The sequence below is a fragment of the Legionella cherrii genome (assembly GCF_900635815.1).
Lineage (GTDB): Bacteria > Pseudomonadota > Gammaproteobacteria > Legionellales > Legionellaceae > Legionella > Legionella cherrii.
Window position 1 is genome coordinate 230,687 of record NZ_LR134173.1, and the last position, 111,814, is coordinate 342,500.

Sequence of the window (111,814 nt, forward strand, 5' to 3'; positions counted from 1 at the left end):
AAAATTTTCATCATGCCAATTTCGCCTGATTACGCCTGATTAAGAACAAACCGAAGGCAACTACGATAAGATGTACCCACCATAAACCGATCCATTGAGGTGTTTTTCCAGAAACCATTGCATCACGGGCAATAAATAACAAATTAGCATATAAAATATAAATGATGATTGCGGGGAATAATTTAGCATATTTCCCTGAGCGTGGATTAATACGACTCAAAGGAACAGCGATTAAAGTCAAAGTAAATACCATAATGGGCACAGACAAACGCCATTGCAACTCTGCTGCCTTAGCAGGATCTTCATTGTTGAAAGGGAGTAAACTGGCCGTACTCATTGTGCGTAGATCTTGCGATATATTGACAACAGGATGTGGCAACCGGGCTTTATACTGTCCAAATTCTGCGACTTGATAATCGGCCTGCCCTGGAATTCCTTGATATTCTTTGCCTTTTTGCAGAATGATATAGTCCTCTCCTGTTTTTGCATCAGTTTCTGCAAAAGCTTGATCCGCCCATAGGATATCCCAACGAATTTGATCATTGACCGAACTACGTTTTGCCAAAAATACTTGTTCCGCTTTGGTATGATCCCGACTCATCGATTGAACATAAAACACTTCTTGACCTTCATTAATCGCATGAAAACGTCCAGGCATAATCGTTTGTACCAAAGTTTTTATCCCTGTAGTTCGCAACAACTTCGCTCGTTCAATATAAATTAAAGGACTTCCCCAAATCATAATCACAGCCACAATAATCGCTACGACAGTCGCCATAATAAAACTGTGTTTTAATAACTGATTTGGCCCATAACCACAGGCACGCAATACGGTCATCTCACTCTCAGCATACAAACGACCATATGCGAGCAACATGGCAATATAAAAACCTAATGGAACCAATAGACTCAATAAAGTGGGTAGTTCCAGCATCATTAACTTCATAATAATGACACCAGGGATATTACCGGAGGCTGCGCGATTGAGGTATTGAATAAGTTGGTTACTCAGAAAAATTAATACGAGTATGGAGGTGAGCGCAATTAAAGTGAGAAACACTTCTTTGGCTAAATAACGAAAAATAATCACCCAATGCCCCTATTTTAATAACCTTTTCTAATTTTTTTCTAACCTTAAAGCATTGTATCCTCTTGCAGGAAACTAAAAAAGTCTTTTCTAACCGTACCTTGGAACAATAGTTTCTTGAGTTTAGTTAATTGTAATTGAATCAATTGATTAATAAATTTATATAAAGATACTTTGTTAACCACAATATCCATTGACTTATAAATCGATAATTGAGTCAAAAGTACAGAAAATGGATTTAAATAATGTTTCGAAAGAGGGGCACGTGAAGCCCCGTCTACAGCATTGAATTGGGATGAAATAAAGAGTTCAAATATAAAAAAAGCAGTCCAAGCTTAATTGCTTCAACTGCTTTAAAATAAGATGTTTAATTAATGTTTTACTTCTGTAGCTTTTTTAGCTTCTTGGACGAAACCTAACATTGCTTTTTCAAGGATTTGAAACGATTTTTGCATGTAATCCAAAGCCTTTTTTCCATTTTCAACAGCTAGATTAACTTGCTTTTCTAATAACTCTTCAGGCTTTTTAATATTAGAAAGTTCTTCAGGCTTCAGATAATTCAAACTTTGCAGCGTTTTCACGTTCAATTCAGCCATTGCTTGAAAAGGTTCTTGAATTTTTTTAGCCGCTTCGGTCCATCTTTCAAAATTTTGTTGACTCATGATATTCTCCACTATGTTGCATTGCACAATTTAATATTAGTCTATTCATGACTCATTTGTCAATGAGTTAAGTAAATATTTTTTTGCAATGCACCATAAAAAATCAACAACTATTGAAGTCCTTTATCTTCACGCCAGTACTGACATTTTAACTTTTAAATATACTCTGCCATTGTTGCATCATCTGTTGCATTTGTTGATTCCAGTTTTCAGTTGCCTGAAGATAAGGATTATTTTGCAATGGTTTTTCCATAACTTGGAACATTTGCTCCATCATTTGTTTTAAAGAAGCATGCATCGGATGATTTGCCAAAGCAATGATCTGCCGCAAAATATCGGAAGATAAAAATTGAGTTGAACCAGCTTCCATCTCCACAATAATTTGCAACAAGATCGAGTTCGTTAAATCGTTACCAGTTAGCGAATCCTCTACTTTAAATTGCATACCCTCTACAACATAACGCTGTAAGTCTTCAAGGGTTATATATTGACTTGTCTCCGTATCATACAGTCGACGGTTTTTGTATTTTTTTATTAATCGAGTCATAGTTTTCTCTTGATTTTAGGTGCTATTCCATTAAGAGGAAATATCACTTCTCCCCGTGGGGAGAAGGAGCCCGCCAGGGCGGATGAGGGTATTCATTGTGGCTAATAATCCCTCACCAATACCCTCTCCCATATGTAGGAGATGGGATTTTTATAAAGTAAATAAAAGGGTTTTAATACATATGAAGGCCGCCATTGACGCTGAGATTAGCACCTGTAATATATCGACTCTTCTCGCTAATTAAAAACTCTACCGCCCAGGCAATTTCTTGTGTTTGCGCCAAACGCTTTGCAGGAATTTGAGCAATAATCGCATCCAGAATATCGGGTCTTATGCCTTTCATTAAGCGAGTATCCACATACCCAGGTGATAGACTATTGACGGTGATGTTCTTACTCATTAATTCCTGAGCCAAACTTTTAGTAAAACCGTAGACACCCGCTTTTGATGCAGCATAATTTGCTTGCGAAAATTGTCCTTTTTGGGCATTCACTGAAGAAACATTTACAATTCGTCCTGATTCGTGTTCTTTCATGTTTTCAACAACATGACGAGTTACATTAAACATACCATCAAGATTTACCGTCAATACTTCATCCCATTGCTTCTTAGTCATTTTTGTAAATACAGCATCGCGAGTGATACCCGCGTTATTAATTAACACATCAATATTACCAAACTGCTCAATAATGGAAGAAATAACCTCCCCGCATTGATCATAATCGGTTACATCCATATGACGGAAATGAATATTTTTATATCCTTCATCCATCAGCTCTTTTTGCCATGCTTTGCCCTCTTCTTCTGTAATTAAATCAAGAGCAAAAACATGTTTGTAAGATGAATTCAATTCTTTCGCAATTGCTGTGCCTATATCTCCAGTACCACCAGTAATCAAAACGATATTATTATGTTGCATGAGATTCTCTATAAGTTAGGAGTTTGAGAATAAAACAACTACAATGCCCCAGATTTTTAACAGCAAACCCTGGTGCGCATTTACATATATTGCCCACCATTCACATCCAAGTTCGCGCCAGTAATAAATCCACTGTCTGGAGATGCTAAAAAAGCAACTGCATCAGCAACTTCTTTTGAATGACCTAAACGACCAACAGGAATACTTGAAATAATAGACTTTAATACCTCTTCTTTTAAAGAAGCAAGCATGGGTGTTTCTATATAGCCAGGAGAAACCGTATTCACGGTTATGCCTTTATTTGCTACTTCTAATGCCAAGCTTTTGCTAAAACCATACAAAGCAGACTTGGTAGAAGCGTAGTTACATTGCCCGAATTGGCCTTTTCGGCCATTAATTGAAGAAATACTGATGATGCGGCCATAACCTTTCTCGATCATTACGGGAATTACATTGCGGGTCATATTAAATACGCTAGTCAAATTCGCATCGATCACATTTTGCCATTGTTCTGGAGTCATTTTTCGTAAACTACAATCCTGAGTGATGCCCGCATTGTTAACCAGGACATCAACACGACCATAACGCTCCATGATTAAAGACATTATTTTTTCACAATCTGCAAATTGCGCGATATCCCCATACACGATATCAATATCATAGCCTAGCTTTTTTTGCTCTGCTTGCCATTGCTTCGCTTCTTCATGGTTTCCATGCTTGAAATAACACGCGACTACTTGAAAATCGGCAGCTAAACGTTGACAAATGGTTGTGCCGATACCACCAGTTCCACCAGTAACTATTGCTACACCTTTCATCATAACCAACTCCCTGTTATTGCGATATTAAAATACTACTATAGAAAATCGAGACTAAAAGTCAAATATCCTCTTCACTGCCATTAAGCTTCATGCCTATGTAAAATGGTCATTCCCGCCTAGGGGAGGGCTCATCTCTATCAGCAAAGCCAATTCAGGGATGAGACTTCCGTCTATACGGGAATGACCATATTCCTTAACCTAATGCAGCCCCCTCAACTCCTTTCCATGAGATGAGCCGTTGCGCGAATTCAAAAATGATAAAAGGATTACCTATATACCGGCACATATCCTTTGAGCTGTTGCGCAAATTGTCTCAATACATCAAGGCCTGATTCTTCTGCTTGTCTACACCATTGTTGCAATGCTTCGATTAACTCTTTTTGCGTGGATGCAGTTTTTAACCAAATATTTTGAAGTGACTGTTTGTAGGCGTAAACTACACGTAATTGTTCACGGGCTTCAAGCAAATTCGATAAACGCATTTTAGCTTTTGAGTTCAACAGACGATTTTCCCGACGCAATAAACTTCCAGCGCGCGCAAAAAGTTTTTTGCCTTCTTTACTCTCAATGCTGCTGTTTTTTTCTTGCTTGAGTATAGGTCGAATCACACTTTTATAATAATTAGACATCACCTGAAAGCGATTTCCAATCACTGCTTTTACGGTGTCTATATCGACCTGCAGCTTGCCCTCGTCCATAGCCAATTTAGGTGGTAACTTTTTCACTTTGGCAAGACCTAAAAAGGACAAGATACGGATATACATCCAACCTATATCAAACTCCCACCATTTAATAGAAAACTTTGCTGAAGAAGCAAACGTATGATGATTGTTATGCAACTCTTCGCCGCCTATCCAAAAACCCCAAGGGAAAATATTTCTTGCAGCATCCGGGCATTCAAAATTTCTATACCCCCAATGATGGCCGATCCCGTTAATTACTCCAGCAGCATGAAATGGTATCCACATCATTTGAATGGCCCAAATGGTAATTCCAGGGACACCAAACAAAAATAAATCAATAAGCAACATGAGTAAAATTCCCTTGGCAGAATGAGGGGAATAAACTTTTCGCTCAAGCCAGTCTGTAGGAGTACCATGAGAGTATTTGGCAATCATTTCTTTATCTTTACGAGCTGTTTTGTAGAGTTCAGCTCCTTCCCAAAATACTTTTTTAATGCCAAAAACTACCGGGCTGTGAGGATCACCCTCAACATCTGATGATGCATGATGTTTACGATGTATAGCAACCCAATCTGCCGTAACCATTCCCGTAGTTAACCACAACCAAAAACGAAAAAAATGACTGATAATAGGGTGCAGTGTCAGCGCGCGGTGGGTTTGATTTCGATGAAGATATATTGTTACCGCCGCGATAGTAATTTGCGTGAAAATCAACGTCGCAATCACATATCCCCAAAAAGACAGGTTTAAATAACCAAAAACCATAATAGCTCCACTTCAAATGCAAAAATGCAAATTAAGAAAAAACTCATCCTTTAGTTGGGTACCTCTTGTAAGAATTCCCGAAAATCCTTATCTTATTAATAAGGATACCACAATTTTACTCTTTACGTTGCAACATTTCATTATGTAGCCGATAATTAATAGTGAATAAACTATGGAATCAAGCAATGAACGATAAATTCCCTCTGGGAAAAATCTTTGAAAATTTGGTGCCTTTTATTATAGCAGGTTGTGCTATCGCCCTATTTTTTGGTTTGTTATTTATGTTCTCCTACGTTTTAGTTTGGGGAATCATTATAGGGGCTATCCTATGGATTGTTGCCACTATTAAACAATACCTGTTCCCAAGCAGCTCGACTAAAAAAGAAGTGATTAAAAAAAATGAGGGCCGCATCATTGAGCATGACGATAAAAAATAATGCCTGAATTACCTGAGGTTGAAACGACTAAAGAAGGAATTAAACCCCATCTCGAAGGTCAGACAATTCAAGGGGTTATAGTTCGTAATCCCAAGCTGCGAATCCCTGTGCCTGATAATTTGGCTTCCTGTTGTGCTGGTAAAAAAATAATCGCCGTTACCCGCAGAGCGAAGTATATTCTACTGCAGCTCTCAACAGGACATCTTTTAATTCATCTCGGCATGTCGGGGCATTTACGCATTGTATCGGCTCAGAGTAAACCCGACAAACACGATCACATTATGTTGATGCTAAACAACGGCCTGGTATTACGGTTTTGTGATCCCAGACGTTTTGGTTTATTTCTTTATATTCAGGAAAACCCATACCAACATCAATTGCTTGCCCATTTAGGCCCGGAACCTCTTTTGGACGAATTTAATGGTCTTTATTTATTTCAAAGAGCCAAAAATAAAAATAAACCCATCAAATCATTGATTATGGATAATGACATTGTGGTAGGAGTTGGAAATATTTATGCATCAGAAAGTCTATTTTTAGCGAATATACATCCTAATACTCCCGCAAAAATGCTTTCTGAAGAACTGTGTGACAGACTCACTACACAGATTAAAGAAGTGCTGAAACAAGCCATCATCTCGGGGGGGACAACCTTGCGCGATTTTTATGCTTTTGATGGCAAACCCGGTTATTTCAGTATATCGCTCAAAGTATATGGCCGAAAAGATCAACCTTGTTTGCGCTGCAACCACCCTATTGAATCGCTGATAATTGCCGGACGTAATTCCTTTTTCTGCCCTGCATGCCAAAATTAATTTTTTAATGCTCGAATGTGAGCATGCAATAAAATGATCTCCAATGTTTTTGATATTCATGGCGTCTTTCCAGATGACTCCGTGTTGAGGAGGAATGGAAGATTTAGTCCCAGTGAGTTCGTCACCTGGGGCAGGAAGTATATTTTTTTGCTCAATAGGCTAAACTTTCTATATTGAATCAACATTTCTAAGTTGAATGAGACTCTTTAAAAACTATCTGGGCATTCGTATGAACTTGCGCTATATTACCGCTACTTTACTTAACTCTAACACTAATGAAAATCAATCAATTACGAACCGCATTGGTTCTTTGTAATATAATGTTTTATACAGCAGTAACCAGTACGCGCTGTATTTTTAAATATTTTTTTAGCACCATAAATCGAAAATGGACAGATAAAGCGATCCATCATTGGGTTGATCAATTGCTCAATGCAGTACAAGTAGAATATAAAGTAATCAATCCTTTTAATGTCCAGCCACAAGAAGGAAGGGCTACAATTCTGATGTGCAATCATTCAAGTGCCTACGATATTCCACTTGCATTCAAGGCCTTTCCAAATCACTCCATTCGCATGCTCTCTAAAAAAGAACTCGCAAAAGTTCCCCTAATGGGTAAAGCAATGGTAGCTGCAGAATTTCCTTTTATAGATAGGAAAAATAAATATCAAGCCATTAAAGACTTGGCCTATGCACAACAGCTGATGGAGAGTGGAATCATTATGTGGATTGCCCCTGAAGGAACTCGCTCCAAAGATGGGAAAACTTGGGTCGTTTAAAAAAGGGGGCTTTATCACTGCAATTCAATCCAAAGCAACGATTATTCCTATAGGAATACGTGGTGCCAATAATATTTTACCCGCACGGACCTTTAATTTTCATCTGAAGCAAAAAGCAGAAATACATATAGGCAAACCAATCGATGCCTCACAATTCACTATTGAAAATAAAGAACAATTGATTCAACACACTTATTCAGTAATCAAAGAACTGGTCGGAGAAAATCAGTCTCAATAATAGTGTCGTAGCCACAAGTAAAAAATCTAGAGAAAAAGCCAAATTTGAGTGCCAAATAGGGCTTTTTCGGTTAGAACCTTGCTCCATGCCCATATCCGCTTGGAGCGTTCACTATAGATGCAGCTAATCCAATAGCTCTCGGATCTGATGCCGCAGTAAGGATATTCGTTTGCTTATCCCAGGTAATCGCTTGCATATCACCATAGTATCGTTCTAAGGGCATTAGATGATACCCCATGGCTTTTAATGCTTCTTGAATCGCAGGCGGAAAAGTATCCGGTTCAAACTGCAGCACATCAGGTAAATACTGATGATGAAAGCGCATCGCTGAAACCATACTGATTGCACCGTACGCATCGTGGAATACTAATGATGCAATCAAAACCATAGTAGGAATACGACTGCCTCCCGGAGTCCCTAAAATGGCAACACGTTGTGGTAATTCAAGAAAGGTAGGTGTCATGCTGGATAATGGTCTTTTGCCGGGAGCGATAGCATTTTTATCGCCGCCAACAATACCAAAAACATTTTCCTCGCCAACTTTAGTAGAAAAATCATCCATTTCATCGTTTAGCAAAACACCGGTACCATCGGCTACAACACTGGAGCCAAAAATATAATTTATGGACATTGTTGCAGAAACCCGATTACCCTCCGCATCAATAATAGAGATATGCGAAGTATTCGTAGTCTTTGGTTGCATTGCTGACTGTTTTTTAACCTGTCCCTGTAAAACGGCACTAGGAAGTGTTTTATGTGGTGGGATTAAGGTACTTAACTTTTTCCCATTCTCTGCAGAAATTAAATTCTCAATGGGAATAGTCACAAAATCAGGATCGCCCAAAAACTGCTCGCGCTGCCAATAGGCCAAACGCATAGACTCTACCAAGTGATGTATCCATTGAATTTTTGAGAATGAAGACAAGGAATAGTGAGACAATATATTCAGCATAGTCAATAACGCAACGCCTCCTGCTGAAGGTGGAGGTGCGGTTATAATTAACATGTTATGATAGGCACCAATTAATGGTTCTCTCACTTTGATTTTATATTTCGCTAAATCCTCAAGGGTCCAAATTCCTCCCGCAGCGTTAACCCCCTTAACCAAACGTTCTGCAACTGCTCCAGTATAAAAGCCGCCTTCGCCCTTCTCGGCGATTAACTTTAGGGTGTTTGCCAAATCCGTTTGAATTAATCGCTCCCCAATGCGATAAGGACGTCCATTGTTCAAGAAGATTTTCGCTGTAGAAGGATATTTCTTGATTTGCTCCAGCCGGTCTTCGTTTTTCAAGAATGAGCTTAATTGCTTATCAACCTCAAAGCCCTCTTCTGCTAATTTTATTGCAGGAGCAAGCGATTGTGCTAAAGGTAATCGTCCATAATTCTTGGCAATGTAGGCCAATGCTGCTGGCTCACCAGGAATTGCTGCAGCTAGGCCTCCATTTAAGGATAGTCCGGGTATCACCTGCCCATCAGCCCCTAAATACATGTCTGCTTTTGCGGCTTGAGGTGCTACCTCTCGTCCATCAATAAAGATGTTTTTATGCTGATTTTCTTGATGCAGTAACCAAAATCCTCCTCCACCCAGTCCTGAATGGTATGGTTCAACAACAGCTAATGCTGCAGTTACAGCAATTGCTGCATCAAAGGCATTTCCACCATTCGCTAAAATTTCGAGTCCGGCATTAGTTGCTAATGGATTTGCACTGGCCACTGCATAACCAGGAGCTAGGGTTTTATTTTGCTGGGCAAGCGCATTAGTAGGAAAATATAGAAAATTGATGCTACTCGTAATCAGGAAAAAGCCATTAAATAGTCTTCTAAGTCCCATGTTCATGTTGCCTCTTTTGGAGTTCTCTGACGACACAAGAGGGAACGAACTGAGAAATATCTCCTTTCAGAAGCGCAATTTCACGCACCAGAGTAGAAGAAATATACATAAAATTTTCTGAGGGGGTTAAAAAAATTGTTTCTATTTGTTTGGATAATTTTCGATTCATTCCGGCCAGTTGAAATTCATATTCAAAATCAGACACTGCGCGCAAACCGCGTAAAACAACTCCTGCATTCTGCTCTAATGCAAAATCAATTAACAGGTTATCAAATCCCAGTACACGTACTCCAGGCAAATGGGCAATTGCCTCTTCAACAAGTTTAATACGTGTCTCTAGTGGCAAAAACGGACGTTTCGCTTTATTGCTCGCTACGGCAACAATAATTTCAGGAAAAATCGTAGCGGCACGACTAATAATATCAACATGTCCATTCGTAACGGGATCAAAAGTTCCAGGATAAATTGCTTTTAATTTCATAATGATTAAGACTAATTGCATATGCGAACAGTCTAGCGTATTGTTAATTGAAAAACTACATAAAAGGACTTGAGGTGACCAATGAATAATATAAAACGATTAATAATAATGATAACCCCCTTTTTGTTAACCGCCTGCGCTCCTCCGCGACCTGCAGCAGAATTACCCGAAAATAAAGTCATGCCTGTAGAACAACGTAAAGCAAAAACAGAGACGGTTTCCTCATGGGAACTTCGCGGGGCCATGGCAGCAAAAAATAAAAACAAAGGATGGTCAGCTGCCATGAATTGGAGACAGGAAGGACCTAATGCTTATCAAATCCGGCTTATGGGCCCATTAGGAAGTGGAACAGTCCTTATTGATAAAAAAGGCAATACCATTACCTACCAAGATGGACCCAAAAAGATCAGCTCACATAATGCGGACGAATTATTAGTAGAGCAAACAGGAATTCGTCTTCCGGTGAACAACCTTTATTATTGGGTGAGAGGACTCCCTGCTCCAGGGCCTGTTCAAGCTGAACACCGAGATAAGTACAATCACCTGGTTGCAATGAAACAAAATGGTTATACCATTAATTTCACCAAATATACTTCCGTTAAAGGTATTGATCTGCCAAGTATGATTCGTCTTGAAGGCAATGGAGTTATGGTTAAAGTAGTGATTCAAAACTGGACTATTTAAATCCTAGTCAGAATTGGTTAAAAGCAAGATTTAGAAGATCACTTTATCTGAATCTTGCTTTTAAATTATTAGTTTTTTATTGCATATGATATTCTTGTTCCAATGTCAACTCCTGCTTCCATTTAAAAATATAAAAAATTATTGCTTTCAAAGTTGACATGTTTCCAAAAGCACTGCAAAATACGCAGCACATTTGCAGGGATGAACGCAATTTTATAATGGATGATTGTAAGAATCTGCAAATTTAGGGGTGTCGCCAAGCGGTAAGGCACAGGGTTTTGATCCCTGCATACCTAGGTTCGAATCCTAGCACCCCTGCCACATTCTTGTTGATTCAAGTAAACAGACAGCAGAAGATAACCTGGAAGGATGCGTTCTAGTAATGCTCAAATAATAATAATATCTTTTTGGCTGTCTTCTGCTATGTGTTTAAGTTAAATGATTAAACCTAAATCTAAAGGCTTTTTACACATGTCCACAATGATGATTTTTGCCGGAAATGCAAATCCGGAATTAGCTCAACAAATCTCTTCTCATCTGCAAATACCTATTGGCCAGGCTACTGTTGGTACTTTTAGCGATGGGGAAACCATGATTGAAATTCTTGAAAATGTTCGTGGTAGGGACGTTTTTATAATTCAATCAACTTGCGCACCTGCTAGTAATAACCTCATGGAACTTTTGACTATGGCTGATGCGCTACGAAGATCTTCTGCTGCTCGTATCACCGCTGTAGTTCCTTATTTTGGTTATGCACGCCAGGATCGACGAGTACGCTCCGCACGTGTGCCTATTACAGCAAAAGTCGTTGCGGATATGATGGCTTCCGTAGGCATTTGTCGTGTTCTTACAGTAGACCTTCATGCAGACCAGATTCAAGGCTTTTTCTATATGCCTGTAGATAACGTTTATGCAACTCCGATACTTCTCGAAGACATAAAAAAACAGAATCTAAAAAGCATTATGGTCGTTTCCCCCGATGTGGGAGGTGTTGTTAGAGCTCGAGCAGTAGCGAAGCGTCTTGACCATGCTGAGTTGTGTATTATAGACAAACGTCGCAGTGGCCCTAATAAATCTGAAGTAATGCATATTATTGGTGAGCCAAAGAATAAAGACTGCATTATTGTCGATGATATTGTTGATACTGCAGGAACTCTCTGCTCTGCTTCCCATGAGCTAAAGAAAAATGGCGCTCATAGCGTTAGAGCCTATATAACACACCCCGTTTTATCTGGCCCTGCAATCAATAATATTAAAAATTCAGGACTCGATGAAATTGTAGTGACCGATACTATTCCCTTATCAGATGAAGCTCGGAAATGTGAAAAAATTCGCGTTGTCAGTTTATCGGACATGCTCGCCCAGGCGATAAAAAGGGTGAATATTGAAGAATCTGTAAGCTCAATGTTTGCTGAGTAACTGTACCCTAATTACTTGCTACACGCTCTGCAAATTGTAGGCTGGGCCTTGACCAACAAAAAGCTCCATAATGCATTGATGTTGGACCAAGGCTTAACCTACATCTATTTGTTTCCCCTGTCCACTTAGCGCTTTAATTTTTTCTTTGCCGGAATGTGGTGAAATGTCTGCAGATTGAACGCAGGGATTTTTGACCTATACTGCATTAGCATACTTCATCAATTTACATTAAAAAAAAAGGAGCTCGCTCGCTCCTCTTCTTTAATTCAATTTTCCGTTAGTCTCGAGTACCAACATATTTATCATCGAAATATCGACGCAATTTAGTTCTCAAAGTACCACGGCTAATCCCCAGCATAATTGCTGCACGTGACTGATTGTACTTGCAATGTTCCATCACTGCGCGAAACAAAGGTGTTTCGATCTCTTCAAGTACAAATTGGTATAAGTCAACAGGATCAGTTCCCTTAAGCTCGGAAAAATATTTTTGCACTGAAAGAGTTACGCTTTCGGCCAGAGAAGCGGTGTTATCCACTACTTCGTTACTGATTGTTGTCATTATTATTAGCTCCTCCTTTTAAAAACAGTATATTACCGAAACAAGCCCATTGAGACAAGGGCAGAACAGAAAAAACTGCATTAAAAATCAATATATAATGTTCATTCACAGCGCAAGGAGTTCTTATAAGGAGTGAGTTGTTTTTTACGCACTCCTCCTTACAAAATTTCTCCAATTACATCTTAAAATTTCATCATTGAAGGGTCATATGGTTTGCCATTAATTGTAAATTTACCCTGGTCCAAACTGGCTTCAATCACAAAATCAGTTCCTTGAACTGTAATTAAGCCACTTTGCTGCAGTGCATTTATTTGTTTGTTGGTTTGCATTTCAGCTAATTGCTCAACTGTTGGGGCGGTCTGATTTGTTTGAGCGGTAGTTTGGTTCGCTTGCAATTGTTGTGTTAAGGTTTGTTGCAATTCAGGTTTTTTGGCGATTTGTTGAATCACTGATTGCTTCATAATCTCTTTTACAGCTTCTGCAGGAACTTGTAATTTTGCTTTACCCTGTATTTTTTGCATCATTTCAAATGGGTTAGCATTTTCACCCTTAGGCAAAGTAACAAAAAGATTTCCTTCAATCTGTCCCTGGGGAATCTTTAGGCTCAGTTTAGAGATTTCAAATTCCGCACCCTTATTAAATAATTTGGGTAGTTCAGGAAGCAAGGCAAGCATTGCTTGTTGGCGTTGCATGTCATTACCGTTTTGCATCGCCGTTGTTTGCTGATTAATTTTAGCCAACACATCCGCATCAAGATTTCTTAAAGCAACTTCCAAATCTCCTGGACCATAATTTTGACCATTTGCTAATAGAGATTTTAGAGTCACATTAAAATTAGTATTAAAAAGATGTTGCTCGATATCACTGTCTGACTTAATTACCAGATCGACAATCTCAAACATTTTTTGATCTTTGACTAAGACAACAAAAGACGGCAGCATGAAGTTTGCATCCCCAAGATACAATCCGGCGGGTGTCTCATGCAAATCATAATCGCTCGATACTTTACTTAAAGTAATTTTGGTATCATCTTTGGTAGCATTTAAGCCATCCAATTTGATTTTCCCTTCAACCTTTCCCATCCCAGAAGACATGGTGGTACTTGAGTTCATCCCCAACCATTCAAAGTTACCAGTACCATCTTTGGCAATTAATTTAAAGTTAGGCACTTTGAAATCGACGGTGCTTTCATTTAAGTAGTTCACGAAAATACTTAAATCCAACTGTGGCTTAACGGAGTCTTTAGAGAATTGGGCATCAAATTGCTCATTATATTGCGATGGAAACGGGAAAACTGTCTCAGCATAGCCCAACCCAAAGCGCAAACGCTTATTTGCAAAAATAACTGGACCATGATGGATTGTTAGTGGCATCTCTGAATTAAAATCTTGGGCAGGAAGAGTTTGAGGTTGTCCATTTGCATCTTTAACAACGCGTTCTGGAATATGCAAGCGCCATTTGATTTTGGCTTCAGAACTAAATAATCCTTTATGGTATTGCTCAATTTCAGCATATAAGCCATTTGATTGGTCAATTACTTCTACATTCTTTCTGATTGTTTTTTCAGTAAGAACACCCATGCCATAATATCCGCCTAGAATTAGAACGGCCAGGATAATTACTAATCCTGTAAATTTTTTCATTCTGTTCTCCATGTTATTAATTCGCAAGTAGCAAAACTGCAGCTCAAAGTATAACAGCAAATAACATCGGAGTGCGATAAGCTTATAAAAAAACAGCAATAACTATTTTTTATGTCAATTGATATTTTTTTCAAATTTGCTTGATGAACACGACTTGAGGTCATCCCGGCGTGTAACGCCGGATGACAAAGTAATTAATAATATTCGGGTGGAAAATAATCCCTAAAAAAGCCCTATGGGTTTAGGCGTGATTTTTAGGCTTACAATACGTTTCCTTAACTGTAAAAGCTAATATGAGAGCGATAATGGAACAAAGAGGAAGTATCCTTAAGCCCGCTTGGAAATCAGAGAGTAATAAAGTTTCAACATTATAAGCACGAGCACCTGAAACCATATCGACCAAGCGTCCAACCAAAGGCTGCAATAGAGCACCTACAAAGATTGATATCATATTGGTAAATGCAATAGAAGTTCCGACCACATTTCTGTCATGTATCTCAGTTGAGACCGCATAGGCTATGGCAACACCAGTATTTGTTACTCCGAAAAAGAAGAAGAGTAGATATGCTGATGTTTGGCTTAGCACAGGACTAAATACATAGAGAGAGGTAAGTATAACGCCAAAAACTGCAGAGAGTATCATTAAAGGCTTACGACGCCCCATTTTATCTGAAAGCCAACCGGATAAAGGACCGCTAATACCCCAACCAATAAAAATTAATCCTGTAGCAAATGCAGCTGCATGAGCTCCAAGTCCCCTACCAAATTGTAAGTATGCAGGGCCAATTGCCTCACCAATCACTGCGGTTGGGCCAAATAAAAATCCAGCATATAATGCATTGAGCCATGTTTGTCTGCACGATAATACAATTTTTAAGCTCTGGAGAATGCTGAGCTGATTTACAGAGTGGACTTCACTACGATGCTCGCCAGGTTTATCTTGTACAAATTGATACAATAACGCGGCAAGTGCGATAAATAGAAAAGCAATAATCAACATACTGTGGCGCCAACCCACATTAGTCACTAAAAATGAAACAGGCGCTTCACCAGCAGCAGCCCCTAGCATTCCTAATGCTTGGGTTAAACCGGCTAATAAACCCAACATGGTAGGTGGAAACCAGGATGTAGCTAATCTTAATGAGCAAATAAAAGCAAATGCCGCACTGAAACCTATGAGCATTCTACCTATTGAGGCCATGAACAACCCATCTGCAAGACCAAAAACACAACATCCGAACGCGGTAACTAATGACATTACTGTAAGTAGCCAACGGATACTTAATCGGTCTACCGTAAGGCCTACAGGAATTTGCATTAAAATATAAGGGACATAGAATGAGGCGGTTATTATGCCAAAGCCTGCTTCATTAATCCCAAAATCCATTTGCAAGTATCGATGCATTACGCCGGGTGCAACACGAGCCATATAATCAGAAAAATAGAACGCAGCAGCCAACCCCCATACTAACCAAGCAAATCCTAAATATTTTTTTTGGTTATAAATTTCTACTCTAGACTCATGTATTTTGTTCATAAACTCTCTACACTAATAAAAATCCTAATTAGTTTTGTTCGATTGAAAAGGTACAACTGGTAGACTCATCAAAAAACAAACCTCCAGGATAGAGTTTGTTAACATTCCATTTACATTCCGAGTTTACTAGTACATCTTTAACGGTATGAAATAGAATCAAACCCTAATATACTTATCCAAAAAATGAGCAATAATTCTGCAAAACAAAACCTACATTATACTTGTGTTGTCATTTATTTCAACACATAGTTTGATTTCATTTTCATAGGTATAGAAAATGGTTATAATTTACTAACATAACGTCCATTGTTGTAAATAAATATCACAATCTGATCTACATATTACTAAGGCTTAAAATGAATGCTCTTAATCATGCAATAAAAGAGGCGCTTAATGCAGCTGGAAATAACAAAGAAGCGAATAAAGCCTATCTTGAGTTTATTAAAGCGAATTTTATTATACCCATTGAAAAAAATTCCGACGACAATCAACCTAAGGTATTGTTTTTACAAGAACAAGAACATGTTTTTCTTCCCGTGTTTTCTGAAATGAGCTATCTTGATGCATGGGCTGTAGATATCGCTACCGACATAAAACTTCTTAAATTATCTGGTGTCGATTTACTTAAAGGACTTGGTGAGAATGTAACCGTATGCCTTAATATCGGTAGCGATATATACAAAGAATTCAACCCATCGGAAACAGCACGAATGCGCTCCATGGTATTAAAATTTTTCAAGGATTGAGATAGATACCCAAGAAACTGGCTAAGACCTCACAATGTTTCTTGGGTATACCTCTCCCTCACAGGGAGAAGGTACTCATGAGGGTTAAGCAGCATAATCCGACATTGATGAAGCTAAATCTTCTATCAAACTTCACTAGAGGGCAAACTCTATGCTACCAATTCAAATAATTGATATCCAACTATAGCTGAAGCAGCTATGGCACCACTAATTTCAATAACTAGAGATAAAAAGCTGTGCTTATGACCATACTCTTGATCGTTTGCAGCTCCTTCCTCGCATGTAGACAGTTCTTCATTGTCGGTCTTATTTAATTCAAATAAAGGTTCTTCACCCTCAATTGCATCCCACCAACCTTCCAACCAATGCTCTGCCTGTTGAGTACCCTTACGGAAAGGATTATCCTCTTCAGTCATATCGGCAAGTGCACATTCGTAACCAAATGCATAACTGTCTTCATAAGTTGGATGTTCGATGTTAAAACGTAATTTAATATGTGGTAGTAAGGCTGTTATGTCGTTCATGATTATACCCTCTATTTATACAGTACATGAATTTTTAATACTGTTAATAATTTCTACATTTAAGTTAATTTTACGACTTTATGTTAACGCTTATTTACCAAATAAAAACATTTACTAATTCTTGACAAATTTTTTTTAACTCAGAAAAAATAACGTTGAGATCAATTTTGTTGTTATTTCTAAATATTTATATTGCAATTACTATGCCAATCTTTTTTTTGTCTCTTTAAAAAACACAAAAAATAGAGTAAGAACAGAAAGAGGGAAAAAATATATATTTGTGGCAGAACTTAACTTTTTGCCGGCAAATTTTGCCGCCAGTACCGTTTCTACTTCATTTAAGCAAGGAGCATTCAAAGTGTATTAAAGCGGCATAAAGCACTGAGCGAGGAGGTTAATTCAGCTTTTTTAGCTTCTGTGATGCTTTTTGTTCTGTTATCTAGGTTATGGCTAAGGAGCTAACCGATGATGCTTCCATTGTCCATCATGTTGATAATAATGAATTCGATCATGTAAGCGATTATCTCGTCCTTGCCAAAACTCGATTTCATCAGGAATAACCATATAACCACCCCAGTAGTTAGGACGTAATACCGGTTCTTGTCCATGCTTTTGTATTAAATCATTCAGGGCTTTCTCCAACGACTCTCTTCCCGCAACCTCATGGCTTTGGGGAGAAACAATCGCACTGAATTGGCTTTTAATAGGTCTTGAGGAAAAATAAAGATCAGACTGCTCCTCATCAACTTGCTTGATTTGACCACGTATCCGTACTTGCCTTGCCATTTGTGGCCAATAAAAATTAAGCGCCACATGAGGGTTATTTTGAATTTGTTTTGATTTTGTACTTTGATAGTTGGTATAAAAAACAAACTTCCCCTCATCAACACCCTTTAACAAAACAACTCGGGAGTCAGGGTAACCTCGATTATCTACCGTAGAAAGAACCATAGCGGTCGGATCGTTTTTTTCATTTTTTAAAACGTCTTCAAACCAGAGCTTAAATTGGACAAGCGGATCATCTGGAAGTGATTCCTCACTTAAATTGAGATCCCCATACTCACGTCGTATATCCGCAATGCTTCGAAAATTTGTCATGAAATACCATTAAAAAATTGGGTATCAGTGAACCCCAGTTATAGAGAACGATTCGATATTCCTCAGTTTTGGCTCTACCCGCGACCATTAGTATGATTAGGCTTTTAACCTTTGTCATCTCCGCAAAAGCGGAAATCCATTCTCAGAGCAGCTCACTCCCTTATTTAGAAATAGATTCCCGCCTGAGCGGGAATGACAAAATTCTTAACTTAATGGCTGTAGGCTTTGTCTTAACTCAAGCTATAGCCTGAATTGACTACCAACCAGTTACTTCGGCAATTGCATCGCCTAAATCCGCTGGTGAACGTACTGTTTTTACACCGGCTGCTTCTAATGCTTTAAACTTTTCAGCTGCTGTTCCTTTACCACCAGAGATAATTGCACCAGCATGCCCCATACGCTTGCCAGCGGGCGCGGTAACCCCTGCTATATAGGAAACGACTGGCTTACTTACATGTGATTTAATGTATTCAGCAGCCTCTTCTTCCGCAGAGCCTCCAATTTCACCGACCATGATAATGGCTTGTGTTTGAGAGTCTTGCTCAAACAAAGCTAATGCATCAATAAAACTGGTTCCAGGAATTGGATCACCACCAATACCAATACAGGTACTTTGCCCAAATCCTTTATCGGTGGTTTGTTTTACTGCTTCATAGGTTAGTGTACCAGAGCGTGAGACGATACCTACTTTACCAGGCAAATGAATTGAACCAGGCATAATCCCGATTTTGCATTCGCCTGGAGTGATAATTCCAGGGCAGTTTGGTCCAATTAAACGGGCTTGGGTATTATTTTCTAAATAGACTTTTACTTGCAACATGTCTAATACAGGAACACCCTCTGTGATACAAACAATTAATTGAATTCCTGCGTCTGCTGCTTCCAAAATAGAATCTTTGCAAAATGGCGCTGGAACGTATATTACACTGGCTTCCGCTTTAGTTTCTTCAACGGCTTCACGCATCGTATTAAATACCGGTAAGCCCAGATGCTTCTGCCCACCTTTTCCTGGTGTCACGCCACCAACCATACGTGTGCCATAAGCAATCGCTTGTTCTGAATGATAAGTTCCTTGTTTTCCAGTAAAACCCTGACACAGTACTTTAGTATGTTTATTTACCAATACACTCATTGTTAACCTCGAATTTTAGTAATTAACCTAAAAACCGCAGTTGAATTATTGAGAGGAGTAGACTCAACTGCAGTTTTTAGGATTAGGCAACAGCTGCCACAATCTTCTTCGCAGCATCAGTTAAACTGGTTGCAGCAATCACATTCAAATCACTTTTATTTAAAATATCAGCACCAAGTTGCGCATTATTACCTTCAAGTCGTACCACTACAGGAATTTTCACATCGACTTCTTTCACTGCAGCAAGAATGCCATCGGCAATGAGGTCACAACGAACGATACCACCAAAAATATTGACTAAAATACCTTTGACTTTTTCATCTGAGACAATAATTTTCAATGCTTCACTAACTCGTTCCTTGGTAGCGCCACCACCTACATCTAGGAAGTTGGCTGGTTCCCCGCCATGAAGTTTAATCACGTCCATAGTCGCCATTGCTAAACCCGCACCATTGACCATACAACCAATAGTTCCATCTAAAGGAATATAATTTAATTCCCAGTCACTCGCACGATTTTCTCGTTCATCTTCTTGAGTTGTGTCACGCATGCTTTTTAACTTAGGTTGACGATATAATGCGTTACCATCAATATTAATTTTTCCATCCAAACAAATTAATTGACCCTGCTTGGTTACAACTAAAGGATTGATTTCTAATAAGCTCAAATCACAATCAACAAACATTTTACCCAAGCCCATCATCAGATGAGTAAATTGCTTTATTTGCTCATCCTGTAGCCCCAGTTTAAAACCCACGTCACGACATTGGAAGGGCATGACCCCAACTAACGGGTCTACAATAACCTTGAAAATTTTCTCAGGGGTCTCTTCAGCCACCTTTTCTATTTCAACACCGCCTTCAGTGGAAGCCATGAACACCACACGACGAGTAGCGCGATCCACAACAGCACCAAGATACAGCTCTCTGCCAATGTCACACGTTTCTTCAATTAGAACAGTATTAACGGGTTGACCATGAGCATCTGTTTGGTAGGTCACTAAACGAGTACCTAGTAATGCTTTCACCGCTGTAGCTAATTCGTCTTTGTTGGAGACTAATTTCACGCCACCTGCTTTTCCTCTACCACCAGCATGAACTTGCGCCTTAACCACCCAACGGTCAGTAGATAACTGTGACGCGACTTGCATTGCATCTTCAACACTATAAGCTACCTCACCCTTGGGCACGGGAAGGTCGTAGTGAGCAAATAATTGTTTAGCCTGGTATTCATGTAAATTCATTGCCATTACCTTTCTAAAAAAAGCGAAATTCGTCAACCCACATCAGTATCAATTGAAGCCTTCACTCAGAATACATTGATGTGTGATTGCGTATTTCGCTGTTACATTTCATTAAACATTAAGTAAAAGACGAGCAGGATCTTCTAATAACTCTTTAACGCTCACCAAAAACTGTACAGAATCTTTACCATCAATCAATCGATGGTCATAAGACAACGCCACATACATCATCGGACGAATCACAATTTGTCCTTTTTCCACTACAGGTCTATCTTCAATTTTATGCATTCCCAAAATTCCTGTTTGGGGTGGATTAATAATTGGAGTAGCCAATAAAGAACCGAATACCCCACCATTAGTAATGGTAAAGGTACCTCCTTGCATATCTTCCATGGCTAATTTGCCTTGTCTGGCTTTTGTTGCTGCATCATTAATAGCCAATTCTATTTCAGCCATGCTCATTTGATCTGCATCTCGGATCACAGGGACGACTAATCCTCGCTCCGTTGATACCGCAATACCAATATCATAAAAACCATGATAGACCACATCCTGACCGTCAATGGAAGCATTTACTGCAGGGAAGCGTTTTAATGACTCAACGACCGCTTTAGTAAAAAACGACATAAATCCAAGTTTAACACCATGTTTTTTCTCAAAACTGTCTTTATACTGAGCGCGCATGTCCATCACAGCTTTTAGATTGACTTCATTAAAGGTTGTCAACATTGCTGCATTATGCTGTGCTTCTAATAGACGCTCAGCAATTTTAGCTCTTAAACGCGTCATGGGTACTCGGCGCTCTTCGCGTAACCCCATAGGTGCTTTATGTTGTTGCTCTTTGGGAGCAGCTTCTGCGGATTTCGATGTTTTCTCTCGAGTAGATTCGATATAAGCCAGAACATCTTCTTTGGTAATACGACCGTCTTTACCACTACCTTGGATTTGCCCTGATTGCAGATCATGTTCTGCCATCATTCGTCGTACTACAGGACTGGTTGACTTATCTTCCTTCGCACTTACCTTATCACTTTCTGACTCGTCCCGTCCCTTCGCAGTTGCCGTTTTCGTTTCTTCTTTAGCTTCAGAGCCAGAACCTTCTTTTATTTTTGCCAATAATTGACCAGAATTTACGGTGTCTCCCTCTTGAAACATTATTTCAGCCAGTATTCCATCAGCTGGGGCTGGAACTTCTAATACAACTTTATCTGTTTCTAGATCCAGTAAATTTTCATCACGGGTAACTTTATCACCTACTTTTTTATGCCATGCAGCCACAGTTGCATCAGCAACTGATTCCGGCAAAACAGGTACTTTGACTTCAATAGACATGGTTATACCTTCTTATTTTATTAAATTCGTTAACACTCTGTAGTCTGAGGTAAAAACAACTGTTTATCTCAGACTACGATAACTCAAATTCAGCCCAATAAAGCTTGCTCAACTAAAGCTTGTTGCTGCTGTGCATGCAACGCGGGACTTCCTACAGCAGGTGCAGCAGCAAACTCTCTTCCGGCATAGTGCAAGGTTTGTTCAGGAAGCAAACAATCTATTATGTTATGCTGAGAAGAGAACCATACTCCCTGATTTTGTGGTTCTTCCTGACACCAAATCACTTTCTTGGCCTGAGGATATTTATTGAGCTCAGTCGAAAGTGCCTTTTTAGGAAACGGATATAATTGTTCGATTCGCACGATAGCAACGTGATTTAATTCTTTATCACGACGCATTTGCAGTAAATCATAATAAACCTTTCCACAGCACAGCACTACCTTGGTCACTTTTTTTGCATCCAGTGCATCAATTTCCGGAATAATCGTATGGAACTTACCGTTAAATAAGTCTTCTAAAGGAGAGACTGCTAGTTTATGACGCAACAGGCTCTTGGGAGTCATTACAATTAATGGTTTTCTGAAATTACGAATAACTTGCCGTCTTAATAAATGGAAAATTTGGGCTGGTGTAGTTGGCGTACACACTTGTATATTATGCTGGGCACAAAGCTGCATGTATCGCTCCAGGCGTGCAGATGAATGCTCAGGACCTTGTCCTTCATATCCATGGGGTAATAACATCACCAGACCACATAAACGCCCCCATTTTTGTTCACCAGAACTAATGAACTGATCGATAACAACTTGTGCGCCGTTGGCAAAATCACCAAATTGAGCTTCCCAAAGCACTAAGAAATTCGGAGCAGAAGCTGAAAAACCATATTCAAAAGCTAACACTGCTTCTTCTGAGAGTACTGAATCGATTACAGAAAAAGGTCGATTGAGTTCATTGGTTATTTTCTCCAAAGGAACAAACGTCTCGCCTGTCTCTACATCATGTAATACCGCATGGCGATGAGCAAAAGTTCCTCTTCCAGAGTCTTGGCCCGACAAACGCACACCATAACCTTCTTGAACTAGGCTGGCATAGGCCATAATTTCAGCATAACCCCAATTCATCGGTAATTCACCGGCGGTCATTTTATCACGCTCATTTAACAAGCGCTGTACTACCGGGTGTAATGAAAATCCCTCAGGCAGTTCATTTAATTGTTTCGCTAATTTATTTAAGTTCTCTTTAGAGATGGTGGTATCTACTTTATCTGTCCATTTTGCATTCATATAAGGAGTCCAATCCACCGCATATTTCCCCTCATAATCCCCATGAACTAAATCCACCACTGCCTTACCTTGATCCAAAGAGTCGCGATAAGCATCGACTAGTTTTTCAGATTCTTTGCTGGTAAGTATTCCCTCTTGAATGAGTTGTTCGGCATAAATTTCGCGTAATGGACGCATGGATTTAATTTTTCGATACATGGACGGTTGAGTTACTGCTGGCTCATCTGCCTCGTTATGACCATGACGACGATAACAAACCAGATCAACAACCACATCTCGTTTAAATTTCATTCTGAAATCAAACGCTAATTTAGTTGCAAATACCACTGCTTCAGGATCATCACCGTTCACGTGTATAACAGGTGCCTGCACCATTTTCGCAACATCGGTACAATATAAAGTAGAACGTGCATCCAAAGGATTGCTGGTAGTAAAGCCTATTTGGTTGTTGATCACGATGTGCACTGTACCCCCAGTACAATAACCACGCGCTTGAGAGAAATTAAACGTTTCCATCACAACGCCTTGGCCAGCGAATGCAGCATCTCCATGAATAACCACAGGGACAACCTTTTCCTTTTTAACTAAATCATTGCGTCGGCCTAAACGAGAACGTACTGACCCTTCTACTACGGGGCCAATAATTTCTAAGTGCGACGGATTGAAGGCCAAAGCCAAATGAACCACGGAACCTGAACCTGTTTTTATATCTGAAGAAAACCCTAAATGATATTTCACATCACCAGTGCGTTCATATTTGATTTTTCCTTCAAATTCTTGAAAAAGCTGGTTCGGTTCTTTACCTAACACATTAACCAGGACATTCAAACGGCCACGATGAGCCATACCGATGACCACTTCCTTAACATCATCCCTTCCAGAGCACTCAATGAGTTCTTTCATCATAGGAATTAAAGAATCGCCCCCTTCAAGAGAGAATCGTTTTTGTCCCACATAGCGTGTACCTAAATAACGCTCTAAACCGTCTGCAGCAATTAAGTCTTTTAAAATTTGTCGTTTTTTTGTTGCATCCAGTTTCAAACGGCCACGCACAGACTCCATTCGCTCTTGGATCCATTCAACTTCTTCGGTATTAGAAATGTGCATGTACTCAATACCAATACTGCCGCAATATGTTTCCCGCAGTGCGTGGTATATTTCATCCAGAGTCATTTCCGGGCCATTAAATGTAGTACCTGCGAAAAATTTACGGCTTCGATCGACATCCGATAAATGGTGATAATCCAATTCCAATGCGGGCACTGGAGTGCGCTCGGTCATTTCTAGAGGATCAAGTTTGGCCGCATGATGTCCTAATGCGCGGTATGAGTTAATTAAATCTGCAATTCGAAATTGTTGGCTATCTGAAGATTGGATTACCGGTATTGCTTTTTTATCTGCGTTCTGCAAAAAATAATCGCGTATCTCTCTGTGGGAACGTTCCTTTTCAGCACCATTAACCTTGGGTAAAGCACTAAACACTGCTCGCCAATCGGATGAAACCGAACTAGGATCAGCAAGATAATCTTCATATAGGCTATCAACATATGCCATACTTCCGCCAGATAAATAGGAGGAAGCCCATTCTTTTTGCAGATCGGAACTGCTCATTTTCTTTTTCTCCAAAGGGGTATTAATCACTACCACTATTAAATTGGTAAGTACTCAGCCCCTATCAGGGAACGACCGTATTCGGCACATGGTGCAAGACAATTCTGCTAATCCATGCGCATACTGATTATGCTGCGCTTATCAGAAAAATTTTCTCACAACCTGCGCTCAAATCCAACCGTTCGAATACACCTTAACATAGGGGACCTGAGCCCTCACTTAAATTGGCTATTCCACTCATCCCCGTGGATAAAACAGCTATCCCCGCAAGAGCGGGGATCCATCCTTATTCTGGTTTCGAGATCATTTCAGGATAATTCTCATTTTAGAGAATTAAATGTTCCTATTTTTTTAATGACTTCTACCAAGTACCATCAGTAATAACAAAGTACCGTTAGGTTTCTTTTGTCAGCATTTGCTGGCGAATCTCAGCAATTGCTTTCATCGGATTGAGACCTTTCGGGCAGACACTGGTACAATTCATGACGCTTCGGCAACGGAACACACTAAATGGATCTTGTAATTTATCCAAACGATGCGCCGTTGCGGTATCACGACTGTCTGCTAAAAATCGTCTTGCCTGTAATAATCCAGCAGGTCCTACATATTTTTCTGGATTCCACCAATATGAAGGACATGAACTGGTACAACACGCACATAAAATACACTCATATAATCCATCAAGCTGTGCACGTTCTTCTGGAGATTGTAAGCGCTCACGAGCTGGTGCAACTCCATCATTTTGTAAATAGGGTTCGATGCGCTCATATTGTTGATAAAACTGGGACATATCAACAGCCAAATCACGGATTACTGGAAATCCAGGCAAGGGCCGAATAACAATTTTGTCGGTTTTCAACTGAGACACGTGGGTAATGCACGCCAAGGCATTTGTTCCATTAATATTCATGCCATCTGAACCGCATACTCCCTCACGACATGAGCGTCTGTAGGTTAGAGAAGGATCCTGCTCTGCTTTTAAACGCTCAAGTAAGGTGAGCAGCATAGGATCACTTTTAACCGGGATCTCCAGCTCATAATCTTTCATATAAGGCTTAGCATCCACCTCAGGATTATAGCGATATATTGATAGGGTCAATTTTTTACTATCTGCCATAGAATCTATCCTCTTTAGTAAACGCGTTCTTTCGGCGCAAAAGGCTCGACATGCTTAGGTGATGCATTAACTGGACGAAAATCAATTTTCTCACCTTCCTCAAAATAGAGCGTATGTTTAATCCAGTTCTCATCATCACGTTTTGGGTAATCCTCACGGCTATGAGCCCCACGACTTTCAGTGCGAACAATTGCAGACTGCGCTGTTGCGTATGCAGTTGCCATTAAATTATCCAACTCTAATGCACTGACTCGTTCCGTATTAAATATCTTGCTTTTATCTTCTAATTTGGCATGGGCCAATCGCTCACGTAAAGCTTGTAACCGTTTTAAGCCAGAGGCCATAACTTCACCGGTGCGGAATACACCAAAGTCTTCTTGCATTACACGTTGCATTTCATCATGAATCACAGCTGGGCTTTCGCCTTCTGTTGAATCATTCCAACGATTATAGCGTTGTAACGATGGAGCAAGATCATCGTCACTAATATAAGTCAATTCAGGCAATTGATTTGCGAGCCATAACTCTTCAACATGCAATCCTGCTGCCCGACCAAAAACAACTAAGTCCAGTAAGGAATTACCACCTAAACGGTTTGCACCATGTACCGAAACACAAGCACATTCTCCCACCGCATATAATCCATCAACGACATGCTCCACTCCATTCGTTTTAGTAAGGACTTGACCATACATATTCGTTGGTATTCCGCCCATACTGTAGTGGCATGTAGGAACAACTGGGATCGGCTCAACGATTGGGTCAACTCCAGCAAATTTCATCGATAATTCACGAATTCCTGGTAAACGCGACTTAATAAGATCGGCCCCCAGATGATCCAATTTTAATTTAACGTGATCAACCCCTTTGGGATCAAAACCTTTACCTGCACGTATTTCGAGAGCCATAGAACGGGCAACAACATCGCGAGAAGCAAGATCCTTAACCCGAGGTGCATAACGTTCCATAAAACGTTCACCGTCTTTATTAATTAAATAACCACCCTCACCACGACAGCCTTCAGTCACTAAAACACCAGCGCCAGCGATACCGGTAGGATGAAATTGCCACATTTCCATATCTTGCAAAGGAATACCGGCTCTGAGGGCCATACCAAAACCATCCCCAGTATTAATAAAAGCATTGGTTGTGGATTGATAAATACGGCCTGCGCCCCCGGTTGCTAAAATACATACCCGGGATTGGAAAAATACTACTTCCCCTGTCTCAATACACATTGCCGTTACGCCAGATATGTGACCATGAGCATCTTTCACGAGATCAAGAGCATACCATTCACTAAATACATGTGTTTTGGCTTTTAAATTTTGTTGATACAGGGTATGAAGTAAAGCGTGTCCTGTTCTATCTGCTGCAGCACAAGTGCGGGCAGCTTGTTCGCCACCAAAATTTTTTGATTGGCCACCAAATTGGCGTTGATAGATTCTCCCATTATCCATACGAGAAAAAGGCAAACCCATATGTTCGAGTTCATATACAGCTTCTGGGCCTGTTTTACAGAGGTACTCAATCGAATCCTGGTCGCCAATATAATCAGCACCCTTCACTGTATCGTACATATGCCAACGCCAATCATCCTCATGAGCGTTTCCTAAGGCACAAGTAATCCCGCCTTGGGCTGATACCGTATGTGAACGGGTTGGAAATACTTTCGATAAGAGAGCAACTTTTAAACCAGAATTTGCCATCTGCAGCGCAGCCCGCATTCCAGCTCCGCCTGCGCCAATAATTACTGCATCAAATGTGTTACGTGCAATTGCCATGCTACCGCCCCCAAAGGATCATTAAGCCCCAAGTAAATTGACTCAGGAGCCATAAAACGACTAACATTTGTACTGATAAACGCAGAGCAGTACACTTCATATAATCGGTAGTTACTGTCCAAATACCTATCCATGCATGCAATGAAAGAGCAAACAATGCAATAAGTGACGCGATCCGAACTAAAGTATTAGAAAAAAGAGCATGCCATTGTGCAAAACCTAGTTCAGGATGCAATAACAAAAATCCAATAATAAAGAAAGAATAAACAGCAAAATAAACCGCGGTAACTCGTTGAATCAACCAATCCTTTAGCCCATTACCTGTTAAGCTGGTGACATTATTTACCATATCCAGATTCCTAGAAAAATTGACAAAATAATGGCAAGAATAATGACTAAAACAGCGGAACGCCGACCAGCATTAAGATGCTCACCAAACCCCATATCCATCAAAAGATGTCTAATCCCTGCAAGTACGTGATAAATCATTGCCGCACCAAATGCCCACAGGATCATTTTATAAGCAGGATGAGACAACAAACTTTTCACTTGTGTAAAGGCTTCTTCAGATTGCATTGATTGGCCAAAAATATAAAGCATTATGGGTAACAGTAAAAATAAAACTACCCCTGAAATCCTATGTAAAATGGACGCTATTGCCATAGGGGGATAATTTAAACTACCCAAATCCAGATTAACGGGTCTTTTTTTGTTCACTGTGAGTTTCTTCCTTAATTAGAAAAGTTAATTAAATAAAGCACAAATGCGAAGTATAGCACTCTGTTGTTATCGCGCAAGATTAAGTCGATATGGATTCTAATCAAAATGTAACTTGTCTATCTCTAATCCAAATAAATTTGTCGGTTATCTCTATTCTTCAAGGGCTCTTTTTACTTGATAAGATCTTAAAATTAAAGATAAAAAATATTTCATAGGTTACAATTTTATCAATTTGTTATTTTATTGGTATAATTAATATACATTTACTGTATTAGGCATCAATTATGGCTATCTCTAACGATCCAAATGAACGGTTGACTTATTGTGTCTCTAAAGGTCTTGTTAAAACCGTAAAATCTCTTATTAATGATATAAATCAAATTCAGAAAATTCAACCAAAAACTATTGATATGGCAATAGAAAGTGCCTTAATGACAGCAACCTCCAAGGAAGCAGAGCCAGGCGAGCGAATTAATAAGCAATGGGAAATTATCACGCTATTATGCAATATACCCAAAGGGCTACCGCAACCTAATGCAAAACTTGTTAAAAAAGCATTGGCGGAACATGAAAAGTATTATCAACATTTATGCGATACCGAATTTACGAAATTGATCAAGGAAAAAAGGGAACAAATGAAGAAAGAGGATTGGGATTCAGTTTTTGATTATCTTGAAAGCGATAGGGTAAAAAAACCATCTCAGATTGCAATAAGTTTTACATTAAGAGTCGCGGCATATCATAATGATTGGCCAGTGTTCATGAAACTATTAAATCATCATGAGCCTGATTGGAAAATGGCAGGGAACCTGCTCTTTTCAGCGGTACAAGTAGGGCAATATGATGCAGTGAAACAGCTGTGCAATTTGTCTCAAGAAAATATGCCTAATACGAGTAACATTAAAAGAGCAATGAAAGAAGCAAAACGTACAGGACATCATGAAATTGCCAGTTATCTGGCTTGTGAGCTCATCCATCAAAATAATTTGGAAAAAGATCCTTTAGCACTAACCCAAGCCATACTTCAGGATTATGTTGATCATTCGTTTATAGGAAGCAGTTTATTTAATTCGCAATTGAAAGGGGTGAAAAATATCCTTACGCATGTAAAACGCATAACAGCTCAAGAACATGATGAAAATGCAAGAACCAACGCTGTACTTGATGTTGTTCAGTCGTTACAACACGTTTTAGGTGATAATAAAGAATTGATGGGTCGTGTTGATTTCATCAAAGCACACCGCGGTAAAATCGAAGAAGCTCCTTCACTAAAAGTCGAACTGTGATTTTCTTAGTTTGATTGGGAACAGAAAGCCCCCTTTGAATGGAGGGCTTTTTTTATTTAGGCCGTACCGTAGATGTTCTAGGCTGCTTATAGGTATCACGAGGGGCCTCAAGTGGATATCCGTATTTATCCGCATTTTGTTTGACAATTTGTAAATAACGCTCACCCCATTCACCTGGATCAAAGTTAGTTACTACCACGTTATAGGGTAAATTAATAATTGATTCAAAGGCTTTTCTTTGGGGAAGCAAATGTCCGCCAAAAGAAACTTGCACTTCTGTTTCTTTATCAATACCTTCATCTTTGAGACGCTCAACCAATATATAGATCATTTTTTCTATAGTCATATAGAGCTTATACATTGACATTCCGACAGAAAACATTTCTTCACTTTTGGAAGTGGACAATTTTGATCCCTCATCAAGAATAGAATACACAAATTCATACTCATGTGTTCCTGCAATTATTTCTGGTTTGATCATTACAGGAGGAGAAATAGGCTCTATAGTTGGAGACACAATATAAAGTTCAAAATCAGCCCAACGCCACCAGATTTGATAGACCCTCTCCACTAAGGTTATAGGATCATTTAAATCTTCTTCCATTTGCAGCTTACGCAAGTCGAGACTGTTCTCGTTATCAATATTATCCAAATCTTCAAGATACTCTGGGTTTTCGTCAGTAGTAGGGAAACCTGGTTCATCAGCCATTTGCATACCACATATAAATCAAGCTTATATGGTTATATTAGCCCAAATTTTATGAATGAGCACGAAAGTTAAATCTGCTGAAGTAAAAAACCTGTAAAAAAATGTAACCTGCATGAGGAGATACATCATCCCAAGTGCAACCAGGGATGACGGGCCAAGTGGATAGAATAGTAAACAGAGCCTAAATATATTGATAATATTCAGGTGCATTAGAATGACATTTAAAGCATGTACTTTGGCAATTTGCTTTTTCCTGGCATTTACGTATTACTCCCTTGCCAATCCATAAATCCAGCATAGGCTGTAATGCTTGAAGATCCAAACGAAACTCTCGAGTCAATTGCTGGGTACTCACTACACCTTGACGACAAATGTAATCACGTATTTGCAACAGCATTATTCCTCCGCATATTTCGTTTGGTGTATTGGCGTAACCCGATAACAACCACTAAAACCAATAAGAACACGATGATCTCGACAACACTTTGTTCAGAACGCTGTATCCACTGCGCAGATTGATAAAATAAAACTGCGGCGGCATAGGCAATCACAAAAGACCAAACCACAGAAATCCACATATATTTTCGATTTGCTTCTTGGCGAATTACCGCCATTGTCGATACACAAGGGATATAAAGAAGTACAAACAATAGATAGGCATAGGCGCCTATTTTTCCATCAAAACGTTGCGCCATAATTCCATATACCGACTGAGAGACGGGATTATCCGCTGCACTAGCCAATATAGGATTCGTCAAAGCAGAACCGAGTTGAGCTAAATTCTGAGGAACAGACCACAAAGCGGCTTTGATGCCTGCCCAGAAATCAAAATGTGCGGCGGCAAGTTCACCTACATGACCTACCTGGGCATAAAGTGAATTGAGCGTACCAACCACTACTTCTTTAGCTAACATACCCGTTAACAATCCCACCGTTGCCGGCCAATTGTCCTGATGTATTCCCATAGGTGCAAATAGAGGCGTAATCCACTGCCCCATTAAAGAAAGCAATGATTGAGTACTGGCCTCGCCTGAGTTAATTCCACCGCCCAAAGTAATGGCGTTTAAACCACCTAAAATAACACAAATAGGTACGATTAATTTCCCCGCCCGCACTACAAAAAAAACGTAATCGCATAAAGGTTTCTTTAAATAATCGCTTGAGAGCAGGTTTATGATAAGCAGGCAACTCCAAAATTAAGGGGGAAGCATGTCCTTTTAAAGTGGATTTGCGCAAGATGAACCCGGTTAATACCGCCATCAAAATCCCTACAAGATATAAAGAAAACACGACATTTTGGCCACCCGAGGGGAAAAACGCAGCGACAAATACTGCATAAATCGCCAAACGCGCACTGCATGACATAAAAGGACTCATCATCACGGTGAGCAAACGATCACGTTCTGAATCCAGCGTTCGCGCTGCCATAATCGCGGGAACGTTGCAACCAAAACCCACGATCATCGGCACAAAAGATTTTCCGGGTAAACCCATCATCCGCATTGCTTTATCGACAACGAAAGCTGCTCTGGCCATATATCCTGAGGTCTCTAATAGGGATAAAAAGAAGAACATCGCCGCAATCACAGGGATAAACGTTAAGGTGGTATTAATGCCTTTACCAACTCCGTTGGCCAATAAAGCAATCAACCAATTAGGGGCATGAACCTGGTGTAATAACCAGGCAGTACCTTGCACAAATATCGTATCCGTACTGATATCAAAAAAATCCTGAAACGCACCACCTACATTAATCGCAAATAAAAACATCAAATACATCATGGCAAAAAATATAGGGAGGGCAAAAAAACGATGCAACATAATCTTATCAAGCTTAGCAGTAAAATCCTCACTGGCATCACTTCGCTTTTTCTGCACAGCGCTCACCATTGCATGTATTTTCTGATATCGAGCATCCGCTAATAAGATATCAAGACTGGGCTCTGCTTCGTTGAGTAAAGGCAAATCTTTGGGAAGCTTTTTATCGAATAACAACTCATCTCCCTCTGCAAGCCTACGCGCATAATAATAAGCAAGAGATTGGCTATACCCCTCATGAACCAAAGTGTTTTCCAGAGTTGTCAATGTTTGTTGTAGCGCTTGGGGTATAGGCAGTATCCAAGGGATTTGCTTTTTAGGCACGTGAGTTAGTGCCTGCATTAACTGTGGGATCCCAACCTTTTTATGTGCTTGAATGGGAATAACAGGACAACCTAATTGTTGAGACAAGGCATTAATATCTATGGAGATGCCGCGTTGCTGAGCAATATCCATCATATTCAGCGCGAGCACTACGGGTTTGCCTAATTCCAAAATTTGAGTAGTCAGATATAAATGCCGCTCCAAATGACAGGCATCAATCACATTGATAATACAATCAGTCTCCATCGTGACCACAGAGTGGGCAGCGATGTGTTCATCTTGGCTAACGCCATCTGCATTCGCCACTAGAGAATAAACCCCCGGCAAATCCGTTACTTCAATGCGTTGTTGACCTACGAAGAACTCCCCAGTTTTCTTTTCAACCGTAACACCAGGCCAATTTCCTATTCGCTGATTGTCACCAGTTAATGCGTTAAATAAGGTGGTCTTACCACAATTAGGATTACCTACTAATAACACATGAGTCATATACGCTCCAAAATCAATTGACTCGCTTCGTCCTTACGCAAAGTTAAGGCAGTTCCTCTGACTTCAATTTGGATAGGGCATCCTAAAGGAGCAATTCGGACCACCAAAAGCTCTGTGCCGCAGGTCACGCCCAAAGACAATAGTCTACGTCTATATTGCATCTCAGTTGTACCAAAACTGGTTAATCGTACTTTATCACCGGGTACTAATTCTGTAATTTTTATCATGTCCTAACAGCAAAATAGTGAAATAATTTTAATCTTAGCATAAATGAAATCGAGAATCATTCTCAATTAAGAAAAAAATTATACATTAATTCAATTTTGAATCAACTTATAACCTTGGCAAAATGAAGCAGAATACGGGAATTTTGCCCCCTCTACCGAACCCCCTATCAAGAATTACCAGCAATCAACTCTTTAAGTTTTCTTTTGGGATGACGTGCTAAATAATCCACCGATTGCATTTCCAGCAAACGGCTTAATGTGCGCTTGAAGGTTTCTTTCATTTCACCTTCAACATACAACTCTTCAACGGCCACTTCCGCGGAAATAATAATATTAATTCCACGGTCATACATCACATCAATAAAGTGAATAAACATAATTGCTTGTAACGTATGATTTACGGTTAATGAAGGAATGTTACTTAAAAAAATGGTGTCGAATTTATCTGCAAGCTCCAAGTAGTCCAATTGGCTACGAGGCAAATTACACAGGACATCAAAAGAAAACCAAATCGACTGTTCGGCAATTTTAAGGTAGGGAATTTCACGATTTTGGATTGTAATAAAACCATTTTCCTTAAATTCTTTTGTTAACATCGTGAATTGCTTCTCCATAGTCAAAGCCGTTTGCTCATTCAATGGAAATAAATAAGCATCGAGTAAAGGAGCTCGCCCGACGCGATAATCTCTTTGTTCATTTAAATGCAATACCTCGCAATGCTCTTTAATTGCTGTAATGGCAGGTAAAAATCGTTTCCGATGAACCCCGTTTCGATATAACTCATCCGGAGGGATGTTCGAAGAAATCACTAAAATAACCCCATTAGCAATTAACGCTTGTAATAATTCCGCTAAAATCATGGCATAAGCAACGTCATGAACCATAAATTCATCAAAACAAAGCACTCGCGTTGTTTTTGCTAATTCCTTAGCGATTTTGCGAAGTGGATTCTTTTGGCCTTGCACTCGTCTTAATTGCGAGTCAACTTGTTGCATAAAATGATGGAAATGAAAACGTGCTTTCTTTTTCTCTTCAAGACAATCATAAAATAAATCAATTAAGTAGGTTTTACCTACCCCAACGGGACCGTAAAGATATACTCCTTTAATTCGCGTTTTACGTAAGGGATAAAACCAAAATGAGTTCGATTTTTTTACCTCATCCGCCACATATTGCATCTGTGCCAATATTTCTCGCTGCAACGGATCATCATCAATTTCACAGCGATGAATTGCAGCTTCATATTGGCTAATCAAATTCATCATAAAACAACCTGAGAATGAATGTATTCTATGAGTTTCGCTTTAAGCTCGATTAATTTCCCATGAAAAAAATGTCCCGTATTGGCAAAACGAATCACCGGGAGTTCAGGGTCAGCCTGTGCAGCAAACTCAAAAACCAAATGGGGAGGAACTACCTCATCTTCATCCCCTTGCACAATAAGCCAGGGATATGGTGCCGGATTAAATTCGCCATAATTATAATGATGTATGGCAGGAGCGACTGTAATTAATAATTTTGCATCCGATTGTGACGCTGCTCGATAAGCCACGTAAGAACCAAAAGAAAAGCCAGCAAAAATAAGTTTCTTTTCCGGCTGTTCCTTTTGCCACTGACGAACTAAAACCAGCATATCTTCACTCTCACCAAGGCCTGCATCATAATAACCGTCAGATTGCCCTACTCCGCGAAAATTAAAGCGTAACGAAGGAATACCTAATTCTTTAAAGACACGTGCTAAAGTGGTAACCACTTTATTATTCATCGTGCCGCCTTGCAGTGAATGGGGATGCCCCAAAAAAGCGATAAAAACAGAGTTATTTTGCTCTGGGACAGTTAAAACTGCTTCTAATTTCCCAACAGCCCCTTGCAAAAATAACGCATGTTCACCTGGGACGGTTAATTTTTCAGTGATTTGCATAAAAAACCTGTTATCATAAGTACATATTTCATGCAGTTACGCCTATGAAGTGGGGCATAACCTTCGTCGCCCTGATGGGCACCTTCTCCCTATTAGGGATAAGGAAAACCTTCCTTTCCTCATGGTTTGAGGTTAAGAAAACAAAACCCCTCTGCCACTTGCAGGGAGAAGGGCTAGAGTGAGGGTTTTCACCTCCACCTTACTGACCGGCTACACAAAGAAGGCAGCTGCGTGAAGCTTGAATGATAACTCGAATTATAGATGAACAAAATGCATAAAGAGCAAAAAGAAGCAACACCTATAACAAAAAACATCCCTTTTTCTAAACGTTTTATTTTTTTAATTATAATTCCGACAGTTTTTGTACTTATCGGAATAATTATTTATTTGCTTGGTGGCCGTTATGTGGCAACTGATAATGCCTATGTCAAAGCAGATATGATCCCTTTAAGCCCGCAAGTATCAGGCGTTGTTCAAGAGGTTTTTGTCATCGAAAACCAGAATGTAACAAAAGATCAACTCCTTTATCGCATTGATCCAGAACCTTTTAAAGTGGCATTGACTAAAGCCGAATCGAAGTTAGCTCAAGTCCGTATTGATATTTTGGCAATGAAAGCCAATTATCGTGAAAAGCAAGCTGAATTAGAACTTGCTCGTACTAAATATAATTTTTCCCTGCGCAATAAAAAACGTCAGATGGATCTTGCAGAGAAACATTTTGCTTCATTATCCAGTTTGGATGAGGCCAATGAAGGTGCGGAACTTGCGGCACAACAGATAGTCACTTCGGAACATAATTTGCAAAGTTTGGCAGCATCCCTTGCAGGTAGTATTGACGAACCGGTAGAGTCACATCCCTCTTATTTAATGGCAAAGGCAGAATATGAACAAGCGAAATTGGACTTACTCCGTACTGAAATTAAAGCTCCAGTAGCAGGAACCATTAGTGCACCTCCCAAAAATGGACAATTCGTCAGTAAAGGCTCTATTAGCATGACTTTAGTTGCTAATGAACATCCCTGGATTGAAGCAAACTTTACTGAAAAAGAGTTGACCTATGTCCGTCCAGGACAAAAGGTAATTACTACCATCGATATTTATCCCGGAAAAAAATGGAAAGGTACTGTCCAAAGTTTAAGTCCTGCAACCGGTTCCGAGTTTTCAATTATTCCAGCCCAAAATGCTACCGGAAATTGGGTTAAAATTGCTCAACGCATTGCCGTCCGCATCCAGTTACAGCCCGACCCGAACAGCCCTCCACTGCGTTCAGGGCTCAGTTCCTGGGTAGAAATTGATACAGGGCATAAAAGATATTCATTTAAAAATCCTCCTCTTCCCAAAGTAGGAGAGGGTTAAAACTAACCGATGTAGTCCGGATGAGCGAAGCAACCCCTGCTTCATTCCCTTCTCCCCTTATGGGCAGAAGGTGCACGATAGAGCGGTTGAGGGTATTTACTCTATTCCCTCACCCTGCCCCTCTCCCATTATTGGGGAGGAGCGTTTTAATATAACGCAGAATTATTTCGCAGCACCCGGACTCCATTTTAACGATAGATTTAGTGAACTCGATGATTAAAACATATCAAGCACCCCAAGGCTCACAAAGAGTATTCATTACTTTGTCGGTCATGCTTGCAACAGTGATGCAATCATTGGATACAACCATTGCTAATGTAGCCTTACCCCACATGCAAGGTGGGATGGGCGCGACTCAAGAACAAATTTCTTGGGTTCTTACTTCCTACATTGTTGCCGCAGCGATATTCACTCCTTTGACGGGGTTTCTAGGTGAGCGCTTTGGAAGAAAACGAATTTTTATTTGGTCCGTGATTGGTTTCACCATAGCCTCCATGCTTTGTGGTGCTGCGCAGAGTTTGTCGCAAATTGTCTTATTCCGCTTACTTCAAGGTGTTTGTGGCGCCAGTTTGATTCCCATCTCCCAATCCATACTTTTAGATTCAAATCCTCCAGAAAAACACGGTTCAGCAATGGCTATTTGGGGTATGGGGGTTATGGTTGGCCCCATTCTTGGCCCCTCTCTAGGCGGATGGCTTACTGAGTACTACAACTGGCGATGGGTCTTCTACATTAATCTGCCCTTTGGGGCACTTGCCTGGATTGGTTTAACTATGTTTCTTCAGGAAAATAAGCTAAAAACTGAAAAACATTTTGATTTAATGGGATTTGCCTTTTTAAGTATTGCAATCGGCTCATTGCAGCTGTTTCTTGACCGGGGTGAGTCACTGGATTGGCTTAATAGCAATGAAATAATTATTGAGGGATTAGTCGCCCTTATCTGCTTGTATTTATTTATTGCCCATATACTCACTTCCAGGACTCCTTTTATCGATCCATCCATGTTTAAAGATCGAAATTTTAGCGTAGGGCTGACTTTTATTTTTATTATTGGAATTATTTTACTGGCTACCATGGCCTTACTGCCGCCTTACATGCAAGGTTTAATGAATTATCCGGTAATTGACGTAGGCATACTCTTAGCTCCTAGAGGGGTAGGCACTATGATGGCCATGATGATTGTAAGCAAGTTATCTGGAAAAATTGATGCGCGTTATCAAATTGGTTTGGGATTAATTTTAACGGATTACTCTTTATGGCTTATGACCTTATTCAATGTGAACATCAGCAATAGCGATATCATTTCTTCAGGAATTATTCAAGGATTGGGGCTGGGTTTTATTTTTGTCCCGTTATCGACACTTACGTTCGCGAGCTTACCCCCGCAGTATCGCAATGACGGCACTTCATTATTTAGCTTACTCAGAAATATCGGCAGCAGTATCGGTATTTCCATAGTCATGACCAAATTAGCCCAAAACACTCAAGCAAATCATTCTGCCTTTGCCCATTTTATTACTCCATTTAACATCAGTTTAAACCATGCAAGTGAGCTAGGAGTCTTTAATCTACAGTCAACACAAGGACTGGCCATTCTTGATGCAACGGTAACCAAACAAGCTGTATTACTTGCATACTTACAAGATTTTCGCTTCATGATGTGGTTGGTCTTATGTGCTTTTCCACTTTTGTTTTTGCTTAGACCACCGTCCAAAAAATCAACTACTTCTCAACTTCCCGAATTTGAAATATGATAGCTCCAGTGAGCCGGCAAACTCACTGCTCATAACAAACCTCATTCCTTCACTTTCTCAGTGAGTTTAGAACGAGGTCAATGCACTGACCCATGTTGGCAGTGACTTTTTTTTAACTTTTTTGGAGGACTTGATCCATGCGACAGGTACCTAGAGTGAATCTCGCTTTTCATCATTATGCTTGCTTCATTTTTTTAAGGGGTAACGCATCATGAAGATACATGATTTTAAACGTAAAAAAGAAGAACAACAAAAAATTTCCATGATTACCTGCTACGATTATCCATCCGCCTGCATTGTCGCTGAATCCAATATTGATTGCGTTCTCGTTGGCGACTCTGTAGCGATGGCAGTTCATGGCCATGAGACAACAATCATGGCGACTATAGAGATGATGACACTGCATACTCAAGCTGTAGCACGTGGATTAAAACAGCAATTTTTAATCAGTGATCTCCCTTTTTTAAGCCATAAAACCTCAATGGCTCAAACGGTTGAACATGTAAAGCGCCTATTACAAGCCGGGGCACAGGCAGTGAAAATTGAAGGAGGAGATACAGATACCTGTAATACCATTTCCTATTTAGTCAATGCAGGGGTTCCTGTTATAGGCCATATCGGTTTAACACCTCAATCCATCCATCAATTGGGTGGCTATAAAGTACAAGGAAAAAATCAAGAACAAGCAGAAAAACTTATCCAACAAGCACTTGATTTAGAGGCTGCCGGTTGTTTTGCTCTTGTCATCGAATGTGTGCCCCAACAATTGGCACATATCATAACTCAGTCATTGGCTATACCTACTATTGGTATTGGGGCCGGCTCTGATACTGATGGCCAAGTCCTTGTTTGGCATGATATGTTGGGTTTACAAACTGATTTTAATCCAAAGTTTGTTAAACGATTCATCCAAGGTAAGGACATTCTCCTGAATGCATTAAATGCCTATGCACAACAGGTACAGCAAGTGAGTTTCCCAACGACTGAACATTCATTTTAATTGACGTGAATCCGACATAAAAGGCCTATAAGTGTCTTTTATGTTGTTCAACAAGCGCGATTTTTATATCGAACCACATTAATTAAAAATGTATTCAATCATTTTAATAATAGGGTTAAATCTGTAGGAGCAACTTATGCAAATTTTCCACAACCTTGATGAATGGATAAGCTTTCGTAAAACATTATCTCCCTCACAAACTCTTGGCTTTGCACCAACAATGGGTAATTTACATGCAGGGCATGCCTCTTTATTTTTAGCGAGCCAAAAGGAAAATCAACATACTGTTTCAAGCTTATTTGTCAATCCGACGCAATTTAATCAAGCAGACGACTTTAACAATTATCCCCGCACTTTAGAAGCTGATCTTAAGATTATGGAAGATTCTGGCGTTGATTTTTGTATTCTTCCTAATGAACAATCAATGTATGCGGATCAATACAATTACCAGGTACACGAAAATCAGCTTTGCCAACTGATGGAAGGAAAACATAGGCCAGGACATTTTAATGGAGTATTAACGGTAGTAATGAAGTTATTCAATCTGGTTAAACCGCATAGAGCTTATTTCGGTGAAAAAGATTATCAACAATACCTGTTAATTCAAGGAATGGTTAAGGCTTTTTTTATGGATATAGAAATTAAAGCCTGCCCCACCATTCGTGAAGCAAGTGGTTTGGCTTACAGTTCTCGCAATAATCGACTCAATAAGGAACAGAAAGCTTTAGCGGAACAATTTGCCGCACTATTTCATCAAAAAGAGCTCAGCTGTGCACAAATCATTGAACGATTAACTGCAAAAGGGATTGCTGTAGAATATGTTGAAGAGCATCAAAATCGTCGTTTTGCTGCAATACGAATTGATCAGATCCGGTTAATTGATAATTATTCTTTAGAATAATTTTGAGCCCTTTCAAAACTTTAGCCTGGGTTGAGCGGCTGCCAAACCCAGGTTTTTATTCAAATTAATCGTTTATAAAGACTCAAGTATTTGAATAGAACCCGTCAAATTTTAATCGATTGAGCGCATTATTGCCTGCACATCCTCTATTGCCTAATCAGTGTGTTGATAGAGGCAAGAAACCCTCAAAGTCCTCAATTGAGACATTCTGGAAATTCCTGGTTGCAAGCAACCAGGCTACAATAATTCTGGAATTGCTTCGCCTGGAACTTCTTCCGTAATCGCCGGCTGTGGAGCAACTTGCTGATATTGGGTTCCAAGCGCTGTTGATTGTGCCGGAATACCAGCCCAATGAGTATTTTCAGGCAAACGCTCCCCTTTCATTAATAAAGAAAGGCTTCCTAAAGAAGAGTTTTCTTCCATTAGAGTATTGTAGAGAACAATTGAACCTACCCCTATATTGCACCCTGAACCAATGGTCACATTAGAGACTTTGAATATTCTATCTTCATAAAGATGAGTTTGAATGATGGTCTCTGCATTAATACATACATCATTGCCTATAGTAATTAGGTCAAATTCTGAAAACTCAGCGCTGTCAGTGAAAACTCTTTTACCCGCTTTAGTTCCAAGACAACGATGTATCCAAAGTGCGAAAGGAGTTCCTAAAACTTTGTTCGTTAAATGGGGGTTCGTATAGTAGTTATACGAATACTCAATCACATCATTTTTCCAAATAAAAGGATCCCAAATCGGTTTCGTTAAAGGCTTCAATCTACCCAACATCAACCACTTAAGAGCAACCAAGACTCCAACGAGACAGACTGTAAAGAACATTTCGGCTGGTGGTAGAACTAACGCGGTAGCAAACCAAGAATATTCACTTAACATATAGTCTAAAACGTAAAGCATATTGAATAATGCAATCAATGAAAAAGTTGACGGTAAAATAATTCGCATAAACTCAATGGCTAAACGCATGCAGTACAGTTTTTTTGATGGATAAAATGTATCCTTATCAGAAAAACCAACAAATAATTCTCGTTTTGGCAAAAAGACAGCTGGTGAACCCAACCAAGCAGAATAAGGCTGTGTTGCTTTGTCTCCAGGTGGTGTCACAGACAAACACCCGAGTAAAGCACCTTCCCCCATTGATTTACCTGCTGGTAATAAACTTACATTACCTACAAAAGCTCTTCGTCCAACAGTTACAGGAGCAAAAGAAATAAAACCATTACAGACGCTGGGCCAAGCCAAAGCGACTGAACTGGCTGCAAAGCCACCTTCTTCAATGGTTACTAGATCAGGAATAATATGAGGGGTCTCTCCCAGTTCTACGCCTTTACCCAGTTTTGCACCCAACAGGCGTAAAAACATAGGCAAGTACAAAGTATCTGCCATCACTGAGATTTCATCGCCATCTAATAATTTCACCATAATCCAATGGCGGAAATAATAAAAACTCTTTAAAGGATATTCGCCAGGTTTTATCTTATCCATAATGATCTTTTTACAGATTACGATGCATAAATAATATAATCCTAAAAAGAGTACCGCGCCTAAAGGTATGGCAAAAAACATCGTGGTAAAATAATGACTTTGATCATAGTAATAGCTAATCAAAGAGATCGATGGGATTAAGCATAAGTAATACACCACCATCACAAAAACAACGCCTAAATAGTGCAAAATACCAAACAGGGTATTTTCCAACATAGTCGATTCTTCAACTGCAATTTTTTTCCGGGTAACATGGTCAGCAGGTGCAGTACCAGCCAATGCAGGAGAACCAGCAAAATAGGTCCCTTGAGGGATTAAACCTTGATCATGAAGCATAGACATGTCATCCAAAACCCCATTATCTTCAATCTGTGTATTTAAACCCACCACTGCACGTGAGCCCACATAGCAATTATTGCCTATATTGATAGAGCCAATCTTTAACCAGCCATCTTCAACTATATACCCATTAAGTCTGCAATCAGAACCTATAGAAGTATTATCTCCTACTGTTAATAAATCATGTGCAGAAACCTGCATGGAACCCAAATGACAATTTTTTCCTATTTTGGCGCCTAACAATCGATAATATATAGCGGCTAACGGTGAGCCGACCAAAAATTTGGCCAAGAACAAATTCTTGAGCAGTCTTTGTACCAACCACCAACGAAAATAAAACCACCCCCAAAGCGGATATTCACCAGGTTTCACCCGGCCAAGTAAAATCCACTTCAAACAAATCGTGATAAATAACGAAATGATGGGCATAGATAAAAACAAAGCTAAAAACGCCAGTTGTGATTCTCTAGAAATAATCGAATACTCAGAACTCACCCAGCTGTAACACAAAATAACAGCCAATAGTTGTAAAGTACCTACTGCATATTGCAATAAACATCCAAAAAATTGACCAACACCACATAAATAATACTTCCACTGAGGTGCTCGGTATTTTTTCTTAGCCGCTTGTTCTTCGTTTACATGAGAATTGGCATTAAGCGCACTAAATTTCTGTTCCAACTGACTAATTGTTGGATTTTTATATAAATCAAGAATTGAGATATTTTTTAAAGCAGGTATTTTGCGTAAGTTAGAGATCACTTTCGCCGCATGTAATGAGTGTCCACCCAGATCATAGAAAAAATCTGCATCTACAGAAATATTATTACAATCAAATACTTTTTCCCAAACAAGAACAATTTCCCGCGCCAATTCTGTTTTAGGTTCTTTATAATTTGTCTCGGTCTTTTGTTGCGTAGGTTTAGGGAGTTCTTTCCGATTTATTTTACCACTCGCTAATACTGGAAATGCTTCTAGGGTTTCGATTAATGCGGGTAACATATAATCGGGTAAGCGAGATTTTAAAAAGTCTTTCAGTGCATTTACATCAAGAACATGATTTGTATCGAGGATCAAATAGGCAACTAATGTGGGTTGCTCTAATGCATGTAAACTAACAACTGCCTGCTTAATTCCAGCATATTGCATGATTACCGTTTCAATTTCGTTTAATTCAATGCGAAATCCACGCAATTTAATTTGATCATCTACACGCCCAGCAAAACGCAGGTCACCATTAGGCGCTCTGGAAACTAAATCTCCTGTTCGATACAAGCGCTGATTCTTATTTGCTGGATTTAAGATAAATTTTTCTGCTGTATTCTCCGGCCGATTGACATAACCACGAGCCAAAGCAACTCCAGCAATACACAATTCACCTTCTTCACCATCCGCTACTTCTCGCAATTGCTCATCAAGGATAAGCACTTCATAACCGGGTAATGGTTGGCCAATAGTGATTTCTTTGTCGGGATGACACTCTGCATAAGTTGCAATAATCGTTGCCTCGGTAGGCCCATATGTATTGACGATCCTCAGTCCGTCTCTACTCCAGCGTTTGACTAAAGCAGAAGAACACGTTTCCCCACCTAAAATTAAAAGCCGCAGATCAGGCAAATGTCCCTCTAAAGCGGACAAAAGAGTAGGTACTGTTGAAAAAACACTGACGCGATGCTGTTGTAAAAACGGAATTAAACCTAAACCGGAACGCACTTCTTTTGCAGTGCACGCAACAAGAGCGGCACCATTAGCAAAGGCCATCCAAAACTCTTCTAAAGAAGCGTCGAATGCTAAAGAAAATCCCTGATATACCTTATCATCACTGGTTATACCATAAAGTTTACTAGCAGTGTGTACATAGTGACAAATGCTGCGTTGTGTAATTTCCACCCCTTTAGGCTTTCCTGTTGAGCCTGAAGTGTAAATGATGTAACACAAGTCATCAGGACTCAAATCATCTCGAATTAATCTTTGTGTGGGACGTTTCGAAATTTCTTCAGCGAGTGTGTCAATCACATAAGTAGTTGGCCATGCCAGTTTTTTTTGGGCCAATTGCAGGGAAGAAGTTAAAACTGCATCAAAAGGGAGATCAGAAAAAATGTAGTTAATCCGCTCATCTGGATAATCTACTTCAATAGGCACATAAGCTGCGCCTGTTTTTAACGTAGCGAGTATAGCAACATAACATTCTATAGAACGTTCTAGTAGAATGCCGACAATGCTCCCCTTGGTAATTTTGTTTTCATAAAGAAAATGAGCTAATTGATTGGCGCGATTTTCTAATTCTAGATAAGAAATAAATGCATTATCACAAATCAATGCGATATTACTTGAATAATTATCAGCTGATAGTTCAAAAAAATGATGCAATTGCATAGTGTTATAACCGGGTGAAAAACTCAAATTGGTTGACTCCTACTAATTGCGCCATTTTTCCACAGTTTAATTGATTTTATTGCTTATTTTTAATAAAAAAGATGCGAGCAAGAACCTATATTCTCAATATATTATATTTAACATCAATAGTAAAAGGCTTATGGAAAAAAACACAGAAGCAAGATTATTTTTCGGGGATTATAATTGTTTGTCTAATTACAATCGAGCCCATTTGAAATAATTTTTTTAATTTTATTCTTTGTTCTAATCCCCAAAGTATGTCTATTAACAACAAAATGACATAGTGTCTTAATGAAACGAAGCACGAAGTTCTAAAATGCTTCCATCTTTCTTCGTTTCATCTAATCCAATTTTCCATGGCCCTCTTTATTAGAAGAAAAAGGAGGCTACTTAAAAATTTCTTGTAAGAAGTTAGTCATCGATTGCCAGGAGCGTTGCGCGGCAACCTCATTATAGATAGTCCCTAATTGCTTATCATGCGCAAGCGGATTAGTAAAAGCATGCTGCACATGCCCATACATATGCATTTGCCAATCCACATTGGCTTCGGTCATCTCGTTGCAAAATTCATGAACCTGATCAGGCTGCACCATAGGGTCGTCATAGCCATGCATTACTAAAATTTTGGCAGTGATGGGCTCAGATTTTAGGTTCCCAGGTTTATGCAACAAGCCATGAAAACTGACTACTCCCTTAAGATCAGCTCCAGAACGTGCCAACTCAAGAGCACACAAGCCTCCAAAGCAAAAGCCAATAACTGCAACTCGTTTACTATCAACCTCTGACATAGAGCACGCAGCAGTCAATCCTGCTTGAATGCGTCTTCGTAATAATTTTTGATCAGAAACCAACGGATTCATGAGCGCTTGTTTTTCTTCTGTGGTGGATCCAAGTTGGCCGTGGCCATACATATCTACAGCAAAACCAACATAGCCCATTTGAGCCAATAACTTTGCTTTCTCACAGGCAAACTCATTACGGCCGGTCCAATCATGAACAACTAATACTGCAGGACGTGGGCCAGCAAGAGCCTTATCATAAGCTATGTAGCCATGAAATTCCTGTCCGTTATCATGATAAATATGATTTAAAGTATGCATTGTAGCTCCCTAAATAAGCCATTAAATTCTTTTGAGGCCTAGTTTATAAAATTGGACTAGAGAGATAAAGTCATGAAATAAATTAAGTATTATTTAATAGCTCACGATTATCTTAGCCCCGCTTTCACTTGCCCATCGTCCATTTTGCATCATTTTTTTAGTAATCCATCTCAATATTACCCGCAAACAAAGATTAGAAAAAACCAATAAACAATAATTTATACTAAACTTAAAGTAAAACTCTGAAGGGGATATAATCATGATCACTTCATCATTAATCCATGTACGAGACATTTTACACGCCCAACTGTGTTATCAGGCATTTATTACACCTATCTTTTTACCTTTGGAAAAAGAATATCGAGATTTTGCAAAATTGGCTTGTGAATTTATCGAAGGGAGACGCACAGAAGTGATACATAATGAATTCCCGCGGCATCATGTATTACATCGTTTTGCCCCACAAAAAAATTCAAAAGGAAAAAAAGTACTGATTACCCATGGATGGATATCACGCGCCGCGTACATGGCTCGTTTAATTGATGTGTTACATCAACAAGGATATGAAGTATATGCGCTTGATTTTCCTGCTCATGGTGAAGCCAAAGGACTACAGCTCCCTTGGACTGATGCGGTTGCCATTTTGAAGGATACCATCAATCAATATGGTCCTTTCTATGCAGTTATTGGACATTCTTTTGGCGGTTCTATGTTACTCAATACCCTGAACGTAGCAGGTCAACTGCCTGAATGGCAATTAAAACATAAACCTGAACGTGCGATTTTAATTGCATCACCAACACAAATGCGCAGCCCCGTTAACCACATTGCCAAAAAGTTTAAACTGAGTGGACACGGGTACTTGTATTTACGCCAGGTCATGAAGCAGCAAGCGCGCTTTGACATCAAACTAGTGCGTCTACAACATTTCATTTCTCAATCACCTAATATCGCTTTCTTATGCATTCATGGGGAGCTCGACAAAACGATTAGTACTAAAGAATCGATCGAATTCTGTAAAAAATATCCAGATGCCAAACTTTGTCTCCTTCCGGAGGCAAATCATGTGAGTGTATTATTGGATGAACGAGTAGAACGCTTAGTAAGTGACTTTTTGGAATAAACGATTAGGAACATAAGCGAGAGGTTATGCTTTGGGGGCTTAAAGTTTGATCAGCAGAATGACTGTTAGGTGACTCACTGTGTGTCGGGCCAAGCCCAACACACCTGTATCAAAGATTTTCTATATATTGTCGCAATTTTTTCATTGCATTTTTTTCAAGCTGCCGAACCCGCTCAGCAGATACGCCATACTTTTTAGCCAAATCATGTAACGTCAGCTTATCTTCAGCTAACCAACGTTGTTGTAAAATATCCTGGCTGCGTTCGTCTAATTGCTCAAGAGCAAGCATCAATTTTTCACGACCTTGATCGCCGGCATTTTCTTTTTCTAGCATGACGGAAGGATCATCATTTGCATTGAACAAATAACGCTCAGGCGCCGTATAAAATTCATCATGATCATCTGCATCAGGAGCATCATAAGGGGTATCCATTGCATTCAGGCGCTGCTCCATGACTAAAACATCTTCACAACTTACGCCTAAATCGTTTGCTACCGCACTCACTTCTTCACGGCTCATCCATCCCAAACGATTTTTCATTTGGCGGAGATTAAAAAATAACTTACGCTGTGCTTTAGTTGTAGCAATTTTAACAATACGCCAATTGCGTAAAACGAATTCATGAATTTCTGCTTTTATCCAGTGCACAGCAAAGGAGACCAGACGTACTCCCATTTTCGGGTCGAATCGTTTGACCGCCTTCATCAATCCAATATTACCTTCCTGAATTAAATCGTTCAGAGGCAAGCCATATCCCAAATAACCGCGAGCAACGCGAACAACATAACGCAAATGAGCAAGGACTAAACATCGCGCAGCCTCAAGATCTCCTTCAGAATGAAAACGCTCAGCATAAGCAATCTCTTCCTCTAAGGATAACATAGGAATTTGATTAACCCTGTGAATGTAAGAATCAAGACTGCCCACAGGTAAATTCATTTCGGCAAGTTGCAAATATTGACTCATACTTCTTTCCTCTAACATTTCGCGATAGAAATTAGGTGAAAAATAAGACGAAACCTTACAATTGTGGTTCAATGGAAGCCAATTGACGTTTTACAGATAAACGTGCCCCCATCCATCCTAGTATAATTGCAAATAAAACAAGTAGCAAGATCTGACGCATTGACAAACCGGTTAACGGATAGTGCATTTGATAAGCAACTGCCAACTGATTTACCGCTGAGCCTAGACTGAAAATAAAAATATTCACCATAAAAACCGCAAAAACAGCGCCTAATGCGCCATACCAAACACCTGAATACAAGAAAGGTCTCAGAATAAAGGGATCTTTTGCGCCAATTAACTTTAAAACCTGGATTTCTTCTTGTCGGCTATGAAGTGCCAAGCGTAAGGTAGTGCCGACAATCATAATGACGGCCATTGCCAATAAAGCCAGTAATGCGTCTGCAAACTTAGCGGCAAACCCTAAGACGGCATGCAAGCGACTTATCCACTCCATATCAACTTTTGCATTGTCTACCTGTGATAGAGTTTGTAACTGTCGTGCTAATAAATCCAATTTAGCCGGTGAATCAATGATTAACGCAGGCACTACATCAATCAATGCTGGTAAAGGATTCTCCGGAAGATAACGCATAATATCCTGCATCCCCTCTTGCTGGGTTAATTCCGATAACCCATCGGTAGAGGATTTTAAGGAAACTTGGGCTACACCGTCGGTCTCACGGACTTTTTGCAGAACAAGCTGTTGTTCTGCTTCAGATAAACCGGGTTTTAAATAAAGAGAAATATGCCCGCCACGCTGCCAGCTTGCAGTTAATTTAGCAACATTATCTGAAAATACCCAAAAGAGAGCCGGTAAAGCTAAGGCAATAGCGATTACTATAGAAGTCATCATCGTTGCCAATGGTTTGCGGCATAATAAATTTAGGCTTTGTACCGCCGCCTGCAGATGATAAGAAAGGATGGCTTGTGCTTTTTTTAACACATTCGTCCTCCTTTGAGCATAACAATACGATGTTTCATTCCGGCAATTAATGCCAAATCATGGGTGGCAATTAATATGCTGACGCCCACTTGATTAAACTGCTCAAAAATAGCCATGATTTCCGTGGAAAGTTTGGGGTCAAGATTTCCTGTAGGCTCATCAGCCAATAACAGTGAGGGCTTATGTACAACAGCACGAGCAATCCCCACGCGTTGCTGCTCTCCACCAGATAAATGGACAGGAAGCATTTTTTCCTTGCTTAATAATCCCACCATATCCAGGGCAGCATGCACTCTTTTGGCAATCATGGGAGAGGGCATCCCCTGAATGTGTAACGGTAAAGCGACATTGTCAAATACGGTACGATCATTCAGTAAGTAAGGTGATTGAAAAGTAATTCCCAATTGACTGCGATGCGCCGCAACATCGCGCTTTTTTAACTGATTCAAACGCAATCCATTGACGGTTAACTGGCCAGAAGTGGGCCATTCTAAAAGAGCAATTAATTTGAGTAAGGTACTTTTTCCCGCTCCTGAATGTCCAGTAAGAAAAACCATTTCTCCTTTTTGTAAGGAAAAATTCACTTGACTTAACGCTTCAAAACCACCTGGATAACGTTTAGTTACTTGGTCAAATGTGATCATTGAATAGTGCACCAACGAATTGTGTTGCATCAAAGGGTCGTAAATCTTCTATCCCTTCACCAATCCCTATATAACGAAAGGGTATTCCTAATTCATTCGCAATGGCAAACAAAATACCACCTTTAGCGGTGCCATCTAATTTAGTCATGGTAATCCCCGTCAGCCCTACAGCTTCGTGAAATTGTCGGGCCTGAACTAAAGCATTTTGCCCTATGCTTGCATCCAATACCAACATCGTTTCATGAGGAGCCTCTGGACAAAGTTTCTGTAGAACTCGTTTTACCTTCTTTAACTCATCCATTAGATTGCCCTGCGTATGCAGCCGACCCGCGGTATCAGCGATTAAAATATCTATTTTGCGTGCTTTTGCTGCTTGCAATGCATCAAAAATCACCGAGGCACTATCTGCTCCGGTATGCTGTGCAATCACGGGGATGTCATTACGCTCGCCCCAAACATGCAATTGCTCCACTGCCGCGGCTCTAAAAGTATCTCCCGCAGCCAACATGACTTTCTTACCTTGCTGCTGAAATTGTTTCGCCAGTTTCCCTATGGTAGTCGTTTTACCAGCACCATTAACTCCAACCATTAAGATAACAAATGGAGAATGATCTGCTGTTTCTAAAGTTAAAGCGTGGCTGTTTTGACTCAAAATTGCTTGTAAATGAAATTTCAGCGCATCATAAACAGCATTCCCATCTGATAACTGCTTACGAGCCAAGCTTTCGGCCAACTGATTTAATACAGTTTGAGTGGTCTCCATACTAAATCAGCGCTGATCAAAAGAGTTTCAAGCTCATCCATCAAATCTTGGCTGATTTCCTTTTTACCGAGCAGTAACCGCCCAATTCCATCCCCTAGCTGATGGCGTGTTTTACTTAATCCTTTCCTGAAACGTGCAAAAATCCCCTCTTTTGCAGGCTCTTGTCCCTGTTCAATTACTTCCTCAGGAACTTCAGGCATCGAGTCAGTAACACTTTGTGAATGATCGGCCTCTGCAGAGGTAGAATCATGACTTCGCTTAAACCATTTAATCATATAGTATACAAATCCTGAAAAATATGAAATTCTATCATCTTTTTTACTTTGAGGTTAAGTTGTGCGCAAAATACTCTTTACTTTACTCATGGTACTATCTTGCCAGACCTTTAGCCAAGTTCAAGAGTTTATCTTGAATAATGGATTAAAAATCTTAATTAAAGAAGATCATCGAGCTCCTATCGCCGTATCAATGATTTGGTATAACGTCGGCTCCGCAGATGAACCCGGCGGAATTACTGGTATATCACATGCCATGGAACATATGATGTTTAAAGGTACTGAAAAATATCCTTTAGGCGTCTTTTCCAAAACCATAGCTGAAATTGGTGCCCAAGCGAATGCATTTACCAATAATGATTATACCGCTTTTTTTGAAAAAACGGATGCTTCAAAACTTGCTACCAGCTTTGAGTTGGAAGCGGATCGTATGAATCATCTACTTCTTGATGCTAATGAATTTGCCAAAGAAATTAAAGTAATCCAGGAAGAGCGGCGTCTGCGCACCGATGATAATCCACAGGCACTTGCCTTCGAACGTTTTTTGGCTGCGGCACACTTAAGTGCTCCTTATCATCATCCGGTTATTGGCTGGATGAGTGATCTGAAACAGATGACCGTTGAAGACCTCAGGGAATGGTATAAAAAATATTACGCACCCAATAATGCAACGTTGGTGGTTGTAGGGGACGTTAACCCAGAACAGGTTCATGCATTAGCAGAAAATTATTTTGGCGCTTTGCCCAAACAGCCCATACCTGAACGAAAATTAAAAAAAGAACCACCTGAGTTAGGTCAGAAGATTGTTCATATTCAAGCCGCAGCAAAATTACCTTTACTCATGATTGGCTACTCAGTCCCCAGTGTGGCCACCGCAAAAGAAGCCTATGAGCCTTATGCCTTAGAAATCATTGCTGGAATTTTAGACGCAGGGGACAGCGCTCGTTTTTCAAAAAACCTCATTCGAGGCAAGCATGTTGCTAACGGCGCAGATACCTATTATAACCCCTACACAAGATATCAAACTCAGTTCATCGTCTATGGTTCTCCTAACCAAAATCATACAATCAATGATTTACAAAATGGGCTACTTAATGAGCTGGATGATTTGAAAAAAAATCCAGTGAGTGTGATTGAATTACAACGGATTAAAAATCAAATCATTGCACAAAAAACTTTTGAAAAAGACTCTATTTTCGGACAAGCCTCAGAATTAGGCCTTTTAGAAACAATCGGTGTGGGTTGGGAAAAAAGCAAAGATTACTCCCAGGCAATTAATGCAATTACACCGCAACAAATTCAGCAAACAGCACAACGTTATTTTCAAGAAAAGAACATGACTACAGCAATCTTAGAACCTAAAACACAAAAGGTGGCACCATGAGAATTTTTAGCGCGTGTATTTTGGCAATAACGATTGGACTGTCACAAACTGCGACAGCGAGTGTATTCAAAACCGAAAAATGGATCACTAAAAATGGAGTTCGGGTTGTTTTTTATCCCGCTATGGAAGTTCCTATGCTTGATATCAGCATCGCTTTTGCAGCAGGATCGGCCTATGACGAAAACCAATATGGACTCAGTGCTTTAACCAGCAGCATGATGAATCAGGGAAATGCTGGCCAAAACGCAACAGCAATAGCTGAGTCGCTCGCTGATGTAGGCGCTCAATATAAGGTCGAAATCAACAGAGATATGGTGGTATTTAGTCTTAGGACATTAGTTAGCCAGGAAGCGATGAACAAAGCGGGAAAGACCTTCACTCAAATCATTAACCATCCCGATTTCCCAGATGCGGCTTTTTCAAGAGAAAAGAAACAACAGCTGATGAGCATCGAACAGACTCAAGAATCACCTGAAGACGTAGCCCAGCTTCGTTTTTTCCAGGCTTTATACCAACAACATCCCTATGCACATCCTGTTCGTGGGACAACGGAAACGGTTAATGCAATCAGTAAAAGCCAAGTTATTGAATTTAATAAACGCTATTATGTAGCAAAAAATGCTATTTTAGTTATGGTGGGCGCCATTAATAGTCAAGCGGCACATCAGCTTGCCGATCAATTGACTCAGGAACTGCCGGAAGGACAAGCAGCGCCTCCGATTCCTAAAGCCTCCCAACTAACCAAGGCAGAAACAATAAATATTCCATTTCCATCATCGCAAACCGTGATACGCCTCGGCCAGGTCGGTGTTGATCATCATAATCCAAATTATTTTCCTCTCATTGTAGGAAATTATATTTTGGGAGGTGGTGCGTTAGTTTCACGGCTTGCTGTAGAGGTAAGGGAAAAACGTGGCTTAACTTATGGTATAGAAAGCCAGTTTGCTCCCATGTCAGGATATGGACCTTTTCTTATCAGCTTATCGACCAAAAATAAACAAACTCAGGAAACATTAGATGTGATTCAGGGTGTTTTGCGAGCCTACATTGATAAGGGTCCAACTGATGAAGAGATGAATGCAGCAAAACAATACCTCACTGGAAGTTTCCCACTTTCTTTATCCGGTAATCGCAGTATTGCAAGCCTCTTATTGCGAATGAATTTTTATCATTTACCGGAAGATTTTCTTGATACCTATACTGCCCGGATCAATGAGATAACCAGTGAGCAAGTGAAACAAGCATTCAAACAGCAAGTCAATCCCGATAAATTGTTATTGGTTACTGTGGGTAAATCATGAAGCAGGTCGTGCGCATTATAGGAGGGTTATATCGAGGAAAAAAAATACATTTTCCAGATATAGAAGGCCTGCGCCCCACCCCAGATCGCGTGCGTGAGACTTTATTTAATTGGCTTATGCATGACATCAGAGAAGCACACTGCCTGGATGCCTTTGCAGGGAGTGGTGCTTTAGGTTTGGAAGCCTTTTCTCGAGGGGCTGCACACATTGTTTTCCTGGAGCAATCTCCCAAAGCCCATGCCAACCTACAGAAAATAATTACCACATTTAACGATCCGAAGCTTAAACTACTCCAAACCGATGCGGTACAGTATCTTCAGCACAGTAAAGAAGAATTTGATATTATTTTTCTGGATCCACCTTTTGCGCAAACCTATCTTCCTCAATGTATTTCATCTATAGCGCAAAGTAATGTTCTCAAACCTGGAGGCCTTGTTTATGTGGAATCCCCTGCAGTGATTCACATGGATGAAAAAAAGTGGAAGCAAATAAAACTAAAACAAGCGGGACAAGTAGTCTATGCGTTATTTGAGAAACTCAATTAATTTTTTACATGGTTAATTCATATAATTCCTCATCGATAGGCTTGACAAGGAGCCTGGCTCCTGTTTCAATCAAACGAATAATTCCAGACATTTAAGAATATTGAATGAACAACAAGCTTGTCATGCTGTTTATTGTCTCAATCCTGCTTTCAGGTTGTAAACATGGTGGCGTTCTCTTTAAAAAACCACCGGTTAACAATCCTAGTGATGATGCTACAATTAAATTGGCTGAAGCAGCGGTATCTGTAAGCGATTCCATGCATGAAATGGCGCGCGTTGAAAAAGTAATTCTACCACCACCAGTAGATAATACACTGACTATACCTAATGCGTATAATCTACAAGCCAGAGCAAGTGTAGACTGGTCTGGTCCTATTGAAGAATTAACTGCCCGCATTGCGAAATCTGCGCATTTCAGGCTCCGGGTTTTAGGAAAAGCTCCTTCAATTCCCGTTTTAATTAGCCTTAATGTTAAAGATCAAAGTTTAGCTGAAATCCTGCGTGATATTGATTACCAAGCTGGTCAAAAGGCCAATATTCACGTCTATCCTAACAGTCAGGTTGTTGAATTGCGCTATGCCAAAATTTATTCCTAGTTTAATAGTTGTATTGTCTGCGTTACTCATTGGATGTCACTCATCAAAATATATGGGTGACACTACCTCATTAGCCGGGCTACAAGCTATGGCTAATGTAAACCAAAAGGAAAGAAATAAGAGGCAAAACGGTAGAATTCGTCAAACAGCACTACGAGAAACAGCTTTAAGCCTTGGGGCGCAAGCAGGTTTGGCCGCTCGCGCAAAGGTCATTGATGAGCACCTTATAAGACAATCGCGCAGGCTTGATGCGATTTATGATTTTAATTCACTAATCCTAGAGCACAACATCCTGCCTCCTGTATTATTAGAAGGAAGAAATACCCTTAATCTTGCTGATGCGCAAACAATACGCATTTCCGATCGCTCCTATAAAGTTGCAAAACAAGCCCATTTTGTTACGACACCCCCCACTTGGCGACAATACCTATGGCTGGATTATGTCAAACCGGAATACCCGCACTATACCCTACTGCCCAAGACCAAGGTAGAGAAGAAGATGTGGTGTCTTTATGTAGCTAAGGGCTGGAAAAATGGTATTGATCAAGCCAATACCATTCTTGAGGAGAACATTGCCCGTCTTAAAGAAGATTTCGCTGGCATGATCCTTTACAGGAAGTTATTAGCAATGAATATGGTATCCCCACCGTTTGTCTCTCACACCGATTTGGGAATCACCGGCGACGCGTCCGAAATTCATATTGACGACAGGGTTCTAAGAATAACTGCATTGCCAGCACTGAATATCAATAGCGAACAGTGGCGAGCTGCGGTTTCTAAAGATGAAAATGCACTCGAGCAATTCAAAAATATGGAAAAATTGGCAAATCGTTCTAAAATTATAATAACGGATAAATCCTGGCAACCAACGATTGCCCCAGTTAACGACAACAATAGAATTCACTGATTTTTGTATGAATAATAAAACTTATTTAATGCCTGATGAGCCAACACGATTCACTCCACTGTTTATGGATAAAATGTTGGAGCATACAGAGCGTTTAAATGCCTCTGATATTACCATTCAAACAGGCGAACCCATTTATGCAGAAGTTTATGGAAAACTCTTACGCATAACAAATCGTCGTTTATCCAACACGGAACTTGGTGATTTAATTAATGCAATCTATGGTCCTAATGCCACGACCCAGCTTCTTTCGGGTAAAGATATTGATACTCACTATGAATTTCGTCCGAATCGCGGGGTCAGATACCGTTACCGGGTCAATGGAACTGCCTGTCTTGTGGAAGGCCATGATGCAATCCAGATTACTTTAAGAACGATTCCTACCACTCCTCCGAGACTTGAGACGATGAATCTACCCGATAATGTGCTGGAAGCCATTGCTCCTCAAGAAGGAATTGTTTTTATAACAGGAGCAACGGGTTCAGGTAAATCGACACTATTGGCATCTATTATTCGTGACTTAATTGAAACCGAAGATTCAAACCGTAAAGTCTTGACCTATGAATCTCCAATCGAATTTGTCTATGATGAAATTGAAACCATATCCGCTGTAGTAAGTCAGTCAGAAATTCCTCGCCACTTGCCTAGCTTTGCTGATGGGGTAAGAAACGCTTTACGACGTAAGCCGCGTTTAATTATGGTGGGTGAGTGTCGGGATGCAGAAACAATCAGTGCTGCATTAGAAGCTGCTCTTACTGGACATCCAGTATACACCACTTTGCACACCTCGGGTGTTGCAGAAACCATGCGCCGTCTAGTCACCTCATTCTCTGGCGAAGAACGTTTAGGAAGAACGATTGATATTTTGGAAACGATTCGATTATGTATTTGGCAAAAACTGGTACCTACCGTAGACGAAAAACGAGTTGCCTTACGAGAGTATCTGGTGTTTGATGAAGAAGTCCGCGATATTTTACTTGAAAGCGATCCTAATGATGTAACCTCTGCTACCCGTAAGTTAGTACGCCAAAAGGGCCAACTGATGACCTGGGATGCAAAAGCGAAGTTTGAACAGGGCATTATTAGTGAGCGAGTATACAAATTAATTATTGCTGGAGCGAAAGAATATCAACAATAGAATAATTCATCCAAAAATCTTGAACCCTTCCCTGTAATACAGCAGCCTTGTTATTGTTATTTAAATTGGCCTCCTATTTATACCGTTATCTAGGGATATTATCCTTTAAGCTCTAATTTTAGCTATAATAATTTTATAGGACAGGTATGCTTTTTTTTTACCCGTACGTAGGAATTATATGAACGATCCGATCATGCTTTTGGATGCCTCATTAAGAGATGGTGGGCACCGAACTAATTTTCATTTCGAAGACATTCATTTGCAAAAAATCATTGGCCCACTCGATAATTCAGGTATTGAATATATTGAAATTGGTTATCGTAATGGGATGCAAGCTCCAGCTGACTTAGGCAGAGCAGGATTGTGTGCAAAAGATTATCTACTTCTTTGTCGATCGTTAATCCAAAAAGCAAAAATGGTCGTGATGGTTTTTCCAAATAACATCACTCAAAAAGATCTCATGGAATTAAAGGACTGCGGTGTTGATTTATTACGAATTTGTATTGCTAAAAATCAATTGGCCTCAGCCTTACCTAAAATCAAAATGATAAAAAATGCGAATATGCATGTTTCGGTAAATCTGATGCATATCTCTTATTACCAAGAAAAGGAGCTTGATGACTCGATCAAACAAATCAGTGAGTATAATCCAGATATCATTTATTTTGCCGATTCAAATGGTAGTTTATTACCGTCTCGTACCCAAAAAATTTATGAGCAATACATTAGTAAATACCCTTTCCCATTTGGTTTCCATGCTCATGATAATCTTGGTCTAGCTCAAGCGAATGCCTTGGCAGCAATGAGTTCAGGGGTGCGTTTTATTGATGCATCGTTAGCGGGAATGGGTAAAGGCACTGGGAATTTAAAGACTGAGTTTTTTGTCGCTTATTTACATTCGATTCAATTAAAAAAATACAATTTGGAAGATGTATTGAAGGCTGCTAATTTTGTCCGTAGCGCGTTAGGGATAGGCCAAGAACCTATAGAAATGTCTGAATTTATCCGTGGCATTTCGGATCTCTCGAGTATAAGTTATAAACCTACAAGTTAGGCGTGCTTCCTTTAAAGAATAAAACAAGTTTACGATTTGAACGAGCTCGTGGGGCTTTTTTCAGTAACTGCAGATTGCAATATATCCGAATGTTTATGATTGGGTTTTTCCAAAAATCCCTTAGCCAGCGCTTTTAAATCGGGATCGCTTGGATTGGCTTGAATTTCTTTTTCCAATTTTTGGATCTTTTTATCTCTCATATCACCTGTAAACTCTTTATAACGTCCTTTGACTTCATCTTTAACATCTTGAGTCACCTTATCAAAGCCACCCCTGCGATTTGCTTCTTGGCATAGCAGAACGCCATGAATATTTGCACGGGTATTTGCTACCGTACAATTATCGTATTTTTGAGGTTTTTGATCGATAGTACTTATGGGTTCTTTACCTTGAGTGACTTTCTGAATTTCCGACATAACTTGTCCGTGTGATAACCCTTTATCGTGCCCACTCATCACGTTATTTATAAAGTCAGGAGTAACGTCCTTGGTATTTACCTCATAAATTTGCGTTCCAAACTTTCCTTTTGCCCCTTCTCCTCGATTGGTGAATACCAAATAAGTTTTATCAGGATTTCCTTCAACCGGCACAAAGGATAACCCCATAGCATGTCCCTTACAATTTATGGGAACCGAGGTTACTTTGCCCTCTTGTACTCGATCAGAAAGTGCTTTCCCAGCTTTAGGGCTTCCTCCAGGAGTACTGTATTCAAACTTCGCTTCCTTATTTGCAAAAGCAAAGGCATCTGCAATTTGCCCAAAGTCTTTTTTGGCCGGTTCTTTTTTACAATCTTGGCCATATTCCCTTATGGCATCGGACATCATGTGATAAGCAGGGCCTACATGCGCACGCTGTGAAGAGGTTTTATCGGCGCTTTCCATGACGATACCCAACACCAGACCGTATTCCTTTACTCGGTGCAATTTATCTGGACGAGATTGATACCCCCCCTCAGGAGGAGTGATGGTCTTTTGTTGAATCGCCTGTTGTCCTCGCTGGCTTTTAATTGCAATATCATATTCATCCATTGATTGAACATCATATTTTGCGCCTGAATTAAGCAAAGTTTGCGCCAGAGAGAAATCTTGGTTTTGCAATGCTTGAGTTAATGGGGACTGTCCGCGTGCATTTTTTGCAGAATTTAAAGCGGTAGGCAGGTCTTGATAGCCACAATCTTTAGCAAGATCAGTTAATTCAGCTTTGGGATCAACTTGAAGTTTTAAAATTGAAGCAAGCATCCTTTGTAAAAATAGAAATAACTCTTGGAAAAATCGATCTTCATCTATTTTCGCTTTTTGCAAACCTTTAAGTTTATCTTGAGCCATATCGCTCTGGCTCATTGCAGTACTTTTAGGAGCAGTCAGTTCTGGCATGATGCAAACAACCTTATGTGTATATGTATCTGATTATATCACAATGCGCTTTTAAAACTTTCAACATCAACAATGAAGTAATTATCTTTTTCAGCACTATTATTTAGCTACAGGCGTCTCGGCACCACCTAAATCGTTACCCCCTGACTTAGGCGGGCTAGACTTTTTTTTACTCTCATTATCCTTATCACTACTCGGAGTCGCATTACCCTGAGCAGTAACATCGCCACCGCCGCCAGCTTTGCCTAAAAGACCTTTAGCCATACCAACACCTTTCACACCATAGCCACCCAATGTCTTATCGATTTGTCCTTGTGCGGTCTGGGTTTCCTTACCTGCTTCTTGCGTCTTACCTTTTACTTCCTCGCCCCATTGTGCGGTTTCTTGACCCAAGCTTTCAGGAGTACCTCCAATCCATCGCAAAACTTTATCTGGCAGATAGGATATTAGTGTGAATGCTTTTTGAATTATCACTAAGTACAAAGAGGTATAAGTTAATATTGAGAAGAAGAATGCATAAATTCCCGCCCAATCCGTATATCCACCGGTACCAGAAGGCGAGTCCGAACCATCTTGCGACCAGAATCCAGCCGCGAGATGTGCTGGATCTTGATTAGGCCGTTGTATAAATGCGATAGCCTGATCATATCCGGCATTTAAAACCCATACGCCTACGTAAGATAATGCGATGGCAGAAATATATCCTATAATCATCATCGAAGGTCTTAGGAAGACATTAACCAGGATCATGATCGCAGCCTCACCTTTACCAAAAGCGTCATGTCCCTCAGGATGGGTCACCCCCAATGCAACAATAGGTGCGGCAACCATCGCTTCAATGACGGAGATTAACCAGCCCAGAGCACCAAAAGTGAAAATCATATACGGTAATATTGGAATATAATAGGCCGTTGTAAAGCCTACACTCACCATGACCCCCACCCAGGCGATCACCAGCGGCATAGCCAAAGACATCATCGCAAAGATAAAGATACCAAATACCGGGATTAACGCACTGGATACTGCCATATTCAATAAAAGCATCCATAAGTTACCTGCAAAATTGATGTACTCATTTCCCATATTGGCTAATGCAACAACTGGGTTTACCCCGGGTTGCGCGATAATTTGAAGCCCCTGCTGGAAGATTGTTGCCATTCCTTGTAATGGAATCATCAAGAATGCCATAACCACACTATTGATAATCTGGCCAAAAATATCAAGGAACAGGTTATATACGGTCACTAAGATAATATTATAAAATATGTTTCCAAGAATTTGTCCCAGGCAAATCGAGAAGAACGGTTTTACTTCACCGCAAGAAAAGTTTTGTCGTTGTAATCGATACAAAGATGTGTTCACGCTGAAATTGATGCTGTTTGCAAAAGTGAGTTGCTGTACCCCTGGTTGACCAGGAGTTTGCATCATCAATCCATTGTTAATAAAACCATATACTGTAGATGCAGACTGCGTTTTATCACTTTTCATCGAGGATGACCAAGAGGGCTTTTTATCTGTATCGCTTGAAGTAATTAACGCTTGCACCGCTTTTAATGGAGCATTATCTTGATTAAACCAAGTACATAATGTGGTAAAATCTTTACCCTGATCCGTCATGTTTCCAGGACCACAAGTAATACTCGTACCATTGGTGCCAATTACAAATGGACTCGTAATCGCTTGAGGATTAAAGGTACTCCCATCCAATCCGGTACCTGAATCGGTTTGAGCTGAATTCGCGATAGATGACGTTCCTTGAATCTCCACCAAGTTAAAAAAGTAAGCACCGGCCATAATCCAGCCTTGCATCTCGGCATTATTGATAAAGTCAGTGGCTTTAGCATTGTCTGATGCATTATTAATCAGGCGGGATAGATTTACCGTTGGCATCATAATGCCATTGTAATCATTTATCGCATTGATTAATTCATTACCATTTAACAAAGTTCCACCCATTGGAGATCCTGGCACTGGCCCCCAAATCACGCATCGATCATCTGGCGGAGTAGTGCTGTTATAATTGTCACACACTGTTCCATCTTTTTTATAGGGTACACCGAATTGCTCCGTTGCCACTGCAGAATAAGCACTTGGGTTTGGTTTTTGATTGAACGGTATTCCTGGATCATTGGTTATCATAGACCGAGCCACTGGCGACAAATCCGAATACATTTGCTGGATTGCAATAGCGCGAGACATCTGCGTGGCGGCAATCTCTCCAGGAGTTAACGTGTTATTTCCAACTTTCACGTTGTTTCCTGCAGTGAAATAATTCATTTCAACCTGGCCATCTTTACCTATTACAGGATTACCGTTTTGATCCAGTTTAGGACTAGCACTTCCAGACAGTAAGGTGCCAAAGTTGGAATTCAGGGTGGTAATACTGTTCCATTTAATGGTGCCACAGATTCCATTAAGAAAACTATAAGGGGAACTGGAATCAAAATTAGGCATGTCTACACTCCAAGAACTTCTATTTGGAGAAGCATTTTGAACCGCAACCGCATTGACCGAGCCTAAGAAATCTGGAACTACATTATTACAAAATTGCTGCATGGTAGAACCTTGAGCAGCGGAGTAACACGCTCCTGTTTTTTGCGATTGGGCATCCAGCAGGGCTTGTCTTTGAGTCGTCAGTTGAGTCTGCAATCCCAACATACATACTTGGCCAGCAAGGATATTGACGACACCATTTGCAATACCACTAATACCTGTAGTTCCAGTATTGGTTAAATCAGAGGCCGGATTTATCTGTTGTGCTTGAATAATAACGCCACCACGATTCAAATAGCTTAAAGCAGCATTCCATACTTTATCTGCAGCACCAACCCCTTGCACAACAACCCACATGACAAAAATTTGCATTAAGCAATAACCAGAGGTCTTTGGGATCAATAAAGCTAAACCGACAGTGGAGCGAATTGGAATCCAAATAGAGGACCACTTTTGTCCAAGCATCTGCCCTTCATGAGCAGTATTCATGGTGGCTACCAGGAGGGTATACATAATAATGATACCACCTAATGCCAAAACAGCAGCGTTAAATACGGCAAACATGTTGCCCATAATTTGGCTGCCAGTACCACTTAAAACACCATCAACAACACCGAATAAATTACCAAGAAATACTACAGAATAATCACTCGCAGGAGGAGCAAAACTCAAAGCACCACCACTACTATCCGCTAAAACCAATCCAGGAAATAAAAGGAGGAGTAGAGTAACTAACAACTTATTCATTTCTTCTCTCCCAACAACCCCTGCCTATACCATTCATTAAAAGTACACCCTAACTTACGATTTTTCATTTGAAAGTACCAAAAGTGGTAACGGAAGGCTAAAACTAGTGCAATCATAGTAACAATAATGCTCACAAGAAACGCTCTTATCGAACCGTAAAAGAGCTGATATCCAGCGTATACAAAAATCAAAACAGCGGCGAATACCATAAGTATACTTAAACGAAACAATGATTTTTGTTTCGTAAGTATATTTTCCTCGCTAAGATTCAGAAGCTTCATCGCTTCACTGAATGATTCACCCTCGGTAGGTGCTTTCTGGGGTACAAATAAGCGTTTGAATCCATTTCCTAAATATAAAGTAAACGCCCTCATTCGTTCCCAATCGAACCACCTACGGACATTAAGGATCGATGAAATTAGCTTAATTATTCTTGACCGCTTTTTCATATATTTTACTTCTTTCTTTTACCTTTCATAATATACTATAGTAGTAAGTAATGGTTTCGTCCATCCGCTAATTATAAGTAAAGAAAGAGTAAAAAATGCCAGATCTTAGTCACGAAGCATCCGCACAATACTGGTTTGAATATATTGATCCTATGATCTATAGAGTGATTACTTTTATGGAAAGTGTGGAGGATTGGACTCTTGATGGAAATCCAGAGTTTGAGCAGGCCATGGAGCAATTAGGCAGAGAACTTGACGACATAGAAAAGATAGACATGGGGCTGTTAGCCGAAGAAGAAAAGTTTATTCGCATCGTAGGGAATATCAAATCAGGCAGAGGCCTACGTCTGCTGCAGGCAATTGATACAGTCCATCCGGGCAGTGCCTCTCGAGTCTTGATTCATGCAGAAGAAACAAGTACAGGAAGTCATGATTCAGCCGGAGTTTTTCTCAAAAGAAATATTGTATTTGAACGTTTAAGGTTGTTGTCGCGAGTTTTTTGCCAGTACCGGCTAAAACTTGTTTTACGTGCACTTGAAGGGGAAGAATAAATGAAATTATCGTCGTCCAAATTTGTATTGCTTAATCTGCTTTGTTTTACCGTTTTTCCTGCTGCAGCAGACAATACAACCAATTTATACAATCAACAAGAAACGTCTACGAATACCCGAAAACTCGTCCAATATTTCCAAAATTTTGGTAGTTATTTGGGTTTTGATGTAACGCAACAGCCTCAAAATCCCCAAACCTACATACTCAACTACAATCTAATCAACCTACCTGTTGCACAACTGGCGCAAACCTATATGCTTTACACTTATTTAGGTGCGATTCCCGTCAATACGTTTACAAGTGGTAGTAATCAGAATAGTGGAGGCAATGAAAGTGCCGCAACTCCCTTCTCTCAGCTAGTGCCTACGAATATTCCGACTGCTTCAGCGATTAATCAGCTGGTTAATAATACATTTAATGGCTTTAATGGTTCGAGCTCTTCTGGCTCCTCTGGCCAGTCAACAGTTACTGCGAATCCATTATTCGATCAATCAGTTCAATCGAATCAATCAGGTGGTAGTGCCCTAGGCTTCACTGCGAATCCATTGTTCAATCAAATACAAGGTGGCAGTCAAGGTCAGGGATCTTTTCAACAAGAGCCAATTAGCCAAGCGGTACTCAATATTTTAGGAACACCGGATATTAGTTATTGTATGAAATATGACCAGTCTCCAACTACCATGACTGAGAATTGCGGCTACCTGTATGGCACTTTAGTATCTGCTAATGCAATAGGAGCATACATCCCCAATGCGACTACTTTTTTTAACGGCCAATACATTTCACAATTTTTAAATCAGCTTAACAGCAACGCATTAACTGGTCCATTAATGTATTCAACCGATAGTCTTGGGGTGGGTACCGGAACAAATAACGGCCTCACCGCGCAAAATCAAGAACAACTCGCCAACAATTTTATACGTTACGTTACCGGGAGTATTGTTCCTATAAAATTACCAAAATGGTATGACTATGATCAATTGGTACAGAAGACGATTCCTAGCTCATCCAACAGCGGCGGCGCTCCTACTCCGCAACAAGTTCAGGCGACACAAACAATTTCTAAATATCTTGCAAGCTTACGTACCTACGCAGCTCAAAGCTCAGTAGGAATAAGTAACCTCTACTTTATTATGTCGAAAAGAATGCCTCAATCCCCCCCTCAGAATGCACAGGGAAGTCAGCAAGGTCAAAATCTCACGCCAATGAGCCAAGCCTTAAGTGAGTACAATATGGCCACTTGGCGGTTATTCCCTAATGCTGGTGCGGGTGGTACCACTGGCACTGGTAGTACTGGAACTACTGGTACTGGGTCAAGCGGTACTGGCCAATCAGGTGGTAGCCAATGGATAACTCAACTTAACACTGCAGCTCCTGCTACTGTAGAAAAAGAAATTGCGATCTTACTCGCTGAGATTAATTATCAACTTTATTTAGATCGTCAAATCCATGAGCGTCTTTTAATGACGAATAGCATCTTGTTGTTACAAAGCGTTCGTTCAGGCGCACCAAATGCAGATCTGAATGCGGGACAATAACTCCCTTATATCCCTTCAGGGTGAAAGAGCCATTTCACCCTGATTTATTTTAGCTCAATCATTTCATCGCCAGCCTTTGAATTTCTTATCAATTCAAAGACGACTTCGAGTAATCTCCTAAGCACTTTTAAAAAGATGGTGCAAAAAATGATGCATGTGATATGATTTCACGCATATTATAACTTTCTGTTTTTTAATAAACTTAAGGCTTGATGTTTTATAAACCTAAGTAAAACGTCTTTTTTTTCAAAGACTAAGTCAGACCTGTCTCAGAAAATATGAGCAATTAAGCCAGAAAATTCAGGACCTAACAACAATAAGAAAAATATCAAGTCTTAATAAAATAACTCTTAATTGACGAGCCTATATGCCTAAATCCAGAAGCTATATTTTTTATGTTGATGGGATGACCTGTGCTAACTGCAGTGGGACTATTAGAAGTTATCTGCAAGGCCAACTCTCTAACAGGATGATACATTTTCACGCAGACATCACTACACCAGATCCTAAAAAAGTAACCGTAATTGTTAAAGAGGATGATGAAGAAAAACGAGTTGATCAGGAAATCTGGTTGGAACTTAAGAACCATATTGAAGAGGTCGGTTTTACATGTAGAAGATATGAATATCAACCGGATAAAAAGGACGCACCGCAAACACCGGCGGAGCAACTAACACCCTTTAAGCAAACCATCAATAAAATCAAAAAATTTTTTAACTCACATTGGTTTCTTGGTGCAGTCGGATGCGTGTCAGGAGTGGCAGTACTTATCCTTTGTCTTGCAACCGGCGGACTCTCACTTCCTGTGATCGCGTCTCTTGCTGTTTTTAGTACTCTATTAACCCTATTACTTGGTTATAACTCCTATTATGACGCTTGGATAAAATTGACCAAAAGCAAAAAATTAACTATGGACAGTTTATTTGCGCTCAGTACTGCTTCCATCATAGTTTGCTCAATCGCCTCACTCTTTGTACCTTGGCTTCCTATGATGTTTGAAGCCGGGTTGCTTATTTATGGCTTTAGACATATAGGTATTGCGATAGAAGATACCATTAAAGAAAAAATTGGCACCACAAAGTTTCAGGACAGAGTTCCTTCGGTTGTAAGAAAAAAGAGTACTGATGGCTTTGATGAAATTAGTTTAGAGTTGATTAATAAAGACGACGTGATTATTGTGCATCCGGGAGAAGTTATACCTCTTGATGGCACCTGTGAAAATGAAAGTATCATATACAATACCATCATTACAGGAGCTACCCTCCCTCATTATTTTCCTCCACAAGCAAAAGTAGTGGCTGGCATGCGCTTAGCCAGCCATGCAAACCCTTTAGCTATTCGTGTCACAAAAAATCACAAAGAATCCTACCTGGCACGGCTCGATAAGGCAATAGAAGCATCGGCGTTGGAAGCTGCACCCATTGAATTAAAAACCGAACAACTATTAACTTATTTTATCCCAACCGTAATTGCATTGGCAGTGGCCTCTGGAGTCCTTATCGGCCTCTTTTATCCCGCCGCTATCGCAATTCAGTGCGCCGTATCGGTTTTAGTAAGTGCTTGCCCCTGTACTCTAGGGTTAATTACGCCTTTTGCGGTAAAAACAGGAATGCACAAAGCAGCAGAAAATGGAGTGACATTTAATAGTGCCAAAACATTACAACACGCAGAACAAATCGACACGGTAATTTTTGATTTGAATGGCACCCTTACAACAGGGGTTCCTAATATCAAAGAACTGTATCTATTTGATGAGAGTGGACTTACCGAATCAGAGTTACTCTCCTATTGTTCGGCCCTAGAAAAAAAATCAACTCATTCCATAGGACAAGCGATTTATTCGTTTACCAAACAACATGAGGTATCACATTATGAAGTTACGGATCTTGATGACTCTCATCATTCTGGAGTTTCTGGGGTAATAAGGAATAAAAAATATACTATTGGCAGCATGACGCTAATGAAAGAAAAAAACATTTCAATTCCCGCTAAATTCAAACAACCCAAATTAGAAGCAGGGGATCAGGTAGTCTATGTAGCACGTCAAAATTCTGTAATTGGATTCATGGTTATCACCGATCCGCTACGTGAAGATGCCTATTGTACTATCCGTACATTAAAGGCAATGGGGAAAGAAATCTGCTTGTGTACCGGAGCAGATGAAGAAACAGCCATTCGTTATGCTAGAGCGCTTGGCATCGAAAACGTTTATGCCGGCTGCAAGCCAACCTCTCTAGAAGACAATGATCAACATGAAAATGCCCTGTCCAAAACTTCCCGTATTCTTGCTTTAAGGAAGAAAGGACATAAAGTAGCCATGGTAGGCGATGCGGGAAATGATACCCCTGGAATGAAAGTCAGTGACTTAGGCATAGCCGTAATATCGGACAGCAGTGATGTTTTAACGCAAGAAGCAGCAGGAGTGGTCATTCATAAAGGAATGCTACTACCTATCGCTTCAGTTTTTGCAATCTCCAAACAAACGGTATCCAATATTAATCAAAATCTGGCCATGAGCTTGGCCTATAATCTCGGCTCCATCTTGGTTTCTGGTGGGTTATTGGTTGCAGTGGGTTTGACTCTTAATCCAGTAGTTGGCGTCACATTAATGATTCTTCAAGCATGCATGATTTTTATGAATGTCTATCGCTTTAAAGAACAACCTCTAGAACATTTGCAAGAAGAGGCAAAGCGATATCAGGAAGCCAGCTCGCCTACAGAATCATCTCATGCAAAAATCCACAAACACACCCCCACTGGTTATCAAAGCGAACTGGTTTGTGATCAAGAGCCCCCATATACTCGACCGAAAAAACAGCAATCAACCACATTTCCTTTTTGGGGCAGCTGTTTTAATAATGGAGGCAATGAAGTGGAGTGCCCCTCGTTTGAGACTGAGTTAGAAAATCAGTTAGAGATGGCTTACAATAAAAAAATGCATTAGTAAGAACCAATAAAGCAGCACCACAGTAGTGTGGTAGAGAAACAAATGGCAAGCGTTCAAACAACTAACGACAGCCTAGGGACGGTTGAAACTCGAATTTCACCCAAGCCGGGTATGTGGATGAGGTTCGAGGTACTGAAGTTGACATAGTCCGCTCATTTATGTGCTATTGACGACATCCATCTAAAACAGCTGCTAACTTTTCCATTACCTCATCAACGGAAATCAATTGCATGGGTTCGTCACCGTGTACATGCTGCCCCCAAACATCCTCAATGCGCTTGCAACCGAGAATTTTTTCTGCTGCTTCAGGATAGCGATTGACCACTAAATGTTGAAAAAGATAAGGACCAGAAATAAGCGGGTTAGTCACGGCGTGCAACGCAATAACAGGGGTATTTACCGCAGTGGACATATGTGAAGGCCCGGTGTCAGGGCAAAGAACAACGTTCGCTTTGCTTATGAGCGCTAATAATTGTTTGGGTCTCGTTTTGCCAACGAGATTTATTGCAGGGATAACTTGAGCTATTTGTTCTGCCAAATGTTTATCAAAATCAATCGGCCCTCCAGTGATAACCACTTGCACGTTCCATTTTTCCTGGGCTCGTTGCAAGACTTCAATATATCGAGCAATAGGCCAACTACGCTCAGGTTTACTGGCGGCGGGATTAATTACTAAAATAGGGCCTTGTTTGGGTAAGTGCTCTTCCGCCCATTCATAATCTGCAGGAGCAATAGGTAAATCCCAGCGAATAACACGCTCCTTTATTCCTAGTGCCTGTGCAAATTTTAAAAAACCATCCAAGGTATGCTCTAAGCCTGGAGTAATTCGTTCATTAACAAATAAACCATGAGCATCATTGGCTCGGTGCTCGTCATAACCTATTTTTCGTTTTGCTCTAATCAGGGGATAGAGTAGATTAGTCCTAAGACTTGCTTGTGGCGCCAGTAATACATCGAACGAACGCCCTTTCATTTGTCTTTTAAAGCGCCAATAATCCACAACACTGTTCGGCTTGTCGATTAAAATAAACTCCACACCATCCATCCCTTCCACCAAATCAAAAGCAGGCTTGGAAATGATCCAAGTCAACTTGGCTTGTGGGAGACTGGCTTGCAACGTTCTAATGAGCGGAACAGCCATTAGAACATCACCTAATGCAGATAAACGTACAATACAAATAGATTTAATCATTCTGTAAAACAAACCGCGAACCACAATAAGGACAAACTTCCACTCCAGTTTTTTCAATAGGCAAATAAACCTTAGGATGAGCATTCCACACAACCATATCCTTTGTTGGACAACTCAAAGGTAATTCATTACGATGGACTATATAATTTTTTTCGGTACTTGCTGGTTCTTTTTTAACTTTTGACATGATGTTCCTTTGATACGTGTTTGGTAGGATTATCTAATATTTCCCCAATTTTCGCTATAATCTCATCGCGAAAAGCCTCATTTTGTGGATCATAATAGAATGCTTCTCCCCAATGCCTAAGCCAGGTTAACTGGCGTTTCGCCAATTGCCGCGTCGCTGCAATCCCTTTATCACGCATGAGGGAATAATCAAAATCATCTTGCAAGTATTCAAGTACCTGCCTATACCCTACACAACGCATTGCTGGCAAGTTCATGGTTAGATTCCATTTTTGCTGTAACTGTTTCACCTCTTCAATAAAGCCTTCGGTAAGCATCTGATCAAAGCGTTGTGCTATCCGTTCGTGCAACCATGCTCTCTGCTCAGGGAAAAGAATAAAATTCACAAAGTGATAGTCCGTTTTTTCATTGGGTTGAACAAGAAAGGAGGACAATGTCTTACCGGTCAAATAATATACCTCTAGGGCACGTTGAATTCGTTGTGCATCATGAGCATGAATACGTGCAGCAGATTCTGGATCAAGATGTTCTAATTTTTGATGGAGAACAGCCCAACCACATAAAGCTGCCTCTTCTTCTAACTGCTGACGTACAACTGGATCCGCTTCGGGCAAATTAGACAACCCTTTTTGTAACGCATTAAAATACATCATCGTTCCCCCTACAAGAAGAGGAATTTTGCCATTTTTGAAAATTTCGTCACATAAAGATAAGGCGTCAGTACAAAATTGAGCAGCAGAGTAGGACTCAACAGGATCCTTAATATTGATTAAATGATGTGGCGCGCTATGCAACTCCTGAGGAGTTGGTTTGGCAGTCCCAATATCCATACCCCGATAAATCATTGCGGAATCAACGCTAATAATTTCAAAAGGATAACGTGTTACCAATTCACACGCTAAAGACGTCTTCCCTGATGCAGTAGGTCCCATTAAACAAAAAATCAATTTAACCATTCAAGATCTCGATAAAACAGCCATAAGTTTACCCTCATCCGCCCTTAAGGGCACCTTCTCCCTTCAGGGAGGAGGGATTTTTATCTTTGCCCTACATGTGAGAAAGAGCTTCATCTTGTCCCTACATGTGTGAAAAGAATTTTAATTTATTTTAAGAGGGCATCCCCTCTCCCTCCGGTGGGAGAGGGGTAGGGGTGAGGGTTGTTAATAAGTCCTGACTAAAATCAGCAATTAACAGGCCCCCACTAACTTGCTACACACTTCATTTGTTAATACTCTAAACAATCCAGGCTGCTGATTGCCCTCTTTATAAGTACGTAACAGCAGCTCATTTAAATCCATTTTTTCCTCTAAACTAAGCAGTCTAGGATCAAATACTTGTGAGCGACTCATTAACTCCATTAATGTGCTCTGCTGAACTACACCACATTCCGCAACAGAATCCAAGAACAAACGCAAATCCAAATAGGGCATACACAGAGGAATACTACGAATCTGCACTTCATGCTCTCCAATCCACTCAAGACCCACTCCTAACAGTTTGAGGCCCTGCTCCAAATGTTCTTTGTGGTTTTGGAGTTTTAAAGGCAGAGAATATCGAATCGGCACCAATAAAGGCCTACTGGCTAGAGGCAAAACCAATTGGGAAATTTGCTTTTCCAGTTTATATTGATGTAATGCCACTACATCAATAACATGCGGTTGCTGATGAATAAAGGTTAAAATGTACCTATTGGTTAAAACGACCCAAGGTAATTCAGTTTCCGAAGTATCAGGCGTTCTATTGAATTCAGTCAATTTAGGATAGGGTTCATAAACCTCTTGATTTTTACCTTGAGCTGATGGTTCGAATAAGACATATGAAGCGGCATCCTCAATATCATGTTTTGATTTCAATGCCGCACTCAATTGGGAAGTAAAAAAATCAAATACCAACCGAGGTTGCTGAAAGCGTACTTCATGCTTGGTTGGATGAACGTTCACATCCACTTCCGCATGGTTCATCGTAAGGTACAACACACATGCAGGAAATCGTCCAGGATGTAACAAACCATCATAAGCCTGTTTTAGGGCCTGGTTTACCAACTTATCCTTTACCATGCGCTGATTAATATAAACCCACAGTCGATCATTCTGACTGCGCTGAAAATTGGGACCACTTATCCATCCAGTGAGTTTCATTGCCCCATGCTCTACATCAAGATAAATGGAATCTTTAATAAAAGCATGACCCAATATCCGGGTTATACGTGTTAAGCAGGCTTGTTCGTTTGTTGCTGCAGGCAACGATAAAATTTGTTTTCCATTATGTTTGAGGGTAAGCGCAATTTTGGGCGCACTCAAAGCAAAACGTTTCACCACAGTTTCAATCGCTTGAAACTCCAGTTTTTCACTCTTTAAAAATCGTTTCCGAACTGGTGCATTAAAAAATAAATCAACCACATCCACTGTAGTTCCTACACTGCGTGCACAGGGAGAAATAGACCGTTCAGTACCTTGTACACGTAACATTGCCGCCGTCTCTTGCTCTTCCGGTTTAGAACTGATTGTAACTTTTGCTACGGAAGCAATACTGGCCAATGCTTCACCACGAAATCCCATGCTATCAATTGCATACAAGTCATCCAATGAATTAATTTTACTGGTCGCATGAGCGGCAATTGCCAAAGGTAAATCTTCTGCAAGGATGCCTGTTCCATTATCACTGATCTTAATTTGATTGAGGCCACCATAACCTATTTCGATGGTTATGATGTCAGCCCCCGCATCAAAAGAATTTTCCAATAGTTCTTTGACGACCGATGCAGGTCGCTCTATAACTTCGCCCGCAGCAATCTGATTGGCGATAAGCGGTGGTAGTTGCTGAATTCTTATGCCCATGCCGGAGGAATCACCAATTTCTGCCCCGGCTTAAGTAGGGTAATGCCGCGTAAATGATTTGTGGATTGGAGGGCTGCAACCGAAACATGATAGCGTGCGGCTATGGCGGGTAAGGTTTCCCCCGCACGAACTAAATGGACATTGTTTGTTGTCATTGCCTCGATGCGAGATCCATGAGGAGGATTTTCCCAGAAGTATCCTTTAATCCCTTGGAAAATAGCCTGACTCAAACGCGCTTGATAACTAGGGTTTGTTAAATTACGTTCTTCTATGGGATTTGAAATAAACCCTGTTTCCACTAAAATGGAAGGAATATCAGCTGACTTCAACACGACAAAACCAGCCTGCTCCACTTTGTTATTATGTAAATTGGTAAAATTACCCAGTTGATTTAAAACGCGCCCCCCCATTTGCAACCCTGCATTAATTGTTGCTGTTTGTGACAAATCAATGAGAACCGAGCGTACTACACCATTCTGATCATCCAAATCACCTAAATTCACGCCACCTAATTCGGAATAGTTTTCTTTTTCTGCAAGCCAGCGTGCCGCCTCACTCGTGGCCCCTCGTTGTGATAAAGCAAATACTGAAGCACCATTTGAATGAGGATTATTGAATGCATCCGCATGAATGGCCACAAATATATCCCCATTATATTTTCTGGCAATATCCAGGCGTTGTCGCAACCCTACATAATAATCTCCGGAACGGGTTAATACTGCACGCATCCCCGGTTGCCTATCAATTAATTGTTTTAACTTCAAAGTAATTGCCAAAACAACGTCTTTTTCCCGGCTGTGATGAGGACCTCGAGCGCCAGGGTCTTTGCCTCCATGACCCGCGTCCAAAACAACAATCACATCACGCAACTTGGAAGGCCTACCACTGACCTTAATAGGTTGTTGATTTGCTAAAATAGGATGAACTGGCTGTTTCGCTGCAGTTTTTACAGGCACTTTTGCTGGTTGTATATTCTTTATATTGGCTTTTCTGGGCAATACGGGAGCAGTCTTGGGAGGACTATTTGCTGCAATCGGCTGAGCAAGACGACCGCTATGTAATAAATCAACACGCACACCGCCAAAAGCCCCATTAGGCTTCCATGGAGCTGAACGCAGTTGTACTTGTTGATTGACCTCGAAAACTAATCTTAAAGTTCGCGGATCAGAACGCCCACTTCGAACTTGTCTCACCAACCCATTGATTAAACCCAGTTGATTTAAATCTACAGCGAGTTGTGTTTCCTTTAAATCCAATACAACTCGCTGGGGATTAGTTAAAAAGAACACTTTATGCGTAAATGGTCCATTGATTGTTAGAAAAAGGGAAGTTTGATTTCCTTGTTGTTTCAATACAATGGACTTAAGTTGAGCACTAAATGTGGCAATAGAACAAAGACACATTACAACAAAACACCATGAGCGAAATATCATGTTTCACCTGCCAGGCGAGCTAAAATTCTTTTACCCTCTGTGCTCAATGCCATTATTTGCATTTCACGTCCAGCCCCTTTAATACTTAACTTAAAACGAATATCCACATTAGGCAATGCTTTTCCTGCATTTTCAGCCCATTCAATGCAACAAATACTCCCTTGCGTAAAATAATCCCTGAATCCTAAATATTCCAGCTCCTCTTCATGATGTATTCGATAGAGATCAAAATGATGGATGGTCACATGATTGCATGTATAGCTTTCTACTAACGAAAAAGTAGGACTTTTAATCGCAGATTGAACCCCAAGATGCCTTAACATGGCGCGAATAATGGTGGTTTTACCTGCCCCCAGATCGCCACTGAAGGTCATGATTAAGGAAGGACAAAGACACTTTGCCAATCGAGCGGCAAACTGTTCACTTGCCTTTTCATCAGGTAAATCTAATCTTGCTGTATCTAATTCGCTATTTATCATCATTCAGGGTAATTTAAAATATGAGGTAACACATCGAATAAATCACTGGCCAATAATCCAGCGCCTCCCAATTCTTTGGCTACCTGGTCTCCTGCAACTGCATGCGCCCAAACACCACACTGCGCTGCATCAGCTAAAGAAAATCCTTGAGCACAAAGGCCTGCAATAATACCGCTTAATACATCACCCATGCCAGCGCTAGCCATTGCTGGATTACCCCGAGGACAAACAAAAGTATCTTTTTCAGCAGTTTGAATCACTGTGCCGGCACCTTTTAACACAACGACCCCACCATATTGTTGTTGGATGTTTGCTGCTGCTTGATATCTATCTTTCTGAATCAAATCAGTCGAACAAGACAACAGGCAAGCCGCTTCACCAGGATGGGGTGTTAAAATCCAATTATCATCCACTTGTGCATGCTCGGATAACAATCTTAATGCGGATGCATCGATAACCATAGGCAATTGTGACGTAATAGCAGTCAAAAATAGGTTAATCGCCCATTCACTCTCCCCTAGGCCAGGGCCAATAATACAGACTGAAGCACGGGCTAAAAGAGGCATTAACTCTTTAGCAGTTTTTACCCCGCACACCATTGCTTCTGGAATTAATGATAAGGCATTTTTTGCATGTTCAGGCCAAGTTGCGACAGTTACTGCGCCTGCACCAGTTCGCATCGCAGCTTTCGCGGCCAAACTAATCGCGCCAGGCATGCCTGGACCTCCGCCAATTATTAAAACATGGCCATAATTGCCCTTATGCGAATTTTTTTTACGTTCCGCAAGTGGTAAAGAGAGCGTGGCAGAGCTTAGAAGACGTGCAGCAGGAATGAGGTTGGACACACAGGGCTCAAGTTGTAACGAACAACAATGAATATCACCACAATAATCTGGACCATCTGCAGTATACATCCCCACTTTCTGGGCAATGAACGTTATGGTCGTATTGGCTTTAACACAAAAGTTTTCAACCTTTCCTGTATCGGCATTAAGACCCGATGGAATATCTAGAGCTACAACAGGTAGCCCGCTGGCATTGATCTGATGGATCGCCGATGCAATAACTCCATGTACCGGTCCTCTCAGACCAATCCCTAACAGGGCATCAATAATTAACTCGGCTTCACTATCTAAAGATTCATCCGCAGCTTGGCACTCAACCCCAGCATTGATTGCCATTAAAGCAGCATGTTGCGCGGCGAAAGGCAGATCAGCCACGGCCTTACATTGGTATATTGTGACCAGTATTCCATGTTCATGCGCTAACCGTGCAACCACATACCCATCCCCTGCATTATTACCTGCGCCACAATATACGGCAATGTGGCGCACATGCGGATAAAGCTTTTTTATAAGTAAAAAAGCCTCGGCTCCCGCCCGTGACATTAATTCATTTTCATCTAATTGAAACAAAGATGTTGCTTGTTGTTCACAAGATCTAATTTGTTCACAACGATAAAGGGAATTTGCTGGTATGGTCACCTTGTGCTCCAAATCCATTAAGACCTGTTTCATTGTACTGTCTTGGCTCAAGTTAGCAAAATGGGAACAGGACTTAGTTTGAACACGTTTCTTATATGTAGTCTAGGATGTAGTGTATAAAACCCAGGCATCAGAATTCCCGGGTTTCGGCTTTGCCTTCACCCAAGCTACGTCCATTTATTTGACTAATTTTAACGAAGGCTTACTTTTAGAAGTAGTTGAGCCCTCAGATTCACCACTAGAAGCACCAGAAGCTGCTGGAGGCGGTTCTTCTTCATCTTCTATGGCAAAAGCGATACCTCTACCATTCTCTTTCGCATAAATTTCTAATACCGCTCCAGGAGGAACAAAAATTTGCTCCGTTTTTCCTGAAAATCGTGCTGTAAAAATAATACGATCGTTCTCTAATAAAAGACCGCGAGTTGCTGCCGGAGAAATATTTAACACAATACGATCATGGCTCACATGCTCTTTGGGAACCTGAACCCCTGTATAGGCCGCATTAACCAGGATATATGGTGTCAATTCGTTATCTACTATCCAATCGTAGGCCGCACGAATTAAATAAGGTTTATTTGATGTCATTGTCATATGTTTATGCCGCTCTTAATTGTCGCTCAGCATCAGTCAGACTTGCTTGAAACGATTCACGTTTGAACAAGCGCTGCATGTAAGCAATTATTCCTTTAAACCCTGGTGTAATTTCAATTCCCAATCGAGGCAAACGCCACAATAAAGGAGCTAATGCACAATCCAATAGAGAAAATTCATCACTCAAAAAATAAGGCTTATCTGCAAATACAGGATCAAGAGCGGTTAAGCTTTCAAATAAATTTGCTCTAGCCTGCTCTGCGTTATCATCCCTTAAAATACGGTTCATTAAATAATACCAATCATGTTCTATTCTGTGCATCATTTTTCGTGTTTCAGCTCGTGCTACAGGATATACTGGTAATAAAGGCGGATGAGGAAAACGCTCATCTAAATATTCCATAATGATACGTGGCTCATAAAGTACAAGCTCTCTATCGATTAAAGTAGGAACAGTTCCGTAGGGATTAACTGATAAAAGATCAGCGCTGGGCTCAGCTTGTTTTGCAACAAGAATTTCTACATTCACCCCTTTTTCAGCCAACACAATCCGCACCTGATGACTATAGACATCATCCGTATCGGAAAATAAAGACATGATAGTGCGCTTCGCAACAATTGCCATGAGCAACTCCTATTTAATTCATAAAACCTAGCTAAAGGTAAAGTTCACACACAAAACTCGCACTTTACCACATTTTTACCTGTTTGGGTTACTTTATGCCGATTTTTCGCCAATAAACTGTTTTTAAACCCAGTGCAACAAGAAATAAAATAAATAAAAAACCTACGACAAAGAAACCCATGTGGTAGCGCAATGGTTGTACTGGCTCACCAACGTACGCAAGAAAAGTCACCAAATCGTCTAAATTAGTGTTAAATTGTTCCTCGGGTAATTCGTGGTTCATCGTTTCCAAAATATTTGGCATTGCAACATCAGGGACAAGTCGGTTATTGGTCCCAAAAGGTCGAGCATCATCTTTATAAAAACCATTGAGATAACCATACAGCCAATCCGTACCTTTTTCTCGAGCAACTAAAGATAAATCCGGAGGTACGATGCCAAACCATTGTTTTGCATCTTCCGGGGGCAAAGCAATACGAATTGGATCATTAATCGTTGCCTGGGTAAAAATCAGATTATTTTTTAATAAATCTTCATTAATTCGACCATTAAACTGGGTTAAGCCTAATCCTTTGGCCATATGATTATAGCGTAAATATTTTAAAGAGTGGCAGCCAGAACAATAATTCATAAATAAACGAGCGCCTCTTTGCAAACTCTCCTTATCTTGGACATTAATATTGACGGGATGCGCTAAAACAATTGGATTGACAAGCAAACCCGAAAACCATGCCAATAAGTATAAAATGCCTGCTTTTTTATGCATTATCGCCCTCCTATGCCTGCAGGCAATGGGCGTGATGATTCAATACGAGTATAAAAAGGCATCAAAATAAAATAAGCAAAATAGAGTCCCGTACAGACACGAGCCAAAAATAAACGCACTGGCGTTACTGGGATTGTTCCTAAATATCCCAACAGTACAAATGCGATGACGCATAGAAACAACATTGCTCGTGAATAGTTACCCTTATAACGCATTGAACGGACTGGACTGCGATCAAGCCATGGTAAAAGGAACAGAACCAATAAAGCAAATCCCATACACATTACTCCTAATAATTTATCAGGGATAGCTCGCAGCATGGCGTAATAGGGAGACATATACCACATCGGAGCAATATGATCTGGGGTAATTAAAGGATTAGCGGGCGCAAAATTATTATGCTCTAAAAAATATCCCCCCATTTCGGGAGCGAAAAACACTACAGCAAAAAACAGGCCGAGAAACGCAATGATCATCAATAAATCTTTCACAATGTAATAAGGATGAAAAGGAATTTTATCTAAAGGCTCGCCTTTTTCATCCAGTTGCTTTTTGATTTCAATTCCGTCTGGATTATTAGATCCTACCTTATGCAAGGCAACCACATGCAAAAAAACCAGCATAAAGAGCAAAAAGGGAATTGCTATAACGTGTAAAGCGAAAAACCGTTGCAACGTAGCATTGCCAACAGTGTAATCGCCTCTTAACCACACAACAAGACTTTTACCGATATAGGGGATTGCACTTAACAACGAAGTGATTACTTGAGCCCCCCAATAGGACATTTGCCCCCAAGGCAATAAATAACCCAAAAAAGCACCAGCCAAAAGTAAAATATACAAAAACATCCCCAAAAGCCAAACTAATTCCCTTGGTCTTTGGTACGAACCATACAGTACCCCGCGAAACATATGTAAGTAGATAACAATAAAAAATGCGGAAGCGCCGGTGGAATGCATGTAACGCAATAACCAACCGAAATTTACATCACGCATTATGTACTCTATGGAAGAAAAAGCCTGTTCTGCACTTGGGGTGTAAAACATGGTAAGCCATAAACCCGTAATAAATTGATTGACTAAAACGACAAGTGCTAATGAACCAAAAAAATAAAAAAAATTTAAATTTTTGGGAACATAATAGGCACTGAAATAATTTTTCCAAGTGCTCATCAGTGGAAAACGCTCATCAATCCAATTAAGGAGTTTATTCATTTACTCTAGCCTTTTTTATTACCTGTTGTTGGAGCCTGGCCTGTCGCCTTCTATCGGACATGGACACGCTCGGTCAATTGAGTCATGCTGAGGTATGCTTTTATGAAAAAAGAGCGCTACAGCGACTCATTCTCGTGCCCATGCCCAGTGCCTACCCTTACCCGATAACCATCACGCCCAGCACAAAAAATTTATGCCTTATCCTCGCCAATAACAAGAGTATGCTTATTGAGAAAATAGTAGGGCGGGACTTCTAAATTAATTGGTGCAGGAACATCCTTAAAAACTCTACCAGAAAGATCAAAAGTTGAGCCGTGGCAAGGACAAAAAAAGCCACCTGGCCAGTCAGGTCCTAAATCGCCTAGATTAGGTTTGTATTTAGGAGAACATCCCAGATGCGTGCAAATACCTATAAGAACTAAATACTCAGGGTCAATGGATCGATGCTCGTTTTTCGCATAAGAGGGTTGTTGTTGGGTCAACGAATTCGGATCGCGTAACTTTGAAGAATCTGCAGTTAAACGTTGCAACATTTCCTGAGTTCGTCTAATTATCCATACGGGTTTACCACGCCATTCAACAACTGCCTGTTCACCTGGCTCCAATTTACTTATATCTACCTGTACTGGAGCGCCTTCTGCTTGAGCTTTGGCACTGGGTAGCCAAGAAGCAACAAGGGGTGTTAAAGCGCAAAGAGCCCCTATGCCTCCCAATACACAAGTTGAGGTCAACAAAAATCGACGGCGATCTTCATCTACACGATCGCGTTTATCCTGCTCAGGGTCAATAATTTGATTTTCCATAGCTGATATTTCTGTAGCCTTGGTGTGGTACCGTCATTAACGTTAATTAAATGTAGCTTCTCACTATGGGGAGAAGAGTGTCCGTCAGGGGAGGATGACGTCTAGAGTACAGCTAATGAACCTTTCCCCCTTGGCCCCACTGCCCTTAAGGCTAAATAGTAGTATAACAACGCCAAAGAAAAAACCCCGCATGTGCGGGGCTTTTTAACCAAAAAACGATTAACGTTTTGAGTATTGAGTTGCACGACGTGCTTTGTGCAAGCCCACTTTCTTTCTTTCAACACGACGTGAATCACGAGTTAGCAAACCACGTGCACGAAGTTTTCTGCGAACAGAATTGGGATTTGGTTCAGCATCTTCTGCTAATCCTGTTTCATCATAAGCAACTAACGCTCTGGCAATACCTAAACGGACAGCGCCTGCCTGACCAGAAATTCCACCGCCAGAAACTGTAACGTACACATCAAACTTATTAACAAGATCAACGGTTTCTAATGGCTGCATAACAACCATGCAAGAGGTTTCACGACAGAAATATTCTTGTAAAGTACGACCGTTTACTTTGATGTCGCCTTTGCCTGGACGTAGAAACACACGAGCTGTTGAACTTTTTCTACGACCAGTGCCGTAGTATTGCTTCATTTCAGCCATAATACTTATTCCTCAATATCAAGTTGCTTGGGTTGCTGTGCAGTATGTGGATGCTCGTTACCTGCATATACTTTGAGCTTACGATACATCTCTCTACCTAAAGGATTTTTGGGTAACATGCCTTTAACAGCAAGTTCGATAATTCTAACAGGATTTCTAGCCTGTAACTTTTCAAAACTATCTGATTTTATTCCACCAGGATATCCAGTGTGACGATAATACATCTTGTTAGTAAACTTACGGCCGGTCACAATAACCTTTTCCGCATTGGTAACAACGATGTAATCGCCTGTATCAACATGAGGGGTATACTCAGCTTTATGCTTGCCACGTAAACGACGTGCAATCTCACTAGCTAAGCGACCCAAAACTTTATCACTGGCATCAACCACTAACCAGTCACGTTTGACTTCATGGCTTTTGGCACTAAATGTCTTCATTAAATGAACTCCGAACCGCCTAAATTGGTAATCTTCTATCATGGACGGGCGATTTTAACCAAAACAGAAACATCCTACAAGTAAAAAAGGATAAAAATTTATAAACAATTATTTAAATCCGCGTAAATATAACAAATTTCATACAAGAATCATAATTATTTTTGTTCTAATGCAGGTTGAGCCTTGGACTGATAAAAGTTCAATTAGGCATTCGCTTTAGAAAAAAGTTGGGCTAACGCCCAACCCACATTTTATTAATTCTACACCGAGTTGTAATTAGAGTATCGTTGACACACCAGAGGCCAATCGAGCTTATTAATTATTCTTGATCAATCAACAATTGCTCAACAAGACCACCAGCAATTAAATGTTTTTCGATAATTTCATCAATATCGGCAAAAGATGCATAGGAGTACCATACACCTTCAGGGTAAATTACGATGCAAGGGCCTGAGCTGCAACGCCCAAGACATCCTGATTTACTGACACGAATTTTACCTGGACCATGGATCTCTAATTCCAAAAGCCGCGATTTCATATAATCAAAAAAAGCTTCACCGCCCGTATTGGCGCAGCATTGTTTGCCTGCAGCCTTTTGGTTGGTGCATATAAGGACATGTTTGTTGTAATAGGCCAATGAATTATTTTCCTATAGACTCAATTTTTGTTTTTAATTTCAAACCCGGTTTAAAGGTTACCACTCTCCTGGCCACTACAGGAATTTCTTCACCTGTTTTGGGGTTCCTGCCTGGTCTTTGTGGCTTATCCCTTAAAGTAAAATTACCAAAACCAGATAATTTTACATGATGTCCATGTTCCAGTGCATGCCGCAGCTCTTCAAAAAAATTCTCGACCATTTCTTTTGATGCGGGTTTGGACAATTTTAATTCATCACTTAAGGTTTCTGCCATTATTGCTTTGCTTAGTGCATTCACGATTATTCCCTCAATATGATTGAAAATTTATTTTCTAACGTATTGATTATAGCACTAATTAAAGAATTTATCTCGGCATCAACCAATGTTCGACTTTCATCTTGCAAGGTCATAGCAACCGCAAGACTTTTCTTTCCTTTGGGTACACCCTCTCCTGTATATACATCAAATACATCAAAGGATTTTAGCCAATTTTCATTAATTGCTGCTCGGACAACCGCTTCAATCTGCATGACACTAACATCCGCGTCAACCAAGAATGATAAGTCGCGACGAATTTGGGGGTATTTGGAAATTGTTTTATAGCGTGGTTGCTCATGTCCACCTAATGCCGCTAAATTGATTTCAAACAGCAACACATCATTTTGTAAATCCAATGCATCAGTTAAACGTGGATGTAACATACCTATCCATCCTGCAGGTATTCCATTAATCTTGATTTGAGCTGATTGTCCAGGATGTAGCGCATCATGTGCGGCCGCAATGAATTCGACTTGCTGTAATTTGAGTGATGCAAATAAAGATTGCAGATCCCCTTTTAGATCAAAAAAATCAAAACAGCGAGTAGGTTCACTCCAATTCACACTGCCTTGTTCCCCCATTAATAAGCCTGCAGCGCAAGGGCGCTCTACCAGTTGCCCTTTGTTCACATCAAAAACCACACCAATTTCAAAAAATTTTACGGCATGTTGTTGACGATGAACATTATAAATCATCGATGCAATCAAGCCTGGCCACATCCCAGCGCGCATTTGCGATAATTCTGAGGAAATCGGATTAAGTAACTGCATAAATTCTTTATGCGGATAAAGTTCGTGCTGTAACTCAGGGTCAACGAAGCTATAGCTGATCGCCTCATGATATCCTCTGCAGCTAAACCATCGGGAAAGTTTGGTAGCTATTTCCTCGTTCCCACATGTTTTTCCTGCCTGCGCCAAAGTATAGGTAGGTTGTGCATGTAAATTATCATACCCATACAGGCGGATAATTTCTTCAACCAAATCTACATCCTGTTGAATATCAAAACGATGCGAAGGAATAACAACATCAAGGCAATTATTGTGTTCTTTTCCAATAACAATGCCGAGTCCGCCTAATAAACTTTTCATTTCTTGCAATGAAATACTAAGGCCGGTTAATTTCTGTACTTTATCCGTATCAAAAGAAAAACTCACAATTCCAGGGATATGTTTTTGATCATAAGACTCAATAACTGGCCCAGCATCTCCACCTGCAATTGATAAAATTAATGCCGTAGCTCGTTCTAATGCTTTCATCTGCAAACCAGGATCAACCCCTCGCTCAAAACGCTGGGATGAATCGCTGAACAAACCAAACTTTCTTGCAATCCCCGCGATAACAATTGGATTAAAATAGGCGCTTTCTAAAAATACATTTTGTGTATGTGCTTGAACAGAACTCGCCTCTCCCCCCATAATCCCGGCCATCGCCAAAGGTTTTTCTTGGTCGGCAATCACTAATACTTTTTCATTTAGGGTTAACTTTTGACCATCAAGCAATTCTAATTGTTCTTGAGTACTGCTAAAACGCACGTTAATTTCACCGTTGACGGTGTCTAAATCAAAAGCGTGCATGGGTTGACCCAATTCGAGCATCACATAATTCATGACATCTACAATGGGATGCACAGTGCGTATACCACCTCGACGTAAACGTTCAATCATCCATAAGGGCGTTGTTGCTTGAGGATTTATATGTCGAATGACGCGGCCACAATAACGTGGACACGCTTCAGGATTTTTCAATTGTATAGGTAATACATCATCAATACTTGGGGTCACCTTAGGAATAGATTGTTCCAATAAGGGTAATTTGTTCAATACCGCGACCTCACGGGCGATGCCTAAGACACTAAAACAATCGGCACGATTGGGGGTTAAATCAATATCGAAAATATGATCATCAAGGGTTAAATATTCGCGTAAATCCATCCCTACCGGAGCATCACTCTCTAATTCCATGATGCCTTCAGAGTGCTCAGCCATGCCTAGTTCGCTCACAGAACAAAGCATTCCTTGTGATAGTTCGCCGCGTAATTTAGATTCTTTGATATTAAAACCACCTGGTAAACGCGCTCCCACCATCGCTAACGCCACCTTTAAACCGGCTCTAACGTTAGAAGCACCACAAACAATTTGCAAAGGTTTGTCTGTGTTTGCATTCACTTCACATACAGTCAATTTATCTGCATTTGGATGAGGTTTGGTACTAAGAACTTCGGCCACAATGACATGAGTAAACTCTCCTGCTACGGGACTTACTGCATCAACTTCCAGGCCAGCCATGGTCAGTTGATGTGCTAATTCTTGTTCAGTTAATGAGAAATTTACCCATTCACGTAACCATAATTTACTTAATTTCATTTATAGTCCTTACCACCTGATTAAACTTTTATTGCCCAGTAGGCATCTTTATCATCGTATTTCTATTGGGCTTTAATATTAAAAATAATAGGCCGACAGCGTACGTCTCTTAAAATTGACTTAAAAAAGTAAGATCATTTTCAAACATCATACGTAGATCATCAATTCCGTAATACAACATCGCCAGTCTATCCATACCCATACCAAAAGCCCATCCCTGATATTCAGCTGGGGAAATATTTACTGCCTTAAGCACATTGGGATGCACCATACCGCAGCCTAAAACCTCAAGCCATCCTGTAAACTTGCACGAACGGCATCCCTTACCACTGCATTGGGTACATTCAATGTCAACTTCTGCTGAAGGTTCCGTAAATGGAAAATATGAAGGTCTAAACCGTAATGCTAATTTTCGACCAAAGAAATCAGCAAAAAGATCTTGGAGCAATCCTTTTAAGCTGGCTAAAGTGGCTTGTTTGTCAATCAACAACCCTTCAACTTGATGGAACATGGGAGTGTGTGTCAAATCTGAATCGCAACGATATACGCGTCCAGGGGCAATTAAACGAAACGGGGGGGTACGTTGCTCCATCGCACGAATTTGTACCGGTGAAGTATGTGTACGCAACAGACGGCCATCACCAAAATAAAACGTATCATGCATGGCACGTGCTGGATGATGCCCGGGAATATTTAATGCTTCAAAATTATAAAATTCTGTTTCTATTTCTGGGCCATCAATAATATCAAAGCCCATGCGGCTAAAAAATTCATTAATCCTGTGCTTCACCTGGGTTACCGGATGTAATGAACCACTCTCTTTTTTACGTCCTGGAAGAGTCACATCGATGCGTTCTGCAGAGAGTTTTTCTAATAATTGCTTTTCTTTGAGCTCAAGCATTTTCGTTTCAATCCATTCACTGATCTCACGTTTTGCCTGATTCACTAATTGGCCTACTTTAGGTTTTTCTTCGGCAGATAGATGGGCAAGGCTTTTTAAAATTTCGGTTAACTTGCCTTTTTTACCTAAAAAATCAACCCGAATTGCTTCCAATCCCGATACATCTTGTGCCTTGTTAATTGCTTCAGAAGCCTGTTCTTGTATGGTGATGATATCCTGCATAATTATACCCACAAGTAAAAAGGAGGCCGCAGCCTCCTTAAATAAATTTCATCTTTATTTAGTATTCTTAGAACAGCTCCTGGGTGAAGCACAGCAGAACCGAGTTTTCTGCCACAGGCTTCCCGAGTTAGGGATGCGCCTTCACCCAAGCCACCTACTTAATAAAGATTATTTTGCCAATGCAGCCTTAGCTTGTTCAGCAATTGCAGCAAAAGCTACCTTGTCATGAACAGCCAAATCAGCCAATACTTTTCTATCCAGTTCGATTGCTGCTTTTTTCAATCCATCAATCAAACGGCTGTACGATAAACCGCACTCACGAGCTTGCGCGTTGATACGCGTAATCCACAATGCACGGAACTGACGTTTCTTCTGACGTCGGTCACGATATGCGTACTGACCTGCTTTAATTACTGCTTGTTTCGCCATGCGGTAGGTCCGGCTACGGGCTCCGTAATAACCTTTTGCTTGGTCTAAAACTTTCTTGTGACGTGCTTTCGCTGTCACACCACGTTTAACTCTTGGCATTCTTCATTCCCCCCTTAACTACCGTGCAACATGCGTTCTGCTAAACGTGCATCGCATGGCTTCAAAGTACCGGCTTCCACGCGCAAATGACGTTTCGCCTTGGTAGACTTTTTGGTGAGGATATGATTTCTATAAGCACCGCGACGTTTAATCGCGCCACTTGCTGTCTTACGGAAGCGTTTAGATGCTCCGCGATGTGACTTTAACTTCGGCATAACAATATACTCCGCATTTGTTCAGCTACTTAGTTTTTTTGGGTGCCAAGACCATCAGTAATTGTCTTCCTTCACGTTTCGCTTGCTGTTCAACAACCGCAAATTCAGCTGTATCCTGCTGTAAACGTTCAAGAATCTTCATACCCAGTTCTTGGTGAGCCATTTCACGACCACGAAAACGTAGCGTCACTTTGACTTTATCACCATGATTAAGGAAACGGATCAGGTTGCGTAGCTTGACCTGATAATCTCCATCTTCCGTCGTAGGACGGAATTTTAATTCTTTGACTTGAATTTGCTTCTGCTTTTTCTTCGCTTCCGCTTGTTTTTTACTCAATTCAAAGAGAAACTTGCCATAATCCATGATACGGCATACAGGAGGTTTGGCTGATGGAGATATTTCCACGAGATCTAATCCACCTTCTTCCGCTGCACGTAACGCTTCACGTGTTGGGACTATCCCTGCCTGATTACCATCGACATCAATTAAGCGTACCTCAGGTACATTGATCTGTTCATTAATTCGTGCGCGATCATTTTCACGCTTAGTTGGTGCACTAATGGTTTAACCCCCCCTGCTTATTAATTATTAATTGACCCTTTACGAGCAATTTCTTGCGTCAAGGTATCACAAATTGCATCTATTGTCATCACACCCAAGTCTGCTCCTTCGCGTGAGCGCACAGCCACTTGGTTGGATTCGACCTCTTTATCGCCTATTACTAAAAGATATGGCACTTTTTGTAAAGTATGCTCGCGAATTTTAAAGCCAATTTTCTCATTTCTCAAGTCATAGTTGGCTCGAATACCTCTTTTTTGCAAAATTTGTGTTATTTTCTTTGCATACTCATTTTGCTTTTCGCTGATTGTTAGAATCATCGTTTGCACTGGAGATAGCCATAAAGGCAGTTTTCCTGCGTAGTGCTCTATCAAAATACCCATGAAACGCTCAAAAGAGCCTAAAATCGCACGATGCAACATCACTGGAATTTGTTTACTGCCATCTTCAGCGACGTATGAAGCATCCAGCCGACCTGGCATAGAGAAATCAACTTGAATGGTTCCGCATTGCCAAATCCTACCCAAACAATCTGCTAATGAGCATTCGATTTTGGGTCCGTAAAAAGCACCTTCACCTGGAGCATCAACCCACTCAATTTGCCTGTCTTTCATTGCTTGTTTTAAAGCACCTTCCGCTTTATCCCATACATCATCGCTACCAACTCGCTTTTCAGGACGTAAAGCCAGACGGTACTTAATCTCACTAAAACCAAAATCTGCATATACCGACTGAACCAACTCAAGCATCATCGCGACTTCTGATTGAATTTGATCTTCAGTACAGAAGATATGTGCGTCGTCTTGCACCATGTTACGAACGCGCATCAAACCATGCAGTGCGCCGGATGGTTCACAGCGATGGCAATTACCAAACTCGGAAAATCTTAATGGTAAATCTCTATAGCTTTTTAAACCCTGATTAAACACTTGAACATGGCATGGGCAATTCATTGGCTTCACTGCATAATGGCGATTTTCTGTTTCAGTAACAAACATCTCATCTCTAAAATTTGCCCAATGGCCTGATTTTTCCCAGAGTACCTTGTCAACTAATTGCGGTGTTCTAATTTCTTGATAACCAAAATCAACCAATCGATTGCGCATATAGCGCTCGAGCTCTTGATAAATTGTCCAGCCTTTAGGATGCCAAAATACCATCCCAGGAGCGATATCCTGAAAATGGAATAGCTCTAAGCTCTTACCTAATTTACGATGATCACGTTTTTCGGCTTCTTCTAAACGGAATAAATAGTCTGCCAAAGATTTTTTATCAGCCCAGGCAGTACCGTATATACGTTGTAACATTTCGTTATTGGAATCACCCCGCCAGTATGCGCCTGCTAATTTAGTCAGCTTAAATGCCTTCAAAAAACCGGTTGAAGGGACATGAGGTCCACGACAAAGGTCTTCAAAATCACCTTGCTTATACAACGATAACACTTCATTTTCAGGTATATCGGCAATAATCTTCGCTTTGTATTCCTCGCCAATGCTCTTGAAATACTGAATGGCTTCATTGCGGGGCAATTCTCTACGCACTACTGGATAATTTGCCTTGGCCAGCTCTGTCATTTTTGCTTCGATTGACTCAAGATCCTCAGGAGTAAATGCTCTTTGAAACGCAAAATCATAGTAAAAACCATCTTCAATAACGGGTCCTATAGTCACTTGCGCCGTAGGAAAAAGACTTTTAACTGCTTGTGCTAATAAGTGTGCTGTAGAGTGACGAATAACTTCAAGGCTTTCTTCTTGTTTTTCAGTCAGAATAACCAATGCACAATCATTTTCAATCAGAAAAGAAGTATCAACCAAACGATCGTTAATGCGACCGGCCAAAGCAGCTTTAGCTAGGCCAGGGCTTATACTATGAGCCACATCATAGACCGTTAAGGGCGCTTCAAAATGTTTTATACTTCCATCAGGTAATTTAATGTTTGGCATAATTTTATCCGTAAGCACTTCTTTTCAAAAAAAAACCCTGCATGGCAGGGCTTAAACCTTAAATAAGAGGAGTCAATCAAGCATCGTCCCAAATGAAAGTGGGCGCTCCTGGAATGCGATTTAGTGCATGGTAGGCACGAGTGGGATCGAACCACCGACCACCACCATGTCAAGGTGGTGCTCTACCACTGAGCTACGTGCCTATAAAACGACCTGCATATACATTGTGGTGAAGTATATAATAAGGTGCTATTACAAAGCAATCATTTAGATTATTTTGTCTTAATAAATAGTGTAATCCCTTCTGTACTCATGGCTTGTGCACAAAAAACTCCCTAGCTGAGACATCTAGAAAGGCTTAAATGGAGGGGAACCATTCAAGCCATGAGTTTGCGAGGTTAACTGCTATGAGTTATCCACTTTTTCTTCTATTGGACTGTATAGTGATATTTGTTCCGTCTTATATCACCTGCTTCCTTGTTTGGGACTAATATAAAACCTTTCCCTCGGTTTCGAAGCCATTATACTTTTTTGCCCATTGATGTCAACTATTAATTTCCAAAGGAAACTTTAAGTTTCTAAATATGCTTATTTTGAATTTTATGTTTCGTTTTGTTATACTTTTTTTACTTTAAAATGAAACCTCCTAATACCCTATGGAAAAAGTTAATCTGGCAAAACAATTCGCTGACCGTTTACGTGATGCCATGATCGCAGCAGGATTTAATTCACAACGTTCTACTTCAGGTATCTGTATCCACAAGCTGTCTGAAATTACAGGACATTCCCTGCAAATATGTCGCAAGTACCTCCGTGGCGAGGCCATCCCTGAACCGGTGAAATTGATGGAAATTGCGGCTAAACTTCATGTGTCACCGGGTTGGTTATTATTTGGAAACTCGCCACATGATCAGGGAATTGCTCGGGAAAAAGTAACGGTTAATAAAAATTTGCTTCACTATCTCTTCTCCAGAGCATCATGTCTTTATAACAGCACACTCGCGGAACAAGAAATACCTAATTTCTTAATGGAATTAATTAACGACGTGAGCCTAATTAATGCGGATGAGGAGCAGTCTAAAAAAATTATTGATTTAGCTTTAGCTTCAGTAAAACACTTTAGCCAATCGCATGGAACGTAAAACGGGTCAAATAATGCAACAACGTAGAACTGGCCAAAGGGCATCGACTGTTCAGATAGTCTCTAGCCCCTTGGTAAAATGAATTGAATGCATCATATTTCGAAAGGCATGACGTAATGTTCAACATTTTTTTCGATATGCTCTTGTCTTTCTTTAATAAGCTCATTCATTTCTTTAAGAAATTGTTTCACTCCATCCATATTGAAATGACGATGATGTTTTTTTGCATAATTAACAAATTGTTGAGCCATTTCTCTGCAATGTTCTGGAGAATATTTTTTATCACCCTGAAGTCCCTCTTGATACATTTCTCTCAATGCTCTTTCAACTCGAGGACCAGTCAGTTTCTCTTCTCGAACACGAAGAGCAATTTCTCCAGGATAATTTGCTTTAGCAGTTGGCTCTGCATGTCTCTTAAAGAGAGAGTGTTGTGATATTTCACTCAGCATACTTTTTTGAGATTGTCTTGTTTCCGTATAATCTGATGCAGCAGCAATTGCGGTTTCAAGGGTTTCTTTGGAAAAAAGATGATTTATTTTGAGACCGTATCCATCGAATACTCCAGAAACTTCCGGTGAATTGAGTACATCCATCATTTCTGACAAACTATGAAAACCTGATTTGCAAGTAAATGCGACGAAAGTCTGGATGATATTATCCATATCTTTTTGTAACGTAGGACTTTGCTGGTTTTCTTTAGCATACTCATTTAACACGGCTGCCAAGGTATAAGCGGTACCAGAAACTGAATTAATAAAAGGGACATCCACATTTTTAGCAGAATACCCGTCTTTAACTGTTCGCTTAATTAAGAAACTGTCCGTAATACTGCCTTGAACTGCTTTCTCTCTTCGTTCAACTAAAGGCATTGGCGTGTTTGCTTTGATGATGCCAGGGTTTTGTGAATAACCAACATCATCTGGGTTACGTTCTGAACCTCTGTCTTTAAAACCAGATAACGCATTTTCTTCATGCCGCATCTCTATGATTTTATCTAAAACAATTGTTGTAGCGCTTCCTTCTTCACCAAATCCCCTTATTGCAGCAATGACCATTTCCATATCGTTCAAATTATTAACTTTTCTAAGCTTTGAAAAATCTTGTTTTTCTGCATAGAGCTTATTGGCACCAACCATAAATTTCGCAAGGCGGTCAAGGCTGTCTTGATGCTCTGTCGTGTCAAGAGTTTTCCACTGCTCAGTAACAAACTTATTTTCAAAATACCGTCTACTTTCTACTTGTTCTGGCTTAGAGTTTTTAGCTGCATTTTCAGCAGCTTGTTCAAATAACTCTGCAATGCTTGCGTCCTTTAGAGTTTTGGCTGCGGCAATAAGTTTTTCAACAGCATCAGAATAATTGACCTCTAGATAATCCACTTTAATTGCATACATCGCTTCTTCTAGTGGTTGATCTTCAAGTATTTTGTTTTCATTTTTGAGTATGTCTAATGCAATTAAAATAAAATCAGAAGTATCAATATTTCCTTTTTCTAACATTTTTTTAAGATCACTAGTTCGGCGAGGCATTTCAAACTCCCATAAAGACTGTGTATAATTATATTCAAGAGCATATTATGCGCAATTCATGTAAACACAATGCTGTGTGGTTTATTTTAAATTACATAGATTAAGAAAATATTAAGAAGTATTTATTTGGAACATATAAGGCTAAGGATTGAACTATATGAAAAAATTTTTGAAATCTGAAGCTATTTTTCAGTGCATCGAAATAAATGATCTCGATAAGTTAAAAACCGAAATAGATAAATACTCTAAAGCGGAGCTTGTAAAACGTTCTTCTGGGTTAATCAGGCATGAAAAAGGTGTAAGAAGCTATAACCTTTTGGAAGCATGTTGTTTTGTCGAAAATGAAGATGCGCTTCGCGAATTGTTGTCAAGGGACTTGCCCTGGGAGGCATCCAGAATCAAGGGAGCAGCACATCTTGCGGCGGCATCGAAAAAATATTCATTAATCAAATTGTTGATGAAGAATGGCCTTACGGTAAATGAAGCTTTGTTAGACGCATGCCTGGCAAATAATATTGAGCTGGTAAAAAATATATTACTCGAATATAGAGGGGAAATTGACCTCAGCAATTGCGAACCATTATTCAGTTCGGCTGCTCATGGATTTCTTCCTATTCTCCAGATATTGGAAGAAAATGGTTTTGATTTACACGCTGATGAAGACAAAGCATTGTGCTTTGCGGTTCGAGGCAATCATATTAATTGTGTAAAGTATTTAATTTCGAAAAGCGCTAATGTAAACGCCCAGAACGAGCTGCCATTAAAAACGGCCATTGTTAATGGTGATTTAAGTATGGTCAATATGCTGTTAGATAATGGAGCGGAGCTTATAAGAGTAGCTGAGGATGAATTTGTTACTCTGGCAGAGCGCTATAAGCAATCTGAAATTGCCAATTTATTGCGCACCAAACTGGCACAGATGCATATTGTACCTCATCTTAATACCAAACAAAGTACGCATGCATCGAGTGTAGACAGTTCGGCAGCCGAATCAGCTCTACGCTTGCAGAAACGTTATGGAGATAAACTAAGTCCGGCGTTAACAATTAAAACGATTAATGAAATAACTTCGTGGGGTACTGTTTTAGCAAATTCAAAATCTCAGGAAGAATTAGCTGCTCATAGAGCTCTGGATGACATTTTGAAAGGAACAGAAATCCATGCCAAGACAGGTATTCCTTTAAAAGAACTTTTGATTTTAACTTGGATTGCTATCCATGATGATGAACATAGGAAGGGTGAGTTAGCTGAGGCGCTCAAGATGTTGAAAGAGGGTTTATATGAGATTCAAAGAGGATATAACCTGCTAGAAAACGATCAAGAGAGTGAGAGTGAGGATATCGATATTTGTCGCGATGGAAAATTGAATAAGTTCATGGAAAAATTAGTAGGAATCCATCCCGATGTAGCGATCGACTTTGTCACAAAAGAAGTTGCTTCCTATAAGTTACAGGCCATCGTTAGAGAGGAAGCAAAGAAATTTATTCAGTCATCTCCTCCTCTATTAGTTAATGGCATGTTCAAGCAAAAACCTACAATGGAACGCATTTGGGACTCAATTCATGAACGAGTCAAAAAAAGAATGTTCGAAGAGTTTTCTGTTTTATTTAAATCATATGATGATGGTGATTTTAATTCTTTTGTAAACATGGGAATTTATGTTGATTTGGGCAGTGATCCTGCTGAAAGCGTGTCATCAGAAGTACCCCCAGGAAAAAGCCATGGGATTACGTAAGCTATTATTTGCGTGATGGATATGGGAATTAACCCACTGTGTTCACAGCGCCACATTTCTCCATTTGTCTCAATAGTGGTATAATTGCGATTTAAAAAAACACCCTGAGCTTTATATGTTACTCCATTATCTTTTTATCATAGGCATTTGTGTTGAAGCAATCACCGGTGCCTTAGCAGCCGGCCGCAAGAAAATGGATTTTTTTGGCGTCATGCTCATTGCGAGTATTACCGCATTAGGCGGTGGAACAGTAAGAGATGCGCTATTTAATACTTATCCGCTGACCTGGGTAACACATCCTGAATATCTGTTGTATACCTCATTATGTGCGTTTCTAACGATATTTATTGCCCATTCATTGATTCGCATTATGAAAATATTTTTAATCCTTGACGCACTTGGATTATCTACTTTCGTAATTATTGGCACCCAAAAAGCATTGAATCATGGCTTATCCCCGAGTATCGCTATTATAATGGTATGCTCACCGGGATTTGTGGTGGCATGTTGCGGGATATTTTTATGCAATGACATCCCCCTGGTGTTAAGAAAAGAACTCTATGCAGTTATTGCTCTTGCTGGTGCATTACTTTTTATTGTTCTCGATTATTTTCATACCCCAGAAAATATCAACATCATAATCACACTAATCAGCATTTTTACAGCACGTCTTTTAGCTATTTTCTTTCACATTGAAATACCCATATTTGACTATTCAGAAAGTATCAAAAAACGTAGACGGAACTCCAAGGGATAGAACTGTAGCGTGGATGCAGCGAAGGCAACTGCCTAATCCCCTCATCCGCCCTAACGTCACCTTCTCCCCAATGGGGAGAAGGGAAATTTCTGCGTTACACTAGCGCTACTTATCAAACTTCTTTTACTTCGAGAATGCTCACTTCCTCAACTGGGACATCCGCATGGCCCATTCGTTGTCCTGTTTTTACTTTGGCAATAGCATCCACAATATCCATACCCTCAACGACTTCACCAAAGACACAATATCCATATCCTTGCATGTGATCACCGCTGTAGTTCAAGAATGCATTATCAGCAACATTAATGAAAAATTGCGCTGTTGCAGAATGAGGATCCATGGTGCGCGCCATTGCAATCGAGCCACGTTTATTTGGCTTCGCATTTTTTGCTTCATTCTTAATAGGTTCATTCGTAGCTTTCTGCTTCATATCGGAGTCCAGTCCACCACCTTGAATCATAAAACCTGCAATAACACGATGGAAAATTGTATTATTATAAAAACCACTGCGCACATAATTAAGAAAATTTTCTGCTGTAGCTGGAGTATTTTCTGTATCTAATTGTATATGAATATCACCTTTAGATGTGCTGATTACAACCATTTTATCTCCTGTTATTTTTTAGATTAATTGATGAACCCCATATAAAAAGCCTTGCTTTTTACTGGATAATGTCTTCGTTAATGACGTAAACAGGCATAAGATGCCTTTTAGTTCGAACGTTCGTTAATTATCAACTCGCGCATTTTATCACAAACATCGTGCATTACATGAACATTATGAATACTTGCCAAAGCAGTAAATAAATTTGTTTTTTGTTTTGCTAACTGATGTAAGTAAGAACGTGAATAATTTTGGCACGTATAACAAGAACACTGTGCCATAATTGGCGACATATCCTCAGCAAAACATGATTTCTTTATTTGAATTCGCTCATTCTCATATTCACTGGCAAAACGTAACCAATTGCCTTCTCGAATTAACTCACCACAATATAAAGAGCCATGACGTGCGTTACGTGTTGGAGCTACACAATCAAACATATCAATTCCTTCAGCAACTACATCCAGAAGATCCTGTGGCGACATGCCAACACCCATGGTATAGCGTGGTTTGTTTTCCGGTAAATACTCGCGCACCCACCGAATGACTTCAACGGTAGTTTTCATATCAAAACCGATTGTCTCCCCACCAATTGCAATACCATCGGTATTCATTGAAGAGATAAAATCCGCACTTTCACGGCGTAAGTCTTTAAAAGTTCCTCCTTGAATAATTCCAAATAGCGCTTGTTGGTAACCATATCGTGAGTTTGGGTGTTGATGGTGATATTGTATGGATTGCTTTAACCAACGATGGGTGCGGTTCATAATGTGCTGAACTTCATCTTTAGTACAACTATCTGGTGTACACTGATCAAAAGCCATAATAATATCCGCACCAATGATCTTTTGCGTTTCCAGTGACATTTCAGGGGTCATATGAATCAATCGCTGGCTACCAGGTAATGTAAAGTGAGCTCCTTGTTCATCAATAGTACAAATTTCCTTGTTCTTTGAAAGACTAAAAACCTGAAACCCACCGCTATCTGTTAACATGGGACCGTGCCATCCCATAAAAGGATGCATCCCGCCTGCTTTTTCAATAATTTCCATCCCTGGGGCACACAGCATATGGTAGGTATTCCCACCTAAGATAATTTGGCTATGTGCGTCCCGCAACTCTGCGGGAGTCATATTATTTACACCAGCGCGAGTACCAACTGGCATAAAAACCGGGGTAATAAATTCACCATGGGCGGTAGTAACACGTGTCACTCGTGCTTGGGTTGCGGCGTGTTTATGTAATACCGTGCAAGAAAAAGTATTCATTTACTAAAAATAGTTCAAAAATGGCGATAATAGCTAAGTCAAACGTGGATTACCAGCATTAGTCATGTTAACAATGAGTCAATCTATGATATTATGCGCAAAACCAATGGAAGCACGGTCCTATTCATCTCAATTCTAAAAAGGATAATATATGTCCAGTTCAAATTCCAATTTATTCATGATTGACATAGAAGGTATTGAACTTTCAGATATTGAACGGGAAATCATAAAACATCCTAATGTGGGAGCCGTAATCCTTTTCACGCGTAACTTTATAAATCCTCAGCAACTAGAGCGTTTAATTCGTGAAATCCGTGACATCAATGCCAATATTTTTGTAGCAACCGATCATGAAGGCGGTTTTGTGCAACGTTTTTCACGCCATGGATTTCGTTCCTTGCCTGCATCCCGGGTTTATGGTGATGTATATGATCTAAATCCCGAGGTCGGTATCAAATTTGCGAGACAATATGGCGAACTTATGGCCAAAGACTTGTTAACTTGTGGTATTGATTTAAGCCTTGCACCAGTGCTGGATTTACATGCCCAAAGCCATGTTATTGCTCGCTTGGATCGCGCTTTCCACCACGATCCTGACGTAATTATTGCTTTAGCAGGCGCTTTTATCGAAGGCATGACTGCAGCCGGCATGCCGGCCGTCGCCAAACATTTTCCAGGCCATGGCTCCGTCAATGCGGATTCACATGTTGCAATGCCCGTTTCGCATGCCACAATGGAGGAGCTGCAAGCGAACGATTTAAAACCTTTTATTGAGCTTATCAAAAAGGGACTACTCAATGCGGTCATGCCTGCGCATGTAACTTATAAGGCAATTGATGCCAACAAACCTGCTGGCTTTTCAACAATTTGGTTGCAAGAGATATTACGCGATGAAATGAAGTTTGAAGGTTTGATTTTAAGCGATTGCTTGAGTATGACTGGTGCCGATATAGGCAATTTAATGACTCGAGCAGAAGAAGCACTTAAAGCAGGTTGTGATATGCTGATCGTCTGCCACCAACCACGCCACGTATTGCTTGAGTTATTACAAAAAGTCAGCTTCTCCCAATCATCGGAATCAGCCGCTCGGATTACCCACTTTAAAAATCAGATGCTTCGCTTTGCCTATCCGGAAAGAAATCAACTCACACCCTATTTATCAGAACGAGCACAGGAAAAGGCTTCTGAGGTTGTTAGCCAAAATCAGCAGTTCAACACTTCAGCAACGATTTAAATACTCAGTAGCCTGTGCGCAGGCAACCTAATCCGGGCTACAATGCATCAAACTAAGAATTATCTTGGTGGAACTTAATTGAACTGGTCTGCCAAAATAAGAGACATCCCATTAGAGCCATGTATAAAAAGTACATCGCACACCATCCCGGCATCGAGATTCCAAATAGACGCCAAGTGACCTCGGCACAATCTCCAGTTCCTAAAAACAAAGCTTTAACTACAGTTTGCCAGGGTAAGTAACGCATTAAAATATCCAGGCTTGGCATACAAGCTGGAGCTTGGCCTGCAGGTAAAGACTGTAACCATAATTGGCGTAAAGAAAAGTATAAGCCGGCACATGCAATGATTATTTGTAAAAAACTAATAATATGGGCCTTTTTTAAGGTTCGAAAACTTAATCCCATAACTGCTAATAATAAAAAGACGCAAACGCGTTGCATGATGCATAAAGGACAGGGAACAAGACCAACAACATATTGAAAATAAAAAGACGCAAATAATACAAACACCGTCAGTGTTGCATTGCAGGTTTGAATTTTTCTAAAAGTAAGTTTTCTCATGATTTGGGCAACATATAAGATATGGCAGCTCTAAGATCATCATCAGTACATTTAATACACGTTCCTTTTGCAGGCATAGCATTCAACCCTTTTATTGAAGAAGCCAGTAAATCATTTAATTCTCTCCCGGCTAAACGCGGTTTCCAATCCTGTTCATTCCTGAATTTTGGTGCTCCCGCAAGACCATCTCGATGACAAACAATACAATATTTTTGGTAGGTTTCTTCGCCAGGCTCTTTTTTTGCTGCAACGTTGGTCACTGCTTTGTTATCTGCTTGAGCTTGACCTTGTACAGAGACTTCCCCTACAGGTTGAATTCTTAATTGTATTTCTCGTTCTCTCACTTCATTACAGGCATATACCGCAAATGAAAAACAAAACAATAACATTAAAAACTGCAACCTCATGCCCGTACACCCCATGATAATAATTTAGGATAATACCCAGAAGTGAATTTTTTTTCCAGCACGATTAAAAGCAAATAAGGGGAAAATCATTTTATTTTCTTGAAACAGGCTTCAAACTATAATGGGGGTCTTTAAGTAAATGCCTTTCATTGATGGCAAAATAAGTTATAAGGATTAGATATGTCAGATTTTACTGCACTGGAACCTATTTTACTCATTGCCGATCCTAAAATTATCGCCATCCCGGTAATTGATAATCAAGAGCCGATGATCGATCTAATAAATCATCCGGGAATTAGCTATGGCCCTTCTCCAGAAATACCGAATAATACTGATTACACCAAAATGAGAAAAACAATTTATGAAAAATTAAAAAACGCTCAATCCTTGTTACCTACAGGATTACGTTTATGTTTGTATGAATGTTATCGGAGTCTCACCCTACAAAAATCGCTTTTTGATACACGTCATGAGAAAGTAAAAAAGAAACATCCTGAATGGTCTGCCGAACAGATTTTTACAGAAACAACACGAATGGTTTCCCCAGTAATCAACCAAGACGGTTCACCCAATATCCCGCCTCATTCAACGGGCGCCGCGATAGACGTTTACTTAATCGATGAGCAAGGAGAGGCCATTGAAATGGGAATTCACCCAAAAGATTGGATGAACGATTTGGATGGCTCTCTTTCACTAACTGCTTCAGAAATTATTACTGAGGAAGCAAAGAAAAATCGGAAAATCATGAGTCAGGTGCTAGAGGCCGTTGGTTTTGTTAATTATGGTAATGAATATTGGCATTGGTCTTATGGAGACCGTTATTGGGCTTATTATAAACAAAAACCTTATGCGTTTTATGACCGTTACAAATAATTTTCCCTTGGAGGTTGGGCCTTGGCCCAACAAAAAAACATTCTGAATGCAGTCACCTTTAAGTAAAGGATGAGCCAAGATCCCAAGCAACATCAAATGCAACAAAACACGACCACCCTATTCGACAACTCCTTGAAAATTAGGTTATATTTCATGAGTTGTTATTCGTTATGGATGTACCACAATAAGGAAATGATATGGCAAACACGAACGAAATTTACACCCCGAATGCTATAAGACGTAATTGGGGTTGGCTTTTAGGATTAGGAATACTACTTGTCTTTCTAGGCTGCATAGGCTTGAGCATGGTCATTGGCTTGACGTTGGTCAGCATGTATTTTTTTGCAGCTTTATTAATTATCTCTGCAATCTCTCATTTTATCGATATTTTCAAACACCGAGACTGGAAAGGTATATTCTGGCAAGCAATAATTGCAGTTTTATACCTGATTGGTGCTGGTGTTGTCATTTATGATCCCTTTTTAGCATCCACTTTAATTACTGCACTCTTAGCAGGCGTCCTAATTGTTATTGGTATCACGCGAATCATTTTGGCCTTATCTTTAAAAGAAGCTAAGGGATGGGGTTGGCTCTTATTTGCAGGAATCCTCGCCATTATTCTCGGCATCCTAATCATCATGCAATGGCCAGTTAGTGGTTTATGGGTTATAGGAATGTTCATTGCAATTGATATGATTGTTAATGGTTGGACTTATATTTTTATTGCTCTTTCAGTGCGTGCATCCCTATAGTGAACATAGTATGATACTGCATCTTTTCTTAAATGCAGTATCCTATGAGCTCAAGAACATTACGTATCGCAACACGTCAAAGCCCATTAGCCTTATGGCAAGCGAATCATGTTCGAGATTTACTGTTAAACAAAAGGCCAAATCTGCAAATAGAGTTATTACCTATGAGCACATCTGGGGATAAGTTCCTTAAGGATAAACTTCAGGTTATTGGCGGGAAAGGTTTATTTGTAAAAGAGTTAGAAGAAGCTTTGTTAGATAAGCGAGCTGATTTTGCTGTTCATTCCTCAAAAGATATGCCTGCAGAATTCCCCCAAGGCCTTGAGCTCGTTGCGATTTGTAAAAGAGATAACCCATTCGATGTCTTTGTCAGTTACCAACATAAGGCTCTCCACACTCTGCCAGCTCAATCTATTGTTGGAACCTCGAGCCTGAGACGACAATCGCAATTATTAGCGTACCGTCCCGATTTAAAGGTTAAATCCTTACGGGGTAATATCAATACCCGACTTGAAAAACTCAAGTCAGGAGAATATCAGGCAATCATCTTAGCTGCTGCAGGTCTTGAGCGTATGGGCTTCACCGAGGTCATAACAGAGCAATTATCAGCTCAGATTATGCTCCCGGCCTGTGGCCAAGGGGCTCTAGCAATCGAATGCAGAAGCGATGATGAAGAAATTCGTGCTCTCCTTGTCGAACTCAACGACCCCATATCGTCTATTTGCGTGCATGCTGAGCGTAAGGTCAATGCACTCCTAGGTGGTAATTGTCATGTACCTTTAGCAGTTTTTTGTTCACCCATGGCGAATAATCAGCTTGCTTTAAAAGCAAAAATTTTAACTCTTGATGGTTCACAAATCATACAGAGCACGCAAACTGGTCCATTAGAAGAGGCAACAAACTTAGCTGAACATTGCGCCCAATCTTTGCTGGCTCAAGGTGCAGCAAATCTTCTTGCATCCGTTCCAAAATGAAAAATTCACTATATGGTTTACGTATTTTAAATACTCGCCCACGTGGCCAAGCGAGTCAGTTAAGCGAAAGCATCCGTGACGCAGGAGGCATAGTAATTGAACTTCCTGCGTTAGAAATTAAGGCGACCAACACTCATTGGATCAGTTTACTACCCAATTTGAAAACGATAGACCAAGCCATTTTTATTAGTGCTAATGCGGTTCATTATTGTTTTACTCAATTAAGCCAACACCAGATTGAATGGCCATCTTCCATTCAAGTCATTGCAATTGGCCAAGGAAGCGCGGCAGCACTTCACGAATTCAACATCCAGGTAAGTGCAGTTCCCGATGTGCCTGACAGTGAGCATTTATTGGCATTAAAAACGTTACAACAACCAGAAAAGCAAAACGTGCTACTATTTAAGGGAGAAGGAGGCAGGCCACTTATTGAGGAGCAGTTAATAAAAAGAGGAACGAACTTGCTGGTTCTCGAGGTGTACAAACGAGTTATTCCTCAAATGAGCACTCAATTTGTGCAATCGATATGGCGCGATGATTTAGTGGACATTATACTGTTAACAAGTGAACAGTCCCTGCATAACCTTTTTAAACTATTTGATAAAGAGGCCCATGATTGGCTCCGTAATAAAAAATGGCTCGTGATTAGTGAGCGTCTGGCTCAAGTTGCCTCTTCATCGGGTATAAGAAAAATTAGGATATGCCACCCTAGCCGGGTGATGGATACATTGTTTGACTACGTAAACAAGGATTAATTTATGGCAAACGGCAACGAAGAACAAGTACAAAAATCAAAAAAAGCACCTCATACGACGCAAGTTGAGAAAGCAAAACCAAAAAGTAATTCCTCGGTTTCAAAAAATAACTATCTGATCACCGCATTAGCTTTTATTGTTGCCTTAGGCGCTTTAGGGATTGCTGCCTATACCTTTTCTCTCAACAAACAATTGCACGATCAATTAAACGCAGCGCAAAACAATATCACCACCCAGTTACAGCAACTCGAACAAAAACAAGAGCAAACTCAAGAGCAAATCAATACTAAAACAAATAATGCCGAAGAAATACAGACTCAATTACAAACTAAATATGAAACCTTGAGCAAACAATTACAAACTGCAATGAGCCAAAGGTTTTATCAAAACCAGGATTGGGTTCTTCTCAAAGCACGTTACTATCTTGAATTAGCTCAAATCAACGCGCATTGGAGTAATGGTGTTGATGCAACAATCGCTTTATTGGAGCAAGCCGATCAGCTCTTAAAACAATTAAACAATCCCAAGATTTTTAATATACGGCAGGCAATAGCCAAAGATATAGCACAAATGCACGCCGTACCCTCTGTAGATGTTGCGGGTTTACTAAGTCAATTAGATGCAGCTCAAAACAGCATTAATGATTTGAGCATTCCATTACCTGTAACTGAGAAGCCTGCTACAGAAAATGCAACGCCTTCCCCCAATAATTCTTCTTGGCGATCTCGTTTACAAAGCAGTATGAACGTGCTGGAAAAACTTGTTGTCATTCGTCGCCATGATCAGGACATAAAACCACTGATGTCTCCCTTATTTGAGGCCATACTCAAAGAAAAGCTCCGTCTAAATCTCCAAGAAGCACAATGGGCCGTTCTCCATCACAATGCCTTTGTTTACCAATTAGTTCTCAAACAGGCGATTAATAATCTGAGCATGAATTTTAATAAAGATACGCCAACTACAGCTGCTTTAATCAAAAAGCTCACTGATTTACGGCAGGTGAATATAACTCCCAAAAGACCAGAACTGGGCTCGGCTCTCCCTATGCTCAATGAATTGATTGATGCAAAGAGTACACCTGAAAATCAATCCTCAAATGAGGAAAATAGCACAGGAGGAAATCAATAATGCTTCGTCTTCTCTTTGCTTTTTTGATTTTACTGGGTGCTGTAGCTTTAGGAATTCAACTGAATAAAGATCCCGGTTACGTACTCGTTGCAATCAACCACTGGACTATCGAAACAACGGTTTGGGTCGCTGTTTTTGGCCTGATTATTTTGTTCATTATCTTGTATCTTATTCTGCGTTTATTCAAGCAAATTTCCCGTACTCCAAGTACATTAACTCGATGGCATTCGAAGCGACTGTCTCAAAAAGCACAAGCAATTACTCGTAAAGGATTCATTGAATACAGCGAAGGCTATTGGCTCAAAGCAAAAAATCATTTAATTCAGGCCTTACCCAACACGGATACACCTTTACTTAATTATTTGACTGCTGCTCGAGCAGCCCAAAAAATGGGCGACAACCAATTACGAGATGATTATTTGCGTGAAGCGCAGCAATCAATGCCTGAAGCCAAAATTGCGGTGGAATTAACGCAAGCGGAATTACAACTTGCAAACCATCAATGGGAACAGGCGCTGGCAACCTTAAAACATTTACATGATATAGCACCACGTCATCCCTATGTTTTAAAACTTATCATGCAACTTTATCAAGAAGTTAAAGACTGGCCGCAACTCATTACTATTCTACCTGATTTAAAAAAATACCAGGTTGTTAATCCCCAGGAGTTTGCGTTATTGCAATATAATGCCTACTTGCAAAGAATGATTGATCTAGTCAAGCAAAATCAGGCAGAAGCCGTACATACTTTTTTTCATTCACTACCTAAAACTTTAAGTGATGAACCCAATATCATCGCCGAATATATTCGCTTCTTATTAAAGAGGGCAGACTACACTACCGCCAATGATTTATTGCGGCGTGCATTGCGTAAAGACCTTAGCCCCCAATTGATTAGGCTTTATAGTTTATTACCCACGGATGAAAAACAACTCACTTTTGCTGAAGGATTACTGAAGAAACATGCTCATTCAGCAGCACTCTATTTATGTTTAGGACAAATTTGCATGAAACGTCAATTGTGGGGAAAAGCTAAATATTATCTTGAAAAATCCAATGAGATTGAGCCTACTGCTCTTGCCTACGAAATTCAGGGGCAATTGCATGAAAAACTTGGTGAAGAAGCACTTGCGTGTAAAAGCTATAAACAAGGTTTAGGATTAATGACAAATGAATTCTACACCGAGAACAATTAATTCGAGCAGATAACATCATCTCAAACAGCGCGAGGATCTCCAGCATGAGAAATAAAATGCACACCTCAGAAGATCCTTCGTTGTAAAGTAAATTTATCTATAAAAATTTGGGATGATGACATGCATCATTACAATTTATATTAGTCTTTTCTACCTGAATGGTCACATGTTGAATGTTAAAGTCATGGCGTAATTGCTCAACCCATTCGGACCTTAATGCATCAGAAAGTTCTGCATCAGGCATATATAAGTGGACTGACATGGCATTTTCTTGGGTGCTCAGGGCCCAAATATGTAAGTCATGGAATCCTTTTACTCCTGGCTTACCCAATAAAAAATCGCTAACAGCAGTCCAGGAAATATTTTCTGGAACCCCATCGATGATAAGTCTGAAACTTCCAGCAAATAAGGACCACGTTCCTTTTAATATAATTAACGCAATGCATAAACCAACTATTGGGTCTATCCAAAGCCAACCAGTCCAATACAATAGCGCAGCAGATAGAACGACGCCAACAGAAACCAAAGCATCATAAAATAGATGTAAATAGGCACCTCGAATATTCAAGTCATCAGAACCACGAGCAAACAAAAGTGCCGTTGCAAAATTAATTATTATTCCTACACCAGCAACGATCATTACAGATACTGCTTGAACCTCTGAGGGCGAAAATAATTTATATACTGCATCTGTAGCAATAATTCCGCAGGTAAAGACTAATAAAATTCCATTTGCTAGCGCAGAGAGAATGGATATTTTTTTTAAACCATAGGTAGCCTTCATCGTAGGTGCACGTTTCATCAGTACCGTAGCAATCCATGCTAAAACTAAACCCAAAACATCACCTAAATTGTGAAACGCATCAGCCAATAAACTGGTCGAATGAGATAAATAAGCAAAAACTATCTGTAAAATCACAAAAAGACCATTAGCGATTATCGAAATGATAAATGCTTTTCCATAAGTAACTGCAGCATCGTGCCCGTGATGGTGATGTGAATCACCATGTGAGTGAGTACTCATAAGGCTCCTTCGTCTTTTGGTTCTTCTGTATAATAGTTTATACCGATTTTAATTCGATCACGTTCTTTTTGTTTGCGCCAAGCATTGGTATCACGTAAAGAATAAACACATCCACAATATTCTTGCTTATAAAATTCCTCGCGTTTTGCAATTTCATACATACGCTCTGATCCACCATTTTTACGCCAATTATAAGTCCAGTATTCCAAGTTGGGATATTTACTTGCAGCGCGAATGCCACAATCATTAATTTGATTCATATCTTTCCAACGGGAAATTCCCAAGGAACTGCTGATCACTGGAAAACCATGCTCATGAGCATATAAGGCGGTTCGTTCAAAACGCATATCAAAACACATGGTGCAACGTTTACCCCGCTCTGGTTCCCATTCCAAACCTTTGGCTCGTGCAAACCAGTTGTCTTTATCATAATCTGCATCGATGAAAGTGATATTGTGTTTTTGTGCAAAATTAATGTTTTCGTTTTTTCTGATTTCATACTCTTGAACAGGATGAATGTTCGGATTATAAAAAAAGATCGTAAAATTTATCTCCGAACTAATAAGCGCCTCCATAACCTCACCAGAACAGGGGGCACAACATGAATGCAGTAATAACTTGTCTGCAGCGTTAGGTAATTCCAATCGCTCTCTTTCTATCATTTGGGTACATCCGGTAAATTTATAAAATGGTGACGATAATATACCAATTCTGCAATGGAATCTTTAATATCGTCTAATGCAAGGTGCTTGGATTCTTTAACTACTCCATTCAACAACTCAGGCCGCCAACGGATCGCTAACTCTTTCAGCGTGCTTACATCCAAATTTCGGTAATGAAAAAACGCTGCAAGTTCTGGCATGTATTTGTATAAAAATCTCCTGTCTTGGCACACGCTATTACCACACATTGGTGATTTTCCTTTATCCAAATACTGTTTTAAGAAATCGATAGTTGATTGTTCTGCTTGCGCCTCACTAATTTGGCTTTCCAAAACTCGCTTGACCAAGCCGGATTGCCCATGTTGTTTGGTATTCCAAGAATCCATACCATCCAGTAAAGTTTTAGGCTGGGAAATAGCAAAAACGGGCCCCTCAGCAATTACATTTAAATGAGGATCAGTCACAACTGTAGCAAGCTCGATGATCCTGTCTTTTTCAGGCTCAAGCCCAGTCATTTCCAAATCTATCCAAATTAAATTTTGATTATTTTTCATTTATCTTCCAGGAGTTTAATATCAGTTCAACACATGCCACTCGTCTTTGATGTAACGCATGTTTAATTGCTTCACCCTGATAACCTTCAGTAATAAGGGCTTGGCTATTCACTTTAGCACATTCAGTAAGCAAATAACTCCATAATTTACCTTGTCGGTAATCAATATTTCGGCCACAGCCCTCTGCATCGGATTGACATGCAATTAACATATTATAGAAGAGATTAGGGCGGCGAAATGCATCACTTTGCTCTAAAAGCTTCACAATAGTACTTGCTTTTAATTCAAATAAGCGATGTATATTCAAATGGAATCGCGAGGTCATCCTTGCAAGGGCACGATACTCATTGGGGATACGTAGTCGAGAACATAAACTCTCAATAATAGCAACGCCACACTCCTCATGACCATGATGACTTGGCCAATTATACATCGGTGACAAAGCCTTACCTAAATCATGCACTAATGCGGCAAAACGGACTACCGGATCTGGCGATAAACCTGCTGCTGCATGTAAAACCAGCAAAGTATGAATACCACTATCTACTTCATGATGGTACCGATAAGGGTTGGGAATACCAAATAATGCATCAATTTCAGGCAAAACCACGCGTAATGCATCACAGGAACGTAAGGTACTGATAAATTGCTCCGGATTTTTTTCCGTTAAGCTTTTCTGCCATTCTTGCCAGACTCGCTCAGCAACCAAATGAGTCAATTCGCCTCTTTGAACCATCGTATACATTAATGAACGGGTTTCATCCGCCAATTTAAAGCCTAGATGATGAAAACGCGCCGCAAAACGAGCAACACGCAACACGCGTACTGGATCCTCTACAAAAGCAGGGGATACATGACGAAGTAGCTTAGCCTCTATATCCTTTCTCCCCTGATAAGGATCAACAAGGTGCCCCTGCTCATCCATAGCCATGGCATTAATTGTTAAATCGCGGCGTGCTAAATCATCTTCCAAAGTTACAGTTTTACTAAAATTGCAGGTGAAACCGTAATAACCTGGAGCAGATTTTCTTTCAGTTCGTGCTAAAGCATATTCTTCACTGGTCTCTGGATGCAAAAAAACAGGAAAATCACGCCCAACCTGTTTGAATCCTTTTTCTAATAAATCATCGGGGCTAGAACCAACAACAACCCAGTCCCGTTCATTTACTGGAAGATTCAATAATTGATCACGAACAGCACCACCAACCAAGTAGACTTTCATTAATTTTAATTTACCTTCATACTGTATGATTATTTAGCTCTGATTTGACCTCAACGAGCTAAGAATATTTAATGATTATATTATAGATCCGGACTATGAGTAAAAGACGTATTAGTAAGCAACAAACGGCACGCATTGAAAAAATCCAACGAAATTACCATGAAAATAAAAAAAATCATGACGATTTGGCTGATGGCCTCGTGATCACTCGATTTAGCAGACATGTTGAACTCGAAGACCATGAGGGAAAGCATGTTCGGTGTTCCATTAGACCCAATCTGGAAACATTAGTAGCTGGAGATAGAGTAATTTGGCAAACAGAAGGAACGAATCAAGGTGTAGTCGTCAGTCTTTACCCTCGAAGCAGCGTCTTGGCAAAACCAACCAGTTCCGGTGTGGTCAAGCCCGTTGCAGCAAACATTACACAACTCATTATTGTGATCGCACCTAAACCTGAAATCTCCTGGCCGTTACTTGATAGCTACCTAGTGATGGCAGAAACACTGCACTTGCAAGCCGTAATTCTATTGAATAAAACGGATTTGCCTTGCGAAGCCCTAAAAGAACAGTTACTTCTTGATTATGGGAGGCTTCACTATCCAATCTTACAAACAAGTAAACACATTCCTGATGGCTTACAACCACTGAAACATATTTTAAATCATCAAATCAGTGTGTTTGTAGGACAATCTGGGGTAGGGAAATCTTCACTTATTTCCAATATTTTGCCTCATGAACAAAATATTTCCATAAATGACCTTTCGGAACTGTCAGAGTTAGGCAGGCATACTACCAGCAACTCACGCTATTATCATTTGCCCAGCGGTGGTGCGTTAATCGATTCTCCGGGAGTTAGGGAGTTTAGTTTATGGCATATCGATGCTACAGAAATCGCGCGTGGCTACCCTGAGTTTAGCCCCTATCTGTCACAATGCAAATTTCGAAATTGTACGCATAAAGACACGCCTCATTGTGCCATTATTAAAGCTAAGAATGAGGGTTTAATTTCAGAAAGACGATATGAAAATTTTATTAAGCTCTGCACTCAATACGCCAAATAAAGTTTGGCTTTAGTTAAATAAAAGCCAAACCTGATGTTTTGAGCCAAACTCCATCCCTCCCCGTCATTCCTCGGCATAACAGGAAACGCGCAAAACCACATGATTCCGTGCGAGTAGCTTTTAAACACGCCTCTAGGTATATTGACCTATATAATAATCATGTATGGGTCGGCCACAATCCTTGACGTTTTCTTTTTGTGCTGCGCTTAAAATTGGATGGCTTATTTTCATTAAGTAATTACTGATGGTCTCTCCAAGACTAGGCTCAATATTGAGCTTAGATAATTGAGTTTTATAGTCGCTCATCATTGCTTCAACATCTTTTATCCCTTCAGGCAAATGAAATAATTTTTTAGCATCAACTTTAGCAAGTTGTGGGAAGAACGCTAATGATGAAGCTGTTGGACGTTGGCATAGCTCGGATACTTGTCTATTGATATATTTGGTACAATTGATGAGAAAATTAGACTTAGCTATTTTCGGATCACATGTTGAAATTAATCTTAACATATAGACGCGGTGATCCTCACTTAATGTCTCTAAAAACTCAGTAAACAAAATATTCACTCGTAATTGCTTCATGAGATCATTTTGATTTTGGGCATAAGTTTGAATTATGTCATCCAATAATGAATTGATCTGCTTTTGAAGCGACTCATTCCTTGTATCAAAAAGCTTCAAGGCGTTAAACAATATTTCAGGCTCAAACCAATAAACACCGAGTTCGTTTAACTTACAATTCTGTACAAGCTCCAACCATTTGCTCGTTGAGCTACTACGAGTAAACCATGTATACCAGGTATTATCTTCCCTTGCAGGAATAACAATATCCTGAATTATCTTGGCATAAGCGTCTTCCAAAGCTTTAGGTTTATTTGCCGCAATTAATGGCAACAAAATAGTAAAAATTCCATATGCTTCAGGAAATACCGTATTTTTTTTATCCCACAAACTGTGTGTTTGTCGAGTAAAGAAAAAGGAAAGTTCAAACTGGGTAGTAAGTAATGAAACAAGTAGCTTACAACAATTGACAAAAGCATCCGACGGAACAACTGGAAGGGTTGTGTCTTTATTGTCTTTGGATAATCCTTGATAAAAAGGACCTAACTCCTTACTTACAGCCTTTAAATCCGGATTAATATCAAATAACCACTTGCTTAACGTTTGGATTTCATAATCCAGGTCCATATAATCATTTGCTGTATAAAGATTGATAAATAGATCCAGCATATATTGCTCATCGTCTTTATACACCACTTTTGTACCATACAAAAAATTTACATCTGCTAATTCATAACGGTATAAACGAGCAAAAAAATTCCTTACTTCATTTTTAAACAAGGAAAAATCTAAGTTATTAGCCCGCAAATAGTAGTACCGTTCGATCAATGCAAGCATATGAGGAAGTAAGGCTATAGGCATATTCCCTTGAGCTCTTAAATTAACAAAGACCTTTTTGCGTAAGAGATCCCAAAAGTTTTTGAAATGTTCATCATCTACACTTACTTCGCGAGCAGTTACTTTGCATAATTTTAGACGAGCTAATTCATCTATTGTAACTGCAGTTAATTTTCTGTCTGATCTATACGTTGATAAAGTAAATTGTCGATTCTCTAAGTGCTTACAAAAACTCCATTTTCGGTATAAAGTTTTGCCACCGTGACCTAGAAAAAAATTAAAGAGATTTACGGTTTCGTTAAGCGATGAAAAATCATTTAAATCTTTTTCATTGGTTAAGGTTGGAATTAATATTTTTAAATAATTTATTTTAGCTAGAGGGGCAAGTTCCTTCGCCAAAGCTATCCACGCCAGGTTAGACACTGATGGATTACGCGTATAATCATCATCTTTATCGACGATGGCTTCCCATCGACTTTTATAGCACGTAAGAAGAAAATGAAGATCATCATTGGTTAACTTAGAGCCAGCTGGCTTTTTAGAAAATCGCTCTGAAAGACATTCAGATAGCACTTTATCACACGGAATCGGTGTGCCTTCCTTTTCAAGCGTTTTGATAAAATCCAAAATTTGTTGGACTAACATAAACTACAACCTATCCTAAATATAATTAACTTAAACTAAAGTTTAATAAAAATCAATTACAAGAACCTTGCTGAAAAAGTAATTAGTGAGCAATAAAGATAAAATATAAGCAAAAAGTTATAGTTTTAATTCGATTACCAGCAGAAACAACAAACTTAAAAATCCTTGTACTTAGTCCAAACATGCTCTGTTATTGAAGTTTATTATTCAAAATGAAAAAAAAAAGCGGCTTATAGAGCCGCTTTTCAGAATAAAACCCTGGCGATGACCTACTTTCACATGAGGAAACCTCACACTATCATTGGCGCGGGTTCGTTTCACTTCTGAGTTCGAGATGGAGTCAGGTGGTTCCAAACCGCTATGGTCGCCAGGAAAACTGGTTTAACATGATTAATGGGCGCATTATACCCGAATCATGCGTTAGGTAAATAAAGAGTACACATTTTTTTGCAGATTGGGCCGTGGCCCAACCTAAATTTCTTGTATTTGCATTCAGTTAATCTGAAGTAATTCAGATTATATGGTCAAGACAATCAGCCAATTAGTACAAGTTAGCTGCACACATTACTGTGCTTCCACACCTTGCCTATCAACGTCGTAGTCTTCAACGGGCTTCATGGGAAAACTCATCTTGAGGGAGGCTTCCCGCTTAGATGCTTTCAGCGGTTATCCCGTCCGAACTTAGCTACCCGGCGATGCGACTGGCGTCACAACCGGTACACCAGAGGTTCGTCCACTCCGGTCCTCTCGTACTAGGAGCAGCTCCTCTCAATTTTCCTACGCCCACGGCAGATAGGGACCGAACTGTCTCACGACGTTCTAAACCCAGCTCGCGTACCACTTTAAATGGCGAACAGCCATACCCTTGGGACCTGCTTCAGCCCCAGGATGTGATGAGCCGACATCGAGGTGCCAAACACCGCCGTCGATATGAACTCTTGGGCGGTATCAGCCTGTTATCCCCGGAGTACCTTTTATCCGTTGAGCGATGGCCCTTCCATTCAGAACCACCGGATCACTAAGACCAACTTTCGTTCCTGCTCGAGCCGTCGCTCTCGCAGTCAAGCACCCTTATGCCTTTACACTCTTGGTACGATGTCCGACCGTACCGAGGGTACCTTTGTGCTCCTCCGTTACTCTTTGGGAGGAGACCGCCCCAGTCAAACTACCCATCATACACTGTCCTCATCCCGGATTACGGGACCAAGTTAGAACCTCAATAACAACAGGGTGGTATTTCAAGGTCGGCTCCATGAGAACTAGCGTCCTCACTTCATAGCCTCCCACCTATCCTACACAGTTATCATCAAAGTCCAGTGCAAAACTATAGTAAAGGTTCACGGGGTCTTTCCGTCTAGCCGCGGGTACACTGCATCTTCACAGCGATTTCAATTTCACTGAGTCTCGGGTGGAGACAGTGTGGCCATCGTTACGCCATTCGTGCAGGTCGGAACTTACCCGACAAGGAATTTCGCTACCTTAGGACCGTTATAGTTACGGCCGCCGTTTACCGGGGCTTCGATCAAGAGCTTCTCCGAAGATAACCCCATCAATTAACCTTCCGGCACCGGGCAGGCGTCACACCCTATACGTCTTCTTACGAATTTGCAGAGTGCTGTGTTTTTAATAAACAGTCGCAGCCACCTGGTCTCTGCGGCCCTCTCCAGCTCTGAAAGTAAATCCCATCACCAGAAAGGGCGTACCTTCTCCCGAAGTTACGGTACCATTTTGCCTAGTTCCTTCACCCGAGTTCTCTCAAGCGCCTTAGTATTCTCTACCTGTCCACCTGTGTCGGTTTGCGGTACGGTTCTCTATAAGTTATGGCTAGCAGCTTTTCCTGGGAGCCGGGCATCAATAACTTCGCTGTACACCGAAGTGTCAGCACCACGTCGCACCTCAGAGTTAATAATGGTCCGGATTTGCCTAAACCATCCCCCTACATGCACGTACCAGGACAACCAACGCCTGGCTTATCTAGCCTTCTCCGTCCCCACTTCACCACTTATAAAAAGTCCAGGAATATTAACCTGGTTCCCATCGACTACGCTCTTCAGCCTCGCCTTAGGGGCCGACTCACCCTGCTCCGATTAACGTCGTGCAGGAAACCTGGGACTTCCGGCGTGAGGGCTTTTCACCCTCATTATCGTTACTCATGTCAGCATTCGCACTTCTGATACCTCCAGCAGACTTCTCAATCCACCTTCATCAGCCTACAGAACGCTCCCCTACCACGTGTACTTAGTACACATCCGCAGCTTCGGTGACTAGTTTTAGCCCCGTTACATCTTCCGCGCAGGCCGACTCGACCAGTGAGCTATTACGCTTTCTTTAAAGGGTGGCTGCTTCTAAGCCAACCTCCTGGCTGTCTATGCCTTCCCACATCGTTTCCCACTTAACTAGTACTTTGGGACCTTAGCTGGCGGTCTGGGTTGTTTCCCTCTTCACGACGGACGTTAGCACCCGCCGTGTGTCTCCCGTGATTCAATTAGCCGGTATTCGGAGTTTGCATCGGTTTGGTAAGCCATGACAGCCCCCTAGCCGAAACAGT

General features: G+C 40.3%; 99 protein-coding genes, 2 tRNA genes, 2 rRNA genes and 3 pseudogenes (2 of these 106 cut by a window edge). 34 read left to right on the plus strand and 72 right to left on the minus strand.

The window, feature by feature from the left end:
• The 7 genes from lptG to EL022_RS00940 form a co-directional block, all read right to left on the minus strand.
• On the minus strand, positions 1–11 hold the 5' portion of the coding sequence (gene lptG, locus EL022_RS00910) for an LPS export ABC transporter permease LptG (RefSeq protein ID WP_028380783.1). The gene continues 1,054 nt to the left of window position 1, outside the view; only the first 11 of its 1,065 coding nucleotides appear in the window; the start codon lies at positions 9–11; its stop codon lies beyond the left edge, outside the window.
• Complete coding sequence (gene lptF / locus EL022_RS00915) at positions 11–1,090, minus strand: LPS export ABC transporter permease LptF (protein WP_028380782.1); 1,080 nt, start codon at positions 1,088–1,090, stop codon at positions 11–13. Before lptF ends, lptG begins: the two co-directional genes overlap by 1 nt.
• A 368-nt stretch (positions 1,091–1,458) precedes the next feature.
• Positions 1,459–1,749: a phasin family protein gene (locus EL022_RS00920; protein WP_028380781.1), complete on the minus strand. Its 291-nt coding sequence runs from the start codon at positions 1,747–1,749 to the stop codon at positions 1,459–1,461.
• Between the two features lie 148 nt (positions 1,750–1,897).
• Entirely contained in the window at positions 1,898–2,296 is a 399-nt protein-coding gene (locus EL022_RS00925; RefSeq protein ID WP_028380780.1) for a polyhydroxyalkanoate synthesis regulator DNA-binding domain-containing protein, read from the minus strand.
• A 172-nt stretch (positions 2,297–2,468) separates the two neighbouring features.
• A complete protein-coding gene (phbB, locus tag EL022_RS00930) occupies positions 2,469–3,215 on the minus strand; it encodes an acetoacetyl-CoA reductase (protein ID WP_028380779.1) in 747 nt (248 codons plus the stop codon).
• Between the two features lie 80 nt (positions 3,216–3,295).
• The gene (gene phbB, locus EL022_RS00935) at positions 3,296–4,036 is read right to left on the minus strand and encodes an acetoacetyl-CoA reductase (RefSeq protein WP_028380778.1); all 741 of its coding nucleotides are present in this window, start codon (positions 4,034–4,036) and stop codon (positions 3,296–3,298) included.
• 266 nt (positions 4,037–4,302) lie between these two features.
• Positions 4,303–5,484, minus strand: coding sequence for a DesA family fatty acid desaturase (locus EL022_RS00940; protein ID WP_028380777.1), 1,182 nt, complete (start codon positions 5,482–5,484; stop codon positions 4,303–4,305).
• Between the two features lie 185 nt (positions 5,485–5,669).
• On the opposite strand from EL022_RS00940, the gene EL022_RS00945 reads away from it, so the two are divergent.
• From EL022_RS00945 to EL022_RS00955, 3 genes and pseudogenes are all read left to right on the plus strand, one after another.
• Positions 5,670–5,921 (plus strand): hypothetical protein, encoded by a 252-nt coding sequence (locus EL022_RS00945; protein WP_028380776.1) that lies wholly within the window; start codon positions 5,670–5,672, stop codon positions 5,919–5,921.
• On the plus strand, positions 5,921–6,736 hold the full coding sequence (gene mutM / locus EL022_RS00950; protein ID WP_028380775.1) for a bifunctional DNA-formamidopyrimidine glycosylase/DNA-(apurinic or apyrimidinic site) lyase: 816 nt from the start codon (positions 5,921–5,923) through the stop codon (positions 6,734–6,736). Before EL022_RS00945 ends, mutM begins: the two co-directional genes overlap by 1 nt.
• A 275-nt stretch (positions 6,737–7,011) precedes the next feature.
• Positions 7,012–7,753 (plus strand): annotated as a pseudogene (locus tag EL022_RS00955) (lysophospholipid acyltransferase family protein).
• Between the two features lie 70 nt (positions 7,754–7,823).
• On the opposite strand, the gene ggt reads toward EL022_RS00955, so the two are convergent.
• Positions 7,824–9,584 carry a gamma-glutamyltransferase gene (gene ggt, locus EL022_RS00960; RefSeq protein ID WP_028380773.1) on the minus strand — a complete coding sequence of 587 codons (1,761 nt, stop codon included), beginning with the start codon at positions 9,582–9,584 and terminating at the stop codon, positions 7,824–7,826.
• Positions 9,574–10,086 carry a pantetheine-phosphate adenylyltransferase gene (coaD, locus tag EL022_RS00965; RefSeq protein WP_028380772.1) on the minus strand — a complete coding sequence of 171 codons (513 nt, stop codon included), beginning with the start codon at positions 10,084–10,086 and terminating at the stop codon, positions 9,574–9,576. Before coaD ends, ggt begins: the two co-directional genes overlap by 11 nt.
• Positions 10,087–10,146: 60 nt before the next feature.
• On the opposite strand from coaD, the gene lolB reads away from it, so the two are divergent.
• The 3 genes from lolB (at position 10,147) to EL022_RS00985 (ending at position 12,168) form a co-directional block, all read left to right on the plus strand.
• Positions 10,147–10,749 (plus strand): lipoprotein insertase outer membrane protein LolB, encoded by a 603-nt coding sequence (lolB, locus tag EL022_RS00970; RefSeq protein ID WP_028380771.1) that lies wholly within the window; start codon positions 10,147–10,149, stop codon positions 10,747–10,749.
• Positions 10,750–10,995: 246 nt separating this feature from the next.
• Positions 10,996–11,070, plus strand: a tRNA-Gln gene (locus EL022_RS00975).
• 150 nt (positions 11,071–11,220) lie between these two features.
• Positions 11,221–12,168 (plus strand): ribose-phosphate pyrophosphokinase, encoded by a 948-nt coding sequence (locus EL022_RS00985; protein ID WP_028380770.1) that lies wholly within the window; start codon positions 11,221–11,223, stop codon positions 12,166–12,168.
• A 277-nt stretch (positions 12,169–12,445) separates the two neighbouring features.
• Here the strand turns inward: EL022_RS00985 and EL022_RS00990 are convergent, their stop codons facing one another.
• The 3 genes from EL022_RS00990 to EL022_RS01000 all read right to left on the minus strand — a co-directional run bounded on the left by EL022_RS00990 (position 12,446) and on the right by EL022_RS01000 (position 15,907).
• Positions 12,446–12,727: a helix-turn-helix domain-containing protein gene (locus tag EL022_RS00990; protein ID WP_003633193.1), complete on the minus strand. Its 282-nt coding sequence runs from the start codon at positions 12,725–12,727 to the stop codon at positions 12,446–12,448.
• A 182-nt stretch (positions 12,728–12,909) separates the two neighbouring features.
• On the minus strand, positions 12,910–14,370 hold the full coding sequence (locus EL022_RS00995; protein ID WP_028380769.1) for a YdgA family protein: 1,461 nt from the start codon (positions 14,368–14,370) through the stop codon (positions 12,910–12,912).
• Between the two features lie 241 nt (positions 14,371–14,611).
• Positions 14,612–15,907 (minus strand): MFS transporter, encoded by a 1,296-nt coding sequence (locus tag EL022_RS01000; RefSeq protein ID WP_028380768.1) that lies wholly within the window; start codon positions 15,905–15,907, stop codon positions 14,612–14,614.
• A gap of 356 nt (positions 15,908–16,263) precedes the next feature.
• Between EL022_RS01000 and EL022_RS01005 the strand changes: the two genes are divergently transcribed.
• Entirely contained in the window at positions 16,264–16,653 is a 390-nt protein-coding gene (locus tag EL022_RS01005) for an SseB family protein (RefSeq protein WP_028380767.1), read from the plus strand.
• Positions 16,654–16,802: 149 nt separating this feature from the next.
• On the opposite strand, the gene EL022_RS01010 is transcribed toward EL022_RS01005, so the two are convergent.
• The 10 genes from EL022_RS01010 to sdhC all read right to left on the minus strand — a co-directional run bounded on the left by EL022_RS01010 (position 16,803) and on the right by sdhC (position 28,494).
• Entirely contained in the window at positions 16,803–17,177 is a 375-nt protein-coding gene (locus tag EL022_RS01010) for a transmission trait enhancer LetE (RefSeq protein WP_028380766.1), read from the minus strand.
• 450 nt (positions 17,178–17,627) lie between these two features.
• A complete protein-coding gene (gene pdxH / locus EL022_RS01015) occupies positions 17,628–18,275 on the minus strand; it encodes a pyridoxamine 5'-phosphate oxidase (RefSeq protein WP_028380765.1) in 648 nt (215 codons plus the stop codon).
• A 256-nt stretch (positions 18,276–18,531) separates the two neighbouring features.
• Positions 18,532–19,407 (minus strand): succinate--CoA ligase subunit alpha, encoded by an 876-nt coding sequence (sucD, locus tag EL022_RS01020; RefSeq protein WP_028380764.1) that lies wholly within the window; start codon positions 19,405–19,407, stop codon positions 18,532–18,534.
• A gap of 82 nt (positions 19,408–19,489) precedes the next feature.
• Positions 19,490–20,650, minus strand: coding sequence for an ADP-forming succinate--CoA ligase subunit beta (sucC, locus tag EL022_RS01025; protein ID WP_028380763.1), 1,161 nt, complete (start codon positions 20,648–20,650; stop codon positions 19,490–19,492).
• A 111-nt stretch (positions 20,651–20,761) separates the two neighbouring features.
• The gene (gene odhB / locus EL022_RS01030) at positions 20,762–21,982 is read right to left on the minus strand and encodes a 2-oxoglutarate dehydrogenase complex dihydrolipoyllysine-residue succinyltransferase (RefSeq protein WP_028380762.1); all 1,221 of its coding nucleotides are present in this window, start codon (positions 21,980–21,982) and stop codon (positions 20,762–20,764) included.
• An 89-nt stretch (positions 21,983–22,071) separates the two neighbouring features.
• Positions 22,072–24,876: a 2-oxoglutarate dehydrogenase E1 component gene (locus tag EL022_RS01035; RefSeq protein ID WP_028380761.1), complete on the minus strand. Its 2,805-nt coding sequence runs from the start codon at positions 24,874–24,876 to the stop codon at positions 22,072–22,074.
• A 394-nt stretch (positions 24,877–25,270) separates the two neighbouring features.
• Positions 25,271–25,993: a succinate dehydrogenase iron-sulfur subunit gene (locus tag EL022_RS01040; protein WP_028380760.1), complete on the minus strand. Its 723-nt coding sequence runs from the start codon at positions 25,991–25,993 to the stop codon at positions 25,271–25,273.
• A gap of 14 nt (positions 25,994–26,007) precedes the next feature.
• Positions 26,008–27,777 carry a succinate dehydrogenase flavoprotein subunit gene (gene sdhA / locus EL022_RS01045; protein WP_028380759.1) on the minus strand — a complete coding sequence of 590 codons (1,770 nt, stop codon included), beginning with the start codon at positions 27,775–27,777 and terminating at the stop codon, positions 26,008–26,010.
• A 1-nt stretch (position 27,778) separates the two neighbouring features.
• Entirely contained in the window at positions 27,779–28,126 is a 348-nt protein-coding gene (gene sdhD / locus EL022_RS01050; RefSeq protein WP_028380758.1) for a succinate dehydrogenase, hydrophobic membrane anchor protein, read from the minus strand.
• A complete protein-coding gene (gene sdhC / locus EL022_RS01055) occupies positions 28,120–28,494 on the minus strand; it encodes a succinate dehydrogenase, cytochrome b556 subunit (RefSeq protein WP_028380757.1) in 375 nt (124 codons plus the stop codon). The genes sdhD and sdhC overlap by 7 nt, the downstream gene beginning before the upstream one ends.
• Before the next feature lie 287 nt (positions 28,495–28,781).
• Here sdhC and EL022_RS01060 point away from each other — a divergent pair, with 287 nt between their 5' ends.
• On the plus strand, positions 28,782–29,783 hold the full coding sequence (locus EL022_RS01060) for an ankyrin repeat domain-containing protein (RefSeq protein WP_028380756.1): 1,002 nt from the start codon (positions 28,782–28,784) through the stop codon (positions 29,781–29,783).
• A 52-nt stretch (positions 29,784–29,835) separates the two neighbouring features.
• Here EL022_RS01060 and EL022_RS01065 read toward each other — a convergent pair whose 3' ends face one another.
• The 6 genes and pseudogenes from EL022_RS01065 to EL022_RS01090 form a co-directional block, all read right to left on the minus strand.
• Complete coding sequence (locus tag EL022_RS01065) at positions 29,836–30,492, minus strand: hypothetical protein (protein WP_035900706.1); 657 nt, start codon at positions 30,490–30,492, stop codon at positions 29,836–29,838.
• Between the two features lie 181 nt (positions 30,493–30,673).
• Entirely contained in the window at positions 30,674–30,889 is a 216-nt protein-coding gene (locus EL022_RS01070) for a FeoC-like transcriptional regulator (protein ID WP_028380754.1), read from the minus strand.
• Positions 30,870–33,123, minus strand: a pseudogene (gene feoB, locus EL022_RS01075) (Fe(2+) transporter permease subunit FeoB). The gene EL022_RS01070 and the pseudogene feoB overlap by 20 nt, the downstream one beginning before the upstream one ends.
• A complete protein-coding gene (locus tag EL022_RS01080) occupies positions 33,120–33,350 on the minus strand; it encodes a FeoA family protein (protein WP_035900703.1) in 231 nt (76 codons plus the stop codon). The pseudogene feoB and the gene EL022_RS01080 overlap by 4 nt, the downstream one beginning before the upstream one ends.
• 167 nt (positions 33,351–33,517) lie before the next feature.
• Entirely contained in the window at positions 33,518–34,612 is a 1,095-nt protein-coding gene (gene zapE, locus EL022_RS01085) for a cell division protein ZapE (protein ID WP_028380751.1), read from the minus strand.
• Positions 34,612–35,271, minus strand: a complete 660-nt coding sequence (locus EL022_RS01090) for an alpha/beta hydrolase (protein WP_028380750.1) — start codon at positions 35,269–35,271, stop codon at positions 34,612–34,614. The genes zapE and EL022_RS01090 overlap by 1 nt, the downstream gene beginning before the upstream one ends.
• Positions 35,272–35,541: 270 nt before the next feature.
• On the opposite strand from EL022_RS01090, the gene EL022_RS01095 reads away from it, so the two are divergent.
• The 4 genes from EL022_RS01095 to panC all read left to right on the plus strand — a co-directional run bounded on the left by EL022_RS01095 (position 35,542) and on the right by panC (position 40,282).
• The gene (locus EL022_RS01095) at positions 35,542–36,627 is read left to right on the plus strand and encodes an HlyD family secretion protein (RefSeq protein ID WP_237761208.1); all 1,086 of its coding nucleotides are present in this window, start codon (positions 35,542–35,544) and stop codon (positions 36,625–36,627) included.
• 212 nt (positions 36,628–36,839) lie between these two features.
• Complete coding sequence (locus tag EL022_RS01100; protein ID WP_028380748.1) at positions 36,840–38,381, plus strand: DHA2 family efflux MFS transporter permease subunit; 1,542 nt, start codon at positions 36,840–36,842, stop codon at positions 38,379–38,381.
• A gap of 211 nt (positions 38,382–38,592) precedes the next feature.
• On the plus strand, positions 38,593–39,381 hold the full coding sequence (panB, locus tag EL022_RS01105) for a 3-methyl-2-oxobutanoate hydroxymethyltransferase (RefSeq protein WP_028380747.1): 789 nt from the start codon (positions 38,593–38,595) through the stop codon (positions 39,379–39,381).
• A 136-nt stretch (positions 39,382–39,517) separates the two neighbouring features.
• Positions 39,518–40,282, plus strand: coding sequence for a pantoate--beta-alanine ligase (gene panC, locus EL022_RS01110; protein WP_028380746.1), 765 nt, complete (start codon positions 39,518–39,520; stop codon positions 40,280–40,282).
• Between the two features lie 237 nt (positions 40,283–40,519).
• Here panC and EL022_RS01115 read toward each other — a convergent pair whose 3' ends face one another.
• Positions 40,520–44,524, minus strand: coding sequence for a Pls/PosA family non-ribosomal peptide synthetase (locus EL022_RS01115; protein ID WP_241972221.1), 4,005 nt, complete (start codon positions 44,522–44,524; stop codon positions 40,520–40,522).
• A gap of 380 nt (positions 44,525–44,904) precedes the next feature.
• Complete coding sequence (locus EL022_RS01120; RefSeq protein WP_028380744.1) at positions 44,905–45,618, minus strand: dienelactone hydrolase family protein; 714 nt, start codon at positions 45,616–45,618, stop codon at positions 44,905–44,907.
• A gap of 259 nt (positions 45,619–45,877) precedes the next feature.
• Here EL022_RS01120 and EL022_RS01125 point away from each other — a divergent pair, with 259 nt between their 5' ends.
• Positions 45,878–46,741 (plus strand): alpha/beta hydrolase, encoded by an 864-nt coding sequence (locus EL022_RS01125; RefSeq protein WP_028380743.1) that lies wholly within the window; start codon positions 45,878–45,880, stop codon positions 46,739–46,741.
• A gap of 109 nt (positions 46,742–46,850) precedes the next feature.
• Here EL022_RS01125 and rpoH read toward each other — a convergent pair whose 3' ends face one another.
• The 4 genes and pseudogenes from rpoH to ftsY all read right to left on the minus strand — a co-directional run bounded on the left by rpoH (position 46,851) and on the right by ftsY (position 50,375).
• Positions 46,851–47,708: an RNA polymerase sigma factor RpoH gene (rpoH, locus tag EL022_RS01130; protein WP_028380742.1), complete on the minus strand. Its 858-nt coding sequence runs from the start codon at positions 47,706–47,708 to the stop codon at positions 46,851–46,853.
• A gap of 55 nt (positions 47,709–47,763) precedes the next feature.
• A complete protein-coding gene (gene ftsX / locus EL022_RS01135) occupies positions 47,764–48,693 on the minus strand; it encodes a permease-like cell division protein FtsX (protein ID WP_028380741.1) in 930 nt (309 codons plus the stop codon).
• Positions 48,687–49,337 carry a cell division ATP-binding protein FtsE gene (gene ftsE, locus EL022_RS01140; protein ID WP_028380740.1) on the minus strand — a complete coding sequence of 217 codons (651 nt, stop codon included), beginning with the start codon at positions 49,335–49,337 and terminating at the stop codon, positions 48,687–48,689. Before ftsE ends, ftsX begins: the two co-directional genes overlap by 7 nt.
• A pseudogene (gene ftsY / locus EL022_RS01145) lies at positions 49,324–50,375 on the minus strand (signal recognition particle-docking protein FtsY). The gene ftsE and the pseudogene ftsY overlap by 14 nt, the downstream one beginning before the upstream one ends.
• Positions 50,376–50,436: 61 nt before the next feature.
• On the opposite strand from ftsY, the gene EL022_RS01150 reads away from it, so the two are divergent.
• The 7 genes from EL022_RS01150 to EL022_RS01180 all read left to right on the plus strand — a co-directional run bounded on the left by EL022_RS01150 (position 50,437) and on the right by EL022_RS01180 (position 57,300).
• Positions 50,437–51,759 carry a M16 family metallopeptidase gene (locus tag EL022_RS01150; protein ID WP_028380738.1) on the plus strand — a complete coding sequence of 441 codons (1,323 nt, stop codon included), beginning with the start codon at positions 50,437–50,439 and terminating at the stop codon, positions 51,757–51,759.
• Positions 51,756–53,060 (plus strand): M16 family metallopeptidase, encoded by a 1,305-nt coding sequence (locus EL022_RS01155; protein WP_028380737.1) that lies wholly within the window; start codon positions 51,756–51,758, stop codon positions 53,058–53,060. The genes EL022_RS01150 and EL022_RS01155 overlap by 4 nt, the downstream gene beginning before the upstream one ends.
• Positions 53,057–53,605: a 16S rRNA (guanine(966)-N(2))-methyltransferase RsmD gene (gene rsmD, locus EL022_RS01160; protein ID WP_028380736.1), complete on the plus strand. Its 549-nt coding sequence runs from the start codon at positions 53,057–53,059 to the stop codon at positions 53,603–53,605. Before EL022_RS01155 ends, rsmD begins: the two co-directional genes overlap by 4 nt.
• Before the next feature lie 104 nt (positions 53,606–53,709).
• Positions 53,710–54,201: a type IVB secretion system lipoprotein DotD gene (dotD, locus tag EL022_RS01165; RefSeq protein WP_028380735.1), complete on the plus strand. Its 492-nt coding sequence runs from the start codon at positions 53,710–53,712 to the stop codon at positions 54,199–54,201.
• Positions 54,182–55,108, plus strand: a complete 927-nt coding sequence (locus EL022_RS01170) for a type IV secretion system DotC family protein (RefSeq protein WP_028380734.1) — start codon at positions 54,182–54,184, stop codon at positions 55,106–55,108. The genes dotD and EL022_RS01170 overlap by 20 nt, the downstream gene beginning before the upstream one ends.
• A gap of 7 nt (positions 55,109–55,115) precedes the next feature.
• The gene (gene dotB / locus EL022_RS01175; RefSeq protein WP_028380733.1) at positions 55,116–56,246 is read left to right on the plus strand and encodes a Dot/Icm type IV secretion system ATPase DotB; all 1,131 of its coding nucleotides are present in this window, start codon (positions 55,116–55,118) and stop codon (positions 56,244–56,246) included.
• A 178-nt stretch (positions 56,247–56,424) separates the two neighbouring features.
• Positions 56,425–57,300: a beta/alpha barrel domain-containing protein gene (locus EL022_RS01180; protein WP_028380732.1), complete on the plus strand. Its 876-nt coding sequence runs from the start codon at positions 56,425–56,427 to the stop codon at positions 57,298–57,300.
• A 29-nt stretch (positions 57,301–57,329) separates the two neighbouring features.
• Here the strand turns inward: EL022_RS01180 and ankD are convergent, their stop codons facing one another.
• From ankD to icmV, 3 genes are all read right to left on the minus strand, one after another.
• On the minus strand, positions 57,330–58,673 hold the full coding sequence (gene ankD, locus EL022_RS01185) for a Dot/Icm T4SS effector AnkD/LegA15 (RefSeq protein WP_028380731.1): 1,344 nt from the start codon (positions 58,671–58,673) through the stop codon (positions 57,330–57,332).
• Between the two features lie 99 nt (positions 58,674–58,772).
• A complete protein-coding gene (dotA, locus tag EL022_RS01190; RefSeq protein WP_028380730.1) occupies positions 58,773–61,913 on the minus strand; it encodes a type IVB secretion system protein DotA in 3,141 nt (1,046 codons plus the stop codon).
• Positions 61,910–62,362 carry a type IVB secretion system protein IcmV gene (gene icmV / locus EL022_RS16170; protein ID WP_028380729.1) on the minus strand — a complete coding sequence of 151 codons (453 nt, stop codon included), beginning with the start codon at positions 62,360–62,362 and terminating at the stop codon, positions 61,910–61,912. The genes dotA and icmV overlap by 4 nt, the downstream gene beginning before the upstream one ends.
• A gap of 95 nt (positions 62,363–62,457) precedes the next feature.
• On the opposite strand from icmV, the gene icmW reads away from it, so the two are divergent.
• The 3 genes from icmW to EL022_RS01210 all read left to right on the plus strand — a co-directional run bounded on the left by icmW (position 62,458) and on the right by EL022_RS01210 (position 67,396).
• Complete coding sequence (gene icmW / locus EL022_RS01200; protein WP_028380728.1) at positions 62,458–62,913, plus strand: type IVB secretion system protein IcmW; 456 nt, start codon at positions 62,458–62,460, stop codon at positions 62,911–62,913.
• Positions 62,914–64,452: a type IVB secretion system protein IcmX gene (icmX, locus tag EL022_RS01205; RefSeq protein WP_028380727.1), complete on the plus strand. Its 1,539-nt coding sequence runs from the start codon at positions 62,914–62,916 to the stop codon at positions 64,450–64,452.
• Positions 64,453–64,819: 367 nt separating this feature from the next.
• A complete protein-coding gene (locus EL022_RS01210) occupies positions 64,820–67,396 on the plus strand; it encodes a heavy metal translocating P-type ATPase (RefSeq protein ID WP_051544431.1) in 2,577 nt (858 codons plus the stop codon).
• Between the two features lie 166 nt (positions 67,397–67,562).
• Here the strand turns inward: EL022_RS01210 and EL022_RS01215 are convergent, their stop codons facing one another.
• The 23 genes from EL022_RS01215 to EL022_RS01325 form a co-directional block, all read right to left on the minus strand.
• A complete protein-coding gene (locus EL022_RS01215) occupies positions 67,563–68,591 on the minus strand; it encodes a glycosyltransferase family 9 protein (protein ID WP_028380726.1) in 1,029 nt (342 codons plus the stop codon).
• Positions 68,584–68,778 (minus strand): zinc-finger domain-containing protein, encoded by a 195-nt coding sequence (locus tag EL022_RS01220; protein ID WP_028380725.1) that lies wholly within the window; start codon positions 68,776–68,778, stop codon positions 68,584–68,586. Before EL022_RS01220 ends, EL022_RS01215 begins: the two co-directional genes overlap by 8 nt.
• Positions 68,765–69,733: a tRNA (adenosine(37)-N6)-dimethylallyltransferase MiaA gene (miaA, locus tag EL022_RS01225; protein ID WP_028380724.1), complete on the minus strand. Its 969-nt coding sequence runs from the start codon at positions 69,731–69,733 to the stop codon at positions 68,765–68,767. The genes EL022_RS01220 and miaA overlap by 14 nt, the downstream gene beginning before the upstream one ends.
• 231 nt (positions 69,734–69,964) lie before the next feature.
• Complete coding sequence (gene mutL / locus EL022_RS01230) at positions 69,965–71,614, minus strand: DNA mismatch repair endonuclease MutL (protein WP_028380723.1); 1,650 nt, start codon at positions 71,612–71,614, stop codon at positions 69,965–69,967.
• Entirely contained in the window at positions 71,605–73,047 is a 1,443-nt protein-coding gene (locus EL022_RS01235; protein WP_028380722.1) for an N-acetylmuramoyl-L-alanine amidase family protein, read from the minus strand. Before EL022_RS01235 ends, mutL begins: the two co-directional genes overlap by 10 nt.
• A complete protein-coding gene (gene tsaE, locus EL022_RS01240; RefSeq protein ID WP_028380721.1) occupies positions 73,044–73,529 on the minus strand; it encodes a tRNA (adenosine(37)-N6)-threonylcarbamoyltransferase complex ATPase subunit type 1 TsaE in 486 nt (161 codons plus the stop codon). The genes EL022_RS01235 and tsaE overlap by 4 nt, the downstream gene beginning before the upstream one ends.
• Positions 73,526–75,043, minus strand: a complete 1,518-nt coding sequence (locus tag EL022_RS01245) for an NAD(P)H-hydrate dehydratase (protein ID WP_241972224.1) — start codon at positions 75,041–75,043, stop codon at positions 73,526–73,528. The genes tsaE and EL022_RS01245 overlap by 4 nt, the downstream gene beginning before the upstream one ends.
• A gap of 144 nt (positions 75,044–75,187) precedes the next feature.
• Entirely contained in the window at positions 75,188–75,601 is a 414-nt protein-coding gene (locus EL022_RS01250; RefSeq protein WP_028380719.1) for a ClpXP protease specificity-enhancing factor, read from the minus strand.
• Between the two features lie 4 nt (positions 75,602–75,605).
• Positions 75,606–76,226 (minus strand): stringent starvation protein SspA, encoded by a 621-nt coding sequence (gene sspA, locus EL022_RS01255; protein WP_028380718.1) that lies wholly within the window; start codon positions 76,224–76,226, stop codon positions 75,606–75,608.
• Positions 76,227–76,314: 88 nt separating this feature from the next.
• A complete protein-coding gene (locus tag EL022_RS01260; protein ID WP_028380717.1) occupies positions 76,315–76,992 on the minus strand; it encodes a cytochrome c1 in 678 nt (225 codons plus the stop codon).
• Positions 76,992–78,206, minus strand: a complete 1,215-nt coding sequence (locus EL022_RS01265) for a cytochrome b (RefSeq protein WP_028380716.1) — start codon at positions 78,204–78,206, stop codon at positions 76,992–76,994. The genes EL022_RS01260 and EL022_RS01265 overlap by 1 nt, the downstream gene beginning before the upstream one ends.
• 191 nt (positions 78,207–78,397) lie before the next feature.
• On the minus strand, positions 78,398–79,009 hold the full coding sequence (gene petA / locus EL022_RS01270; RefSeq protein ID WP_028380715.1) for a ubiquinol-cytochrome c reductase iron-sulfur subunit: 612 nt from the start codon (positions 79,007–79,009) through the stop codon (positions 78,398–78,400).
• Positions 79,010–79,228: 219 nt separating this feature from the next.
• Positions 79,229–79,660, minus strand: a complete 432-nt coding sequence (rpsI, locus tag EL022_RS01275; protein WP_028380714.1) for a 30S ribosomal protein S9 — start codon at positions 79,658–79,660, stop codon at positions 79,229–79,231.
• Between the two features lie 5 nt (positions 79,661–79,665).
• A complete protein-coding gene (gene rplM / locus EL022_RS01280; protein WP_028380713.1) occupies positions 79,666–80,100 on the minus strand; it encodes a 50S ribosomal protein L13 in 435 nt (144 codons plus the stop codon).
• A 319-nt stretch (positions 80,101–80,419) separates the two neighbouring features.
• Positions 80,420–80,737, minus strand: coding sequence for a (2Fe-2S) ferredoxin domain-containing protein (locus EL022_RS01285; RefSeq protein ID WP_028380712.1), 318 nt, complete (start codon positions 80,735–80,737; stop codon positions 80,420–80,422).
• 4 nt (positions 80,738–80,741) lie between these two features.
• Positions 80,742–81,035 (minus strand): integration host factor subunit alpha, encoded by a 294-nt coding sequence (locus tag EL022_RS01290; protein WP_028380711.1) that lies wholly within the window; start codon positions 81,033–81,035, stop codon positions 80,742–80,744.
• A 2-nt stretch (positions 81,036–81,037) separates the two neighbouring features.
• Positions 81,038–83,419 carry a phenylalanine--tRNA ligase subunit beta gene (pheT, locus tag EL022_RS01295; protein ID WP_028380710.1) on the minus strand — a complete coding sequence of 794 codons (2,382 nt, stop codon included), beginning with the start codon at positions 83,417–83,419 and terminating at the stop codon, positions 81,038–81,040.
• Positions 83,420–83,528: 109 nt separating this feature from the next.
• On the minus strand, positions 83,529–84,542 hold the full coding sequence (gene pheS / locus EL022_RS01300; protein WP_028380709.1) for a phenylalanine--tRNA ligase subunit alpha: 1,014 nt from the start codon (positions 84,540–84,542) through the stop codon (positions 83,529–83,531).
• Positions 84,543–84,710: 168 nt separating this feature from the next.
• Complete coding sequence (rplT, locus tag EL022_RS01305; protein WP_028380708.1) at positions 84,711–85,070, minus strand: 50S ribosomal protein L20; 360 nt, start codon at positions 85,068–85,070, stop codon at positions 84,711–84,713.
• A gap of 14 nt (positions 85,071–85,084) precedes the next feature.
• Entirely contained in the window at positions 85,085–85,285 is a 201-nt protein-coding gene (gene rpmI, locus EL022_RS01310; RefSeq protein WP_019234612.1) for a 50S ribosomal protein L35, read from the minus strand.
• 25 nt (positions 85,286–85,310) lie between these two features.
• Positions 85,311–85,847 (minus strand): translation initiation factor IF-3, encoded by a 537-nt coding sequence (gene infC / locus EL022_RS01315; RefSeq protein ID WP_035900696.1) that lies wholly within the window; start codon positions 85,845–85,847, stop codon positions 85,311–85,313.
• Positions 85,848–85,867: 20 nt separating this feature from the next.
• Positions 85,868–87,787, minus strand: coding sequence for a threonine--tRNA ligase (gene thrS, locus EL022_RS01320; protein ID WP_028380706.1), 1,920 nt, complete (start codon positions 87,785–87,787; stop codon positions 85,868–85,870).
• Positions 87,788–87,915: 128 nt separating this feature from the next.
• A tRNA-Val gene (locus EL022_RS01325) sits at positions 87,916–87,990 on the minus strand.
• A 453-nt stretch (positions 87,991–88,443) separates the two neighbouring features.
• Here EL022_RS01325 and EL022_RS01330 point away from each other — a divergent pair.
• Positions 88,444–88,929 carry a helix-turn-helix domain-containing protein gene (locus EL022_RS01330; RefSeq protein WP_028380705.1) on the plus strand — a complete coding sequence of 162 codons (486 nt, stop codon included), beginning with the start codon at positions 88,444–88,446 and terminating at the stop codon, positions 88,927–88,929.
• A 92-nt stretch (positions 88,930–89,021) separates the two neighbouring features.
• On the opposite strand, the gene EL022_RS01335 is transcribed toward EL022_RS01330, so the two are convergent.
• Positions 89,022–90,455, minus strand: coding sequence for a hypothetical protein (locus tag EL022_RS01335; protein WP_028380704.1), 1,434 nt, complete (start codon positions 90,453–90,455; stop codon positions 89,022–89,024).
• A gap of 157 nt (positions 90,456–90,612) precedes the next feature.
• On the opposite strand from EL022_RS01335, the gene EL022_RS01340 reads away from it, so the two are divergent.
• The gene (locus EL022_RS01340) at positions 90,613–92,190 is read left to right on the plus strand and encodes an ankyrin repeat domain-containing protein (protein ID WP_028380703.1); all 1,578 of its coding nucleotides are present in this window, start codon (positions 90,613–90,615) and stop codon (positions 92,188–92,190) included.
• A 115-nt stretch (positions 92,191–92,305) separates the two neighbouring features.
• Positions 92,306–92,947 carry a trimeric intracellular cation channel family protein gene (locus EL022_RS01345; protein WP_241972225.1) on the plus strand — a complete coding sequence of 214 codons (642 nt, stop codon included), beginning with the start codon at positions 92,306–92,308 and terminating at the stop codon, positions 92,945–92,947.
• 112 nt (positions 92,948–93,059) lie between these two features.
• Here EL022_RS01345 and EL022_RS01350 read toward each other — a convergent pair whose 3' ends face one another.
• Positions 93,060–93,551 carry a peptidylprolyl isomerase gene (locus tag EL022_RS01350; RefSeq protein WP_028380701.1) on the minus strand — a complete coding sequence of 164 codons (492 nt, stop codon included), beginning with the start codon at positions 93,549–93,551 and terminating at the stop codon, positions 93,060–93,062.
• Positions 93,552–93,658: 107 nt separating this feature from the next.
• On the minus strand, positions 93,659–94,819 hold the full coding sequence (tgt, locus tag EL022_RS01355; RefSeq protein ID WP_028380700.1) for a tRNA guanosine(34) transglycosylase Tgt: 1,161 nt from the start codon (positions 94,817–94,819) through the stop codon (positions 93,659–93,661).
• Between the two features lie 151 nt (positions 94,820–94,970).
• Here tgt and nagZ point away from each other — a divergent pair, with 151 nt between their 5' ends.
• Positions 94,971–96,053, plus strand: coding sequence for a beta-N-acetylhexosaminidase (gene nagZ, locus EL022_RS01360; protein ID WP_028380699.1), 1,083 nt, complete (start codon positions 94,971–94,973; stop codon positions 96,051–96,053).
• Positions 96,054–96,105: 52 nt separating this feature from the next.
• On the opposite strand, the gene EL022_RS01365 is transcribed toward nagZ, so the two are convergent.
• Complete coding sequence (locus EL022_RS01365; protein ID WP_028380698.1) at positions 96,106–96,615, minus strand: disulfide bond formation protein B; 510 nt, start codon at positions 96,613–96,615, stop codon at positions 96,106–96,108.
• Positions 96,612–97,022 carry a c-type cytochrome gene (locus tag EL022_RS01370; RefSeq protein WP_028380697.1) on the minus strand — a complete coding sequence of 137 codons (411 nt, stop codon included), beginning with the start codon at positions 97,020–97,022 and terminating at the stop codon, positions 96,612–96,614. Before EL022_RS01370 ends, EL022_RS01365 begins: the two co-directional genes overlap by 4 nt.
• A gap of 180 nt (positions 97,023–97,202) precedes the next feature.
• Between EL022_RS01370 and EL022_RS01375 the strand changes: the two genes are divergently transcribed.
• The 6 genes from EL022_RS01375 to EL022_RS01400 all read left to right on the plus strand — a co-directional run bounded on the left by EL022_RS01375 (position 97,203) and on the right by EL022_RS01400 (position 102,700).
• A complete protein-coding gene (locus EL022_RS01375) occupies positions 97,203–97,895 on the plus strand; it encodes a M15 family metallopeptidase (RefSeq protein ID WP_028380696.1) in 693 nt (230 codons plus the stop codon).
• A gap of 197 nt (positions 97,896–98,092) precedes the next feature.
• Positions 98,093–98,647: an HdeD family acid-resistance protein gene (locus EL022_RS01380; RefSeq protein ID WP_028380695.1), complete on the plus strand. Its 555-nt coding sequence runs from the start codon at positions 98,093–98,095 to the stop codon at positions 98,645–98,647.
• A gap of 44 nt (positions 98,648–98,691) precedes the next feature.
• Entirely contained in the window at positions 98,692–99,621 is a 930-nt protein-coding gene (hemC, locus tag EL022_RS01385) for a hydroxymethylbilane synthase (protein WP_028380694.1), read from the plus strand.
• Entirely contained in the window at positions 99,618–100,376 is a 759-nt protein-coding gene (locus EL022_RS01390) for a uroporphyrinogen-III synthase (protein WP_028380693.1), read from the plus strand. The genes hemC and EL022_RS01390 overlap by 4 nt, the downstream gene beginning before the upstream one ends.
• Positions 100,377–100,379: 3 nt before the next feature.
• A complete protein-coding gene (locus tag EL022_RS01395) occupies positions 100,380–101,504 on the plus strand; it encodes a uroporphyrinogen-III C-methyltransferase (protein WP_028380692.1) in 1,125 nt (374 codons plus the stop codon).
• A complete protein-coding gene (locus tag EL022_RS01400; protein WP_028380691.1) occupies positions 101,504–102,700 on the plus strand; it encodes a heme biosynthesis HemY N-terminal domain-containing protein in 1,197 nt (398 codons plus the stop codon). Before EL022_RS01395 ends, EL022_RS01400 begins: the two co-directional genes overlap by 1 nt.
• A 97-nt stretch (positions 102,701–102,797) precedes the next feature.
• Here EL022_RS01400 and EL022_RS01405 read toward each other — a convergent pair whose 3' ends face one another.
• Genes EL022_RS01405 through EL022_RS01420 form a run of 4 tightly spaced genes read right to left on the minus strand, consistent with a single transcriptional unit; the run spans position 102,798 to position 106,162 of the window.
• Positions 102,798–103,724 carry a cation diffusion facilitator family transporter gene (locus EL022_RS01405; RefSeq protein ID WP_028380690.1) on the minus strand — a complete coding sequence of 309 codons (927 nt, stop codon included), beginning with the start codon at positions 103,722–103,724 and terminating at the stop codon, positions 102,798–102,800.
• Entirely contained in the window at positions 103,721–104,386 is a 666-nt protein-coding gene (locus EL022_RS01410) for an epoxyqueuosine reductase QueH (protein ID WP_028380689.1), read from the minus strand. The genes EL022_RS01405 and EL022_RS01410 overlap by 4 nt, the downstream gene beginning before the upstream one ends.
• On the minus strand, positions 104,383–104,940 hold the full coding sequence (orn, locus tag EL022_RS01415) for an oligoribonuclease (RefSeq protein ID WP_028380688.1): 558 nt from the start codon (positions 104,938–104,940) through the stop codon (positions 104,383–104,385). Before orn ends, EL022_RS01410 begins: the two co-directional genes overlap by 4 nt.
• Complete coding sequence (locus tag EL022_RS01420; protein WP_028380687.1) at positions 104,930–106,162, minus strand: multifunctional CCA addition/repair protein; 1,233 nt, start codon at positions 106,160–106,162, stop codon at positions 104,930–104,932. The genes orn and EL022_RS01420 overlap by 11 nt, the downstream gene beginning before the upstream one ends.
• Before the next feature lie 95 nt (positions 106,163–106,257).
• Here EL022_RS01420 and rsgA point away from each other — a divergent pair, with 95 nt between their 5' ends.
• Complete coding sequence (gene rsgA, locus EL022_RS01425; protein ID WP_028380686.1) at positions 106,258–107,223, plus strand: small ribosomal subunit biogenesis GTPase RsgA; 966 nt, start codon at positions 106,258–106,260, stop codon at positions 107,221–107,223.
• Positions 107,224–107,355: 132 nt separating this feature from the next.
• On the opposite strand, the gene EL022_RS01430 is transcribed toward rsgA, so the two are convergent.
• The 3 genes from EL022_RS01430 to EL022_RS01440 form a co-directional block, all read right to left on the minus strand.
• Positions 107,356–109,266 (minus strand): hypothetical protein, encoded by a 1,911-nt coding sequence (locus tag EL022_RS01430; protein ID WP_028380685.1) that lies wholly within the window; start codon positions 109,264–109,266, stop codon positions 107,356–107,358.
• A 256-nt stretch (positions 109,267–109,522) separates the two neighbouring features.
• Positions 109,523–109,638: ribosomal RNA gene (gene rrf / locus EL022_RS01435) — 5S ribosomal RNA — on the minus strand.
• Between the two features lie 148 nt (positions 109,639–109,786).
• Positions 109,787–111,814: ribosomal RNA gene (locus EL022_RS01440) — 23S ribosomal RNA — on the minus strand; it runs 870 nt beyond the window's last position.

Bases quoted from the DNA above. Each gene is read 5' to 3' on its own strand.
- dotB (WP_028380733.1), top strand. From the start codon at position 55,116: ATGAATAATAAAACTTATTTAATGCCTGATGAGCCAACACGATTCACT.
- mutL (WP_028380723.1), bottom strand. From the start codon at position 71,614: ATGGGCATAAGAATTCAGCAACTACCACCGCTTATCGCCAATCAGATT.
- pheS (WP_028380709.1), bottom strand. From the start codon at position 84,542: ATGCAGGATATCATCACCATACAAGAACAGGCTTCTGAAGCAATTAAC.
- EL022_RS01060 (WP_028380756.1), top strand. From the start codon at position 28,782: ATGGCTATCTCTAACGATCCAAATGAACGGTTGACTTATTGTGTCTCT.
- rsgA (WP_028380686.1), top strand. From the start codon at position 106,258: ATGAGTAAAAGACGTATTAGTAAGCAACAAACGGCACGCATTGAAAAA.
- EL022_RS01405 (WP_028380690.1), bottom strand. From the start codon at position 103,724: ATGAGTACTCACTCACATGGTGATTCACATCACCATCACGGGCACGAT.
- rplT (WP_028380708.1), bottom strand. From the start codon at position 85,070: ATGCCAAGAGTTAAACGTGGTGTGACAGCGAAAGCACGTCACAAGAAA.
- EL022_RS00995 (WP_028380769.1), bottom strand. From the start codon at position 14,370: ATGAAAAAATTTACAGGATTAGTAATTATCCTGGCCGTTCTAATTCTA.
- EL022_RS01065 (WP_035900706.1), bottom strand. From the start codon at position 30,492: ATGGCTGATGAACCAGGTTTCCCTACTACTGACGAAAACCCAGAGTAT.
- icmW (WP_028380728.1), top strand. From the start codon at position 62,458: ATGCCAGATCTTAGTCACGAAGCATCCGCACAATACTGGTTTGAATAT.
- sspA (WP_028380718.1), bottom strand. From the start codon at position 76,226: ATGGCAATTGTTGCGAAGCGCACTATCATGTCTTTATTTTCCGATACG.
- ggt (WP_028380773.1), bottom strand. From the start codon at position 9,584: ATGGGACTTAGAAGACTATTTAATGGCTTTTTCCTGATTACGAGTAGC.
- pdxH (WP_028380765.1), bottom strand. From the start codon at position 18,275: ATGACAAATTTTCGAAGCATTGCGGATATACGACGTGAGTATGGGGAT.
- EL022_RS01080 (WP_035900703.1), bottom strand. From the start codon at position 33,350: ATGATAAAAATTACAGAATTAGTACCCGGTGATAAAGTACGATTAACC.
- EL022_RS00945 (WP_028380776.1), top strand. From the start codon at position 5,670: ATGAACGATAAATTCCCTCTGGGAAAAATCTTTGAAAATTTGGTGCCT.
- EL022_RS01070 (WP_028380754.1), bottom strand. From the start codon at position 30,889: ATGCTGTTGCAAATACGTGATTACATTTGTCGTCAAGGTGTAGTGAGT.
- panC (WP_028380746.1), top strand. From the start codon at position 39,518: ATGCAAATTTTCCACAACCTTGATGAATGGATAAGCTTTCGTAAAACA.
- phbB (WP_028380779.1), bottom strand. From the start codon at position 3,215: ATGCAACATAATAATATCGTTTTGATTACTGGTGGTACTGGAGATATA.
- icmV (WP_028380729.1), bottom strand. From the start codon at position 62,362: ATGAAAAAGCGGTCAAGAATAATTAAGCTAATTTCATCGATCCTTAAT.
- EL022_RS01330 (WP_028380705.1), top strand. From the start codon at position 88,444: ATGGAAAAAGTTAATCTGGCAAAACAATTCGCTGACCGTTTACGTGAT.
- EL022_RS01410 (WP_028380689.1), bottom strand. From the start codon at position 104,386: ATGATAGAAAGAGAGCGATTGGAATTACCTAACGCTGCAGACAAGTTA.
- EL022_RS01010 (WP_028380766.1), bottom strand. From the start codon at position 17,177: ATGAACGACATAACAGCCTTACTACCACATATTAAATTACGTTTTAAC.
- EL022_RS01265 (WP_028380716.1), bottom strand. From the start codon at position 78,206: ATGAATAAACTCCTTAATTGGATTGATGAGCGTTTTCCACTGATGAGC.
- dotD (WP_028380735.1), top strand. From the start codon at position 53,710: ATGAACAACAAGCTTGTCATGCTGTTTATTGTCTCAATCCTGCTTTCA.
- petA (WP_028380715.1), bottom strand. From the start codon at position 79,009: ATGGAAAATCAAATTATTGACCCTGAGCAGGATAAACGCGATCGTGTA.
- EL022_RS01180 (WP_028380732.1), top strand. From the start codon at position 56,425: ATGAACGATCCGATCATGCTTTTGGATGCCTCATTAAGAGATGGTGGG.
- thrS (WP_028380706.1), bottom strand. From the start codon at position 87,787: ATGCCAAACATTAAATTACCTGATGGAAGTATAAAACATTTTGAAGCG.
- ankD (WP_028380731.1), bottom strand. From the start codon at position 58,673: ATGCCAGAACTGACTGCTCCTAAAAGTACTGCAATGAGCCAGAGCGAT.
- EL022_RS01000 (WP_028380768.1), bottom strand. From the start codon at position 15,907: ATGAACAAAATACATGAGTCTAGAGTAGAAATTTATAACCAAAAAAAA.
- EL022_RS01155 (WP_028380737.1), top strand. From the start codon at position 51,756: ATGAGAATTTTTAGCGCGTGTATTTTGGCAATAACGATTGGACTGTCA.
- odhB (WP_028380762.1), bottom strand. From the start codon at position 21,982: ATGTCTATTGAAGTCAAAGTACCTGTTTTGCCGGAATCAGTTGCTGAT.
- EL022_RS01250 (WP_028380719.1), bottom strand. From the start codon at position 75,601: ATGACAATGACATCAAATAAACCTTATTTAATTCGTGCGGCCTACGAT.
- EL022_RS00985 (WP_028380770.1), top strand. From the start codon at position 11,221: ATGTCCACAATGATGATTTTTGCCGGAAATGCAAATCCGGAATTAGCT.
- phbB (WP_028380778.1), bottom strand. From the start codon at position 4,036: ATGATGAAAGGTGTAGCAATAGTTACTGGTGGAACTGGTGGTATCGGC.
- EL022_RS01100 (WP_028380748.1), top strand. From the start codon at position 36,840: ATGATTAAAACATATCAAGCACCCCAAGGCTCACAAAGAGTATTCATT.
- tsaE (WP_028380721.1), bottom strand. From the start codon at position 73,529: ATGATGATAAATAGCGAATTAGATACAGCAAGATTAGATTTACCTGAT.
- EL022_RS01375 (WP_028380696.1), top strand. From the start codon at position 97,203: ATGTCAGATTTTACTGCACTGGAACCTATTTTACTCATTGCCGATCCT.
- EL022_RS01420 (WP_028380687.1), bottom strand. From the start codon at position 106,162: ATGAAAGTCTACTTGGTTGGTGGTGCTGTTCGTGATCAATTATTGAAT.
- EL022_RS01260 (WP_028380717.1), bottom strand. From the start codon at position 76,992: ATGCATAAAAAAGCAGGCATTTTATACTTATTGGCATGGTTTTCGGGT.
- tgt (WP_028380700.1), bottom strand. From the start codon at position 94,819: ATGAATACTTTTTCTTGCACGGTATTACATAAACACGCCGCAACCCAA.
- EL022_RS00990 (WP_003633193.1), bottom strand. From the start codon at position 12,727: ATGACAACAATCAGTAACGAAGTAGTGGATAACACCGCTTCTCTGGCC.
- EL022_RS01380 (WP_028380695.1), top strand. From the start codon at position 98,093: ATGGCAAACACGAACGAAATTTACACCCCGAATGCTATAAGACGTAAT.
- EL022_RS01210 (WP_051544431.1), top strand. From the start codon at position 64,820: ATGCCTAAATCCAGAAGCTATATTTTTTATGTTGATGGGATGACCTGT.
- coaD (WP_028380772.1), bottom strand. From the start codon at position 10,086: ATGCAATTAGTCTTAATCATTATGAAATTAAAAGCAATTTATCCTGGA.
- EL022_RS01430 (WP_028380685.1), bottom strand. From the start codon at position 109,266: ATGTTAGTCCAACAAATTTTGGATTTTATCAAAACGCTTGAAAAGGAA.
- lolB (WP_028380771.1), top strand. From the start codon at position 10,147: ATGAATAATATAAAACGATTAATAATAATGATAACCCCCTTTTTGTTA.
- dotA (WP_028380730.1), bottom strand. From the start codon at position 61,913: ATGAATAAGTTGTTAGTTACTCTACTCCTCCTTTTATTTCCTGGATTG.
- EL022_RS01340 (WP_028380703.1), top strand. From the start codon at position 90,613: ATGAAAAAATTTTTGAAATCTGAAGCTATTTTTCAGTGCATCGAAATA.
- EL022_RS01035 (WP_028380761.1), bottom strand. From the start codon at position 24,876: ATGAGCAGTTCCGATCTGCAAAAAGAATGGGCTTCCTCCTATTTATCT.
- zapE (WP_028380751.1), bottom strand. From the start codon at position 34,612: ATGAATTTGATTAGCCAATATGAAGCTGCAATTCATCGCTGTGAAATT.
- EL022_RS01365 (WP_028380698.1), bottom strand. From the start codon at position 96,615: ATGAGAAAACTTACTTTTAGAAAAATTCAAACCTGCAATGCAACACTG.
- EL022_RS01400 (WP_028380691.1), top strand. From the start codon at position 101,504: ATGCTTCGTCTTCTCTTTGCTTTTTTGATTTTACTGGGTGCTGTAGCT.
- EL022_RS01395 (WP_028380692.1), top strand. From the start codon at position 100,380: ATGGCAAACGGCAACGAAGAACAAGTACAAAAATCAAAAAAAGCACCT.
- nagZ (WP_028380699.1), top strand. From the start codon at position 94,971: ATGTCCAGTTCAAATTCCAATTTATTCATGATTGACATAGAAGGTATT.
- ftsE (WP_028380740.1), bottom strand. From the start codon at position 49,337: ATGATCACATTTGACCAAGTAACTAAACGTTATCCAGGTGGTTTTGAA.
- EL022_RS01120 (WP_028380744.1), bottom strand. From the start codon at position 45,618: ATGCATACTTTAAATCATATTTATCATGATAACGGACAGGAATTTCAT.
- orn (WP_028380688.1), bottom strand. From the start codon at position 104,940: ATGAAAAATAATCAAAATTTAATTTGGATAGATTTGGAAATGACTGGG.
- EL022_RS01090 (WP_028380750.1), bottom strand. From the start codon at position 35,271: ATGCAAATCACTGAAAAATTAACCGTCCCAGGTGAACATGCGTTATTT.
- EL022_RS00920 (WP_028380781.1), bottom strand. From the start codon at position 1,749: ATGAGTCAACAAAATTTTGAAAGATGGACCGAAGCGGCTAAAAAAATT.
- panB (WP_028380747.1), top strand. From the start codon at position 38,593: ATGAAGATACATGATTTTAAACGTAAAAAAGAAGAACAACAAAAAATT.
- EL022_RS01335 (WP_028380704.1), bottom strand. From the start codon at position 90,455: ATGCCTCGCCGAACTAGTGATCTTAAAAAAATGTTAGAAAAAGGAAAT.
- sucC (WP_028380763.1), bottom strand. From the start codon at position 20,650: ATGAATTTACATGAATACCAGGCTAAACAATTATTTGCTCACTACGAC.
- EL022_RS00925 (WP_028380780.1), bottom strand. From the start codon at position 2,296: ATGACTCGATTAATAAAAAAATACAAAAACCGTCGACTGTATGATACG.
- pheT (WP_028380710.1), bottom strand. From the start codon at position 83,419: ATGAAATTAAGTAAATTATGGTTACGTGAATGGGTAAATTTCTCATTA.
- EL022_RS01170 (WP_028380734.1), top strand. From the start codon at position 54,182: ATGCCAAAATTTATTCCTAGTTTAATAGTTGTATTGTCTGCGTTACTC.
- sdhA (WP_028380759.1), bottom strand. From the start codon at position 27,777: ATGGCAATTGCACGTAACACATTTGATGCAGTAATTATTGGCGCAGGC.
- EL022_RS01215 (WP_028380726.1), bottom strand. From the start codon at position 68,591: ATGATTAAATCTATTTGTATTGTACGTTTATCTGCATTAGGTGATGTT.
- EL022_RS01125 (WP_028380743.1), top strand. From the start codon at position 45,878: ATGATCACTTCATCATTAATCCATGTACGAGACATTTTACACGCCCAA.
- sdhD (WP_028380758.1), bottom strand. From the start codon at position 28,126: ATGGTAAATAATGTCACCAGCTTAACAGGTAATGGGCTAAAGGATTGG.
- EL022_RS01040 (WP_028380760.1), bottom strand. From the start codon at position 25,993: ATGGCAGATAGTAAAAAATTGACCCTATCAATATATCGCTATAATCCT.
- miaA (WP_028380724.1), bottom strand. From the start codon at position 69,733: ATGGTTAAATTGATTTTTTGTTTAATGGGACCTACTGCATCAGGGAAG.
- hemC (WP_028380694.1), top strand. From the start codon at position 98,692: ATGAGCTCAAGAACATTACGTATCGCAACACGTCAAAGCCCATTAGCC.
- EL022_RS01390 (WP_028380693.1), top strand. From the start codon at position 99,618: ATGAAAAATTCACTATATGGTTTACGTATTTTAAATACTCGCCCACGT.
- rpsI (WP_028380714.1), bottom strand. From the start codon at position 79,660: ATGGCTGAAATGAAGCAATACTACGGCACTGGTCGTAGAAAAAGTTCA.
- EL022_RS01350 (WP_028380701.1), bottom strand. From the start codon at position 93,551: ATGGTTGTAATCAGCACATCTAAAGGTGATATTCATATACAATTAGAT.
- EL022_RS00940 (WP_028380777.1), bottom strand. From the start codon at position 5,484: ATGGTTTTTGGTTATTTAAACCTGTCTTTTTGGGGATATGTGATTGCG.
- rsmD (WP_028380736.1), top strand. From the start codon at position 53,057: ATGAAGCAGGTCGTGCGCATTATAGGAGGGTTATATCGAGGAAAAAAA.
- EL022_RS01095 (WP_237761208.1), top strand. From the start codon at position 35,542: ATGCATAAAGAGCAAAAAGAAGCAACACCTATAACAAAAAACATCCCT.
- rpmI (WP_019234612.1), bottom strand. From the start codon at position 85,285: ATGCCGAAGTTAAAGTCACATCGCGGAGCATCTAAACGCTTCCGTAAG.
- mutM (WP_028380775.1), top strand. From the start codon at position 5,921: ATGCCTGAATTACCTGAGGTTGAAACGACTAAAGAAGGAATTAAACCC.
- EL022_RS01005 (WP_028380767.1), top strand. From the start codon at position 16,264: ATGAATGCTCTTAATCATGCAATAAAAGAGGCGCTTAATGCAGCTGGA.
- EL022_RS01245 (WP_241972224.1), bottom strand. From the start codon at position 75,043: ATGAAACAGGTCTTAATGGATTTGGAGCACAAGGTGACCATACCAGCA.
- rplM (WP_028380713.1), bottom strand. From the start codon at position 80,100: ATGAAGACATTTAGTGCCAAAAGCCATGAAGTCAAACGTGACTGGTTA.
- EL022_RS01220 (WP_028380725.1), bottom strand. From the start codon at position 68,778: ATGTCAAAAGTTAAAAAAGAACCAGCAAGTACCGAAAAAAATTATATA.
- sucD (WP_028380764.1), bottom strand. From the start codon at position 19,407: ATGAGTGTATTGGTAAATAAACATACTAAAGTACTGTGTCAGGGTTTT.
- icmX (WP_028380727.1), top strand. From the start codon at position 62,914: ATGAAATTATCGTCGTCCAAATTTGTATTGCTTAATCTGCTTTGTTTT.
- EL022_RS01345 (WP_241972225.1), top strand. From the start codon at position 92,306: ATGTTACTCCATTATCTTTTTATCATAGGCATTTGTGTTGAAGCAATC.
- EL022_RS01370 (WP_028380697.1), bottom strand. From the start codon at position 97,022: ATGAGGTTGCAGTTTTTAATGTTATTGTTTTGTTTTTCATTTGCGGTA.
- EL022_RS01235 (WP_028380722.1), bottom strand. From the start codon at position 73,047: ATGATATTTCGCTCATGGTGTTTTGTTGTAATGTGTCTTTGTTCTATT.
- rpoH (WP_028380742.1), bottom strand. From the start codon at position 47,708: ATGAGTCAATATTTGCAACTTGCCGAAATGAATTTACCTGTGGGCAGT.